This is a genomic window from Hahella ganghwensis DSM 17046 (genome assembly GCF_000376785.1).
Taxonomy (GTDB): Bacteria; Pseudomonadota; Gammaproteobacteria; order Pseudomonadales; family Oleiphilaceae; genus Hahella; species Hahella ganghwensis.
Window position 1 is genome coordinate 1 of sequence record NZ_AQXX01000122.1, and the last position, 101440, is coordinate 101440.

A 101440-nucleotide genomic window follows, 5' to 3' on the forward strand; every position below is an offset into this window, starting at 1 on the left:
GTTTCACCTGGGCCTTGAGCCTTCTGATCTCCTCCTGCTCGGGAGTTAGCTTCCCATTGCCTCGAAAAGCCTGGCCGTCATCTCTGCGATGTTCCCTTATCCAGCGGCCCAGCATATTGGGGGTAATCCCAAGGCTTCGAGCAGCATCGGTTTGACTGTAGCCTTGATCCAGAACCAGGCTGATGGCATCCAATTTAAATTCTTTTGAGTACTTCTTTCGTGTGGTCAATTTCTTCATCTCCAGTTAGGGGTATTATCCTTAACTGGGTTGGTCTGTTCTATTAGGCCACGTCATAGTTCTGAGATGCATATTGGTAATACTTATTTAATGCTTCATAAGAGACTGGCCAGTCGTGGGCTTCAAGATAGTTTCTTCCCTGAATTTCAAAGTCTTCAAAATGGGTGCATAAGCCGCCCCAGGTATTCGTAGCGCCGCCAAGGGCAAACTCCCGGGAATTTCGTTTGATGGAGAGATCTGAAAAAGAAACGTCTTTAAGCGCTCGATTGTGGAGATTGTCCAGTGTCATATCGCCGCTTTCAATCAAACCGACACTGTTCCCAGGAAACTTCTTGACCAGCTCCCTGGCTACAATAATTCCAGCAACACCGCCCCCTATGACACAAAAATCAAAAGCATAAGACTTGGGCTTGGAGACAGATTGATAGTCAATTCTCATACTGGTCCACAAAGGCAACGTTTAATCTTAGTCTGTGCTGATGATGTGGAGGAAGCCTTGCCGATAACGAGGGTGCTTTAAGTCGATCACCAAGTTGTCTGCATTTGTTGATTATTGTTGTTTTCATCTACCTGATCAAGGCCATAAGGAGTAGGGGGAGTGCGGAGCATCTATTTTGTGAGACAAGGCAATATTTAAGAGCTTTTTACATTTTAGTCAGGATTCAGGATACTCAGCAGCGTCTTCGTAGTATATATTTTGTTCAAGGTGACCGGGGAAGTATAGACTTTCGGTGGGTGAAGACGTGTTCTTAGGATATATACACTCTTTCAGAGCTCTGGCTATTTTTTTTATTGTCGCCGGGCATGCTATAGATGCATTTGTGTGGGCGGAGGGAAGTAGTCTCGAAAGGGCCTTGAGAATCGGGGTCAGCAATGGGAGCACCCTTTTTGTTTTTATTGCTGGCTATTTATTTCAGCATTTGTCGGCAAAATATCAGACTCGCAAATATATGACGAACAAATTCAAGAACGTCATATTGCCCTACTTCTTTATTTCAATTCCGGCGATTGCCGTGTTTGTTACCGTTATACAGCGGGATAGCGTATGGACTGGATTTTATGACAATCCGGCTTGGCTGCAGATATTTTACTTCTATGCTACGGGTAAACATCTGGCTCCTTTATGGTTTGTGCCGATGATTGCGATTTTTTATCTGGTCGCCCCCCTGCTGGTCAGACTGGATCGTCAGGAGCGAATTTATTATCTACTACCGGTATTTTTGTTGATCTCCTGTTTTATCAACAGAGGGCTGCCTTTGATGAGCTTTGTTCACTTTTTTTCAGCTTATCTGTTAGGGATGTACTGCAGCCACTATAAGAAGAACATCAACCCGAAGCTTAGTCAGTCCAATATAATGTTGGGCCTTGGATTGTTGGCACTGATATTGGGGATTGCTGAGTTTTACCTTATGAAGGGGACTATGACATACGTAAGCTATCTGCAGAAAATTGCGCTTTCTCTGTTTTTTCTTGGGGTGTTTATCCGCTTGGGTGAAAGGCTGCAGTCAGACTTTATCAGTATTGTTGCCGACACTAGCTTTGGGGTGTTCTTTATCCACTCCTATATTCTCACCAGTGGGAAGATTGCTGTGAGTCAATTAAACGGGGGGCTCTATGGAGGTAATATCCTTGCTTATGGTTTGGTTTCGGTGGCTACACTCCTGCTGTGCGTTTTCCTTATACTCGTGATAAAAAAGATACTTGGAGGCTATAGTCGCTACCTTGTTGGAAGTTGATACTTCAAACTTTTGGCTGCTCAATAGAAACTTGGGCTACACCATTCCGAACTGTTCTCGAAGGGAATTATTTAACCTACGTCCCTTGATATATGGCTTGAGATAAGCTTTGAGGGCTTTGATCGGGCTATCTCTCCAGCGATCGCTGATATTGTCGCCACTGGCAAGCATGTAACTAATCATGTTGTCGTTGACCTGAAGATAGGGTTCTTTAATTTCCTCCTTGAAAAAACGTTGCATTGCCATATGAGGATATCTGGCCCAGGGAATCTGGCCAATTGTTTCTTTGGTAATATTGATCGGCACTGTCAAATAGCGATCAGCCAGGATAGAGGTCGATCCGCAATACTGGGACATCGATTTTGTTTCGATAGCACGGTTACAAGAGTCATAGACGATGTATCCTCCATCGATAATCGCGCCTGCATAACCATCTAGCGTGCCTATCGTCTTGACGAAATCCCGATGTAGAAGGTCATCTGAATCAAGTTGGTACCAAAAATCGATGTTTCCGCTTTTAAGTGCGGCAATGCCGGTAACAATTTTGATGTTCTTATCAAGAATCAGGTCCTGATGAGTAAATCCGGGAGCGGATCTGTCTGGAACCGGGGTGGAGACGGAAATAAATTTGATTCTGGGGATCGTGTGATCTTTTAAAAAGTCCGGACAGTCATGTCCTACGATCACAACATCGTAATTATCAACGGATTGTTGGATGATTGATTGAATGGTTCTGTGCAGAGCCTGACAAGTTATCTGCCAATTGCGGGATATAGACTTTGCCTTGAGTGGTATAACGATGCCGAGCTTCATTAACTGCCTTTATGCATTTTCCTTTTGGAAGACTTTTCTTCCAGGGCTACCTGATCGGGACTTAAATTTCAGACTGCATACTAATGCAATTCAGGGATTCTGATAAGTTCAAAAAGAGGAAAATTCTGTGATTTCTCTTGGGGCGATTTAATCAGAGGGAGGCAAGGGCAGTTACAGGGACGAAGAAGGAGCGATAAAAGTTTTACGAAATAATGATTTTGGACTATTTACATTATTGTCAGGTAGTGGGCTCATAATTAAGAATCTGAATTCCTGTTGGAAAATCAAAGATTTTTCAGGTTTTTTGGCTTCAGGTGATGCTTGATAAGGGATGAGCCGGTATGATTTACGCCATCACTTCAATGGATCTGGGAGCCGTCAGAGCGGAGATTGTCAAAGCTTCTGCCCGTCTGTCTGGCTTCAAGGCAACTATCTGGTTTTGTTGCAGTTATCACAAAAATGAAATCTACCAATATCCTCGTGTCACAGATTGCTACTACCGTGATTGCTGTCGTGGCAATAATCTCGGCTTACCTATTTGGGCTCTATTTACCATTTAACCTGTTGGCTACCCTTGCCAGCCTCACAATCTTTACTGTTCTACTGACTGTCTTTCCGACACTGTGGATGATCCTGCTTCCGTTTTTTTGTCTGGTCGTTAATCTGGCCCCCGAAACAGGGAGGTTTATCTTTAACGAATTGGATCTGGCATTTCTGGTGGTGGTTGGAGGTGTCGGCTTGCATATGGGACTAATAAGAAAATGGGTACCAGCATTTCCCGGATGGACAATACTGGCTTTTCTTGCGCTTGCACTTGTACCAATAACACAGGTTCCATTTTCTGAGCTTCTCGAGCCTTCTCTGGGTAACCCTTATTATTCGCCGGCCTATTTTTATCAGGTTGCAAAAGGGATCGTTCTGGCGTTCGTCCTCGCATTGTTTACTCGCGAAGAGCTGAATCATAATCGCCAGCGAACCCTGAAAGCCCTGGTAGCCGGGGCCTGGTTAGCCAGTGTCGCGATATTTGTCATTGTATTGTGGGAACGTGGTTCCCTGGGAGTGATGGCAACTACGACTGACCTCTACAAAATAGGGAACTCCTTACTCAACCTGTCTACCACATATCGGGTGACCGGTCTGTTGGCGGACATGCATACAGGAGGGGAGAGTCTTGATGGATGGTTCCTGTTGCTCATTCCACTGAATATGCTTGGCGTGATGGTGTTTCGTTCTCAAAAGGCGCGATTGGCATCCATTGTTTGCTTGGGAATGGTGTTTTATTGCGTGGTCATGGGCTTTACCAGAGCGACCTATGCCAGTGCAGCAATTTCGGTGGCAGTTTTTATCGTGCTCAGCTTGTATAAGAGTCGCAGAGAAAACCAGGGGCGACTGGCGCATATGTCACTTATTGAGCTGGTACTTCTGGGAGCGTTTGCCATATGCACATGGGTTGCATATTCGGTGTCCGGATTTTACGTATTAATTGCCGCCGCACTCTTGCTGTTTGGAGGGTTGGTCCTGGCAATGTACCGAGAGCGACTCAACGGTTTTTTCTGGCCTGCACTGGCTGTCATTGCCTGCCTTGCGGCCGTTATCAATTTTGACTCACTTTCAGATAGCCGTTGGGTTGATGATTCTATGGCTAACCGCCTGAAATTGGCGGGGGTCACTCTTGGGCTTGTCGTCGCTGCGGTCTATATATATGGCTTTCGGAAAATTACCAATACGAAGCTATACCTCTATTCAAATATATTCACGTTGATGATCGCGTTGGCTCTATGCCTTGCTTTGGGTGGAAGCAGAATTCAAAGTCGAATGGAGACAGTGGAAAACGATTGGCAGACTCGTTTGAAGCACTGGTCAAACGTCATTGCCTCCTCTGAGTGGCGTTTATCGGATCATTTAATTGGAAACGGTCTTGGGAGCTTTACCGCTAATTATCTGACCTATAATCCAGATCTGGTAAGAGAGGTTGGCAGCTTTTCCGTGCTTAGCGATGATCAGGGAAGCGCCATACTTGCAGTCGGACCGGAAGGGGATCAGATGGTTGGTCAGCGTGTCAGTATACGCCGTGGTCAGACATACAGAGTGGAAATGGTTGCTCGGGCAAACGATAAGCTTGAAGTTCGTTTCACCTTCTGCGAGAGAAACCTGATCATTTTTGATCGATGGGATGTCAAGTGTACAGGGCGTAACTTCCCTGTGAGGGCGTCTGAAAATTTTGAGAAGTATCAATTGGAAATAAAGTCAAAGAAGGTTGGCAGAGAAAGTATTACCCAGCTACCGACACTGTTTATTGTTAAGCCAAGGAAGGGGGACTCAATATTGGAGATACAGTCCATTCGAGTGACAGATGCTGATGGTAGAAATCTCATTTCCAACGGCGATTTTGAGCAGGGGATGGACAATTGGTTTTTCTACCATGACTTTAAACATCTTCCCTGGCACATTAAAAATATCTATCTGTCCCTGTATTACCAGCTAGGGAGTATAGGGGTTGTGTTATTTGCTGTTATGACTGGTGTCTTGATCAGGCGAAACCTTCGCCCTTCTGAAGATAGTCATCTAATTACGGCCATTACAGCTATAGTGGCGAGTTATCTCGCCTTTGGGATGTTTGGTGATCCGTTGGATTCGCCTAGAGTCAACTGGCTGTTTTACGCCTTATTATTTTTTGCCTGCGCAAGGAACAGAACCTCTACGCGCCGGGTTGTAGGAAGTGTTGGAGCTAGAGCTGCGTGAAAGTTTTATTTATTTCTCATCGTATTCCTTATCCCCCGAACAAAGGGGAGAAGATACGGACCTACAATCAGATTCGATTCCTGGCTGATCGTGGCCACACAGTATTCGTTGCGTCTCCATTTGAGTCTGAGTCTGAGCTTGCTCACTTTCGTGAATTGGAGAAACTTCACTGTCAAAAGTCGTTCGGCGCTAAGCTGGGCAATAAACCGATTCGACTGCTTGGTGGGCTTTTAAGTGGAAAAGCATTGAGTGTTGCTAACTTTTACAACAAAGATTTGCAGGTTTCCATTGACCGCTTTCTGTCTGAAGAATCGCCGGATGCTGTCATATGTACCGCTTCCAGTGTGGCTGAGTATGTATTTCGCTCAAAAGTAATATCAAAAATGGCCAATAAACCCACACTGATGATGGATTTTATGGATCTCGATTCAGATAAATGGCGGCAATATGCGGCCCAGAGTGGATTTCCAATGAAGTGGGTATACCAGAGAGAGGCGAATCTCATTCTGAATTATGAGAAGAAAATCGCAGAGTACTTCGACGCTAGTCTGTTTGTGACTGAGGCGGAAGTGGCGCTCTTTGAGAAATTTGGCGGTAGCGTCGATAAGGTTCATGCTATTGAGAATGGGATGGACACTGACGAATTCCAGCCGACACAGTTTAAAGATAGAACTGAGGCTCCAGTATGCCTGTTTACGGGGGTGATGGATTATTCTCCAAACATTGATGCAGTCGTCTGGTTTGTTGAAAACACCTGGAGCCGGGTATTGGAAAAATGGCCTGATGCCCGGTTCTTTATCGCGGGCATGAATCCAACAGAGAAGGTGAAAGCTCTAGAGCGGTACAAAGGGGTAACTGTTACAGGATTTGTTGAGGATATTCGCCCCTACTTTGACCAAGCCACTATTTTTGTCGCACCGTTTCGGATCGCCAGGGGGGTTCAAAATAAGGTACTACAGGCATTCGCTTGCGGTTTGCCGGTAGTTGCAACACCGATGGGAGCCGAAGGGATACGGTATGAAGACGGAAAGAATATCCTACTGGCGAATGATTCAGGAGATTTTCTAGCAAGGTTGGTGCAGCTGACAGAAGACAAAGCTCTTCACGAATCTATTTCGATCCAGGCATTGGAGACCATTCATCAACATTATTCCTGGAAAAGCATCCTGGCTCCATTTGAGACCTTATTGTCAGGAACTGGGCAAGCGATGCCAGGAAAGAGGATTAATGCTAATGAGGTGGCAGAATGAAGGAGATGATGAAAGATGCCGTACATGTCTGCTTTTTAATTCTTGCTTTTCCGTTCTTTCTGCTATTTTGGCTGCTTTCGACAATTTCATCAAAGGACAGGCTCTTCAGTAGTTTTTCTCAATTTATGAGCTTATTTCCGGGAATTTTCGGGAACTACTTAAGATTAGGTTTCTACCGGCTCGCAATGTCACATTGCGAGAAAAACATCGTGATATCCTTTGGAACCTTGTTCTCACAAGTCGATACCGAAATTCGGCGTGGGGTCTACATTGGACCTCAATGTAATATTGGTAAATGTCAGATCGAAGAAAATTGCCTACTCGGAAGTGGAGTTCATATTATGAGTGGCAAAGGGCAACATAACTTTTCCGATCTGGATACTCCTTTGCGTGAACAGGGAGGGGAGTTTAGCAAGGTCACAATCGGTGAGGACAGCTGGATTGGGAACGGCGCACTGATAATGGCGAATGTTGGAAAGAAGTGTATTGTAGGTGCTGGCGCAGTCGTTATTAACGACGTCCCGGATTTTGCGATTGTGGGCGGCAATCCTGCGAAGGTTATAAAAATGAGGAAATAGGACTCGCAGCTTCAGTGGAGTCTCTTCGATCAGATAGCATCTGATCAATAATTCGGCTATTTGCGCAATCGGAATGTCTGTAGCTATTAATCTTGTTTAATGGAATAGCATGTGACGATGATTGGCTGGCACCTTTCTCAGAAACTTTGTCTTATCTCTCTATTGATCCTGTTGATAGTGTCCGGGAGGGTGTCGGCTGCCTCGGAGGAAGTTACCTCTACGGGCACAGGTGAAACTGAGCAAAGCACCATTGTCGTCAAGGACAGCAAGGACTTAATTAACACGATTGCCCTGGCAAACAACCTAGGGTATACCACAGTGTTACTTAAGGATGGAATCTATAGAATAAAAAAGACCCTGGTTATTACCGGAGATCATATTTCTATTGCCTCGTACAGTGGTGATAGAACAAAAGTGATCTTGAGAGGCAATGGAATGCGCGGAAGTAAGAAAGTTGAAAACCTCATCAGGGTATCTGGAAAATATTTCTCACTGGATGGAGTTACGCTGGAGCAGGCAGGGAATCATCTGCTTCAGATAGCTGGCGAAAAAGACGCCGACTTTCCGAGTATTCGTAACTGTATATTACGGGACAGTTACGAACAGCTTCTTAAGGTGAGTTATAACCGCAAAACCCGAATCGCCAGCGATTTCGGCGTCATAGAGAATAGTCTTTTTGAATATTCGGCAGGTATTGGACCTCAGTATTACATTGGTGGCATCGATGTGCACGGGGGGCAGGGTTGGATCGTCCGGAATAATGTGTTCAAAGATATCGCTAGTCCTTCCAAGCATATTGCAGAACATGCGATTCATTTCTGGAACCGGACCAGAGACACCCTTGTTGAGGGGAATGTCATTATTGACAGTGATCGTGGCATTGGTTTCGGCCTGATCAATAGACCCAATGAGGGAGGGATTATTCGCAATAACGTCATCTACCATAGTGATAATGATGATCCCTATGCCGATGCTGCGATTATTGTCGAGGAAAGCCCCAATACAGTGATTGAGGGTAACAGGATTTACCAGGCTCACTCTTATCCAAACGCAATTGAGTATCGCTTTGAAGAGACAACCAATGTTGTCATCCGTAACAACATTAGTAACAAAAAAATAGAACGACGAGACGGCGCCAATGGACAAGTCGGAGGAAACAAAATCGAATTGGAATTAACCAATGTTATTGGTCCTGAAACATTGCAGAAGCATGGACTGGCTTTCTGAACAGAAAGTCACATTCATCAATTAAACATTACTTTAACTATATAAATTGCCTGTTTAGATCAATAAATGTACTGCAATAACATGAGGACTCCAATAACAGCGGACGTGGGTTAAGTCTTAAAATGGCACATCATCGTAAATTCTTCATGTTGGCAGTCATGTTCTACTGCCTGGATCTCTCAGCCACTACTATTGACTATGATATTGTCTACGTCAGACAGCCTAGGCATGGTGACTCCGAGCACATTAAATGGCCGGAGGCAGCCTCACCGGGCCGCGTAGAAATGGGATCGGATCTGGTTCTGTTGCATCCGGATGGATCAGAAGAAGTGCTGGTGGATACGGAAGTCGGAGCTGTTACAGATCCCAATGTATCGTTAGACGGCAAGTGGGTTTATTACAGTTATTTTCACGATGTCTCCTCAGAGAAACTTAATAGACAACGATATGGTCTTTCAGAAGGCGGGTCTGATATCTATAAGATCAATCTGGAAACTCGGGAAATTGTCAGATTGACGCACCAGGAGTTTACGCCGAATACGGGTAGCGGACACTGGAATGAGAAAAACCCAGTAAATCCAACCGGCGGATACAACTACTTGGGGTATGGAATTCTCAATACTGGTCCTGCGCCGATTGCGGGTAATAAGATAATTTTCACAAGTAACAGGAATGGTTTTAAGCCAACCAAAAGTTACTCCAACCCTACCATGCAGCTTTATGTGATGGATGAGGATGGTAAAAATGTGACACCCATCGCGCCAATGACACTTGGGTCTGCTCTGCATCCTATTTCCCTGACAGACGGAAGAGTTATATTCAGCAGTTACGAGTCTCAGGGGTTACGAGATGAACGTTTATGGGGTCTATGGTCCATCTATCCTGATGGTCGGCATTGGGAACCTGTTGTCAGTGCTTTCTCACATGCTGCGGTATTCCATTTCGCAGCGGAAACCAGTGATGGGCAAATAGTCGTCGAAGACTATTACAACAAGAACAATTTTGGATTTGGTGCACTCTATGCCTTTCCTATAGAAGCTGGTTATGGACAGCCAAAATTCCACAGCGCTGTGAGCGAAGAAAATCCAGAAATCGCGCGAACCGTGGATGGAGATCTAAGATCCTTTACAATACCGTTCTCACCAAAAGGTATCTATTCTCTTACGCCTTCCGCATCTTCTTCAGATCGGGCAGCGACACCGGGACAAGGTAAGTACACGCACCCGGCTGCTGCACCTGATAATGATTTACTGGTGGTATGGTCTGACGGCCCGGTCAATACGCTAAAAAGACCCTCGCCATATCCGGCTGTAGACTCAGGGATCTATATGATTGATAGAATGGATCCCGTGATAGATTCCCAGCAACTGGTCCTGATTAAAAATGATCCTAATTACAATGAAGCCTGGCCAAGAGCAGTTGTTCCCTATAAGCGTATCTATGGAATTGATGAGCCGAGGTCAATTGCGTGGCTACCCAATAAAGGAGAGGAGCATGCTCAGCTTCCTGAGGGGACAGCGTATGGCTTAATAGGGACTTCAAGCTTTTATAATAGGGAAACCTCTCCTGGTGGAGAGGATAATGAAGGAAGTTTTGACGGTTTGGATGCGTTTAACACCAGAAGCAACAATCAAAGTCCGAACTGGGTATTGCAGGGTGCTGATGCTGGTAAATATTCAAATGATGATATCTGGGGGGTACGCATTCTTGCTATGGAGCCATTTTCCCATAAGTCTTATGGGCCGGGATCTGATCGGAAACGTTCAGCTTTCTTTTTCAATCATGTTGGAGAAAGGTTGAGGATACTCGGGGAAATTCCCCTGAAAAAATACAATCTCGATGGATCATTGGTTATGGACCCAACCGGAGAACCGGATACGAGCTTTCTGGCCAAGATCCCTGCAGATACGCCATTTACTTTTCAGACAATTGATAAAAATGGCAGCGTCCTGAATATGGCGCAAACCTGGCACCAGGTTCGACCTGGTGAAGTGCGGACTGACTGCGGAGGCTGTCACGCGCATAGTAAAGAGCCTGTGAAGTTTGAGCAGACGGTAGCAGCATCAGCAAGCTATCAAGTATGGGATTTAACCAAATCAACCCCATTGCTGACCCAGGAACAGGATGGCACACCGAGAATTTATGAAAAACCAGAGCCTGTAGTAAATGTTGAGTTCTACAAAGACATCAGGCCGATTCTGCAGAACAAATGTGTTTCTTGTCATAACTCGGTGGGATATAACGGAGCTCCCGCACAGCTTGCTCTGGAGGATGTCTCAATTCCTGAAGGTAAAGTATTGCCAAATGATTATTCACGGTTGTGCTCAGATTCATACGCTAGTTGGGGAATCCCATCTGTGGTGAGAATAGGGACTGATGAACGTCCGGTCTGGAGGCAATCCAATGCCAGCAGATACGTCAGATTGTTTCAGAGCCGACGTAGTCTGTTGATATGGAAATTATTTGGGGAGCGTCTTGATGGCTGGACTAATGATGACTTTCCGACCGAAGAAGTGCCTGGTGATCCTGATACCTTACCGGAAGGTGCTGGCGCCAGTGGAGCCGACATCGATTTTACTGGCGACATCATGCCTCCAGGACACCCTTTAACGGCAGATGAAAAGCTGGCATTTGTTCGCTGGATTGACCTTGGATGCCCGATTGATACTGCCAGCAACACTGATAAAGATGGGTATGGATGGTTTCTTGATGAAACAAGGCCGGCACTGACTGTAACCTATCCTGCGCCTGGTGTGTCTACTGAACCGCTGACACGTATATTGGTTGGTGTGTCTGATGCTTACACTGGTGTCGATCATTCATCTCTTGAGATATATGCAGACTTTGAGATTGAAGAAGTGGTACCTGGCAGCTCTTTAAAGCATAAATTTACTCAAATCGCTGATGGTGTGTATGAAATGAAGTTTGCGAGCAGGGTAGTGAGCCTCCAGAACGGAACCTTGTATGTGTCAGTGAAGGATAAGCAGGGTAATATCACCAGGGTAGAAAGGTCTTTCTCTATCATTCCATGAAGTTAATTTCGAGGTGGCAATCAGTCGGTTATGCCAATGACATCATACTGTTGATGTTTAAACTGATCGTAAAAAGGAGTCTTGCGGTCAACCGGCTGATTGCCTTCCAGAGGAACAAGCCATTTAAAGTTTCTTTGTTTTTCCGCTGCTTCAAATATTTCTTCAGGGGTCATGTTTTCCCTTTTTAATACGTCGGGATGCAGCTCCACTAAAACAATCATCTTACTGGCACTTTTTATAGTCTCAGAAGCCCCCTCAAAAAAGGCCTTTTCCTGGCCTTCCACGTCAAGTTTTATTGCAATACAGTCGTGGCTTGTCAGTGCAAGATCCTTGCTCAAAGTATCAAAGGTAGTAACCTTTGTTTGATAATTGTTTGAGGTTTCTTGTGCTTGAGTGAGCGAAATATGCCCCTCGTGATCGGATGCCACGCTTTCATCGAAGTGGAAGTAGGCAGAGCCGGTGAAATTGGATATTGCCGCTTCTTGGGTCATCGCTTTTACGGGAAGGTGGGCGGCATTCAAAGCTAGAATGTCATAAGACCTTGGATTAGGCTCCACCGCGAGGATTGTACTCAGATTCTTGCATCGGGATGCCACAAGCGCAGAAACAATCCCAATGTCTGCTCCCAGGTCGATAAAAGCGATTGAGCCCTGTTCCTGACGAAGTATCTCCAGAAAAGGATCGATTTCATCCAGATAGTAGTTTTCCGGGCCTCGATTATACCAGAAGCACCACTGATCCCAGGGAACGTAAAAGTCCTGGTTGTCAATTCTGTGCTTGATTAAATGCCGCCCGTATCGTCCCTTAAGATGCTGGTAAAGAAAATATTTTCCCGGCGGATCATAACGCTGTATTTGGGTAATGATCCAGTTGACCGCAGAAGGAAAAAAACGCTGTTTACTCATAAGTGAATTCATGATCTTTTTTGGCCATCCTTCTCTTATTGAGTAAATGGAAGTGTCTCTGTCAGTCGGGGGTACAAGCTCTCGGCTGCCGAGATTAGTTGCTCTTGCCTATTTTGATATTCGTTATCGTCAGCTTTTACAGAAAGAGCAATAAACGCACCTTCCTGTTTTCCTGTAAACAAAAGTTCTGCAGTCTGCCTGAGCTTGATGAGCGTTTTAGAGGATGACTGGAAGTCAGCGAGCTGGTACCAACTGAGAATAATGCGTTTTTCTCCTTCTGGAGAAGTGATCATCATCAGGGTTCCCTGCACTGAGTTTGGACCGAAGGATATGGTCTCCTGATGTATCAGACTCCACTTTTCAATGTCAAACTCTCTGTTGAGGTAGGAAACCAGTTCACCTTTGCTGCCTGTGCCGTACCAAGCCAGATAGACGTCGCAATTTTCATCCTGGTAGGGCTGGCGGGTATGCAGGGTTTGCGTCGCACCTTCAAAAACGGGATGCCATTTAGGATTAACGACCTTTGTATCCTGGATAAAATCCAGCTGAATGCTGGAAGAGCTCTCTGTTCTCTCCGCGTCGATCCAGAAATTTGCTACTGCTACCTGAATTGCCAGTAAAGACCCTATTAATAGTGCAGGCTTCTTGAACGTCTCGATATTCCAGTTAGCAGAATAATCTATCCCTTGGCTTTTCTTCATTAGAGCCTGGCGTTTGAAGGCAGATTCCGGTTCGCGGCCGATTTCACCCATGAGTATCAGAAGAAATATGACGATGCTGAAGAAGAACCAGCCATAAATCAGGTGATCTGCACCGACGGCGTACTCCATATCGGAATAGAACGCGATAATTATAATGCCATAAACCCTGAGGATATTTGCCGCTATAGGGACTAAGAATGAAATAAGAATAAACAGCGACTTCTTCCAGAGTTTGGTGTAATTCAGGTGTGCCAGCAGACTTCCAATGACGACAGACACAATCGTAAAGCTGATACCAGAGCAGGCCTCTGCGACAAGAAACCTGCCTTGAGGGATGTCAATGTAGAGACCGTTTCTGAAAACAGGCACAGAAGAATAATTAAGTAATACAACTGACCACTTTGCAGCAATATCCTGAAGTGTGGGAATTAATTGTTCGCCGACAGGGATTGCGAAAACAAAGAAGAAAAGGGGGTAGAAGATAGCAAGTGCGGATCTGAGACCTATGCAAAGAAAAATGGCAAACGGAATAAAGGAGAAGGCTGCCAGATGCATTAATACGTTAATATCACCCGCTTTCCCGAAAAGATATACCAGTGAAATCAGTAGTAGAAACGTAAAAACAGAATAGGTCGGTACCGGTTTGGTCAGGACCAAATCCTCTCTTTTGCGATAAATCAGGTATATTGCAAATGGAATAACAAATGCGCAGTGATTAAAAATCTCATTGTTCAGCCAAATAAAGGCTGCTGTATCAATGCCGGTCTGAAATGCGAGATACCAGGCTAGGGATAGTATGATTATCAGTAAAACAAGAGGCTTGTTGCTCTTTATGTTTTCGATGAAGGTGGTTAATGCTTCCATTTAATTTATAACGGCCTCTAGCAAAATCTCTGTTTCTGTTGCCTTAGTGGGTCTTTTCTTTGTCGAAGAATGTATTTCCCAGAAAATACTCAATAATCAGCCGCCAGGCTTTATTGACGCTGTGGTATATCAGAACAGGGAGCGGCATCTTTAGATGGTGACCTCTTAAAAAACCCATGAATGCCGCCAGGGAATAGCTGGGAGAGCGAACAGTCGGATGGCTGGGAATTAGGAGTTGAGTGAAGATGAAATCTACTATTGGTAAAATCGGACCACTGTTTTTTTGATTAAGCAGGTTTACTACATGCTCGGGTATTGCTGTGGAGGTAAGCCTGTTAGTGTAGCGGCAGGCATAGAATAGCTCTCTTTCGAATCCGGTGGATTCGGCAAGGTCAAGTAATTGCTGCCAGTATTCTTCGGTATTGTCTGACATGAGAAGATGGAGATCGAGCAGATCTCGGTATCCGTACTTGAATTCCTCGTTGTAGAAAAGGTGTATCAGGCTATGCAGAGTCATCGCAGGTTTGTCCAGAATCTGGTAGCCATCCTTTGTGATAACGGTATGTTCAAATAACAGATTAATGTCTGGGGCGCGAGTGGAAACCACCGGGATAATATTATGGTGTATATCGATTAACGTTCCTCGGGTCGCATGTTTCATTGGAGGAATTTCGTGAGCCCACTGCCGATAGTATTTTTGATCGTATTCGTCCATTTCCTCCGGCAGCCAGCCATTTAGTGACATGGTTTTCTCGATATCGCTGATAGCTGTCTTATCTACGAGAATGTCGATATCGCTGTAAGTTCTTCCAACACCGACCGATAGACCGGATAATGAGTAGCCGGCACCTTTCAGAAAAATGAGGTGAGAGCCAATGCCGCCGATTTGTTGTTGTAGCAATGATGCCTCGTAATGGACCTGCTGATATTGCTTGTCTGCAATAATCTCTGCGTTTATGAGGTGATGTTGCGCATACTTATGTACCTGCTCAAAAACACCGGCTTTTCTGATTCTCTTGGCGTAACGGGCAAGTAGTTGTTGGTAACGAAGAACCAGAATGATCTGTTGCCACCGTTCTGCATCGATGGATGCGGCAGATTCTGGATGAAGAAATAACTGTATGACGTCGCGGGCGGAAATATCAGGCATTGTCGATAATGTCTTGTTCCAGAAATTCCATGACTTCTTCAAGATTGCTATAAAAGATCTCAAAGGATTCGGCTGATTCTATAACTTTCGTAAGTGTATTGAACCCTGAGACACCATTCACGCCAAAATTGAAGGCATTCTCAGCGAACTGCATAAATCCCTGTGTCTTATTGAGCTGATAGATTTCGAGCTCTCTTCCAGCTCTATAACTTGGGAAGACAATTGCTACGATTCTGGCATCCACTTCCTTTTGTTGCCAGCTTGCCTCTGGCGGCGATAAGTGAACGACATTACCTTTGTGAGTGTTGTGGGCAACAGTGGAAAAACGTCCTTGAGAAAACCAGGACTTTGCTAAATCAATGGAATGATTTTTTAGGCAGATCGGACGTACAAACGGCGTTACGACATTACTGTTTGGGTTGATCAAGGCCATCTCGTCTGAAAGTAGGCGCCATCCCTTAAATGCCAGATAGGCTGTCAGAGTGCTTTTACCTGAGCCGGGAGGGGCGGGAAACAAAATGGCCTTGTCATCTTTGGCGAGTACTGCCGAATGAGCTATGACGTATTGCATCTCGTTAGAAGCAATGGTCCAGTTCATTCCCCACTCAAGTAATGCGTAGCCTTGTTCCTGTCTGAGTGGTTTGAAAGGTTCTTTCTGATCGCAAAAGAAGCGAGCCTGTGGCTTGAAATAGCGTCTGAGCCCGGAGCCATTGTTCAGCGAAAGGGTATAGTCTGTTACCGGCGTTGGCTCTGAATCGATTAGCCCCGGATACATCTTGAGTAAGTTTTGTTCAATGAGCTTGAGGTCGGTATTTACTCTGAATGAAAAAGGGTAAAGGTTCAGGCAATAGTTCTGCAAGGCCATCAGAAACTTCTTATTAAATTCGGTGAAAGTTGAACCGGGAATACTAATCGCAGGCGTTAATGAAACCCTTTTCCACCAAGCCTTTCAAGGGGTTATGAAACTTTTCAGAGTCACTTTGTTTGAAATAGACGGCGAGGGCCTCTTCGATCTGCTCTAACCTTAGCTCTATACCGATGGTTTCTCCAGTGTGAGCGCTAAAAAACACACATCCAGATCCATCAGAAAAGGGGTGGATTGCCACCCCTTTTGCCAGTTTGCAGCCTGATAACGACATTAACTAGGAAACGTCACAGCTGGCAGATTCTGCGTCACAGTTCTGGATGACATACTCCAATGATGACGCCAGTGCGTAGGAGTTGGTCAAAGCTTTGTCGCAAAGATACTGGGCAAAAGCCTCAACTGAACCAAAGACGTTGGTGATTGGGTAGTAGATGCCACGCGATCCGTGATACAGCGCGTTCATGTACATACATACCATATATAGGTTGACATTATGTGGACCGGAAAGGTCAAAATAATTGTCGCCGTCCTTGGTTTTGATGTAGTCAGGATTCTGGCTGCCATCAAGTTCAATTAGAGAGTTATCTATAATTGATCCTGAATCGCCTTCGGCTCCCTTGGCGACTTCATAGAGACTAAGGTCAAAGTAGTGGTTGTCCTTTGACTTAACTTTGCAGAAGCCCGAATAGTTGTTTTCACTCAATGGTTCACAACCGAACACATTCTTGAAGGAAAGGTTCTTGTCGCCAGACGGAAAGTGATTTTTCCAGTAACCTGGGGATCTGAGCTGAATTGTGTAACCATCAGCCCAGTCAGAACCGTGACCGGATGCGACGATTGATTGGGTAATGCCCCCGCCACCAGCCCATACGGATTTGGTGGGAATAGTTGCGAGTACTGCACCGGCAGAGGCGCGTTGTAAAAACTGGCGTCTGGAGGATTTGCCTACAGCAGACTCAGCAATTTTATCCTGCTTATTCGATTCCATTGGTTTACCCTAGAATGACGTTTAGCGGCTATTGTACGACTAAAATATTTAAGTTTTAGTAAAAATGTTATAAATATAGTTAAGCAAAAAGTGAGCCGGATATTAAGTTATTGTTTTGTAAGGCTTAAATCGAGAAAAAAAAATTACTTGTAAATTATCCTGACATTGATAAACCGTATGGAAACTCTTTTCTTTCTAAAAAAGGTGATCGGGTCTTTATTGGCTCCGGTTCCGTTGGTGGTTTTGCTGCTTTTAGTCGGTGTGTACCTCCATTTCGTGAAAAAAAATTATAGAAACTCAGGGAGGTTTTTCCTCGCAGCTGTTGTTCTTTTATTGGTTTTTTCAGTTCCTGTGATACCAAGCTCAATGCTTCGACCTCTGGAAACGGAATTTCCGGCTTTTAATGACCCACCGATAAAAGTGGATAATATCATGGTGTTAGGGGGGTGGAACAATGAAGATGAAAAGCTTCCTGGTATTTCCCGCATTTCGTCTTATTCATTATACCGGGCTGTAGAAGCCTATCGTCTTTCCAGAGTATATCCTGAAGCTACCGTGGTGCTGTCAGGGCATAAAATAAATGGATTTGAATTATCGCACCCGGACTACATGGCTGATTTTTTAATTTCTTTGGGGCTGGATCCTGGTCGAATCATTATCAGATCAGGAAGTCGGGACACGGAAAGCGAAGCTCTGTTAGTCAAAGAGCTTGCCCTGGGAAAGAATAACCTCCTGGTGACCTCTGCTAACCACATGGAGCGCGCTGTTAATATTTTTGACAGTGCAGGAATTGAGGTAATCCCTGTTCCGGTTGGTCACTTGACTAGCCGGGGGAAAAGTATTTCGTATCATATATTTACCCCGGATGCGGATGCTTTGGAGCTTAGTGAAGCGCTGGTGTACGAGACGCTGGGAAGCATTTGGTTTGCAATGAAGGGGTGGCTGTCTGGTGAATAGTGGGTAATAAGGTTGGAGCTTCAAGAAGAGAGTGTCAGTGAGAAAATACCCTCTCTTCTTTTGTTAAATATTCTCGGCTATGTAAATCTTGGAGTTCTGGGCGGGTATCTATTCGGGACCTGCGATTAATTACTCGGCAGACGTTGATGAATCAGCAGGCGGTTTTCTGCAAACCACATCGTAACAGTTGCCGGAAATTTTCTCGTATGTAATCTCATAGCCTGATTCCAGCAGTTTGTCTCTAAGTTCATCCTGGTGGTACGGGGTATAAAGAATGCCCTTCTTTATACCCCAATCATTGATTCTCTGGGCTATCTTGTTAAAAGGCCATGGTGTTCTCGGATATAGCAATACATTGCAGGCCAGGGTGCCTCCCGGTTTCAGTACCCTATATATATCTTTCAAAGAGCCGTCTATGCTGGGGAAACAGTGAATAGAATTGGCAATATTGGCCGTGTCAAAGAAATTGTCAGGATACGGGAGCTCGGCAGCATCTGCGTGCTTGAGGGTGACATCGGGCGTGTTTTTGAAGCGTTCAACTGCGCCAGCCAGCATTGACTCGGCATAGTCCACCCCGACGATTTTAGATGGCGGCATCTTTTTTAACTTGCGCCAGCGGAGTACCAACTCCAGTAAAGTCCCAGTTCCACACGCAACTTCAAGATGGCTGGGCCCAAAATTGGGCGCAAAAAATCTCAATTGAGCCCATATAGTGCTGTTATAGGCGAATGTCAGGATAAAGAAGCCCCTGATATCATACCACCATGGGGGAGATGAGTAGGCCTCGGCAATTTCGTCTCGAGTTTTGCCTGTGTTTTCCACTATGCTGCAGTCCGTTGTTAGGTTTAATGGGGATACTTATCAGTAAGGTTATACCTTATTGATTATAGGTAAAGTCGACAGCTCTAGAAAGTTAGATAAAACTCCAATGAGGTGTCAGTAAATCTTACATTCAGTAAGTTTTGGTTTTGAATGATGTTTCTTAACTGTATGAAATATAAGATAAAATAAAAATTGGCACGCGTAGTGCTTTGTTAATGGCGTATAACTACACCTTGTTAAGGAGCAATTCGATGTTCAAGAAAAGTGCGTTAAACGCTGCTGGAGTAGCGACCTTGTGCGCGGCATTCTCATTCCAAGCCACCGCTGGCTTCCTGGATTTCCAAGTTGACGAGACCCCATACGGCGGTACTGTTCTGACTGCAGACAAGCTGAATGGTGGATACCAGGAAAACCTGACTTTTGACGGTGCAGGCGGTTTCACAATTTCCGCTTACGCAACTTTCGGTCAGCTGTTTGGTAACGACGGTACTACTGATCTGGGCGCTAGCTCTCAAATTGGTGACTCTTACCAGATTTATGCGAAGTTTTACTCTGGCGGTACTGTTTCTCCAGTAGCTCCTGGTATTACTGAGTTCACTGGTTCTGGTGGTTCTGTTGAGATCTATCTGGATGCCAACAACGACACTACCGGTACCCTGGGCGCTACAGCACTTGATCCCATCCTGATGTCTAACGATGGCGATGACTTGTTGCTGGCTGCCACTACTGACTTGGTATACGGTACTGGTTTGTTGACTGGTGTTGGTGGTTTCTTTGATCTTTTGTTTGATAACTTTGCTTTGACTGCTGACGGTGCGGACTACTTCGTATCTCCAGATCCTTTCTACATCAAAGTAAACGTAGACGGCGATTTCGATACATTCGAATTGACCGGTACTCAAGTTGTAACTGGTGACATAAGCGCGGTATTCGTACCTGAGCCTGCTTCTCTGGCTATCTTGGGTGTTGCAGCAGCAGGTTTAGGATTTAGTGCACGTCGCAAGCGCGCATAATCTTAGGAATGCTCCTAAAACAAAAAAAGCAGCCTTATGGCTGCTTTTTTTATGCGTCGATAAAGATACTAGGAAAGGCTTGAAGAGCTAGCTGATCTGTCTTTAACTCTCTTTAAGCTGACTCAGGATTGAGCGCTGGATACCAGACTCAAGTGCTTTAAAGCCAGGCTTCAGGCTTTTAAGGAAGATTTCCTGGTTGATGTAGTAGGGCGCGCGTTGCCCGTGATACTCAATTGCAGGTCCTATTTGTTCAAACTGGATACCTATTAAAGCCATGCTTCTGGCCAGTCTAGGTTCCATCATCACGAAAGCGTGCTCGATACCTTTTTCCAGCGCAAGTCCAGCGGCAGCCAGATAAAGCCCAATTGAGATAAACGGAAAGCACCGGAGCTCTTCTTCTGAATAGGTGATCTCGTTGATTACCCCCGTGCCGGCCCCCCCATACTTGTCACTTTTTCTGCGTCTAAATTCGGCTAGTACTGCCAGCCGTGAAATTTCACAAATTCTGTTGCTTGGAAAACTCTCTGGTCTCAGGGAGCTGTCCTGGTAGGCGTGTGAGCAGTACTTTTGGATAGGGAGTTTCTCTTCTGGCTGTGTTGGGCAAACGACTCTTACACAACCTGCATACCTGTCTGTGGGGATATGTCTGATCAGGCAATGAGAAGAATATAAATCACAATCATCTATTTCAAGTCCGTCCGGACGCGGGGGCTCGAACTTGAGCTCTTCACAGTAGACTTGGTGGCGAATTTGAAAAACGTGTTGTCGATGGAGTTCTGTTTTTGCAATGACAGGTGCAAGAAACTTATCAAAATGCTCTGAGATTGTTGTTGCTTCCTTGTTGACTCTGTTGGCTACCATACCGCCAAATAGCTTTCCGCCAATTCTGCTTTGTCCCAGTTTCTTTATCACGCTCATATTTGGTGCTCTTTTATCCCAGGCGATACAAGTTTCCGTTCAATCCAGGCTATATGACATATCATCAGTATAGCGCTATAAATAGAGGAGTGTTAGAAAGGAGATTGCCACAATAGTGGGTGAAAATAATGCAATTAAAAGTAAGTTTTAAGAAAAATATATAAATTATCGATATCTAAGACGCGGCTAGGCTACAATATCTATAACTCCATGATTTTCAAGCTCTTAGTAAAAGAGTAATCATAACAGCTTTAGTGCAAAATATTGTAAAAAGGATCGGATTCTTAAGCAAAATGTATAACTACGAAGCTGCAATATCGAGAAATATCGGTTGGCTTTCAGAAAGAGAGCAGCATGTCCTGAAAGATAAACGGGTTGCAATTGCCGGGATGGGGGGCGTTGGCGGTGCCCATCTGGAAACCCTTACAAGGTTGGGTATTTCAAAGTTTCAATTGTCCGATTTTGATGTGTTTGAAGTGCATAACTTCAATCGCCAGGCGGGGGCTGCCATGAGCACGGTAGGGCAGCCTAAGCTGGACGTTATGGTAAAACGAGCTTTGGATATCAATCCTCAGTTGGAGGTTCAGTATTACGATACGGGAATAAACGAAAAAAACGTTGATGCGTTTTTGGAAGGGGTGGACCTATATGTTGATAGCCTTGATTTCTTTGCTTTAAGTGCTCGAAAGTTGGTTTTTCGAAAATGCCAGGAAAAAGGTATACCGGCAATAACTGCTGCTCCAATGGGAATGGGATGTGCGTTTCTGGCATTTCTACCTGGTGGAATGACATTTGATGAATATTTCAGGCTTGATGGTTATTCAGAAGAAGATCAACTTATACGCTTCCTGATTGGCTTGTCACCTGCCGTGCTTCAAAAAAGTTACCTTGTTGATCCAAGTAGAGCGAACTTTCAAGAAAAGAAGGGGCCTTCCACTCCGATGGCTGTTGATTTGTGTGCAGGTATTGCAGGGACGAATGCTGTCAAAATTCTACTAGGGCGCGGCAAGGTTGTAGTCGCTCCATATGGGCTACATTTTGACGCCTACAAAAATAAAATGGTGAAGACTTGGCGCCCGGGTGGGAATGCGAATATTTTGCAAAGGATTGCGTTTGTCGTAGCAAAGCGCATTCTCACTAGAAAAAAACGCTAGCCCAGCTCTGCTTGACGGGAATTATTTAAGCATGGTTTGGGTTGCTGCCGCTCCTCTGGCGACGATCCAAGTTAAGTAGAATGACTGGTAACAGGAAGAAATCGAGTATCAGGGCAAATACAATGGTCATTGCCACCATTGAGCCCATATAAGAATTTACGTTAAATTCTGAGAAAGCCAAGGTCAGAAAACCCACTGATAGAACCAGAGTCGTTACTACAATGGCCTTTCCAACATGATGGAAAGCATAGGTGACAGCCTCTTCGGCGTTTAGTCCCAAGTCTTTTCTGGCTCTTATGTATTTGGAAAGAAAGTGGACAGTATCGTCCACAATGATTCCAAGCGTAAAAGAAAATACGATGGCTACGGCCACGTTCACTTCTGCAACCGTTATACCCCAGATTCCAAAGGCCATTGCCGCTGGCAGAGCATTTGGAATTATGCTGATCAAACCATATTTGATTGACCTAAGTGCCAAAATCAGAGTGATGGTGATAAAAAATAACCCCAGTAGTGATCCGGATACCATGGAGTGAATATTATTCTGACCCAGATGGGAGAACATGATTGATATTCCACCACCTGCAGTTCGGAGTTCCGGTAAATGGGTCGCCAGCCATTGATCTATTCGGGATTCAATTTCCAGTAGCTGTTTTGCCTTTTGCCCTTTTACCAGCGCGGTAATTTTTAAAGCGGATTTGTCGAAATTGATAATATTGTTCAGGTCAAGTCCGAAAGGCAGCGACAGTTCGTAGAGTAGTTGATATTGTGCAGACAGCTCTCTGTTTTCCGGTATTCGATAGTAAGTCTCATCTCCGGCGTTCATGTTTTGGTTTAGTCTTTTGATGACATTGGTGTAGCTGACAACATGAACGATTTCTGGTTGTAGCAATAGCCAATCTTTGAAGCGATCAACTTTTTTCAGAAATTCAGGTTCATTGATGCAATTGGTTTCCTGGCATCTGAGGGCGTAATTAAATGAATCAAAACCGGTCAGGTTTTCCTGCATGAAATCTGCAGCCTGGCGAAAAGGGACGCTTGTTTTGAAGTAGCCCAAAGTATTGTCGTTCAGTTCATTTCTGGGGATCTGGGAAACGACAACCAGGATCAGTAGTGGGCCGAGAATGAGGACTCTTTTTTGATTCCTGATTAAAAATGCACTAAATCGATCAGCAAAATTAACGCTGCTTTGTTTCGGTACATTGATAGGAAGCCAATAAAGCAGTGCGGGCAGTAATGTCAGGCTCCATAAGAATGCCAGCATAATACCTACCGCCCCCCAATTTCCAAGCTCCCGAAAAGGAGGCGCTTCGCTGAAATTCATGGCCAGAAAGCCCACAGCAGTCGTTGCACTGGTAAGGAAGACAGGCTGAAGATTTGATTTATAGGTATTGATGAGAGCGGTTAACTTGTCCTGTCCGATAGCGCGATGGAACTGGAAACTGTAGATCAAATGTACGGAATCGCAAATGGCAATAGTCATGATAATGACGGGGAGGGCGGCTGTTACCTGATTGAGTGGAGTGTTGATCCACCCCATGATACCAAGGGTACAGGCGACGCTGGTTAAAATGATGACGAGTGTCGCGAGCATGCCGGTGAAGGATCTGAGTAACAGGATTAAGAGCACTGCCATCAGAACGATCATGATCGGAAATAGAATTTTACTGTCCTGTTCTGAGAGCGTGTTAAAAGTAGCGACAACAGTTGTTTGACCTGCAAGCTGAATATTAAGGCCGGGGTATTTTTCCATAACTGCTGAAGCCAGTTTTCTGGCGGCAGATACTACCTCGATTGACGCTCGATCTTTTTCAATGGGGTCATCTGGTAAAATGAGGGTGACATTGGCGGCACTTACGCTGCCATCATCTGACACTATAAAGTTTGATAGTTCGGGTTCCCCGATAGCTATTTGGCGAACTTCATCGAAGTCACCTTGTTCGAGCACGTCATCATCAACCAGGTCGCCGACAAACAGTTCATCTCCGACTGCATCTGTGTGCTGGTGATTAGTGATGGAATCCACTCTTCCTGAATAGGGGAGCTTCCAGGCTTCATCGGTTAGATAAATGATTCCTTCCAGATTTTGGCGATTAAAAAGATGATCGGATGAGCTGGAAATAACAAATGAAACGGTATCGGACTTAGTGAATTCATCCTCAATGAGGTGATGCTGGACTAACTGAGGGTTTGTTGGATCGAAAAAGACAGAGTAGTCACTTTCAACGTAAAGGTTGGGAAGTCCGCATATCGAGAAAACTATGATGGCTATACTGACAACCGCAAGCCAGTCTTTACCGGATACCAGAAAGTTGGCGATTCGGTCACTTTTCATAATTCCCTCTAACAGGCAGGACTTGTGTAGACGCTCAGCTTCCAGGAGTTACTCTCTCGACATGGCGCTCCTTCACTGATGCCATGCCGAGAGAAATTGGGGCAGACTTACAAAGTTTTCAAAAGTTTATAGGCTTCTTCTTTCTCTGGAAAATCTTCAGATTCCAGCTTGGTCAAGAGAGCTTTAGCTTCTTCTGTCTTGCCTGCCTGACTGAGAACCATTGCATAATGGAAGGTAATTGTAGGTTCTCCGTTTGCCTGATTGTGAGCCTGAGACAAAATTTGTTCTGCTGTCTCTATGTCTCCGGACTGAAGCAGTAAGTAGCCATAGGTGTCAGCGATAGCGGCATTATTCTTCTGCAGATTGTAGGCTTTCTCTGCGTACTCAACAGCTTCGCTTAGACGCCCTTCTTGCCCCAGAGTCCAGGCGAGATTATTCAAGGCAACGTAGTTGTTGCTGTTCTGCTCCACAATGGCCTGAAACTGCTCAATTGCTGCACTGTTGTCGGTTGACCCGCTGGCAATGTTCAGGTTAGCCCGATATAGCTTGGCAGCCTGATCCATGGGCTTGTCTTTCAGCCAGTCAGTAAGAAGAGCTTCGGCTTTGTCGAGTTGATTGTCACGCTTGTAAAGCTCTGCCAGTGTAATAAGTGTCTGGCTGGAAGGCTGCAATTTGTGTAGGTTAACAAAGTGCTTGATGGCATCCTTGTACCGGCGCTTTTTCAGGTAGTAGGTGCCCCGATAGGATTCCAGCTTGGCATTCTGTCCGTACACAGCCGTAAATTTCGCTATTTTGCTGTTGGCTTGTTCCGGCTGGTCCAGAAGCATGAGCACCTGAATTTCCGCCAACTGAAGGTCCTTATGCCCCGGAAGTTCCGTCAGTCCCTTTTGGATGACTGACATGGCGTCCCGGTATTTTTCCTTAGACATATGGCCTTTCGCCATAGCGAGATAGGCCCTTGCGTCTTTAGGGGAACGGAGTGTCCAGGCTTTGTACTTTTCAAGTGCCTTTTCCGGTTTTCCAAGCTCTAGGTAGATATTGCCGGATGTGGACAGTGCACGAATATATTGAGGTGAGGTTTCTTCAATAGATTCTAAGGTTTTTAGTGCACCTTCCAGATTCTGCTGATCAACCTCTGTCATTGCTTTGATTATCTTAACGCTACCCTGTTTGGGTTTGTTGCTCAGCGCCCTTTCGATAGCCTTGGTCGCTCGTTCGACGGATCCTTCGTTTTTGGCAAGGCGGTAAGTGGTAATCAGAGCGTATTCATTTGCAGAGTCGATTTTGAGAATTTCCTCCAACCTTGCATTGGCTTCTTGAAGCTTTTCTTCTGATAGAGCCAGCTTGAAGTAGGCAATCAGAGTGGGAATGTGCTGGTTATTGATTGAATAAGCCTTATCGAGAGTTTTCTTGGCTTTGCCTTTGTCGCCAGTAGCGCTATAAACCTCTGCAGCAAGTAGAAGTGGTTCTACTTGGTCAGGGTTGGCGTTGACGAGCTCTTCGATCGTTTTGGTGGCTTTATCGTAGTCCTCCACCTTCAGGTAATGTTTAGCCAGTGCAGCTCTTGTCCATAGAGAATTGCCATCCTGCTCAAGTGCTTTTTCAAGATCGGACACGCCCGACATATCACTCAACTGCAGTTTCAGTATACCTAACCGGGTCAGGGACTCAGAATCTTCCGGGTTGAGCCCAGCGGCAGTTTCGAACAAAGAATAAGCTTGATCCACTTGGCCTTTCTTTAAAAACTCTTTACCGAAAGTTGCCAGGAGCTTGGTGTCTGTTTCCTTGAGATCGCCAAGATTTTCCAGCACTTCGTCAGCGGATTGGCTGTAACCCAGTTTAAATTCTGAATAGCTCAACATACGCTGGGCTATATGACCAGGACGAACGAATTCGTGGACCGCGGTTAGCCTGTCTCTTGCCATTTCCCAGTTCTGCAGATAGAAATTTGCCATCCCGGAAAGCAGTTTTGCCTGTTTGTTCACTTCGCTGATATTGATCGCGTTGTCCGCATGCACACGGGCGGCCTCCCAGTCTTTGGCATGCAGTCTCAGCGTTGCTTTGATTATGTTGGAAGGCAAGTGGCTGGGAGCCTTTTTAAGTACATAGTCAATGTTCTTCTCAGCATCCTCGTACTGATTGGCAACGATCTGCAAACGTGCGGCATCGACATAAAGCTGCAGTCTGTTAGGCTGAAGCTTCAGGGCTTGTGCCATGTGGTTGGCAGCATCTACAGGTTTTTCAAGAGCAAGCTTGGCCCGGCTCAGTAGAAGGTGTACCTCTGCGTCATCAGGCGATGATTTTACGAGCTCTGCACCAATTTCTTCTGCGGTAGCAGGCTTGTCAAATATGAGGTAGAGATACCCTTGAGACAACTTTCCATATAACGAATCCGGTGCAGCATTGGTTGCGGCGTCGAACTCCTTTTGGGCATCGTCTACATTGTTAAGGTTGATGTTGGAGACCGCTCGGTAGAAGTAAATTTCAGCGGTATCCTCCGCTGTGGTTTCCTCTGGCAGAGTGCTCGTGGCTTCCAGGAGTTCTTTATATTGATACTGGAAGAAATAAGCCTGAACCAGATATTTGGTGACGGCACTTTTGCGAGCACCGTACTCAATGGCTCTGTTAAGCTCCTTTTCTGCCGGAGCGCCGAGCTGATTAGCTACGTAAAACTGGCCGAGAAGGAATCGGGCCTCCGCGTTTTCCGGATTCTGTTGTAGAGCATTTTTCAACTCAATGGAATAAGACTTGTAATCCCCTTCCGCGGCGTACTTTTTAGCGGATTCGAGATATTCAACGTCGGTTTTGTCTTGGGTACAACCATTTAGGCCAAGGGCTAAAATGATAATTAAAGAACTGATTGGTTTTGCAATTTTGCTGCACGACTTGACCTTGCCAACAAGCAAAAACCTAGGCGCTTTCATCTAATACTCCCTTAAATGACTCTTTGCATGTCGTTGTAGTTGTTGTAGTTACTGCTATCTGCGATTGTAACTGCGTTTTAATAAGATTTTAACTGTTGTTAATCAAAGGATGGGGTTATCCGATATAACGCCCGACCATTCCTTGGTCAATGCGTACCGAATTACTTTGTCCTGGCAAGTCATTTAATCTTCAACAAAGACAACGACTCGAAATCAACAGAAAAAAATGCTTAATAGGGTAACCAACATAACAGACATTTGTGATGCTGGCGAAGTCCCCAAAGGATGTGATTTTAAGATGACCAGAGCGAAATACAACGTGAATTTTTCAATCTTGAGAATATATAGGTTGCTGACAGGGCTTATATTGGTGTTTTGGACTACTTCGGCATTGGCCGATTTGCCTAGCACTATCGCTTCCATTAAGCCCTCAATTGTCGGAGTTGGGCAATACAACGAATTGGCGAGCCCGAGGGCGCAGGTATCAGGGACCGGGTTTATTGTCGGTGATGGAAGTATTGTAGTGACCAACCAGCATGTCGTTAAGGCTATTGAGAGTCAGAAAGGTTTTGATCTGGTGGTTTTTATTGGCACCGGCAATACACCCGAAGTTCGAAAAGTTTCCGTGTTGGCAAAAGACCCCTTATATGACTTGGCATTATTGAAACTGCCGGGAAAAACGCTACCAGCGCTAACTGTCACTGAAGCCAGAGTCAGGGAGGGGGAGGATGTGGCCTTTACCGGGTTCCCCATTGGGGTTGTGTTGGGTCTTTATCCCGTGACTCACCGGGGCATTATCAGCTCTATTACGCCGATTGTTATTCCGGCGAGTTCAGCGCGGGGGTTGAATGCAAAAATGCTCAAGAGGCTAAGAACGCCATTTGACGTGTATCAGCTTGACGCAACAGCATATCCGGGCAATAGCGGTAGCCCCATGTTCCATCCTGATACTGGTGAAGTGCTGGGAGTTATCAACAAAGTTTTTGTCAAAGAGAGTAAGGAAGCTGTATTGGAAAAACCCAGTGGAATTACCTACGCCATTCCTGCGCAATATCTCAGGCAGATGTTGGACGAATTGAATAATTAACCAGCGCGGCGGTTCCATTTGAAAGTAAGAAATAACCGGACATATGCATGGTAGACCTCGTAATAGCGCTTCTAAGCGAGTATGAGGGCACTATTTGCCTGTGGGGTTATAGCAATATAACGAAAGGTCCGGGGGCAGGGAGCCTTAGAAGATGGCCATGGTTTGCGGGCTCAGGATTGAGAGAACGTTAATGGCTTCAAGGTTGGCATAATCGGTGGCATTCACAATGTCTTCCATATCAAGGTTGAGTAGCTCAAGTTGAAGCGGTTGGATGAGTTGCTCCAGATCGACCTCCTCCCGATTTTCAAGTGCGTAGGCGATCTTTCTTGCCAGGGACATCAATGTTGCTTCAATTGGAAAGCGGCTGGCTTCAGGGTCGTTAATAGAGCCCACCACTTCATAGATCTCTGGTGGTAGCTGCCACCCCTTCATAAACTCCATGGATAGTTGCAGGTAAGTAAAGCCCAGCATGGAGCTCTGAAGTTCCAGAGCGAGATCCGGGTTGGATTCACTGGCAATTTCGCGAGCCTGCTCAGGTAGCTGGATAACGCAGATAAGTTCGCCGATATTATGGAGAAGACCGGTGACAAACAGCCTTTCCACACTTTGATTGGAAACAGATTTTCCCAACTGCTTGGCAATCAGAGCGCAATCAACGCTTATTCGCCAGAAGCGGTCAAGATCGATGACATCCTTGGGTAAACGGTTGAAAGTATCGAGTGCGCTGTTGGCTAAGGCAAGATTAAATACCGCGTCAGCACCAATGATATTAATTGCCCTTGGGATGGTGTCAATTTTGGCTGCAAAGGTATAGAAGGCACTGTTGGCAAGCTTTAGTAGCTTTGAGGTAAGAACCGGATCCAGTGAAACAACATCAGCAACATCTTCAAGTGTGGACGCTTTGTCCTCTAATATTTCCTGAAGTCTGATAACGACATCCGGAAGGGCGAACAGGTTATCAGTGTTGGCAATAAGATCTTCTGTATTCATATAAGGGCTTCAGACGGGTAGCATCATTACCTAATAATAGCCAACCTGGACAAGAGTACTAAATAGAGACTTCAATTAGATATTGTGAAGAACTGTGTGCCAGCACAGTTCTTCACTGAATCCCGATATTATTGAGCTGTCGTGATGTTGTACTTATCTGTCAGGCTGTAGAGAGTCGGCCGGGTAACACCGAGAAGGCGAGCGGCTTTGGACATATTGTACTCACAGGATTCCAAGGCCTGCTTGATGGCCGCTTTTTCCGCATCTTCGCGAACCTGGCGGAGGTTGAAGACCTCTTTCGCACCACCTTCAACATGACCAAGTTCAAGATCTGACGCGGTAACCCGTTTACCTTCAGACATGATTGTGCCCCGTTTGACCTTGTTGATCATCTCTCTCACGTTACCGGGCCACTCGTAGTTTTGAATTGCCTGGGCGGCATCTTCGCTGAACGTTAATGTACCTTTGTCATGCTGTTTGGAAAAAGACTTCAGTAAAGCCTGGCCAATAACCAGGGCGTCACCCTGTCGTGCCCTCAACGGAGGTACTTCAATGGTGATCTCGCTGACGCGGTAATACAAATCTTCCCGGAAACTACCTTCGACGATCAATTGCCTGACATCCCGGTGGGTTGCACAGACGACTCGGACGTCAACGGGAATTTCTTTGGTGCCCCCGACGCGCTCAACGACACGTTCTTGTAAAAATCTGAGCATTTTAGCCTGCAGCGGCATGGGCATGTCGCCAATCTCATCAAGGAACAGAGTTCCGCCATTGGCAAGTTCGATTTTGCCTTTCTTCATCTGAGTGGCGCCGGTGAAAGCACCTTTTTCATAACCAAACAGTTCGCTCTCCAAGAGGTTTTCTGGAATAGCTGCACAGTTGATTGCTGCAAAATTGTGATCTCTTCTCGGACTCAGGTCATGAACTGCCCGGGCCAGAACTTCCTTGCCGGTACCGGTCTCGCCGAGAATCAGCGTGGTAACATCGGCAGGCGCAATTTTTTCAACGGTCCTGCAAACTTCCAGCATAGAGGGACTGGAGGCTATGACGCCTTTGAGTCTTGAGGTTGACTTGTTTTCCGAAAGTTCTCTGTTTTCATGCTCTAGTTCGTAAAGACGAAAAGCGCGATTGACAACAAAAGACAATATGTCGGCATCAAGAGGCTTCTGGTAGAAATCGCAAGCGCCCAGTCCGATAGCCTTAACTGCATTCTCACGTTCTTCTCGACCGGTAACCACGATAATCTTGGTCATTGGGGACAATGTCAGTATTTCCTGAAGGATGGCAAAGCCTTCACTGGAACCTCCAGGATCAGGAGGCAGTCCGAGGTCAAGTGTAACGACCTGGGGTTCAACCCGCCTCAACTGAGAAATGGCAGACTCCCGGTCATCCGCGACGAAAACCTCAGTGTCTTCGAAGCACCATCTCATCTGGCTCTGCAGGCCAGGATCATCTTCAATGATTAGCAAACGTTTATTCACAATGACTTTAGCCTTGTTGTGGTCATTAAATGTTCTGTTCAATTAAACTGGTCACCCCGGATATTATCAGGGCCTGCAGTCAATTCAATCATCTAAAGGGTCGAGAAGGGGATAAACCCGTCATTATATCCTGTTATGGAATGTTGACTGGTTATCCGCTATATGCCGCTCCCTTGTAGTTGCCGTAACCCGCGCTGGTATTGATGAGTGGTATCTTGATGGTGAAACAGGTGCCTACATCAGGCTCGCTGGTTACATCAATGGAACCGCCGAGTTTACGAATATATTCCCGGCTTTGGTAGACACCAATCCCCATGCCGGTGAGCCCTTTGGTACTGGAAAAGGGCTTGAACAACTCTGCTTTAATAAATTCGTCACTCATGCCAATACCGGTATCCTGGACGAAGATAACAATCCAGCCTGTACTTTTTTTAACCGATATTGTGACGTCGCCAGATTTTTCCGTGGCATCCTGTGCGTTCTGTATCATGTGTACAAAAACGCTACTGAGCTTTTCCTTGTCTGCTTCGATGATGACAGGGGATTCATCGCCGGTAAACATGGGGACAGGATCACGGCGTGACTCCTGTTGAACGATATCTTTGAGAAGTTCAGTGACATTGACCTGAGTAACATCATCCTGGGTCACTGGATTGCGTATTTGCAGAAGAAGATGGTTCATCTTTTTCAGAGCATGTTCAGTTGTTCTGATCATGTCATCTACAAACACAGGGTTGGACTTGTGTTTACCCGCATTATTCACCAGAAGAGACAGCTGCGCGATGATGGTTTTAAGATCATGAACCATAAAGGCTGATGTTCTGTTAACTGCTTCAAACTGTTTGGATTCGGAGAGACGGTTCTGAGCATGGACCAACCCGATATAGCTGGCACATTGTCGGGCCACAATCTTCAGCAGGTCATAGTTTTCCCAGTTCAGTTCGATCTTGGCCAAAGGTTCAGAGATCAGTACAAATCCAATCAAGGAATCACCGATGAACAGAGGGACGAGCAACCAGGGTTTGTGGGTTGTCCAGAGACAGTCGGGTATTTCCATCAGGTGATAGCGAGTGGGATCGAGCTGATATTCTTTCAGGTCAATAATCCAGTCGCTCTGGCGCATGAAATCGATCAGTTCGGAATTGTTGTCTATCTTGTCGAACTTGATTTCAGGCATATTCCAGAAAGTGGTGGCTGAGAAATTGTTGTCTTCATTTTTGAGCCAAAGAGCTCCCGCCTGGCTTTCAACCGGCTCTGCCATAAGTTGAATAACCTTTTTCTCCAGATCGTCATTACTTTCCAGAGAAGTAACCAGACCGGTGGCATTAAGCCATTCCTCGCGATAGTCATACTTATAGTTGAAGAAGTGCTGACTGATAAACACCATCAATCGAGCTCTTAATCTGGCAGACCCGGCAAGAAGGATGAGGAATACCGTAGCGGAGAAAAAGAAGATGATCAGCAGGGCCTCTGACCATTCGCCTCCGGCTGTGTTGATGTAATATCCGCCAGCGGCCATGATAAGCAGATAGAGGCCCGCAAAGACCAGCGCACTGGTATGGAAAACAAACTGCCTTGAAATCTGAACATCCAGTGGTTGTTTGCGCGTGTTGACCATGGTCAGAGCGATCAGCGGTGCACACACCGTATTGATTGCACCACGAGCGTCCCAGAAAGGTTGCGAGATCTGATTAAAGAGCAGAGCGTCAGAGTACATAAAAAAGTCGTACACGAACAATGTCCCGATCCCCAGGCACAGATATCGGGTGTTCTGCCGCTTGTAACCGGTGACGTTTCTCCAGACTTGTTCCAGTAACACCAGCCCGCCGAGAGATACAACAATCTGGCCGGTGAGAAGTGTCTGTCCACTGAATACTGCCTCGCCCATGAAACCGCGGGCCAAGCCTGCGATCAGCATGAATATGAGTATCCCGGCAATGGTCATTCCCAGCCAGAACTGGGTACTGCCCGCGCTGCTTTTTCTTGTCAGCCGAACGCCGAGAAGTACAAAGAGCACGCCTATCCAGGCGGCATTGCGTAAAATCTCAAAGGTATATCTGAGGAAGAAAGTGGGAGTGTTGAAGACCTGCTGGCTGGCGATAATCGCTAACCAGATGGAGGTTAACAGGCAGGCGGCCAGAAGAGCCCTGTCTGTTAGCCGGCGCAGGTAACCCTGAGCCAATAATCCCATGATGAGAAGATATACAAGGGCTCCGGTCGCGTGACTGATGCCACCGAAAGTGATATCCATACTACTGCAACTTAAGTCAACTTATTAAATTGGGCGTTTATCCCTTTGGAGGGACTGAATTTAGTGCGATTCGTCAAGTATGCTGAAGGATATAAAGGCTGTAAACAAAGTTGTGCCAATTATCAGCGGTACGGAGGGATTTAGCAGCATAAAGGTACCCGAGACCAGCCAGATATTTTTAACGGTTTTCTTTTTGATTTTGTAACGGCGTGTATGTCGTCTGCCATCAGGGTGATGCTTGTTTGGTATGATCTCTTTTTTGGCGACATACAAATGGCACAAAAGCCGGTCCAAAATATCGTATGAATCCATCCCAAACCACCCCTTGCTGTTGGTAGGCGTTCCTCTAAGTTTAGTACAGCAAAAATGTGTGTAAATGGCCGCTCAGGGTTAAAGGAATAATTTAACGTTAAGCTTTTTCGGGAATTCAAGGTGGCGACAGGCATTCCTGATGGGATGTCATCAGGAGGCTGCCACCAGGCATTACCGGTTCTACTGCTTTTGAAATGTTTTAGGATTTCATGGAGCGATAGTATCTGAAAATTTCATTCAGCGAATATTGTGGCTTGAACCCGAAGGTGTTGTTAAACAAGCTACCATCAAGCACAACGGGATATTTGAAGTAATTGAGAAGATACGAAGGGAATGTTTTGAGCCGCAAGAGGCTGCTGATGGCCCTGGGAAGAACCGGCGGCACAGATAAAATGGGGACTTTGCGGCAGGCTGAGGAGGTCAAGGCATCCTGATAAGCCACCCAGTCATCGGTGGCGACGTTGTAAATACCGCCTTTGGTTTTAACAACGGTCAGTGCGATGGCATCTGCCATGTCATCTATGTGGATAAACTGCATCATGGGAGAGAATCCTGCCAACACGGGAGTATATTGACTCGACAGCAGTGTGGATATGGTGTTTTTCACCCCTGGGCCTACGATATTACAGGGGCGTAGTACGGTAATATTCAAGTCTGGATAGCGCCATAGATAGATGTTAGCCAGATTCTCAAGCTCCACGGAATCAATCAGGTCCATGGTCAGCTCAGCAGCTTTCAATGGCGCACTCTCGTCAATCAACGCAGGATTATAGGCGTTTGCACCATAGACATGATAAGTGGAGAGAACGATGACCTTACTAATTCCATACTTATGGCACAGGTCCAGAAGGCGATGGGAGCCGATGACGTTGGAGTTGTAACGACGCATGCGGTTTTCTTCACTGGCGATCATTCTTCCCAGATGCACCACGGTTTTTATATCGTGTTTGCGGAAGATGTCTTCAAAACCGCGTTTGTTGACGTCAATTCGATAGCTGGCAATGTCATCGCTGAGATACACCTGCTCCCGGAAGTCTACAGCGATCACCTTGAATTGCTCGCGAAGACGCTTGATCACTTGCTGGGCAAGTGCGCCGGCAGCTCCTGTAATCATGATGGCTGGCTTGCTGGTATTTCTTTTGTTCGCCATTAAAAAAGACCTTCTCTTTCCTGCAGACCTTTATCAATCAGTTTGCTGATTTCCGCTTTTACAGAATCCACTCTTCGGGTGACTTCTTCCTCAGAACACTCCTTCTGGTCGAATTGCATAGGTTCGCCAAAGTTCAGTATCACTTTGGCTGGCAATATCAGAGGAAGGGCGACAGGAACGTAAGGAATTCCCAGCATCCGAGCGAGTGGAGCAATGTTGGCGATGGCAGGAATGGTTTCTTCACACCCGACAACACCTACTGGCACAATCGGCGCGTTGTGTTGCATCGATAGATACATGAAGCCGTTCCCGAAACGTTTGAGCTGGTATCGTTCGCGATAAAGCTTGCCGGATCCTCTGATTCCTTCAGGAAAGACGATGACCGCTTCATTGCGGGATAACATTTTGGAGCAGTTCACCGGGTCACCGAGTACGCCGCCCATTTGATTGAGAAGATTGCCCAGGTAGGGGACGGTGGGGAAGAAGCGTTCAATCATTGCACGAGGCAATCGGGGGTGGGGCTGACGTGTTGCGAGGGCGTAAGCAATCAGGGTTCCGTCGATTGGGAGCTGCCCAGAGTGATTGCCTGTCAGTAGTACCGGCCCGTCAGCTGGAACATTTTCAATACCTCGAACTTCCACCCTGAAATATTTCTCAAATATAGGCTTGAACAGGGCCACGGCAATTTTGTTGGTGTCGACATTAAACCCCCATGGGTCATAACCCAGTGATCCGACTGGCTTTTCGATTGCATCCAGCTGAGCATCAAGATCTCCGGGGACAAGCACTCGCTTAAGGAGGGAACGCACTTTCATGTGATTTTATCCTTGGGTAAATAGACCCTAGAACGGCGACGGTTTATTTGGGCGTTATATCTGACCAGCAGTCATTGATTATACTGACGTCATTTAAGCAATTGGAAGGTCTCTAGGGTGGACTAGGGTGAGAATTTTGATCCACTCATCGAAAATGTGGGATTGATGTTCCTGAATGGTCATAAAAAAACCCGGACCTAGGGGAGGTTCCGGGTTAGAGGTGTGAGTAGTATCCATGAAAGACTTCCTACATGACTGCACTGGGTTTGCCAGAACAGTCACCCTTAAGTATTGACGCTTTGCAGGCAATTACAAATCAAAATGCTCACTTTTTAATCATATTTTATTCTAACGATATGTCGTTAAGATCCAGAACTTATAAGTGGGTGAAGGCATATATTAAGTTGTTCCTGGTGAGCCATTATTCGAATCGGTCGTGAGGAACGGGGGCGTCATCAAGATAGTACCCATGTTCTTCAGATGTCAGCCGTGCATTTCCCTTCCAGGGAAGCAGGCGATAACGGGTATTACTGTGGGAAAAGTCCACAAAGGGATATTTGATGATGTCAAAGTAAGGAGAATAATCAAAATCACTCGGAGTGCACAGCTTGGGGTTTCTGCGGAAAAGTTTTAAACCCTCTTCGGAAGTTTTCTTCACCAGAGGGAGAATTGGATACTGTATTGAGCCGAAGGCTTCGGCAATCATCGTAGAGCAGACAGTTTCCGTCTGCTTGCCAGGATGGGTTTTAAACAATGATGAACGCCAGCGTCTCGGTAAAATTGACCAGGGCATCAGAAAACGGAAAAGATCGAGAATCTGCCTGACATTGTAGTTGGAGCCTAGCTGTCTTACGGCAAAGCCGATGACACTTTGCGAATCCTGGAAAGTCAGCTCCCTTGGTCGACAGATTCTGACATGGTCTCTGTCATAGGTGGACAGGGGCCGAATAATGGTGCCGAGTCCGAGTTCGCTCTCAATGATCAGTTGCGTGTCCGGCTGGCCATCGAAAAAAGCCTGGATGCGTTTGCGGGTGAACGGGCTCTCGATTTCATGAATCCTGCCAAGATAAAGTGCGGCATGTGACCATCGGCTCTGTGTGACCAGTTTGATGACATCGCTGACTCTCGTGCGGCCTTCCACCAGAATGACATCGCACGGACGGATCTCATGCCTGAGTCGGTCAAAATTACTTAATGGAACCTCTGTGGCGGACTTTTCCCTGGTCAACCATCGGGTGAGAACTTCAGCGATTCGCTCTTTCGGTCGGCCTGTCATAGAGGTCTAGTTAGATGTCTCCAATGCAACTATTATAATTGTGGTCCAAAAACACGGGTTCGACCAATATCGGTTGAGCTTTACAGCTTTGGCCGCCAGAATAACTCCCATGATATAGCACAACTGAGAAGACTCAATGACTGACGACAAGCAAAACTCCAAAATGGTATCCCAAAAAATCAAGGAATCTGCCAGACAGATCTGGTTGGCAGGTCTGGGAGCCTATAACAAAGCCGAAGAGGATGCCGGTAAGGTGTTTGACAAGCTTGTCCAGGAAGGTGAGGAGTTGGAAAAAAAGACCAGAGGCGTGTTTGAAAAACAGGTTAAAGCTGTCGAGGGAAGAGTTGAAGAGGTTAAAGATAGGGCTAACACTACCTGGGACAAGCTGGAAACAGTATTTGATCAACGTGTATCGCGAGCGCTACACCGCTTGGGAGTTCCTACCTACAGTGAATTTCAGCAGTTAAGAAAAGAAGTGGATGAGCTGAAACAGAAGCTGGCCGACAAGGAAAAACCGAAGAGAACAAGAAAGAAAGCAGATTGATCCAGCCTCAGAGACTAACTGAGATATTCCCTACTCATCGTCAGAAGATCCTGTCTTTCTTCCTCCCGAAGGAAAGGGGCTACCAGAGACATGACTTGGTGGATGCCTCGGGCGAGGTCAATCTGATGTTCGCCTGACCCATTTCTGATAATGTCGAAGCTAGACCAGTAGGTGGCTGTGAGAACGATGTTCTGGCACAGTGAATCCAGCTCATCATCGGTCGCAATCAGGATGCTCTGACTTCTCAAGCTGCTGCAGATTTTGTGCGAGGCTTCGATCTTCTTCTGCAGAATTTTTTTGAATTTTGTCCTGATTTTCTCATATCTTTGCAGAATATTGACCAGATCTTTGTATAGGAACTGGTATTCTGAAATGCACTCAAAAATAAGATGGAGAAACAGCCAGTGGTCTTCGAGGCTGATCTCGATATCCGGGACATCGAGAAGGTGCATGATCTGGCCTTCATAGCGATTGAACAGCTCGTTCAGAATTTCGGTTTTGTTTTTGTAGTGGTAGTAAAGGTTTCCGGGACTGATATCCAGTTCATCAGCAATTTGAAGCGTCGTGACGTTCGGCTCACCATACCGGTTAAACAATTCCAGACTGACAAGTACAATCCTTTCCTTTGTTTTCATGTCTAATCGTATCCGCAAGTCGTCATGCTTAACTTCATACTGCCATTATTCATCCGGCAGACAAATAACTTCCTGTTATCTGTCTGGGTTTACCGCCATGTGAAGGGAAGACAGTTATCTGTTGGAGCCGGGGGGATGCCAGCACGGTAACCTTAAAATATCTGTCTGCCGGGGAAGATTCAATTTATAGTGCAAAGTCTGCCCAGATCGGTGCATGATCCGAAGGTTTTTCCATGCCTCGGATATCATAGCTGATGCCCGCTGCTGTGCAGGCACTACTGAGTGGGCTGGTCGCCAGTATCAGGTCAATTCTGAGGCCTCGTTTGGGGTCGGCTTCGAAGCCCCTGCTACGATAATCAAACCAACTGAAGCGGGAAGTATCATCCGGAAAATGCTTGCGGTAGGTATCTTCGAGCCCCCATCCAAGTAATTTGTTCAGCCACTCCCGCTCTTCCGGTAGGAAGCTGCATTTTCCTGTCCGGAGCCAGCGTTTGCGGTTTTCCTCTCCGATACCGATGTCTATATCCTGGTGAGAGATGTTGACATCCCCCATCACAATGATGGACTGGTCCGGGGATTTTTCCTGGAGATACCTTAAAGTGTCTGCGTAAAGTTGTTCTTTATTGGGAAATTTTTCAGGATGGCTACGATTCTCACCTTGTGGAAAGTAGCCGTTACAAACCGTGACCACCTGGTCCCCAACTTGATATTCGCCTGTTATCCACCGTTTTTGCGATTTCTTGGTATCTGTTGAAAAGCCTTTCTCAATCTTGATAGCCGGAGTTTTACTCAGTAGGGCGACACCGTAATGGCCTTTCTGGCCATGAAACTGCACGTGATAACCCATTTCTCGGATCGTCTCCTCAGGGAACAAAGCATCTTCCACTTTGGTTTCCTGCAAACCGATGATGTCGGGCTGGTATTGGGAAATCAGTGCTTCAAGCTGGTGCAAACGGGCTCGGATACCATTTACGTTAAATGATACAACCTTCATAGTGATCCTTTTGTCGGGAATGGATGGCCGGTGTCTTTCATAACGAGAAATTTCAGGGCCAAGAAAAGCATAAACCGAAGTTCGACTCAACACGTAAAAATGAATTAATTGTCTGACGTCATAATCTGGAAAGAATGAAATGCATGACCAAAAACGCCCGCTAGTTGCTTTAAGTGCTTGTCTAAAAGGGGAAAAAGTACGCTTTGACGGTAGCCATAAGAACTCTGTCTACATCAGGGAGCAATTGGGTGAAGTCATGGACTTCAGGCCAATTTGCCCTGAAGTGGGCATTGGGCTTGGCGTTCCCCGGCAACCGATTCGGCTGGTGGCTACCGATAATGGTGTTGCTGCCGTAGGTTCACGTGATTCCAAGCTTGAGGTGACTGCAGAATTAAAACGTTTTGCGGAAGAGCAGATTCCCGGGTTAAGGGAGGTGGATGGCTATATATTTATGCAGAAGTCGCCTAGCTGTGGGGCTTTCAGGGTCAAGGTCTACAATCAGGAGGGTAATCAGATTGTGTCTTCTCAGGCCGGGATCTATGCCGAAGCCATTCAACGTGAATTGCCCGAGCTCCCTGTAGAGGAGGCGGGAAGATTGTCAGATCCGGTTTTGCTGGAAAATTTTGTAACCCGGGTATTCTGTCATATGGAATGGCGTACCAGGGTTGAGGAATGCCCTTCAATTGCCGCGCTAATGCACTTTCACACGAGACATAAAATGCTGCTAAAGGTGTATGCACCATCCAGGCTTGCTGAACTGGGTAATATCGTTGCATCTGCCCGGCATAATTCTCTAGATCATTCGCTGAAGCGATACAAACAACTTTTCATGTCTGTTCTAACGAAGCGTGCCAAAAGGAAAAACCATGCCCATGCTCTTCAGGAGTTGGCCAGGGAGGCTTCGAAACATATGAACAACACTCAAAGACAGGAGTGGGAAAACCTGATGCAGCAATATCGCCAGGGGGTGGTGCCTCTGATTGTTCCTCTGACACTTTTGAATCACTATCTTCTTGAAAACGGCAATGATTACATTTCCCGCCAGGTTTACTTGAATCCACATCCCTATCAGTTGGGGCTGAGGAACCAGATCTGATAGGGAGGCACTTTGTAGAGCTGTTCTCAAGAAGTTTCAACGCGCGGGTCACGATAGAAATGCACGATGCGGGTGTCGGCGAATTTCTGGAAAAAGCTGCTTTCTTCGCTAATGAGTGAATAGTAGATCTGGGGAGATTGTTCGCTCAAAGGTTTTTTGTTAAGTACCTTAATTTTGTCGTAATCCTCTCGAATTTTGGAAAAACGGGCGTTTAGTTCGCAACAAACAATGTTATTCGGGTCAATATTGTTGAATGATGCCACTTTCCGCACTTTCTCAAGTAGAAACTCCGGATCGACATTTTCAATGCTGTGAAGGTGCTCCAGTCGTCTGCGATCCATCATCATGGCAGAAAAGCTGTGATGATCTTTTTGTGCCCGGACTCTGAATTGTTCCCAGAAATAGTTGTCAGTCAGATACCGGAAAGAGTTGATATTGCTCAGGCAGTCGTCGATGTATTCGTAGACTTCTGGCTGTGCCAGTACCTCCTCGATGGCTTGCCGTAGAATCCAGTCGAACCCTATCGACGTTTTGTGCCCGTAGACCTTGCGGTACATCTGGTGCCGTGAATAGACAAAATCCTCCAGAGATCCCAGTCCTTTGGCCGTGATGGCCAGCCCCATCCAGTCAGAGGCTGGATCCCAGCCGATGTGGAGGTTCTTAAGCAAGTGGTCCAGGTTAAATCCGCCAATGGTGACAGATGAGTGGAAACCGTCTCTGAGCATATAGTCAGCCCGGTCCGCATCAATTTCCCCTGAGACGATCAAGGAAAAAACATTGCGCAGATGGTAGGGCGCGTTGGCTGGAGGGTTGGTGGATCCTGTGACAAGTTCCCATAATGCAAAAGCATGTTCTGAAAACCGGTCGCTGAGCACCACGGAAGTTGTTTCCATCAGAGCTATCACATCTCTGGCTTCAATACCTGTCATTCCGGTTATACGCGGACCCAGGATCTCGTAGGCGCATCTTACAGAGAAGTGCTCGTGTTCGAGCTTTTGGGGCGGGCTGGGGTATAGTTGAGCGGCATCGATGCCTGCCCATAGTGATTGAAAGCGTCCAGGTTTATCCAGCAGTTTTCCGATGCTGGACACCTGCGAGAACTGGTGCGAAAAGCTGCTGTGGCCGCAATCGTGCAAAAGGCAGGCAAGTCGGATCAGCTGGTTGAAGTAATTAATACTGACGAGCTGGCGCTCCGTAAGAGAGCCTTCCTCTTTACGGAATCGCCTCAGGCAGGATTCTATCAGGCCCCGATACATCCTGTGCCCCACATGCATGGTGCCAATACTGTGAAGAAATCGGGAATGTGTCGCACCAGGAAAGACAAAAGAGAGTATGTCATTCTGGCAGATGTAGCGAAGCCGCTGAAACAATGGGTGATCAAGTACCGCGACCTCGTGCCTGAACAGCGATATGCCACCATGGACCGGGTCCATGATCAGTCTGTCCCGTACACCCAATAAATCGTAAATCGTGTTGTCCATAAGATTAACGCTTGAATAGTAGAAGTGCGTATAAAATAAGAATTACCCAGTTAGTATGATAATTCTAATTTTTGTCATTATGTTGCATTTGAATGTTGCAGGTCGACTGATTCTCCGCTAAAAACAAGTATATAAACCTTTGTTTTTTAATATTCCAGTTGTTGATGCCACGCGGACGGAAGTTGGGATTGGTTAAGTGGTAAAGAGTTTTCAAACTTTTTTCCCGAACATGAAGCGACCTGACTGTATATTGAGCATAATACTGACAAAATTCGTGGCTTAGACACAATAACAATCAGGAAATATCGGCAAATAAACTATGGCCGACCTTGAGGAAACACTCATAATTATCGATGCTGATGCAGAATCAGCTCGACATCTCAAAGAGCACCTGGACTCTCAGGGGTTTTATGTAGAAATTTTCAGCTCACTGGCTGATTTTACGCCCAAACTGGACGAATTATCGCCTGATCTGGTGATTGGCGACCTACCTACGTCTGAATTATCTGCGGTGACCCGCATGGTTGCGCCTTTGCGGCCTCGTCCTCCTCTGATTGTTATCAGTCAGGATGTCAGTTCCGGGCATATTCTATCTGCATTGCGAGCCGGAGCGGCTGGGTTTGTTGCCAAACCCATGGTGGATACCATCGAAATTGACCACTCGATTTCCCGTCTGATGGAGAGGGTCAGACTGTCCAGAGAAAATCAGCAGTATCGTCTGGATCTGGAGCAGGCCAACAAGAGCCTGAAAGCCGGTCTAGAAGAACTTCAGGCCGACCATAAGGCGGGTCGGCAAATCCAGATGAAAATGTTACCCGAGCATAATCTTGAGTTCGATAACATCTCCTTCGATCACTGCATTAAGCCATCCCTCTACCTGAGTGGTGATTTTTTCGACTATTTTCCCGTCAGTGATACTCAAGTTGCTTTCTATTTTGCCGATGTCTCCGGCCATGGGGCATCTTCTGCTTTTGTAACGGTCTTGCTGAAGAATCTCGCGAATCGACTGCAAAGGAATCTGAGGCGTCACTCAAGTGATGATGTGTTGCATCCCGATCGGTTTCTGAGCAGGGTGAATACCGAAATTCTTGAGACGGATATGGGCAAGCACCTGACCATGTTTGCAGGCATTATCGATACTGAATACCGTGTTCTGACCTATTCGGTGGGGGCGCACTTTCCGATGCCGATACTCTCAGTGAATGGCCATAGTCGTTATCTTGAAGGTAAAGGGCCGCCGGTGGGACTTTTTGAAGATCCTAAGTTTCCTGTATACGAGGAGGATCTTGCTCCGGGATTTTCACTGGTAATCTGCTCTGATGGCTTGCTTGAAGTAATAAATGCCAAATCGCTAGCAGAAAAAGAGGAGAGGCTTCTTGAAACCGTACAATCTGCGAGTCACACTATAGCAAGTTTAGAAAAAGCATTCAGGTTGGATTGGGTAACCGAACTTCCTGATGATATAGCTATAGTGTCCATACTGGAATCAGCGGTGTAATTGATGTCCGGGTATAAAATACTCCAGGCAGAGCAACAGGGTATATACGTCCTCAAGTTTATTGGGGAAATTCGGTTGTATCTTTGTTCAACATTGGATCGACTTATCGATCTGATGAAAGACGATGCCAACTTCCTGACGGTTGTGATCGACCTGACGGAAACGACAGTTGTCGACAGTACCACTCTTGGACTACTGGCCAAGATTGGCATTTTTGCGCGCAAAAACAAAAAACTCCTTCCCACTATTATTTCCACCAACCCGGATATTACCCGGCTGATCTACTCCATGGGGTTTGATGAGTTGTTTATTATTGTGGAAAAAGCGGCCACAGAAATTGAACATCTGGATGAGATCCCCATATTACATGCATCGGAGCAGGAAGTTCGGGAGAAAGTTCTGGCTGCACATAAGGTGCTGATGGATCTGAATTCGAATAACAGGGAAGCGTTTAAGGATCTGGTGAAAGCTCTGGAAGATGAGCAGGCTCACACCTCCTCCTGATTGGCAAATCCCCTGTACTATTTATCTTTTTGTCATCTCTGCCGAGTAAAAGTAAAACCAAATGCATGGTGATAAGGCGTTATTTGAAGTCTGAAAAAGGCTCAGTAGCGCAGGGAAACCCAGACAAGAGATTCTCTATTCATGAAAATTACTGTTTTGGGTGGTGGCAGTTTTGGTACTGCTATCGCCAATATTGCCTCAGGCAATAACTGTGAGACCATACTTTGGCTTAGGGATGAGGCCAGAGCGAACGAAATTAACCAGGAGCATGTTAATCGGAAATATCTCCCCGACACCCAATTGCATCAGGCGCTGGTGGCGACGACTGATATGTCGGAAGCTATTTCAGATGCCGATTTGATCTTCGTTTCCGTACCAAGCAAATCTTTTAGAAAGGTTGTCCAGGAAGCCAAAAAGTATCAAAAGCCCGGGCAGTATTGGATTAGCACAACCAAGGGTATCGAAGAGTCCGGCTTTTCGCTGATGAGTGAAATCCTTACCAGCGAATTGGAGGGCCGTGAAGTGGGAGTGCTTAGCGGACCGAATCTGGCGAAAGAGGTGGCAAAAGGCTGTTTGACTGCGACGGTGATTGCCAGTACCTGCGAAGACCTCCGGACGAAGGTGCAAGAGGTGCTCAGCAGCGCCAGCTTCAGGGTTTATGCCAATACAGATATGTACGGCGTAGAGCTTGGAGGTGCCCTGAAGAATATTTACGCCATTATTTCCGGTATGGCGGCTGCGCTGGAGCTTGGTGAGAATACCAAATCCATGCTAATTACCCGGAGTTTGGCCGAAATGAGCCGGTTTGCGGTCGAATTGGGAGCTAATCCCATGACGTTTCTGGGGCTTGCCGGTGTTGGCGACCTGATTGTGACCTGTACGTCTCCGCTGAGTCGTAATTATCGGGTTGGGTATGCGCTAGGCAAAGGAGAGTCGCTTGAGGAAACTGTCGATAATCTCGGAGAGGTGGCGGAAGGTGTTAATACCACTAGGATTATTCATCTGAAGGCTCAGGAGATGCAGGTGGAAATGCCTCTGGTCAAAGGGCTTTACAAGATCATTTACGAAAAGATTCCCGTTGAAAAGGTAATCACTCAGCTAATGTTGAGAGACCAGAATAGTGATGTGGAGTTTGTGCTGCCTCGTACTTAAGGCGCTGGAATTATTCACTATTTTAGCGTTCTCAAGGAAGCATGGGTTTTGATCCGGTTGCAGATGGTCTGGCAGGAAAGGGCGTTGTCTGATGAGAAAGGATGAAGTCCGGTAAGAAAGGAAGGTATATGAGTCACATATTTATCATGCGGCACGGTGAGGCTGAAATGCATGCGGCTTCCGATTCGGAAAGGGAGCTAACGCCTTATGGTTTGGCTTACACTAAGCAGGTGGCCCAGCAACTGGCTGATTACCTGGAGAAGCTTGAAGTCAATTCTCTGGTGGTCTTGCATAGTCCCTTTACCAGGGCGAGGCAAACTGCTGAAGTGCTGGATGCATTGTTGCCTGTCAGTCAGAAGTTAATTCGCCTTGAGTTTGCAACGCCAGACGACGACCCGAGCGCATGTTTTGAAAACCTTGAGCAATACGCCAGTCATAATTTTATCCTGGTGAGTCATATGCCCTTGGTGTCGTCATTGGGGTCATTGCTTGAGCATGGAAACCTGTATCATGGTCAGGGGTTCCACACAAGTGAGATCAGGGCTTACTCCTCGGATGTTTGGGGGGCAGGGTGTGGACAGTTTATTGGACGCCTATACTGAGACTGCTATAGCGTTTGTCTGCAACCCTGCTGTCTGGTTGCATGGCTAACCTGAGATGCTTTTCTGTTTCTCACATGCTGTTGCCAGCTTTTCACATGCCGCAGCAAGTTTTTCATCTGGTGTGTAGAAGTGTGGGGAAAACCTAATCCCACCACCACGGGCCGCGCAAAGAATATTGTGGCTTTGCAGTTCCTCAAATAATAATCTGCTATCTATTTGACGGCTTCTGAAAGTCAGGATGCCGGCAAGTCGGTTATCCTCCAGATTCGTGATAATCTCAATGTCTTTAAGCGCCTGTAAATGCTCTTGGAGTTTTCTGATTTTACCCTTAATCAGAGTTTCAATCTGATCCATGCCAATCTCAAGCAGCAGGCCGACACTTTCATTCAGTGCGTGCGTAGCCAGCATATTGGGGCTGCCGCATTCGAATCTAACTGCTGAATCGACCGGTTCCCAGTCGTGGCGATCGAAATTGCCTCTATCCTTCACCATATGCCAGCCATACTGATTAAGCTCAAGCCTATCCTGCACTTCCTTCTTTACATATAGAAGCGCGAGGCCCTCTGGCCCCAGCATCCATTTATGACCATCGGCCATCAGAAAGTCGATCTGGTCCCTTTGTACATCCAGAGGGGTGGCGCCCACTGACTGAATTGCATCGACACAGAAGAGGATGTCGCGGGATTTGATTTCATTTCCGAGCCTGTTCAAATCTAGCTTCAAACCCGTGCCATACTGCACGGAACTCACCGAAACGATTCGGGTCCGGGAAGACAGGCAGTCTATAATGGCTGCTTCCGGATCATCATTGGATAGGTCTGCGACTTTTACAATAACGCCGAATTTTGCTTGAAGAGACTCCCAGACAATCCGGTTTGACGGAAACTCTTGGTTGCTGATGACGACTTCGTCACCGGATTGCCATCTTATTCCATAGGCGACAATAGAGAGTGCTTCGGAAGTGTTCTTGCTGAGAGCTATCTCGTTGACTGACGCTGCGTTGATCAGTTGACGTAATCTCAGGCGCAGCTGGTTTTCTGTTTTCAGCCAGTTCAAATAATTCTGAGAGCCCTGGTACATGTTTTCTTCAGCAAACCGTTTGACGGCGTTAACCGCTCGCATTGGCCAGGGGCCAACAGCTGCATGGTTAAGGTGAATCAGATCCTGCTCCAGAGGGAATTCTGTGCGACATAAAGCATTGAGGGTGTTCGAAGTCATCATATTTCCTGATTTGCTGGCATCGTCAAAAATTTGTGCTCAATATTTGATGGTTTATTCGGAAAAATGGTTCCGGATGTCTGGCCAAGCGTTATAAATCCATTTGGAGCCGTTATAATATCGGCATCCGTCAAAAACTAACTTAAAACCTCGAAGACCACAATTGAATGTCTGTTATCCCACTAAATTATATTGAGCCGGTTTTCCGGCCACCCAGTGAAGCTGGCTCATTAATACTACAAGTGACCAATGGTTGCTCCTGGAACAAATGTACGTTTTGCGAAATGTACACGGCGCCTCAAAAAAAGTTCAAGCCGAAACAGGAGGACGAGGTTCTTTCAGAGATTAAAGCTGTTGCCAGTAGCCAACCGTCGGTCCGCCGGGTTTTTCTGGCTGATGGTGATGCGATGGTGCTTTCTTATCGTCGATTGCATCAGATTTTAGTCTGGTTAAACGAATACTTTCCAAATTTGCAGCGAGTGTCCTCCTATTGCCTGCCAAGGAATATTAGAAATAAGACAGTCGCAGAGCTTGCTGAATTAAAATCGCTGGGCTTGGATATTTTGTATGTCGGAGCTGAGTCCGGAGACGATCTGGTGCTTGAAAAAGTGCAGAAAGGTGAGACTCAGGCGTCTACAGTGGATGCATTGGTGAAAATTAAACAGGCGGGGCTCAGAAGTTCTGTCATGATTTTGAATGGCTTGGGTGGTCGCCGATACTCGGAGCAGCATGCCGTTAACAGCGCTAATATGGTTAACCTGGCGCAGCCAGATTACCTGGCAACATTGGTGGTCAGTTTTCCTCTGGGTGAGCAAAGGTTAAGGTCCGGATTCGATGATTTTGACATGTTGAACCAGAAAGAGTTGTTCAGGGAGGAGCGCCTTTTTTTGGAGCATACAGACTTGTCGAAAACGATCTTCCGAAGTGACCACGCTTCCAATTATCTAGTCCTGAAAGGAGTGCTGGGTCGAGATAAGGTTGCGATGTTGAATAAACTTGATCTGGCGATTGATAATCCTGAAATGGTCCCGTTGCGACAGGAATGGCAGCGAGGCCTGTGAAAGGAGATAGGTGTATGCAGAAGAGAACACCAGAAGAACTTGCGCAAGTGCTGGAGCAGATACAGAGCGCCAGTAAACCTCCCGTAGAAAAATGGAATCCGGAGGTCGAGGTTGATATTAACATGTCGATTAACCGGGATGGAGAATGGTTCTATGAGGGAAGGCCAATAGCAAGAGAGGCTATGGTAAAGCTGTTTGCCTCCATTCTGGTAAGAGAAAATAACGGGGAGTATTACCTGAAAACCCCGGTAGAGAAAGCTCGGATTCAAGTGGAAGACAGCCCCTTCGTTGTCACCGGGGTGGAAGAGTTTCGGGATCAGGAGGGAGTTGATGCGATCGTATTCACAACGAATATTGGTGAGCAAATAGTGCTCTCAAATCAGCATGGACTACGAGTTCAGTACGTGGAAAAAAGTGGAGAGAGTATTCCTTATCTTCAATTGGATCGGGGGCTGGAGGCAAGGATTGCACGGAGTGTGTTTTATGAACTGGTCGCGCTCGCCAGGCAAGAGGAAGTAGAAGGTAGAGTCGTACTAGTGCTCGACAGTCAGGGTGAGTCTTTCGAACTTGGTTCAATTGATGGCTGAATAGGCCTGTCGGTCAGAGAATTAAAAAAGGCAGCTTGAAGCTGCCTTTTTTGGGTTTGGGGTCAATTACATGTTCGGATAATTGGGCCCGCCACCGCCTTCCGGCGTTACCCAGATAATGTTTTGGGTGGGATCTTTGATATCGCAGGTTTTACAGTGAACACAGTTTTGCGAGTTGATCTGGAATCGCTTGCTGCCGTCATCGTTTTCGACGACTTCATAAACGCCTGCCGGGCAGTAACGTTGAGCTGGCTCATCGTATTTTGGCAAGTTGTAGTTGATCGGCACATCAGCATCTTTTAGCTTGAGGTGACATGGCTGATCTTCTTCATGGTTGGTGTTGGACAGGAATACTGAAGATAGCCTGTCAAACGTCAATTGATTGTCCGGTTTCGGGTAGCTGATCTTTGGACACTCGCTGGCTGGCTTCAGTGCTTCATGATCCTTATTGGGATCACGGAATGTCATTGGCAGACTGCCGCGGAGAATATTTTGCTCAAAGAACGCAACAGCACCTCCCAGAATGTTTCCGAATTTGTGCATTGCAGGGCCAAAGTTACGCTCGTCATAAAGCTCTTTGTATAACCAGGAAGCTTTGAACTTGTCAGTAAAGCCTGATAGCTCTTCTTTACCTTCGGAGCCTGCCTTTAGTGCTTCGAATACCGTTTCGGCACCGAGCATTCCGGACTTCATGGCTGTGTGAGAGCCTTTGATTTTGGATGAGTTCAAGGTGCCCGCATCGCAGCCCAGGAGCAAGCCGCCAGCAAAGGTCATTTTAGGCAGGGAGTTGAAGCCGCCTTTTGCAATGGCCCGCGCGCCATAGGCTACTCGCTTGCCGCCTTCCAGATATTTTTTAATTTCCGGGTGCAGCTTAAGGCGCTGGAATTCCTCAAATGGAGACATGTGTGGGTTGGAGTAACCTAGGTCAGTAATCAGTCCAACATAGACTTGATTGTTCTCCAGATGGTAAAGGAATGAGCCACCTGTGGATTTACTTTCGGTCAGTGGCCATCCTGTTGTATGTACAACCAGGCCGGGCTGATGTTTGGATGGGTCGATATCCCAAAGCTCTTTGATGCCGATGCCGTAATGTTGTGGATCTTTGCCTTCATCAAGGTTGAACTTGCTGATCAGCTCCTTGCCCAAGTGACCACGGCAGCCTTCACAGAAAAGTGTATATTTGGCGTGAAGCTCCATGCCGGGGACGTAGCTGCCTTTTTGCTCGCCGTTGTGGCCAATTCCCATATCGCCGGTGAGAATACCTTTAACGCTGCCGTCTTCATGGTAAAGAATTTCGGCGGCCGGGAAGCCTGGGTAGACTTCTGCACCCATGCCTTCGGCTTTTTCGGCCAGCCAGCGGCACAGATTGCCCAGGCTGATGATGTAGTTGCCTTCATTGTGCATGTTTCTGGGGACAAAGGCATTGGGAACCTTGATGGCGGAATCCGGGCCACGCAGAACGAAAATATCGTCGCCGGCAACAGGAGTATTTAGGGGAGCGCCTTCTTCTTTCCAGTTAGGAAACAACTCGTTCAGAGCGGTCGGTTCAAAGACAGTACCGGCGAGAATATGTGCGCCGACTTCGGAACCTTTTTCTACAACACAGACGGTCAGTTCTTGCTCGTTTTCCTGAGCCAGCTGAAGGATTCTGCATGCGGCAGATAACCCGGCCGGGCCAGCGCCCACGATCAAAACGTCAAATTCCATCGATTCGCGTTCCACCATTGATCTCCTTTTAGCTTCACAGCTTTAAAAAGCTTTTGGGTATTCTAAAAAGTTTCTGGCAGCACGGCTCTGAACACTCTTTGTTGCTTCCTTATATTTGAGTGCGAACGATAAAGCTCAATCGGCTTATCGCGATACATCCCTGATATACTTCGGTATTATTATTGTCGGTATCGCCCTGAAGGGTGATGCTCTGCCTCATTGTCCAGTCCGACTACGCTGTGCTGCAGGTCGTTAAAATCTCAGAAGTATAGAGGATTAAAACACCCGTAGCATAACCTATTTCATGACTCAAACAAACGTTTGTTTGAATTTTTCCCCAAAATCGCCTTTAATAGGGCCAATGCAGTTGAAAGGAGAAGAATAAGCTCCCGCCAATTACTGCGATTTCTCGGGTGTGGACGGTTGACCTGCACGAGAGAAGCGTTCAGTATTGGGCTGCTTTGAAAACGCCTGATGGCGCGTAATGCGTTTAAATTTATGGATTTAAAGTCGTTACAGATTGCGCCGCAATGGTTCCAATTGAACACATCACAACACAAACGAGGAATCTATGAAGGTTCTGGTCGCTGTAAAACGAGTAATTGATTACAACGTTAAGGTACGAGTTAAGTCAGACAATACTGACGTTGATCTAACCAACATCAAAATGGCAATGAACCCGTTCTGTGAAATCGCTGTTGAAGAAGCGGTTCGCCTAAAAGAAAAGGGTGTTGCAACAGAAGTCGTTGTCGTTTCCATCGGTCCCAAAGCCTCCCAGGAGCAGATCAGAACTGCTCTGGCTCTCGGTGCTGACCGCGGTATTCACATCGAAACTGAAGAGCAGGTTCAATCTCTGGCGGCAGCCAAACTGCTGAAAGCAGTAGTTGAGAAAGAACAGCCTCAACTGATCATCCTCGGCAAGCAATCTATCGACACTGACAATAATCAGACCGGCCAGATGCTGGCGGCTCTGTGCGGATACGGCCAGGGCACTTTTGCCTCAGAAGTGGTTGTTGAAGGTGATAAAGTCAATGTCACTCGTGAAATTGATGGTGGTCTGGCTACCGTCAGTCTGAATCTTCCAGCCGTTGTCACAACGGATCTGCGTTTGAATGAGCCGCGCTATGCTTCTCTGCCAAACATTATGAAAGCCAAGAAAAAGCCTTTGGATATCATCTCTCCAGCCGATCTGGGTGTGGATATCGCTCCGCGTCTTTCAACTGTCAAGGTTGAAGCGCCTGCCCAGCGTCAGGCTGGGGTCAAAGTCGGCAGCGTGGCCGAATTGGTTGATAAGCTGAAAAACGAAGCGAAGGTGATTTAATTATGAGCGTTTTGGTAATTGCAGATCACGACAACAGCGTACTGAAGCCAGCAACACTGAACGTTGTTGCAGCCGCCCAGCAAATCGGCGGGGATATCGAAATTCTGGTCGCTGGCGAAGGTTGCGGGGCTGTTGCCGAAGCCGCAGCCAAAGTTGCAGGAGTCAGCAAGGTTTTGGTAGCTGATAACGCCGTTTATGGGCATGCGTTGGCGGAAAACCTGTCTCTTCTGGTAGCAGAGCTGGGTAAAAACTACAGCCACGTTCTGACTTCTGCCGGTACTACTGGGAAAGACTTCATGCCACGTGTTGCGGCACTGTTGGACGTGGCTCAGGTGTCGGATATCATCAAAGTTGAATCAGCCGATACATTTGTGCGTCCTATCTATGCGGGTAACGCGATCGCAACCGTGAAATCCAGTGACAGCGTCAAGGTTATCACTGTTCGCCCAACTGGTTTTGATGCTGTCGCCGCCGAAGGTGGTTCAGCTTCTGTTGAGGCTGTTGCCTCTGCACATGACGCAGGCGTTTCTTCCTTTGTTAAGGAAGAGTTGGCGAAATCTGATCGTCCTGAACTGACCAGTGCTGGCATCGTTATCTCCGGTGGTCGTGGTATGCAGAATGGCGACAACTTCGAGATGCTGTATAAGGTGGCAGATAAGCTGGGTGCAGCTGTAGGCGCTTCCCGTGCGGCAGTCGATGCAGGCTTTGTTCCTAACGATATGCAGGTCGGTCAGACTGGTAAGATCGTTGCTCCTCAGCTTTACATTGCTGTTGGTATTTCTGGTGCAATCCAGCATTTGGCTGGTATGTCAGACAGTAAAGTGATTGTTGCTATCAACAAAGATGAAGAAGCGCCGATTTTCCAGGTTGCTGATTACGGTCTGGTAGCTGATCTGTTTGACGCCGTACCAGAACTTGAGAATTCTCTTTAAGAGATATTCTTAACTCATTGAAAAAAGGAGAGCTTTTGCTCTCCTTTTTTGTTTGGTAAGTCTTGTTTCAGTCCTGAAGCTCCGACAGGTTTTCGAAATGCCGTAGCGCTTCTGGATTTGCCAGGGCATCCTTATTTTTGACTTCTTCTCCGTGGATCACTTTCTTCACTGCCAGTTCAACAATTTTGCCACTGATGGTTCTTGGAATGTCTGCCACCGCGAGAATTTTGGCAGGGACATGCCGTGGTGTGGTGTTGGCTCTGATGGTTTGTCTGATTAGCTTGATGAGGTCATCATCGAGATCAACTCCAGGCCGTGTTTTGACAAACAGAATGACCCGCTCATCGTCGTTCCATTTTTGCCCGACAACGATGGATTCCAAAATTTCATCGTGTTTTTCTACCTGGCGGTAAATCTCCGCCGTTCCGATTCTCACGCCCCCGGGGTTGAGCACCGCATCTGAGCGACCGTGGATGATTACGCCGTGCTGAAGTGGGGTTGTGTCCGTCAGGGCATGTTCAACGATTTCGCCGAAATCGCCATGAGCCCAAATGTCTGGAAATCGATCAAAGTAGGCGTGATGGTATTTGCTGTTATCAGGGTCATTCCAGAAGCCAACAGGCATTGAGGGGAAAGGTGCTCGACAGATAAGCTCGCCGCGCTCACCAATCAGTGGAGATCCTTTTTCATCGGCAAAGGCGACATCCATTCCCAGACCAAGGCACTGGAGTTCACCTCTGTATACCGGCAAGACCGGGTTGCCCAACGCAAAGCAGGATATGATATCGGTTCCCCCGGAAATACTACTGAGGCAAATATCAGATTTGACCTCCCGGTAAAGGTAATCAAAGGTTTCGTGGGGAAGGGGGGAGCCGGTCGATAATAGTGCATCCAGGGAGGAAAGATTGTGAGACTTCCCAGGTGACAGGTGTTCTTTTTCACAAGCGCTGTAGAATTTCGCACCAGCGCCAAAGATCCGGATTCTTTCTGCCTCTGCGATATCCCACAAGGAGTCGGGCTTAGGGTAAAAAGGTGAGCCGTCGTATAGTACAAGAGTGGCTCCGAAAGCCAGGCTGGATACCAGCCAGTTCCACATCATCCAGCCGCAGGTGGTGAAATAGAAGATTCGATCGCCCTGGTGAAGATCTGTATGGAGACCAAGTTCCTTCAGATGCTGGAGAAGAGTTCCGCCAATACTATGCACGATACATTTGGGCACACCGGTCGTCCCCGATGAGTACATGATATACAGCGGGTCTGCAAAAGAGCAGGGTGTGAACTGCAATACAGGAACGTCGTCATTGGCGTAAATATCTGAACTAATATTAAATATGTCGAAACGAGCGTTAGAAAGCTCCGGGACGGTACTGGTTTCAAGATTGCTAATAAAGTCGATCCAGATCAGGCCTGACAGTTCGCCGAGTGAAGCGGTAATTTCTGCGACCCGGGAACGGGTGTCTATCGTTTTGCCATTATAATAATAGCCGTTGCAGGCCAGAAGAACTTTAGGTTTTATCTGTCCAAAACGATCAAGGACACCCTGCAGGCCAAAATCTGGCGAGCAGGAGGACCAGATAGCACCGAGACTGGAAGTGGCCAGCATGCCGATAACACTTTCTGCACAGTTGGGGGTGAAAGCCGCAACTCTGTCGCCTTTTTTTACCCCGAGTTCCTTTAGGGTCCCGGCCAATAATGCGACTTTTTTGTTGAACTCCGTCCAACTGATTTCAGTACGCTCCCCGGTTTCTTTATAAGCAATAATCGCTGGCTGGGCATCACTTCTAGCCAGCAGATTCTCAGCAAAATTGATTTTTCCGGAGGGGAACCATTTTGCTCCGGGCATAGCGTTGCTGTTTTCCAGGTATGGCGCCTGACCTTTCTCCCCCTTAACCCCAAAGTAGTCCCATATGAGGGACCAAAAGCGTTCACTATTGGATACCGACCACTGGTGTAGTGACTGATAGTCGTCAGGGACATCAGGCTCCTGAGCTTTAACGTAGTGTACAAAATCCGTAAGACGACTTTTGGCAACTCGTTCCTTTGATGGAATCCAGAGTGGAGTGAGTGATTCAGGCTGAGACATGTTAGGCCCTTGTTGATGTTGTTTTCATCGTGTCTGTATTGTTTGTCTTTCAGGGAGGTTGGATACCCTGATTGCAAATAAGTATCGGCGAACGATCGGTTTCTCTAGTTTAGCTTGTTTTAGGGAGGGCTGTGCTCTCCTGAATGCGGCGAGAGGATAGTGCCATCCCGACTTTGGAGCCGTTTCTGCGATTGAGAGTGTTGGATATTTCATTGCCAACGTGCGCAAGATCTTGCAGGTTGATTCCGGTAGATATGCCGTTTCCTTCCAGCATGTATACGACATCTTCTGTGGCCACATTGCCGGACGCGCCCTTAGCGTAAGGACAGCCTCCCAGGCCGGCAACCGAAGCGTCTACCACCCTGATGCCAGCGTCAAGTGATTGATCTATATTGGCCAGTGCCTGCCCGTAGGTGTCATGGAAATGCACCGCGAGCTGAGAAGCCTCGACTTCCCTAAGCAGGGCGTTAAGCAGTAACTTTGTCTGTTTTGAAGTGCCCACGCCGATTGTGTCGCCGAGAGAGATCTCGTAGCACCCCAGTTTCAGGAGTTGCTTAACCACCTCTATCACAGCGGCGTGGGGGATATTGCCTTCGTACGGGCATCCCAGAATGCAGCTGACATAACCTCGTACGGGAAGGTCGTGTTTTCTTGCTGTTTCCACAACAGGAACAAAGCGTTCAATGCTGTCGCGGATGCTGCAGTTGATGTTCTTCTGAGTGAAGGTTTCAGAAGCTGAGGTAAAAATGGCCACTTCGTCGGCCTTTGCCTGTAAAGCCGCCTCCAATCCTTTGAGATTTGGGGTGAGCGCGGCATAGTGAATCCCTTGGTGGCGGGTTAACAGGCTGAAGACCTCATCCGAGTTCGCCATTTGCGGGACCCACTTCGGTGAGACAAAGCTACCAGCCTCTATATGCCTGATGCCAGTGTCGGAAAGCCGGTTGACCAAGCTGGCTTTTTGTTCGGCGCTAAGTAAGGTTGACTCATTCTGCAGGCCGTCTCGAGGGCCGACTTCAACGATCTTAACCTGTGGCGTTTTCATCCTGTTGTACCGAATTGTTTATTATTTGAGGGTTCCTGTTCATCAAGTGTCTGTAACTCGATCAGCAACTGTTGGGACGACACCGTATCTTTTTCTTTGCACAACAGTTTGTGTACTCGGCCCTGATCCGGCGCCTTGATGGTGTGTTCCATCTTCATGGCCTCCATCACCAGTAGCGGCTGGTCTTTTTCAACCTGTTGACCCTCTTCGCATAGCACCTTAATGATCGTGCCGCCCATCGGTGCCGTTAGTGTACCTTCGGCATGATCTCCATGGTGCTGAACCAGAGAGCTGTCATTCGGTAATTCTATAGTGACGCCATGACCGTCGATGAACACTACTATCTGGTTGTTATCAATAAAATAGTGGTATTCCCGGAGTTTACCGTCGACTCTAGTCGCCAGGGTGTCGTCATCTAAAATGTGGTAATCAATCTCGCACTTATGTCCCTCGAAACTCAATTCAAAAGCACCACTGCTATCGCTATAGGTGCGAGGGGAAGTGAGTCTGACATTGATTTCCTTGCCGTTTAGCCAAAACTCGAAAGCATTGGATCTGGTGCCGTAAAGGCTCCACAACTCTGCTGAGTTCCAGGGGCTGGATTCATGGTCTTCGTACCGGCTTGACGACAACCGGCTCGCGACACGATTCCAGTAAAGCGCGGTGGCGGTGCTGATTAAGGGCAGGCTGACACTTTCGTCCGGAAGCAGGTCCTGTTCATTCTCCGTAATAAACTTTGTGGAGAGTTTGCCATCGAGAAAGTCGCTGTGCTCCAGGGCTTTTACCAGGAAACCATTATTGCTCTCAACACCAGTAATGAGTGTGTGTTTCAGTTGTTCGGCCAGGTGAAGGATGGCCTGCCGACGATCAGTTGCCCAGGTGATGACTTTCGCAATCATGGGGTCATAGTGCTGACTGATCTCACAGCCTGTCGCAATACCGCTGTCTATTCGGAGAAACTTGTCTGCAGCATGATCAGGTTGATTAAAGCGGAGGTGTGGTTCTGGAAAGGTTACTTTCGTTAGTCGCCCAATACTCGGCAGGAAATTGTTGGTTGGGCTTTCGGCGTACAGGCGAACCTCGACAGCATGACCAGAGAGTTTTAATTGGTCTTGCGTAAGAGGGAGATCTTCTCCCCGGGCAACGCGAATCTGCCATTCAACCAGATCCTGACCGGTGACCAGCTCGGTAACGGGATGTTCCACCTGGAGCCTGGTGTTCATCTCCATGAAATAGAAGTTTTCCTGTTCATCCAGCAAAAACTCCACCGTTCCTGCACCTCGATAACGGATTTTTCTCCCGCAATCCAGAGCGGCTTCACCCATGCTTTTGCGGGTTTCAGTCGAAAGGTTTGGCGCCGGGGCTTCTTCTATCACCTTTTGGTGTCGCCGTTGTATCGAACAATCCCGATCAAACAGATATACACCATTACCCTTCTGGTCAAAAAATACTTGGACTTCCACATGTCTGGGTTGAAGGATAAGCTTTTCAAGAAGAACTTTATCATCTCCGAAGGCGTTTTGTGCTTCTCTTTTGGCGGCCTGTAGTGAGTCTTCGAACTCTGCTGAGGTCTCTACGGCGCGCATCCCTTTGCCACCACCTCCAGCACTGGCTTTAATCAGGACGGGGAAGCCAATTTTTGCAGCCTCCTGGCGGAGTGCGGCGATGTCCTGATTGTCACCATGATAACCTGGTACCAGAGGTACGCCGGCTTCCTCCATGAGTCTTTTGGCGGCCGCCTTGTCTCCCATGGCAGAAATGGAAGAGGCCAGGGGGCCGATGAAGCTAATACCGTGGTCCTCACAGCGTTGGGCAAAGACAGCATTTTCAGACAGGAAGCCATATCCGGGGTGAACAGCATCGATCATATGAAGGCGACACAGGTCAAATATCTTATCCTGGTTCAGATAGGTGTCTGTCGGACTGGTTCCTGAAAGAGGGTAAGCCTCGTCCGCAAAATTTACGAAAGGCGCATCACGGTCAATATCTGAATATATTGCAATGGTCGTAATGCCCATTTTTCGCGCTGTCATCATAACACGCAGAGCGATCTCTCCACGGTTGGCGGCTAACAGTCTTTTCATGAGAGATCTCCTGTATAACCTTTCCAGCGGGGTGGTCGTTTCTCTAGGAAGGCGCTCAATCCTTCCTGTCCCTCTTCGCTAACTCGCAGGCGAGCGATCAAGTCGCTGGTATATTGCCGCGTTTCGTTGCCGATAGGGTGGTTCTGTATCATATCGAGAAGTTGCTTGGCGCTGGCCAGTGCCGCCGGACCGTTAGCCTTGATCTGTTGGCAGAGTTTCTCAACCGTGCTCTGGAGCTCGCCGTCTTCAACAATTTCATGGAGAATGCCGAGTTTTAGGGCTAACTCTGCGTCCATCAGTTCGGCGGTTAATGTATATCTTCGCATTTGGCGTGGCCCAATCGCCCGATTGACATAAGGGCTGATGACAGACGGGACGAGGCCTAGCTTTACTTCGCTCAGACAGAATCTTGAAGTATGCGTTCCTACGGCGATGTCACAACAGCAAATCAATCCCAGGGCGCCGCCGAAAGCGCTACCCTGAACCATTGCGATGGTGGGTTTGGTAAAGTGATAAAGCCGTTCCATTAATAGGGCAAGACGATTGGCATCTGCAAGATTTTCGTCATAGCCTGCCTGGCCCATGGATTTCATCCACTTCAAATCGGCGCCGGCAGAAAAATGTTTGCCAGCACCAGCCAGCACCAGCACGTTTACCTGCTCATTAGAATCCAGACGATCCAGTGAATTGATCAGCTCCTCAATGACTTCAGCATTGAAAGCGTTGGATTTCTCCGGCCTGTTCAGGCGAAGAGTCGCAACGCCATCCACCAAGGTCACTTTGACGAAACTGTTATTGGCTTCTTGAATAAAATCGCTCATGTGAGGTGTCCTTGAGTTTCTCTTTGAGGGCGTTACATTCTGAAAACGCCAAACCTGGTGTCCTGAATGGGGGCGTTCAGTGACGCGGATATGGCGAGTCCTAGAACTTTTCTGGTATCAGAAGGTGCGATTATGCCGTCATCCCAAAGCCGGGCGCTGGCATAGTAGGGATGAGACTGCCGCTCAAACTGCTCGATAGTGGGAGCCATGAAGTTATCTTTTTCGCTGTCCGTCCATGACTGCCCCTGTCGTTTCATGGCATCCTCTTTTACCTGGGCCAGAACGCCTGCAGCCTGTTCTCCACCCATGACAGCAATGCGGGCGTTGGGCCACATCCACATGAATCTGGGGTTGTAGGCTCTACCGCACATACCATAGTTTCCAGCCCCAAAGCTGCCTCCTATAACGACAGTGAACTTGGGGACTTCCGCACAGGCGACGGCGGTGACCATTTTTGCCCCATGCTTTGCAATGCCGCCTTCTTCGTATTGTTTACCAACCATGAATCCCGTGATGTTTTGCAGGAATACCAGGGGGATTTTTCGTTGGCAGCATAACTCGATGAAGTGTGCCCCTTTTTGGGCTGATTCACTGAAGAGAATACCGTTATTGGCTACGATCCCCACAGGGTAGCCGTGAATGCGGGCAAATCCGCAGACCAGAGTCGGTCCGAAAAGGGCTTTGAATTCATCAAAGTCAGAATCATCTACCAGTCTGGCAATGATTTCATGAACGTCGTAAGGCGTTTTCAGGTCTGTAGGGACTACACCGCCCAGCTGTTCCACATCATACCTGGGAGGTTTGGCGGGTTCGGTATCCAGTTGTCCAAGTTTCTTGTGATTAACCCGGCGTATTGCCTGACGGGCCAACATCAAGGCATGCACTTCGTCTTCTGCATAGTGGTCGGCGACGCCAGAAGTGCGGCAGTGAACATCGGCTCCTCCCAGCTCTTCGGCCGAAACTACTTCGCCGGTAGCTGCCTTCACCAGGGGAGGGCCAGCGAGAAAGATTGTGCTTTGGCCTTTGACCATGATGCTTTCGTCTGCCATGGCTGGAACGTAAGCTCCTCCTGCGGTGCATAAGCCAAGAACCACGGCGATTTGCGGGATTCCCATGGCTGACATTCTGGCCTGGCGATAGAAAATATGGCCAAAGTCTTCTTTGCCGGGGAAGACTTCATCCTGCTGGGAAAGGTTTGCGCCACCTGAATCCACCAGGTAAATACAGGGCAGCCTGTTCTCTTCCGCAATAGTCTGGGCACGAATATGTTTCTTCACTGTCAGCGGATAATAAGTACCGCCTTTTACAGTGGAATCATTGGCAACAATCATGCATTCCACCCCTTCCACCCGGCCGATGCCAGCAATGGCTCCGGCAGCCGGAACGGCTTCATGATAAACATCGTGGGCTGCCAGAAGGCCTATTTCCAGAAAAGGTGATCCGGGGTCCAGCAGATGGGAAATGCGGTCCCGGGGCAGAAGCTTGCCTTTGGAAAGGTGCCGTTCCCGGGCTTTCTCCCCACCGCCTTGCATGATCGTTGCAGCGAGAGTCTGAAGGTTGTCTACCAGCTTTGCCATATGATCATGACGCTGACGAAATTCGTCTCCGCTGATATCAATCTTGGATTCGATAATGGCCATAGTATTTTCCTTTCCGGGGAGTGTTAACCTTATCGGGATTCATTAAACAGTTCCCGGCCGATCAGCATGCGGCGGATTTCTGAGGTGCCTGCGCCAATTTCATAGAGTTTGGCATCTCTGAGAAGTCGCCCTGTTGGGTATTCGTTAATGTAACCGTTGCCTCCCAGTATCTGGATGGCATCCAGGGCCATCTGTGTGGCTTTTTCGGCGCAGTAAAGAATGACGCCGGCGGCATCTTTTCGGGTGGTTTCGCCTCGGTCACAGGCTTGGGCAACGGCATAAAGATAAGATCTGCAAGCATTCATGCTGGTGTACATATCGGCCACTTTACCTTGAATTAACTGGAATTGACCGATTGACTGCCCAAACTGCTCACGCTCATGAATATAGGGAACGATCTGGTTCATACACGCCTGCATAATGCCGGTTGGGCCTCCGGAGAGAACAACGCGTTCATAGTCGAGGCCGCTCATCAAAACTTTGACCCCCTGATTCTCGCCACCGAGAATATTTTCCACCGGTACTTCGCAGTTATCGAACACCAACTCGCAGGTGTTGGAGCCGCGCATGCCTAATTTGTCCAGTTTGGGGGAGCGGCTAAAGCCAGGATAATCACGTTCAACAATAAAGGCTGTGATCCCGTGAGGGCCTTTCTCAACATCGGTCTTGGCGTAAATAACGTAAGTGTTGGCGTCTGGTCCATTGGTGATCCACATTTTGGCGCCGTTTAGAACATAATGATCTCCTTTGCGCTCTGCTCTGAGTTTCATGCTCACGACGTCGCTTCCTGCATTGGGTTCGCTCATCGCTAGTGCCCCGATATGCTCACCGGAAACCAATTTGGGGAGATATTTTTGTTTTTGTTCGGTGGTGCCATTACGAAAAATCTGGTTGACGCAGAGATTGGAATGCGCGCCATAACTTAATCCCACTGAGGCGGAGGCGCGGCTGATTTCCTCCATGGCGAGAACATGAGCCAGGTAACCCATATCAGACCCGCCGTATTCCTCAGAGACGGTAATACCCAGTAGGCCGAGTTCTCCAAATCGTTTCCAGAGATGGTTTGGAAACGCATTTTCCTTGTCTACATCCGTCGCGATAGTGGCGATCTCACTTTGCGAAAAGGAGGACACCTGGTCCCGAAGCATATTCAGCGTTTCGTCAAAGCCAAAATTGAGTGAGTGATATCTTGAGCTCATATGTCACCTGTATTGTTGTTTTCCTGTTTTAACTTCGTTGGATAAGTAAGCTAGGGATTTTCCGTCATCGCCTCACGGCAACGGGCCTCTGCCTCATCAAGTTCTTTTTGCATTACTTCGATATCTTTTAATTGCTGCACGAGAGCTTCCCGACGCTCCTGGATCTTGTTGAGAAGGAGTTGTAATTGTTCTTGATTGCCACTCTGGGGGTTGTATAGGTCGAGAATGGCGCGAGACTCAGCCAGACTGAACCCCAGTCGTTTGCCTCGCAGAATTAGTTTGAGCAATACCCGATCTTTTTCTGAGTAGATGCGTGTCTGGCCCTGTCGCTCTGGGCTGATCAGGCCCTCTGCTTCATAGAACCTGATCGTGCGGGTGGTAATACCAAATTCCTTGGCCAGTTCACTAATGTTGTAGGTTGTGCTCATGTTTGATCTGCCTGGCTTGTGGAGTGCGCCAAGCCTTTGTGTCTCTGAAGGCGGTCGCACCGGTTTGATTTTCAGATGTCTGCAAGTGTGTATGACGTTGACGTAAACGTCAATATGGAGAGAAAGGCAATATCATCGGTTTTACCGTTGTATTTAACGGCTTTTAGCAGGTCTTTTCGCTAAGGGCCGGGGAGGGAAGAGTAAGGGGGAGGAGGTAAGTGGCCAGAGATCATGGAGGAGTGCTTAGAGGCTGGCCTGGAGTTGTTTCAGTAGCCGCTCATTAAGCTCATTCCACTGGCTGAGCTTGGAGGATTCACCGACTTTCTTCCCAAGGCCGCGTTGCTTGGAGAGCCAAAGGCCATCGCCATTAAAACTGTAGATGGGGTAAAGGTCATCCCGTTGGGAGCCGGGTCTTATATCTTTAATGAGATTGTCGAGAATCAGTGGTTCCGCGTCGGGGGCGGCGTAATAGGCTAATACCATGTGTGCCTGATTCAGGCGCAGGGCTTTGACGTAGGTGATTCTGAGCTTTTCGTCGGATACACCGAGCTCACGGAGGGCGAAATATTTGGCAATAGAGTAATCTTCGCAGTCGCCGCCGTTGGTGATCAGGAATTCCATCGGAGTGGCCCAATAGTCTTCGCGGCCCCAGTGTTCAATGTCTGAAATAAAGTCAGTCTGGTTGAAAAACGAGTTCACCAGCATGAGCTTCTTGTCTTCAGCCAGATCTTTTGGAGTATTTAACAGACGCTGCCAACGCTCTAGGCGGTCCCGGGCGGGGCTACCAAATTCTTTTTCAACGCTCGATAAAACCTGAAGTGAAATCTCGAAGGCTGCCGAGGCAAGAACAGCCCAGCAGGCAAACATGATAATCACGGTTTTAGCTCGCAAATTTTTAAACGACAGCATTCGCGATGATGCCCCCTGAACTCTCCATGATAAAGAAAAGGGTTCTTGTTCTTCTTGATGGAGATAAGTATAGGCTGCTTGAGGGCGGGGTGTTGACAGAGATTTGTTAAGCTATGTAAGCAAACGTTGTGGACGTATCTCTGCCAGGTAACGCTGTCTTTGGTACGGTTATCCGTTGTTTTGTTGTCGTATCTGTTCTCTGAGTTGCTGTAGTCGATTACGGATTTCTTCCCGACGTTGTTCGTCCATCCCATCCAACGCGGGTTGGGCATTAACGGGTGGTTGGGTGAAGTCTATAGGATCGGGCTGTCCACTATAATCCGGTTCAGCATATTGTGGTTCCGGGTACTCCGGCTCAACATATTGCGGCTCTGGATATTCGGGCTCTTCGAAAGGCGGCTCGGAATAGTTGTCTCCCGAATCCCGGGAGCTGTCGTACACTTCAAAGGCTGAATTGTCGTATTCCACCGGGAAGAAGAGGTTTTCAAGCTTACCGCGACGGTCGATGACCACTCGGTTCGCGTAAACCGAGTGCAGAGTGGCATTTCCTGGCATGTCGTCACCAATCCTGAAAAACTCAGTCTGGCGGTCAGGGCCTTCGACTAGTGCGCCTCCAATCGAATCTTCTTCCGTGGCGGACACTCCCCGCAGAGTCAGTTTGAGATTGGTTTCAGGGAGATCTTCGGTTGCCTGAACCTCAGGTTCTGTCTTTTCAATCTTGCGGCCAAACAGATTAAGTGCCACGAGTGAGGAAATCGGGCGTTCTTTTTGAGCGGAAGCGACCTGAGAACTTTTGACTGATACTTCCTTGTCGAGGGTTTGATAGTCACGCCAGAAGGCATAAGCACGCAAGCCGATAAGTGCGGCTGCCATAACGACGATCAATAAAGTGGCAATCCGGGGCAGTGATTGTTGTAATGCTTCCTGGTTCACAATTAGTCCATATTCTTCAGGTAATACATAACCGACGGGTTACGAGTGTTGCTTGAGGCGGACTCATTTTGCCCGATTCCTGTTAAAAATAAAGAGATCCTTTGAGAGAATAATCATAAAAAGGGAAAATATCAGCATGCCATGTTGTGATCTTGCAGCATTAACCGGGCGATATAGGGGATAATTACAGGATCTTCATGGGGTACCATTACCGCTAATAGTGATATTTGCGCGACAATAAAGGAAGCAGCCTTATGGATGATTTGTATGTACATCGTTCAGATTATGCCGAAAACCCACTGTATATTACAGTAAGTTAAGGTCGTCCGTTATGTGTTGAACATGCTGGAATCATCTGAAAACTTGAAGTAGATTGCATACCCTGACTCGGTATCAACTCTGGCACAATGCCAGAGCCGGAGCACACAAACACTGAACTCAAACAAATCGAAAGAAATCCGAACAATGAACAGTACTCAGGTCATAGACACGGAAGACAGTATTCCTACTCTGGAGGAGACTGAGGCGCAAGCTCAGCCTATGGAGGGATCACGCGATCACGCGTTATATCGGATTCCTTTTTCATTTGCCAAACGCCACGGAGTCTTTGTCGCCCAGCCGGATGCTGAGCATCATCAGGTGGTGTACTTCAAAAGAACCCTGAAACCGCAGATTTTTGCGGAGGTTAACCGTTTTGTCCGGGGGCAGTGTGAGTTTCGGCAGATAGATGATGCCCAGTTCGACGAGGAAATCACCAAGGCGTACCAAAATGATTCTGCTGAAGCCATGCAGATGGTAGAAGGTCTTGGGGATGATATGGACTTGGCCTCATTGGCGGATTCTGTTCCAGAAACTGAAGATTTGATGGAGCAGGAGGATGATGCCCCCATTATCCGATTGATTAATGCGATTTTGACCGAGGCGGTGAAAACCAACGCCTCAGATATTCATATCGAAACCTTTGAAAAGGATCTGGTGGTTCGTTTCAGGGTGGACGGGGTTCTCAGAGAAGTCGTCAAACCGAAAAGAGCTTTGGCACCATTGCTGGTGTCCCGGATCAAGGTTATGGCCAGGCTGGATATCGCAGAAAAACGTATTCCTCAGGACGGACGTATTTCACTGCGGGTTGGCGGTAAAGAGGTTGATATTCGTGTATCCACCATGCCGTCTGCCAATGGCGAACGTATAGTATTGCGTTTGCTGGATAAGCAGGCCGGTCGTCTGAAGCTCGAAAAACTGGGGATGAATCCCCGTGATCTTAAACTGATCAAAAAGCTCATTCATAAGCCTCATGGCATTATATTGGTCACGGGACCTACAGGTTCCGGTAAAACCACCAGTCTTTATGCGGGACTGTCTGACATTAATGACCGCAGTCGGAATATCCTGACGGTTGAGGATCCAATCGAATACAATCTCCCCGGAATCGGTCAGACACAGGTCAATACCAAGGTGGACATGACGTTCGCCAGAGGGCTGCGTGCCATTCTGCGTCAGGATCCCGACGTGGTGATGATCGGTGAGATTCGTGACATCGAAACCGCAGAGATTGCTGTTCAGGCCAGTTTGACAGGCCACTTGGTATTGTCCACTCTGCACACCAACAGCGCGGTAGGTGCGGTAACCCGTTTGATCGATATGGGAGTGGAACCCTTCCTGATATCTTCCAGTATGATCGGTGTCGTCGCTCAGCGACTGGTCAGGGTATTGTGCCCAAGCTGCAAAGAGTCGTACAAGCCGGACCAGGAAGTATGTGAGTTCCTTGACGTCGATCCTAACCATCCACCGGATGTCTATCATGCCGACGGTTGCCAGGATTGTAATTACACCGGTTACCGGGGACGGGTAGGTATCTACGAAGTGATTGAAGTCGATGAAGGCTTCCGTCATTTGATTCACAAGCAGGCGGGCGAAATGGAACTGGAAGCCGACGCTCGCAAACGGGGTCCCAGCATTCATGCCGATGGTGTGAGGAAAATTCTTGACGGCGTGACGTCCGTTGAAGAAGTGGTACGTGTAACCCACAAGGAATAGCGTGTTACCGGCAGGGAAGTACACAGAATTCAGTTTGACAGAACTCATCCATGGCAGCATTTGATTACAAGGCCCTTGATGCAAAGGGCAAGGCGGTAAAAGGTGTCTGGGAAGCGGACAGTCCAAGGCAGGTGCGGCAGCAGTTGCGGGAAAAAGGCTGGACGCCACTGGAAGTTGAAATCGCCTCGGAAAAACAGTCCAAAGCGGCTGGCAAAACCACCCGTAAAGGCCGGCTGAGTGCGAGCGAGCTCGCACTGGTAACCCGGCAGCTTTCCACGCTGATCCAGTCAGGTATTCCGATAGAGGAGGCTCTGGGGGCTGTGGCTTCACAGAGTGAAAAAGCCAAAGTACGAAGCATGATGGTGGCCGTCAGAGCGAAAGTGCTTGAAGGTTTTACGCTGGCGGACAGTTTTGGTGAGTTCCCAAGTGCCTTTCCGGAATTGTACAGGTCTACGGTATCTGCCGGTGAGCATGCCGGTCACCTGGATCTGGTATTGACTCGTCTGGCGGACTACACCGAACAGCGACAACAGAGTCGGCAGAAAATTCAGTTGGCGGCCATCTATCCCATTACTCTCAGTATTGTCGCCATATCGATCGTCGGTTTTTTGCTGGGATACGTTGTGCCGGACATCATCAAGGTGTTTGTTAATAACGGCCAGGAGCTGCCATTTCTAACCAAGGTAATTTTGGCCATGAGTGACTGGGTAGCCAGTTACGGATTGATCATGGTGGGACTGATTTTTGCCGGAGCTATCGGTTTCAGATATGCCATGACCAAGCAGGCATTCAAGATACAGGTACATCATAAGCTGCTGCATATGCCGTTCATCTCCAAAATGTCCCGAGGAATCAATACTGCACGCTTTGCCAGCACACTGAGTATCTTGAACAACAGTGGCGTTCCTCTAGTGGATGCCATGAGAATATCGGGCGAGGTGCTGGGGAATCAGTACCTGAAAGCCAGAGTGGCAGAAGCTGCCCAGAAAGTGAAAGAAGGTGGCAGCCTGTATAAGTCACTGGAGCAGACAGGCTATTTTCCACCGATGATGATTCACATGATCGCCAGTGGTGAGGCCAGTGGGGAATTGGCCGATATGCTGGAACGAACTGCAATGAGCCAGGAAAGTGATCTGCAGAGTAAAGTGGCGACGCTGATCGGTCTGTTCGAGCCTTTTATGCTTCTGTTGATGGGAGGCGTGGTACTGATCATTGTTATGGCTATTATGCTGCCAATTCTAAGCATGAGTAATCTGGTTGGTTAGCACCAAGAAACAGTGCCGAACCAGAGCAAGGATTTATAACGATAAACTGTTCAGAATCGAGAGGATTTAAATGAACAAGCAATTACGGAAGCAAACGGGGAAATTGACTTCTGCTAAAGCCGGCGTGGCGGGCTTTACGCTGATTGAGATCATGGTGGTACTGGTTATCCTGGGGATGCTGGTGGCAGCAATAGCTCCGCAGATTCTCGGCCGTACTGATCAGGCAAAAGTCACTGTTGCTCAACAGGATGTGAGAACCCTGTCCCAGGCATTGGACTTATATAAGCTGGACAACTACAGCTACCCAAGTACTGAGCAGGGGCTGGATGCATTGGTCAGCAAGCCATCTGGTTTCCCGGAAGCAAAGAATTGGAATCCGGACGGCTATATCAAGCGTTTGCCCAAAGATCCCTGGGATCGTGACTACGTGTATATCAGCCCAGGGGTAAAAGGACCCTACGATGTCTACTCCCAGGGTGCTGACGGTCAGGACGGCGGTGAAGGCTATAATGCTGACATCGGCAACTGGAACGTCGAGTAATCCGAGTAGAGTAAATAGGCCAGTAGTGAAGTAGCCGCTATGGATAAAGGGAATTTCTCAGTATCACAAAGGGGATTTACTCTTATTGAGATACTGGTCGTTATGCTGATTATCGGGATGGTCGTCAGCATGGCCACGCTTGTCGTTAGCGGCAATAAAGAACATCGGATGCTGGAGAATGAATCCCGGAAATTACTGGCCATTCTGCAACTCACACAGGAAGAGGCGGTATTTCAGAATATCGAGATCGGTGTTCGGATAGATGATGAAGGTTATGAGTTTCGCTCTTTGAACGAAGAGGAGCTTAAGTGGGAGGAGTTGCCACAGGATTTTCTGAAGACAAGGACCTTTCCTGAGTGGCTTGAACTGGATTATGGCGATCTCACCAAGGAATACAAACTCAAGCAGGACAAGCAGTCCAGCAAACCCGCCTTTATGCCCCAGATCATGTTCTTATCCAGTGGTGAAAGTACGCCTTTCAAACTGACATTGAAATTTCAGCAAGGGGATGATTTTCAGTATTCATTGGAATCTGACGGGTTAAATGGCATCACGTTGGTGGAGCCTCAAGATGATGAGTGATCAGCGAGGATTTACATTGCTGGAAGTGCTGGTGGCTCTGTTGATATTTGCTATCAGCGCCACGGCATTGATGAGCGGCATGTCCCAGATACTCCATCAGCAGGCTCGTCTGGAGGAAAAGACTTTCGGTAATTGGATCGCGGAAAACCGAGTCAATGAGGTTCTGATTATGAATCAATTTCCTGATGCTGGTGAGAAAAAGGAAGACATCGACTATGCCCATCGTCGCTGGCAAATCTCAGAGAAGGTCATCAACACCCCCAACCCCCTAATGCGCAGGCTGGAGGTCAGTGTCAGCCTTTATATGTCCGATAACGTCATGAAGCCGGTGACCACCGTGACCAGCTTTATAGGAGCGCCGTGATGAGGCCCCACAGGGACGCAACGCTTATTGATAAAAAGTCTCTTTGTCATGAGGCTTCTGAGGCAGTCCATACTCAGGGTATGCGCCGCATGCCCTATGATGCTTTGGAGACTAAACACTCCGATTATCCTACAGCGATCAGAAAAGCTGCGGGGGGATTTACCCTGCTGGAAATCCTGATTGCCATCACGATTACTGCCATGTTGGGTACCGGGGCATTTTATTTGCTTAGTCAGGGGATCAGAACAAAGGATTCAACAGAAGCCCGAGGCGAGATTCTTGAAGAGCTTCAAAAAAGTCAGCGGATTATTGAATACGATTTCAGTCAGGCGGTTCCGAGAAGTATCAGAGGGGAGTATGGCGATCAGTTTTACGCGTTCAGCAACCTGAATGCGCTTACACTGGTGGAGTTCACCCGTACGGGGTGGAGAGACCCCAAATCTTTGCTGGCCCTGATGGATGAAGACGCTGAGGTCGTGCCAAGGAGCCAGTTACAGCGCGTTAGCTATGAAATGGAAGAGGATGATCTCTATCGTGTGTTCTGGGATGTACTGGATCGGGCTCAGGACAGCAAACCTTACCGTCAGATGGTAATGGAGGATGTCGAAGAGATTAGGTTGCGCTTTTTGGACAATGATAACGAGTGGGCCGAGCAGTGGCCGCCTCAGGAGCAGTTGGTTAATTCTGAGTCTGATCCATACCACTCTCTGCCGAAGGCGGTTGAACTGGAATTCACCCACAAGACTTTCGGGAAAGTCAGAAGGCTGTATCAAATCTCAGGATCGTCTATCCCTGCTGCTGAGGCAGCAGATGAGAATGGCTCAGATAAAAAGGATCCTGATGATAATGGCGGTGGTGATCCCCCTGATACTAAACGGAAGTGAGAAGAAGTAATGCGACCTTGCGAAACCAGTAACAGAAGCCGGCAATCGGGCATGGCCGCTTTGATTATTATATTTGTTGTCGCGCTGGTGTCGCTTTTGGTGACTGGAATGTATTCGGAGCACTATATAGATATCCGGCGCACCTCGAATATTCTCGGTCAGGATCAGGGGCAACAGTACAGTATCGCCGCTGAGACCTATGCACGGGTGATTCTCAAGCAGGACTGGGATAATGACCAAAAAGACAAGGCTCTGGTTGATCATGAATATGACATGGAGGATGAGCCATGGGGACAATATGCGATACAGATTCCCATAGATACCAATGTCGGTATTCAGGGGCAGGTTGACGACCTCACCGGCAGGTTCAATATCAACAGTCTGGTGACCAATAAAGACGATGCAAGTTTGGTCAGCAAAGTGGCTGTGGAAAGATTTCAGCGACTGCTGGAGAGTCTGGATGAAATCAATCCGGATCTGAGCGTGGAAAAGTTTGTTGACTGGATAGATCTCGATGATCAGATCTATCAACTTAAAGGGGCGGAGGATGAAACCTACCTCCTAATGGATCCACCCTATAGAACAGCTAACACGTATTTCAATGATATATCGGAATTATGGTTGATTGACGGGATGACCAAAGAGACATTCCAGGAATTAAAAGAACTGGTAGTGGTTCTGCCCAATCCAACGGACGCGATTAACATCAACACGGCCAAGGCCAAGGTGTTAAGGGCCTATATTCCGGATCTGACTCAATCTGAGGCTGAGGATATTATCAGTCAACGTGAAGAGCAGAAGGGGTTCAAATCCGTAGAGGATTTTCTGACACTGGAGTCACTGGCAGGAAAAAAGCTGCCCAATGCAGACTTCAAGGTCAACTCCGAATACTTTGAAGTTCATGTTAAATCGGTATTTAATGATCGGATCACACGGCTTGTATCCATAATACACAGGGATTCCGAAGGGAAGACCACCGTGCTCCGGCGAGACTTTGGAAAAAAGGAAGAGGTGACCAAGCAGGTTTATGTGCCTGAATAGGCACAATTGGAAACATTGAATGAACGCTGTCTGGTTTGCCCAATTTAAATAAATAGAACTTATATGACTATTAAGCTTTTTATTCGCCCCATTCCTCCCGTAGCCGATCAGCCGGAAAGCCTCGAGTGGGCTTTGTATTCGTTCGGAGGAGAACGAATAGGTACCGGTAAAGCCACTGGAGAAGAACTCAGAGATATCGTTTCTCAGCACGCATTGGAAGATGTCTGGGTTCACTTTATCGTTCCTGCCAGTGATTTCAGCTTTTGTGTGGCGAATATTCCTGCCAAGCAAAGTCGTTATGTGCGCCAGGCGTTACCCTATGCCATCGAGGAAAATGTTGCCGAGGATATTGAGTCCATGCACTTGGTGCTGGGCGAAAAGTTATCCCGCGAGGAATATCCGGTACTGTTAATCAGCAACAAGAGAATGCAGGAGTGGTATGACCTCTCAACCGGTTATGGATTTCCTCTATATGGCATTTTTGTTGATGCACAGATGGCAGCAGCTGAAGATGCTGCCATTACAGTGGTATTCGATGGCAGCGATGTTCTGATCTATGAGAAAGGTCAGACGGTGTTAAGAATGCATCACGGTAACTTACCGCCGTTTCTGGAACTTAGAGGCCAGACCTCGGAAGAGGAACTAACATTAAAGGTCCTCGTGGGGGAGAGTGAGAAGGAGAAGCATCAGGTTCTTCTGGCGCAACTGGAGCATATCGACCAGATCGTTCCTTCAATTGAAACTTTTGAGCTGTCGACCTTTGAGTTGTTGTGTGAGTCCTACTTCGCCAATCAGAATCTGGATAATGTCTGCCAGGGCGACTTTGCTCCTAATACACAGAAATCTTCCTCAGGCATTAGACGTTGGTGGCCTGTCGCAGCTGTAGCTACAGCATGGTTTGTAATTCAGATCGGATTTGACCTGACTCAGGCGTATATTTATCAGAATCAGGCTGAGGAATACCGTTCTCAGACAGTGGCTTTGTATAAGAGAATGTTTCCGGGTGAAAGAACGGTATCAAATCCCAAACGGCAACTCGAAGGGAAACTGGCTAATGCGGCAAACAGTCAATCCGGAGCGGGGTTCCTGGGCCTGTTAGGGGAGGCCGGTTACCAGATCTCACTGCAACCGCAGAAATCCAATATGGCATTCAACAATCTCCAGTTCAGTGAACAAAGAGGTGAGCTGGCGATCGAAGTCAGGGCGCCCAGTCTGGATGATCTGGATCGTTATAAGCAGGCATTGGTTCAACAGGGATATGAAGTCGGCATCGGCTCAGCTATTCGCGAGCAGGGATATGTGCGTGGCAAGTTGACGATTAGGGGAGGTTCCTGAGATGGGGCAGTTATTGAAAAAATTTCCAGCTTTGGCCAAAGCTTCGACGTGGTTTTACAGTTTGCCTTCCAGGGACCAGGCTTCATTAAAGTGGTTGGCTCTGGCGGCTGGTCTGTTTCTGATCTATATGCTGATTTGGGTGCCGGTACAGTCCAACCTGGATAGTGCTAAAGCCGCAGCGGACCAGAATTACAGGGATTTGGTATGGATGAAGGAGAATGAAGGTAAAGCACGAGCCATTGCCAAAAACCAGAGTTCCCGGCCAAAAGCAGATCTGAGCGGACAGTCGTTACTGTCTACGATCAGTTCATCCGCACAAAGATTTAAGATCGAGTTACAAAGATTCGAGCCTCGTGGAGATGACAAAGTGAACGTTTGGCTTGATAAGGTGTCTTTTAATCAGATGATGTTATGGGTCGGCGATCTGGAATCGAAGTTCGGCGTTAAAGCTGAGCAGGTGAATATTGATAAGAGCGACCAGCCCGGTGAGGTAAAGGCGAGGCTTTCCTTAACGATCTAAACGCATTAATATCAGGACAATTGTCACCTTTAGACTTAGGTCGTAAGCGGCCGGTTCGCAGGTTGATAATTCAGTAGGAGATAGTTTCCCAGAATTATTGGTGCAGCCAATTCAAAAACTGTACAGAGCTTAGAGGGATTATAAGCCGTTAAATTATAAAAATAATATTTTATATTCAGGAGACAAAGTATGATTGGGGAAATCGTGAATGAAACCCAACTGGTAAAGCTGGACCGTAGTGCGTTGTCTGAAGCCAAATCCATTTTGTTTCACGCCTATCGCCACGAACCCACTTTCCAGTACTTGTTTGATTCGTCACGAGCGGGCTACGATCAGAGAGTCCGCGCCACAATCAGGGAAGGATTGGAGCTGCATTTTGCGCACGAGCAGGAAGCCATCGGCCTGGTCGATGGCGAAACCCTCTCGGCGGTGGCATTTATCAGCAGTCCGGAAGCCCGATTCAGTCTGGCCGATCAGTTCAACTGGCGGGTGCGAATGATGTTGACTGCAGGCCTCTCATCCACCAAGCGATTTATGGACTATCATGAACAGGTTCATGCCTGTCTTCCTGAAGATACCCATCATCATTTACCATTCATCGGAGTTCATCCGAAATATCAGGGACGAGGATACGGACGTTCACTGATGAAAGTTGTTGAAGGAATTTGTAAACAGAGCCCGAAGTCATCAGGTATTGGACTGGATACGGGAAATGCCCGTTATATCAGGTTTTACCAGACACTGGGCTTTAAAAAAGTAGGTGAGGTTCGCCTGGGCAACATTACCGAAGCAGTACTCTTCAAAACCTGTCTCCAGAGGTAGTTTTTGAGGATTTAGCTGAAGAAGAGGTAGGTGAAGATCTGCCTGCGTTGTTAGCGGCGCCAAAGAGAGTCTTAATATGTATGATTTGATTGTCATCGGAGCTGGCTCCGGGGGGGTTCGTTGCGCCCGAATGTCAGCGCAGAAAGGTGCCAAGGTTGCGATTATAGAAGAACGTTTTTACGGCGGCACCTGTGTTAACGTTGGGTGTGTCCCGAAAAAACTGTTTGTGTATGCCTCTCACTATGGTGAGGATTTTCATGATGCCCGGAGATTCGGTTGGGATGTGAGATCCTCTCAGTTCGACTGGCCTACGCTGGTGGAAAATAAGAATGCCGAAATTTCCCGACTTAACGGTATTTACGAAAACCTGTTAAAGAACTCCGGCGTTACTATCTATAATGGCCGGGGACGCTTGACCTCTCCAAACACCGTAGAGGTCAATGGCGAAACCCTGCAAACAAAAAATATACTGATTGCTACAGGCAGCTATCCTTTCAAACCTGATTTTCCCGGCAGCGAACATGCATTGATCTCTGATCACATGTTTTATCTGGATTCTCTGCCGAGTCATGCTGTAGTGGTAGGTGGAGGTTATATCGCTGTTGAGTTTGCCGGAATTCTGGCCGGGCTTGGTGTGTCCACTCATCTGATCTATCGTGGCGCCAGTCTGTTGAAGCGTTTTGATGTGGATGTCCGTAATCACCTGGCTGAAGAGCTCGAAAGAAAAGGCATTCAGGTTCATTTGTCGAATAACATCGAATCAATGGAGAAGCTCTCGGAGAAAGAGTTTCGCTTGAAGCTGAGTTCAGGTGATGAGTTGTCTACCGGGTTGGTCTTGTACGCTACCGGTAGGAAGCCTCTAACCCATGATCTTGGTCTGGAAAAAGCCGGTGTAACCCTGGGGCCTGAGGGAGAGGTGCAGGTCAACGAGCATTATCAGTCCAATATCCCCAACATATATGCTGTCGGCGATGTAATAAATCGCATGCAGTTGACCCCGGTGGCTTTGGCGGAAGGGATGTATGTTTCCAGCCAGCTATTTGGTGGAGAACCTGTCCCAGTGGATTATGAGCGTATTCCAACGGCCGTGTTCTCTCAACCGAGCGTTGCCACCGTGGGCCCTACTGAGGAAGACGCTCGAGTTCAGTATCCTGATTTGAAGGTGTTTCGTTCATCCTTCCGGGCGTTGAAAAATACCGTAAGCGGTAATCAGGAAAGGACTATGATGAAGCTTATGGTTGATGGCGCCACTGATAAAGTAGTTGCCGCTCACATGGTGGGGCCGGAGGCGGCTGAGATCGTTCAAGGTATTGCTGTGGCGATCAGAGCAGGCGCGACCAAGCAGATATTTGATACAACCATTGGGATCCACCCATCAAGTGCTGAAGAGTTTGTCACCATGAGAGAGCCTGTGTAAAGCCAGAAGGCTGATTAAACCTCAAGTCTGTAGAGCGGAAGGTCGGAAGCATCTCATTGTATGGGGTTGTTTTCCGGCTTGGGTTTATCGAGCCAGGTTTTAATACAGGCTTCCAACTGGTCTTTCTTGATGGGTTTGGCAAGATAGTCATTCATTCCAGCTTCAATGCACTGCTCGGTAACGCCGTCCATGGCATTGGCCGTGATGGCGATGATCGGAGTGGCATCTACACAGTGTGAATTCTTCTCAAAGCGTCGAATAGCCCGGGTTGCCTGGAAGCCGTCCATCACCGGCATCTGACAATCCATAAATATCAGATCGTAGCGGTTGGATTTAAAGCGCTTCAAAGCTTCTTCCCCGTTTTGGGCCAGCTCGGTTTCCAAGCCGAGCTTCTTTAACATGGCGGCCGCAACTTTCTGGTTAACCAGGTTATCTTCCACAACCAGCGCTCTGCCGCGGTTTTTTTGTTGCGTAATACTATAGCCTGAATCAGGTGAGAAGTGGCTCTGCCTGTAGTGAAGCTCAAGGCTGAAAGTAAACAGGCTGCCTTTCTCAAGCTCACTTTCCACGTCGATTCGTCCCTGCAGGAGCTCAAGAATTCTCTTGGCAATGGATAAGCCCAGGCCGGTACCCCCATAGCGACGGGAAGAGGTCTGGTCCGCCTGGGAAAATGAACTGAACATATGTTTTTGTTGCTCTCGGGCTATCCCGATCCCGCTGTCTTCGATACTGCAGGTGAACAGCAGTTTATTGGGGCCCTGTTCAGTCCAGGTTGCCTGGAGTCGGATGTAGCCTTGCTCAGTAAACTTGATGGCGTTATTGAAAATATTCGCCAGGACCTGCCTGATTCTCCCTGGATCTGAAGTGACAAGAGCGTTTTGTAGATGGCCGACAAAGACTTCTTCGTAATGAAGACCTTTTTCTTCCAGCTTCGGGCGTAGCGAATTGACCGTGTCCTGTATCAGGTTTTTCAGATTGAATTCAATCAGGTCAATGGACAGCCGTCCCCTTTCCATTTTCGAATAATCGAGAATATCATCGATGACGTTGATCAATTGTTCGGTTGAGCGTTCGGCAATATTGGTAAATTCATTCTGTTCGTTGTTGAGTGGTGTTTCCTTCAACAGTTGCAGCATACCCAGTACACCGTTGATCGGCGTACGTAATTCGTGACTCATAATGGCCAGGAATTCACTCTTGGCCCGGCTTGCCGCCTCAGCCTCTATACGCGCCTTTTCTGTTTCTATGATGTGCTTTTGATGTTCTTTTCTAGCGTTGTCCAGTTCCAGTGCGAGCCGGTTGATACTGTCCCTGAGTTGGGATAACTCATGACCTTTGATTTTCGGTACACGGGTTTCAAAATCCCCGTCTTTGATCTGCTCCACCTGAAGAGTCAGTATCTCAATCGGATCTGCAATGCTGCGAGCCATATTTCTGACGACCAGAAAGGTCAGGACAAAAAGCAGCAGGGCGACAGCGCCGGAACTGAAAAGAATGCGGTTCTGCCCCTCAATGATGGACTGCTCGTTGAGGGAGACTTCCACCCGCCCAACGGTAATGGGTCTTGATCTTCTGCGGCTGTCATCGATGAAGCTGGAGAAGGAGTCCTCGGGAAGCTCAATTTTGGTCTGGTTAATATCGGCAGATAAAATGATCAGTGAATCCTGATCTTCATCAAAGCCTCGTCCTCTGGCGTCAGCCAATGGGTCGCCCAACATATCAATGACACGAATCCGGTGAACAATATCCGAATCCGCCACTTTGGAGATTAACTCCCGTAAAGCTCTTTGATTTCCGGAAATCACGTTGTATTCGGCACTGATCGCCAATTGGTCCGCAATCAACTGGCCTCGCTGTATCAAATCAGTCTTGGTTTCTGTCAATCGGGCGGATGTAAAGAAGAACAGCAGACATATAAACATCAGCCCGCTCGGAATCAATCCGAGAAACAGGGATTTCTTGTATATGCTCCATTGCCGGGTAGGCTTACTCATGGTTGAGCCTCGAGTAACATTAGTTTTGACTGCAACGCGTCCGCGTCAGGCACGACCAGATTCAGGGAGCGGGCAACTTGCCGGTTAACCGCGACATCAAAGTACTTGGCGAATGCCGGATCGGGAACGTTGTTTGTATTTATGTAGACATTGATCATTTCCACAGCCTGATGGGCGTAATCGGCTGCAGTGGAGTAGGACGTGGCAAGGCCGCCAGCGTTGACGAAGGCAAGCGAAGGTCCAATCAACACTTTGTTATGCCGGTAAGCGGTCAAGAGAATCTGTCTAATTTGCCGGCCGTTGTATATGCCGAAATCCGGCGTGCCCAGAATATAATCGTTTTTTTCTAGCGCGCTGTTCAACAGCCGTGGAAGTTCATCTTGGCTACTAAGTTGAAAGATATGGAAAGACTGGCCGGCAGCACTCATAGTTGGGAGTGAGAGAGGTTGCGAGGCCAGAATAGCGGCTCGGGTCACTCCTGGCAGCAACAATCTGGCTAGTTCTGCCTGTCGCTGTACAGGGGCATCCAGATAGATGCCGGTAAGATTGATGGCAGGCAATTTTGCCTTCAGGTCGTCAAGACGTTCTTTGGTAACGAAAAGCGCGAATATCAGGTTTTCAGAGGTATCTGAACAGAACTGAGAAAGCATTTTCTCGCCAAGGCATATGACAATAGATGTGTCAGGTGTTGTTGATACTGGTGGGTGTCCGGCAACCCGGGTGAGATGCCAGTCATTTGGACTCACGTCTTCGAAGCTCTTTACAAAGGTTTCGGCAACCTGGTTTTCTTTCGGGCTGACGACGTAGACACGAACAGCGCTAGCGGCCTGACTGCTGATAATTGAAGTCAAAGTGAATATCAGGCTCAGCATCATAGAAAAACTGAAATGAAATTTCTTCTGAATGGTGTTGTGGAGTATGCTTGGCAACAACGGTGTCATCCTTGATTCCTGCCGCATCAGAACTTCATCCCCACACCCACATATAAGTGGTTGCGGTCGTCGAGGCGATTATTGCTGTACATGAACGGATCAGTGTTGGGGTAGTGTTCCAGTTTGACGGTAAGATCCATTTCGACGCCGTGATACAGCCTTTCGTAAGACAGCACGACATCATATCGTTGATAGTCATACTCAGCCAGCTGATCCGCGACATAATACACGAGGCTGCTTCTCAGGTTTCTATTAAAGCGGTGTGTCCAGGATAAACTCCCTGAGTTCTGCGCAGATAAGCGGGATTCGATATCATACAGTCTGGAAACCGTAAAAGAAGTGTATTCCGATAAAAAGTCGGCGGTGCCGGTATATTCAGCATCCTGGTCCATATACGCATAGGTCAATCGGAAAGTATCGCTGGGAATAGGTGTGATACTGGTTTCAAGCTCAATTCCCCGTTGTTCTATATGGAGATTATTCTCCGGCTCGAAGGAGAAGTATTGCAGTGGAGCACTTATTAAATCCCAGAGTGAGTCGTCAAATAACTTGATGTCGGCTTCCCAGCCCAGCATGGGATAGTTCAGGTAATAGCCGATTTCTCTGGAGACGATTTTTTCGTTGTCCAGTCCTCCAGGAGACATGGTCTTAAACGTCGTAGCTTCAGTCTCACCGTTGAGCGTTGGATTCAGCTCTGTGGCGGTAAAGCTCCAGTTGACTGATTGTTCGTAAGTGTCTGGTGTCCTGATGGCATGCGAGATAATTGCACGAATGGTTTGATGCTCATTGACGTGGTAGTAAACCGCTGCCCGTGGGGAAACATAGCTTCCATTGGCATTGTCATCTTCCGCCATGGCTCCGATGTTAAAGCCCCAGGTCGCCTCAAGTTGATATTCAAGATTAAAGAACAGCCTCTTCAGATAATTGCCATCACCGCCGCCAAAATAGGTTTGGGAGGTATATTGGTCTTTGCGCAGGCTTAAACCCGAAACCAGACGGAGTTGGTTGTTGAAGCGATAGGTATCCTGAAACTCAAGATCCGTTCTGGTTTCCTCGATATCCAGGTTGATACGCCCGCACACTTCCGCATCACTGCCATAGGAAATCGCTTCCTGGATAGCCGCTGCGGCCAGCATGTCGTCTTCCAGAGAGCCAAGTTCTGTGCTTTTCCCACTACCAATAGCATCAAAAACCGTATTGAAAAAGTTGGTGTTGCCACTGATCAATGCGCCGATCAGTGCGCTGTTATAGCGTTGATTCTGACTGGCCAATTGAGTCAGATTGTCACTGAAAAGAATAGGGCTGTTGCAATTAATCCAGTCCTGCTTTCTGATCCTTCTTTGAATATATCCCTGAACATGGAAAAAATGATCCGGATTGATTTCGTGTTGCCACTTGACCGAGGCATAACGATCCCGCTGATCACTGGTTGGCGCCGTTGTCTGGCCATCACCTTCGTCCGGATGGTACTGATGACTCCCATTCAATAATCCGAACTGGAAGTTAATGTGGTCTGCCGAAGACAGGACCAGATTGCCGTAAAAGTTGAATCCGTCCAGATCATGACTGTCGATAAAAGGTGAGCCCTCTGAACGTCGGTCATAGCCGTCATCTTTTTTGCCATTGACGGAAAGTCGATAGTTAAAGGTCTCCGTACCGTTGCCATAGGCGCCATAATAGCGATTGTATCCGTTACTCCCGTCCCAGTAGGAAGCAGTAGTGCCGTGGGTGTCGTAAGGATGTCTGGTGATGATATTCACGATGGCCAGGAATGAGTTTGCCCCGTACGCTGCAGCATTCGGGCCGCGGCTGATCTCGATCCGGGCAATATCTTCCAGCGCTACCGGAATGTTCTGCCAATCCACATTGGCCAGGTTGGGTGGGGTGATAAACGGAACGGCCGTCCACCAGAACCTGAAGTCGTCTTTGCTCATTGGCATTGGTGCCATGGTAGCTGACCGTGGGAACATTGGAGGATACGGAACCTACGGTCATTCCCGGCACCAGACGGAAAGCGTCATGCAGATTGCGAATGCCGTACTCCTTCAGCATGGTATCGGTAATGATGGTTACTGTGGCCGGAACCTCTGATCGAGGCTGCTTCAATCTGGCCGGTGTAAGGACGACAGGTATTTCTTCTGCTTAAAGAGTTCCCGAATAGCCGAACGCCTCCTGCTCGAAGGCGAGAAGTGTGGAAGCGTTATCCGCATAAATATTCGATGATGCCTGCAACAGGACTCCAGAAACTAAGTAACTGGTCATATTCCTGAAACGCACGGAACCTCCTTAGGCTATACATGAGCGCCCGCTGAAATGTCTTCAGACTCTCAAGCTCAACAGATACTGATATTCAGCGATTCCTTGCTTTGGCACAGGGATTCTGTGGCGATTTCCACATCAATGAGATAATAGAGTGATGCCAGTCCCAGCTCATGTCTTCCCATATTATGAAAAATCATTCCCAGGGCAATATCTTCAGCCTGGAAGCGATCGTGATGCTTTGCGTAATATTTGGCGGCCGCCCCCAAGGGTTCATCTGATAACAGTGACATTAAACGGCCAATGCCACCATGATAAGCCTGAACCAACAACATCGCATAGAGTTTATCCTGCTTCTTTGGCGGTAAATGACCGAACTGCGTCTCAAAAGCAGGTTGCAGGTTGCGATGGTTCTGTCGATAAAGTTTCAGGGCGCAGTCGACCTGGGCCATCCGGTGTAGATGAAAATTGCTGGGTATACGGCAATCCTTTAATACTTCCGGGCGAAGTTGCAGAAGTCCGACCGCTTCTGCTGATGAAAAACTTCGCTTTCTGGCGCCACTTTCGATCAGAATCTGGCCAAGCAGGTGGGACACAAGAATATCGGACCATCCAAGTCCGGATTGGAGATTACGCTGATCGTAGACCTGCTGGACGACCTTCACCAAAGGTAGTGGCGATGCCTGGCTTCCAATCGTCATGCCATCCCAGGTTCCCCACACCAGACTATCTGGTGTTGTACCAAGCATCCTGTTCAAAGCCGCCTGCATATCTACATGGGGTTGGTCGCAGGCGAGAGCAAATGGGTAGCCGGTTTTGTTATCCGCACCTTCGACCCAGAAACTGGCTTTCTTCTCGTCGACGAGTTTTTGTCTTAGATGATTCAACGCGATCTGGGTTTCGGCCTGCGTCGCCCGGTTATTGAGATACCCCAGGAAATGACCGCGCCGATTAAACAGGATGTGACGGTCGATATTACTGCAGTAGCCTTCTCCCAATAACACCCAACGGCGAATGACGGAAATATTTTGATAAAACCCCTTTGTTACTGAGTAGGGAGAACTTCTGACAACGTCCAGCCAATCAGGAAGAGGTTGTTGTGATTCTGCCTGGGCATGGAAAGAGGCAGAAAATAAAATGATAAATAACTTTAGAAATATCCTGTAACGCATTGTTATACTTGATTGTAATCCTGAATTATCGGCAGCTGTCGAACTATCTGTTTTCAGATAATGCACTGTCTTTACCTGTCTTCACAAGTACCAGTCTTGTTGGAGGTCCGAAGCTTTTTCTCTGTCTGATCCTTTTGGGCTACGCATAATCCACAGGTTACAAATGGGGCGACCGTTGGCGGAAGTATTCCTGTTCTGGCGCTAAACCCAACTCATTGATTTAATTGCCTGTGATACATACTCAGTTAACTGTTTAAATTCTTTCGGGAACTAGAAGACGATAATTAACATTTAATAGTGTTTTCAGGTCGATCGAAAATTTTGGTAATATCATCCGGTTTTCAATATCAGGTCGTAAGTGCCTGAAAATCTATTCAAATCCTTTGGAAGTAATTAGATAACAAGGCCGTGATGAAAAGAGTTATTTTTGCGCTCACATTGCTGATGTGGGCTTCTCAATCTTTTGCCTGGGGCGAACACTCCCATCGCATCATTTGCGATATCGCCTGGCGAAACCTGGATACAAACGCCAAACAGGAAGTCAGGCTTCTGCTCCGCAAGAGCGGGCACAGAACCTTCGCTGAAGCCTGTGTCTGGCCCGACGAAATCAGAGACCAACCCCGCTATGATTTCGCCTTACCTCACCATTATATGAATGTCAGTCGTTCCTCCACTGAGGTTGAAGAAACGGAGGCGTGCCGGAATGAAGGCTGTGTACTGTCGGCCATTCATGCCTATACCAACATACTCCAGGGCGTTGCGGTGGATGGATACCACAACAACCGGGCAAAAGCGTTAATGTTCCTTGGTCATTTTGTCGGAGATATTCATCAGCCCCTGCACGTTGCCTATGAGGATGATCGGGGAGGGAACAAGACCATAGTGACCTATGGTGCAAAAGAATACTCTCTTCATTTTGTCTGGGATGTAATGGTGCCGGAAGTCGGGATGCCGAAAAACTGGCGTAATGCGGGAGAAGCGCTTTCCAAACAGCTGACTGAGCAAGAGATAGCGACATGGAACGCGAGTACACCGGAGGACTGGGCAAACGAGTCTTTGGCTATTACCCGGCAGATCTATGAAGAGACACCGGCATTGTCATCTGTTTCCAGGGATTACATCAGAAACCATCATTTACAGGCCGAGATCAGGATGCAACAGGCTGGTATTCGTTTGGCTAATTTGCTAAACACCATATACAAGTAAACCTGCTTGTTCAGGTGGTGCAGTATATTCTGGCTGTATTACTTGGGCTGGTAAGTGTTACTTGCTGGTCCGATAATACTGTTGGAAGTCATAAGAAAATATGGTGATTCATGGGTGTTGTAATCAATTTTCGTAGGGATGAGCTTTCTGCTGAAGATGTCATCCGCTATTTTTTCCATGAGATCAATCAAAAGCACCAACTTGACCTTTCTTTAAGCGATCCTCGCATCAAACCCCATTTGCCGGCGCTTAAAAGCCTTGCGGATGTCTATATACATACTGCCACAAATGAAGTCAGCGGGATTCCTGAGCAGCTTCAGAAACCGTTGATCAAAGAGCTTAATCTCATGCGTGCGCGATTCCTGGCCGAAACCGTATTAGGCATCCTTGCCAGCGAGAATATTGTTCACATCAAGCCGGAAACCAAAGACTGATCGCTTTAACAGGATCGTCACGTTAGCCGGATAGATTGGAATCCTCCCAGAACCTCGTGGTTGTCTTCAATAACTGAAGTTTTGCTATGTTTTACAACTTTAGTCGTAAGAGTTGCCGGGATAATTGGCCTGGGTAATAGGTAATAAAAAATGGGGTTGAGTCTCTGTGCTTTGACCTTTACCCTGTGCATTCATTTTGTGATGGGCGAGGTTACTCATGCGAACCGATACATCTATTCTCATCGATCAAATCTACGAGCAATCCACTGCTATCCAGATAATGTTGGAGCAGGTGCAGTCGGATGATCAGCAAATTCAGGACCTACAGCAGCAGCTTTCCGAGCTATGGAAAGAGCTGGAAGAGCAGGTATTCAGACAGTAAACGCCAAGACTGAAAATCCATAATAATTTGATACTGACGGGAACAGCTCAGTTTTACCTCAGGAACAGAAAAGGTTGCTGACACATAAGAGTCGACAGGTTGCCAGGGAATAAGTAACCAAGCGTTTTCGCAAAATAGTCGACCAGATGGTTACTATCCAATAGCCAGGCCGCCCTGAAATAGGGGCTCATAGGTCTGGCTTTTCTGTATCAGCAAAGCTAATCTTAAATGTAAAAGACCTGAAAAGGCGATAGTCCTACAAAACGGCTGACCAACAGGACGGAGAGGCAATAACCGCGTGGATAGCGATACAGGGGGTTGTTCATCATAGAACGGCTACCCGCCAAATTTGAGGTGGTATCGATATGGCAGCAATATTTGAATCTCAGGACCTTCCATATGCCGGCCCGGAAAGGCGTGCTTATCATCGCCGGCAACATACTGATCGTCGAACGAGTATCCGGTTCGAGCCTGACAACCCTGACAGAAGGCGGATGGTCGGACGGAGAAAAGGGGATATTAACGGGTGGAATCGGTCCGATATCTGACTTCGGAATCTGTTCCCCATCAATCTGTCGCATGCGATCTTTCATTTAAGATTCTGTTACAAAAACAGGGCAACACAGGTAGCAAATCAGGATGGAGTCTGTAAAAGGCTATATATTTGATCTGGACGGAACCCTGGTGGATTCTGCGCTGGACTTTGACATGCTGCGCGAAAAACTGGGGTTTCCAAAAGGGGTTCCAGTGTTGGAACATGTAGACAAGCTGCCAGACCCTGAGTCACGTTCTGTTGCGCTGGAGAAAATCTACCAGTTTGAGCTCGATGGAGCCCGCAAAGCCACCTGGATGCCAGGGGCCGACAGGTTGATTTCGGAACTGCGTCATCAAGGAATCCCTACGGGAATTCTGACCAGAAATATGCGTGAAGCTGTTGCTTTGACACAGGAAAAGCTCGGCCTTGATGTCGATATAGTTTTGACCCGGGAAGACTGCGCTCCTAAACCGGACCCTGAGGGATTGCAAAAAATCGCTGAGCAGTGGTCCTTGTCAGCTGCGCAATGCGTTTATATAGGCGATTTTTTATTTGATCTGCAGGCGGCCAGAAACGCGGGTATGTATTCCTGGTTTTATGCTGGTCAGAAACGTCCTCATTATGCAGAGGAAGCTGATAGGGTGATTTGCCACTTCGATGAAATACACACTGAGCTGCGGCAGCGGTTGATGTGAGCCTGCAGTGTTAATGTATTGATCAATGTCCATAGGGGAATCAACCGCCTTTAGCGCTCCGCTCCCAGAGATTTTGCCCTCGAATGACGGCTTTCATCTGGTTGAGCCTTCCACCCCTGGAGGTTCTCACGGATGATTTCGGCCAGAGCGGCTATGTGATCCTCTCTGGCATTCAGGGCGCTGATATAGTCGTAGCTCTCCCCCCCGGCCTCCAAAAAATAGTCTCGGTTCTCAACGGCGATTTCCTCAATGGTTTCCAGGCAATCTGCCGAAAAACCTGGACAGAACACCTGTACAGACTTGACCCCCTTCGCTGGCAGGGACCTCAGCGTTTCGTCGGTATAAGGTTTCAGCCATTCCTGTTTGCCAAAGCGGGACTGAAATGTGGTCATGACAGTCTCAGGGTCAACGCCCAGCTTTTCAATCATGAGACGGCTGGTCTTTTGGCATTCGCAGTAATACGGGTCACCTTCAAGGAGATTCCGTTTCGGTATACCGTGAAAGGACAGAATCAACCTGTCTGCGCGGCCATGCTGATCCCAATATTCCTGTATTCGCTTGCAAGCGGCCGTAATAAAGGCGTCATGGTCGTGGTAGTGGGTCACAAACCTTAGATCGGGGAGCCAGCGTCGCTCCTTGAAATCTTTGGCAATGGCATCAAATGTGGAAGCGGTAGTGGTAGCGGAGTATTGAGGGTACAGGGGAACCACCAGTAACTTGCGAACTCCGCGGGACAGCATGGACTCAATGGTGTCGGTGATCGAAGGCGTGCCGTAGCGCATGGCAAAATCAACCAGAATGTTGGAATCCGCTGTTTTTTGGGTTTTGCATTCAGTGTGCTCCTTTGTACGTTGAAAATCGCTTTCCTCACTTTGAAAGTAATTCTGCAGTGCGTGAGCCTGTTCCTGAGTATGCACGAGAAGGGGAGAGCCGTTATCGGACCAGACTGATTGGTAGGCTTTTGCGGATTTGGCTGGCCTGACGCGTAAAATTATGCCGTGGAGTATCATCAACCAAATCAGTCTCGGAATTTCCACAACCCGTGGATCTGATAGAAACTCGGCGAGGTATTTGCGCAATGCCTTTGGCGTTGGAGCGTCTGGAGTGCCCAGATTGGTAATTAAGACGCCAATTTTGTCTGCCTGGTTGTGTTTAAACGCAGAACTGCTTCTATATTTCATTTGTCACCGAAATCAGGAAATAACAGGGTCAAAGTGAGAGGGGCATATTACCAGCATCCTGACGCAGAACACAGGGTGGAAACGGATGCTCGATAAGAGTCCATGAGGCTGTATCTGCCTGACACCTTAACGCGCTTCCAAACTGGTAAAATGATGCTCTGGGGTTTTAAAGCTTGGACATGAACCTTCCCTTGGCATAACGATCATGAGATTATCCGCTTCCTTCAGTCCGCAAAAAACGATTTATACGGCGCCGGTCCCCTAAAGGGATCAGGTCGTAAGTTAATTCATGAATAAAAAGTTTAAACAACAACTTTACTCCGAAGTTCTGCATAAGCTGGAATCGGACCAGTCACTCAGTGGTAGTGAAGCGATAGAAGTAAACCTGGCCAAACAGGAGTGTTCGATTTTAGAGAAGGTGCTGCTGAGGGCTCAGAGGTTGGCCAAAGAGCATGATCTGGAGCCGGTTGTCCAGAAGATTCTCAGCCGTTTCCGTCTGACCTCGGGCGGTGTCGCCCTGCTGTTCTTTATTCTCGGGTCAGGCGCCTCCATGCAGGCATTCCAGCAGTCTCAGGTGGGGGTCGTGAATTTTTATTGGCTGATCACTGTGTTACTGGGGTTCAATTTGATTGCTTTGTTGCTATGGATCATGTCAATGATCGGGGCAACGTTTTCCGGCACCGGCATCTCTGGACCGGGTCTCTGGATTCAAAAGCTGGTAACCCGTTATCTGCCAGGCAATTACATCATCAAGTCAGCTGCCCAGGGCGTTTTCAGTACGTTGCTCTCTGGTGCTATAGGACGCTGGTGGCTTAGTCGGATGACTCACAGTTTCTGGTTGTCCTATTTGACCGGTGGTTTTGTCACCATCTTGCTCATGCTTTCTACCAGACAGTTCAATTTTGTGTGGGAAACGACCATTCTGAGTACGGAGACATTTTCGTTTCTTACCCAGTGGCTCTCTGTCGTTCCATCCTGGGCTGGCTTTGAGGTTCCGACCGCTGAACAGATTGTCATTAGTCAATTGGATAAGTTTGACCCGGCCAATGGTGAATCGCTCAGGCAGGTCTGGGCGAGTCTTCTGATAGGATCAATGATGGTCTATGGGTTGTTGCCGAGAGCCTTACTATTATTGCTTAGCCATACTATGGTGCGGCGAGGTCAAAATCGTTACAAACTGGATCTGGCCAGTCCCTATTATGTCAATTTGAGGCAGAGGCTTATGCCTGCCACCAGTCAGTTCGGTGTGGTAGATCCAGATCTCAGGAAAAAGCCTGAGAAAGGCCAGGTTACATCTGCCTGGACCGATATCCGGTTACCGGCCGAGGCCCTGTATGTCGGTATTGAGCTTAACCAGGATCAACCATGGCCACCGACCGGCATCCCGCATCGAGATGATCTTGGAAAGGTGGAAGACAGAGCCAGTCAGCAGGCACTAATTCAACGTTTGGCGTCTTCTGGCAAGAAGCCGGTGGTGGCGGTCATTCCCTTGAATCGATCTCCTGATCGCGGACTTGAGCGATTGCTGGGGGCGATCAGGCAAAACGCTAAAGGTGATCTATACATTGCACTTAGCGAGGCTGGTTCCCCGCAGGATGCACATGATGGGTTAACGGCAACATCCTCCTCTATTTCCCGTCAGAGTGACTGGTATCAACTTGCCGTTAAAGTCGGGATAGGGGCGGAGGCAATCGCCAGAATGCAATATCAACCACAGAAACCCGGCGCGGAAAGAAAAGGTAATCTGGTGGCTGGTAATGGAACCTGATCAGGTGGCGGAAATGGATAGTAGAGCGATTTCCGTGGCGGTGGTCGGGCATACCAACGCCGGTAAAACATCTATGATGCGCACATTGTTAAGAGACGCGGGGTTTGGTCAGGTGGCCATCAGCCCCGGTACGACCCGTCACGTGGAAGGCGGTTCCTTGCTGATCCAGGGGGAAGTGGCGCTAAAACTTTATGATACGCCAGGCCTGGAGGATTCTATCGGGCTGCTTGAGGCGATTGAAAACATCGACTTTGAGGAAGGCAGAAGGCGGTTGCAGCTATTCCTGGAGCAGTTACCAGAGGATACGGAGTTCGACCAAGAGGCAAAAGTTATCCGGCAATTGCTCGAAGATGACCTTATATTTTATGTGATTGATTGTCGCGAGCCTGTGTTGGGTAAGTACAGGGACGAGCTGAAAATTATTGCCATGGCTGCGAAGCCGGTGATTCCTGTACTGAATTTTATTCAGGATGACCTGTCCCAGGTGGATGCCTGGAAGCACAGCCTTGCCGACCTTGGGCTACATGCTGTTGTCGAGTTTGATACGGTGATCTTCAATTTTGAGGATGAGAAACGTCTGTATCAGAAGATGCAGGCTCTGATGGCGTCTTATCATGACTTGATTCAGCGGTTGATTGATTCAAGGCAACGGCAGTGGAATGAGCAAATCAGGGCGGCTCAGCGGGCCATAGCGGAATTGATGGTCAACGTGACTGCCTACCGACAGGGGCTGCCTTCAAAACAGGCCAGTAATGAAGTCAGAGATAGCTTGGAGACCAAAGAGAGCTGGGAGAACAAAGATAGCTTTCATCGGTTGATTCGTCGGGCGGAAGAACAGTCCATCCGGACCATGTTGAATATTTTCGGGTTCGACGAAAAGGACGTTAAAAATGAAGATTTGCCGATTACCAATGGAAAATGGGAGTTAGATTTATTTGATCCGGTAAACTTGAAGGAGTTTGGTCTTGATGCCGGTAGCAATGCTGCCAAAGGGGCTGCCGTTGGTGTCGGGATCGATGCCATGACCGGAGGGCTGACTCTTGGGGCGGCAGCAGCGCTTGGAGCTGCGGCGGGGTTTGTCTGGACGGCGGGACGACGCTATCGGGATGAAATTACCTCAAAATTTACCGGTAACCAGTTTATCTGTGTGGATGAAAACACACTGAAAGTGCTTTGGTTTCGCCAGGTCGTCCTGCTGAAAGCGCTTGAGCATCGTGGTCATGCCTCTGAATCGGGAATCAATGTCGCTGCCGTATCGGATAAAAAGCTTCCGGCAAACTGGAAAAACTGGATGCACACGGCCAGACAGCACCCAAAATGGTCGTCTATCCTGACTCAGGATGAGGAATTCTTTACACGTGAAAGAGAAAAGCTCGTGGAAGACATCGTCCGTAGCCTGGGGGAAACAGGAAATGTTGGTGATACCGTAAATGCCGACACTTAAGGATTGGATTGAAAACGTTCAATACGCCTGATCTGTTTGCCTGCGGATACTAGTTAGAGGGGGGGATATCATTCCTCTCAATCCGGTACTTTCCAAGTATTCTGTCAATAACCCCAGAATTCCGCATTCTGCGAACCTTGTTGCTGACAAATTCGCGAGTGTCCTGGCTTGCCGAGTTACTCATGACCAGAAATATGTCATATGGTGGAATGACCGGACTGAAATCGACAAATGTCAGGCAGTCTGATTGCTTTTCAAGTTTCTTAAGGTTGTATTTCAGGCGTATTTCCATTTCGACAAAGCCGGATACCCGGTTATTGATGGCAAGATTGAAGCCGCGCAGGTAGTTTTCTACCGGGACCAGTGTCAGCAGATCCCTGGAAGATAGTGCCTCAAGCTCCGGGTAGTTGAAATTACCCAGTATCGCTATCTGTGCTCCGGTGAGTGTGGCCGCTTCATCAAAAGATGTTGGCGGAGGTGCACAGGTGAGAAAACTGTGTCTGACGGTGAAGAGCGGGACATCAATAAACTCTCCGACATCTTCCAGAGTGTTCCACACTTTTGCGTCGTAGGCGATCCAGTCTCCCGGTTCTCCGCTGCGTACATACCGGTGCAATCGTTTCACAGGAAAGGTGATCGGCTTAACCTGGATATGTGTCCCTTTAAAAATTTCCATGACAATGTCAGTGATGATTCCTCCCTGATGAGTACCGGCAGTCGCGATCTGGAACGGGGTGGCAAGATCTTCCACTACGAGATATTTCATCTCCATCTGGTCCTCAGCCTGCACGGTAGAGTTAAGAAGTGCGATAAGCAGAAGAGATCCAATTATTCCTTTAAAAAGGTTTAACTTTGGTTTGCAAATCATTGATAAATCTAGGCTATTCCATACTTTATTGACGACTGCGTGCAATCACGGGAGGTTGATATTTGCTCTGTCAGGTCAGCCTGTTGTCAGGCCTATTCTGTTTCTTCATGGAGCGCCAACGGACCCATAGATTGAAGGATAGTGCAGGGCTTTTCAAATAAACAGTCAGGACCGACGCTTTACCCCTGTTCTTTCCTTGTGATTCGCCTTGTTTTCAAGCGAATCTGAAGGTTGTCTGATTGCGCCATTTCCGCTGTCGCAAATCATCATATGTGTGTCGTGGGTAAGCACACGGGGGTAGGGGGCACGGATTACCATCTCCGAAAATCAATGATTGCCTGGGTTTTACCGGAATCGAGAGATTTCAGTGAGAATCGGAAGGTCGAGAGATCGAAAGAGAGCCGGGTCAGCACGTGGTCGAGGAATCGCAGATATGTTTTCAAAACAAGATAAAATTGCCAGTTACGATGAAGCCTTGTGGGAAGCCATGCAGGAAGAGGAGGCTCGTCAGGAGGATCATATTGAACTGATTGCTTCTGAGAACTACACCAGCACCAGAGTAATGGAAGCCCAGGGTTCCTGCCTGACCAACAAATATGCTGAAGGTTATCCTGAAAAGCGCTACTACGGCGGTTGTGAATACGTCGACAAGGTAGAACAACTGGCGATTGATCGCGCCAAAGAGCTGTTTGGTGCGGACTATGCGAATGTTCAGCCTCATTCCGGCTCACAGGCCAACGCGGCAGTATACATGGCGCTGGTGAAGCCCGGTGAAACTGTCCTGGGGATGAGCCTGGCTCACGGCGGGCACCTGACTCACGGCTCCCACGTGAACTTCTCCGGTAAGATCTATAATGCGATTCAATACGGCCTGGATGAAAATACCGGTGAAATTGATTACGCCCAGGTACAAGCGCTTGCCAATGAGCACAAACCCAAGATGATTGTTGCCGGTTTTTCCGCCTACTCACGAGTTGTAGATTGGGCGAAGTTCCGTGAGATCGCTGACTCGGTGGGTGCTTACTTGTTTGTGGATATGGCTCACGTTGCCGGACTGGTGGCCGCGGGAGTTTATCCGAACCCTGTCCCACATGCTCATGTGGTCACTACGACCACCCATAAAACTCTGCGTGGTCCGCGCGGTGGTTTGATCCTGGCGAAGTCTGATCCTGATCTGGAGAAAAAGCTGAATTCAGCGGTATTCCCTGGTGGTCAGGGCGGTCCTCTGATGCACGTGATTGCCGCAAAAGCAGTCAGCTTTAAAGAAGCTCTGGAACCGGAATTCAAAGCCTACCAGGAACAAGTGGTGAAAAACGCGCAGGCGATGGCCGAAGTGTTTATTCAACGAGGTTACGATGTTGTTTCCGGAGGTACCGATAATCACCTGTTCCTGTTGAGCCTGGTGAAACAAGGGCTGACCGGTAAGGATGCAGATGCGGCCTTGGGTCGGGCGAGCATTACGGTAAACAAAAACGCCGTACCCAACGATCCGCAAACGCCTTTTGTCACTTCCGGTCTGAGAATTGGCTCCCCGGTAATTACCACCAGGGGGATGAAAGAAGCTCAGTGTGCAGAGCTGGCGAGCTGGATCTCCGACATCCTGGATGCCATGCAATCAGGGGACGTTGAAGAAACCATTGCTGCGGTAAAAGAAAAAGTTCACGGCTATTGCGCTGACTATCCGGCCTATCGCTAAAGCGTTTCGGAAGTGAATAAAGCAGTGGTATTCATATTAGTATTGCCGGTCAGTGTTCTGACCGGTATTTCCAAGCAGTATTAGGGAGGAGTCATGGCGATAAGCCTGTTTGACATGCTGAAGATCGGTATTGGCCCTTCCAGCTCGCATACCGTCGGTCCAATGAAAGCGGCGCAGATGTTTGTAACCGGCCTGCAGGAAGATAATCTGCTGGCACAAGTGAGTCGGGTGCGTTCACAACTATTCGGTTCTCTGGGAGCAACCGGAAAAGGTCATGGCACCGGACCGGCTGTCGTCCTGGGTCTGGAAGGGCATGTTCCTGAGCAGATCGATCCAACGATCGTGAATCCTCGCATGGATGAAATTGTCTCCTCGGGCAGACTCAACCTCCTGGGTGCTCACGAGGTGAGGTTCAACGAGCCTGACGATTTGATTTATCACCGCAAGGAAACGCTGCCTTTTCATCCAAACGGCATGATTTTCAGTGCGTTTGATTCAGAAGACCGCATTGTCAGCGAAAAAACCTACTATTCTGTGGGAGGCGGCTTTGTCGTTGATGACAAGGCAGCAGGCGCTGACAGAATCGTTGAGGATACGACGAAACTACCATACCCCTTTAAATCCGGTGCAGAGTTGCTACGGCTTTGTCAGGAAAACCAGATGTCGATTTCAGACATTATGCTGGAGAATGAAAAAGTCTGGCGTAGTGAAGAAGAAATTCGCGACGGTATTCTGCAGATCTGGGGTGTCATGAAGGAGTGTGTGCAGAACGGCATTCGCAACGAAGGCATTCTTCCAGGTGGTTTGAAGGTTAAAAGACGTGCAGCGGCATTGTTTCGTGACCTGAAAAACAAGACCCGTATGGATATGATTTCTCCCTCATTGGGTGCCATGGACTGGGTAAATCTCTATGCACTGGCAGTCAATGAAGAAAATGCTGCTGGTGGTCGTATGGTGACGGCCCCAACCAATGGTGCAGCGGGCATTATTCCTGCTGTTTTGCACTGTTACACGCATTTTTGTCCCAACTCCGATGAAGAGGGAGTGGTCCGATTTCTGCTGACCGCCGCCGCTATTGGCATCCTGTTTAAGGAGAATGCGTCGATTTCCGGCGCTGAAGTCGGTTGCCAGGGGGAGGTGGGCTCAGCCTGTGCCATGGCTGCTGCTGGGTTGGCAGAAGCTACCGGAGGAAGCCCTGAACAAGTGGAAAATGCGGCTGAAATCGGTATGGAACATCACTTGGGACTGACCTGTGATCCGATCGGCGGACTGGTTCAGGTCCCCTGTATTGAACGTAATGCCATGGCCGCCATGAAAGCCATCAATGCGGCGGTCATGGCGATGCGGGGCAACGGCGAGCATTTTGTGTCCCTGGATAAGGTGATCAAAACCATGCGGGATACCGGCTTGGATATGCTGGACAAGTACAAGGAAACATCTCGCGGCGGGTTGGCAGTCAATGTTATTGAATGTTGATCGGTCGGATGTGTTAAAAGATTTATTCGGGCACCGTTGCTGCCTGCCCATCCGCACACTCAAGCGGCAGGCAGGTTCGGTGTTTTCGGGGACGTCAGATTCCAATAAGAGGATCAAATAATGCAAAAATATTCTGGTTTCGGGCTGTTGAAACACGCCCTGAGTTATCACGAAAACTGGCAGCGGGTCTGGCGTAATCCTAAACCTAAAAAGAAATATGACATCGTGATCGTGGGCGGTGGAGGTCATGGTCTGGCCACGGCTTATTATCTGGCCAAAGTGCATAACATCACCAATATCGCTGTTGTTGAGAAAGGTTATCTGGGGGGAGGAAACACCGCTCGGAATACCACCATCGTGCGTTCCAACTATCTTTGGGATGAAGCGGCGCATCTATATGAGCACGCCATGAAGCTGTGGGAAGGGTTATCACAGGACCTTAACTACAATGTGATGTTTTCTCAGCGTGGTGTATTGAACCTTGGGCATACTCTGCAGGATATGCGCGATATTCAGCGTCGGGTCAACGCCAACCGTCTCAATGGTATCGATGGTGAGGTACTGGACGCCAGGCAGGTACAGGAGATCGTACCGATCATGGATTGCTCCGCGAATACCCGGTATCCGGTTCTCGGTGCCTCCTGGCAGCCAAGAGCGGGTGTAGCGCGTCACGATGCGGTTGCATGGGGTTATGCACGTGCTGCTGACAGCATGGGGGTCGATCTCATTCAGCAATGTGAAGTTGTCGATATTATTACCGAAGACGGTGCGGCTGTCGGCGTTGAAACGAAACAGCACGGCTCTATCATGGCCGATCGTATCGGCTGTGTCGTAGCGGGGAATTCCGGTGTCATGGCCAATATGGCCGGATTTGAACTGCCGATAGAGTCGCATCCATTGCAGGCCCTGGTATCAGAGCCGATCAAACCGATCCTGGATACAGTTGTCATGTCCAACCATGTGCATGGTTATATTTCCCAGTCGGACAAGGGCGATTTGGTTATCGGTGCCGGTATCGACGGCTATAACGGTTATGGTCAGCGTGGTTCTTATCCAACCATCGAGCACACATTGCAGGCGATTGTTGAGCTGTTCCCGATTTTCAGTCGTGTGCGTATGAACCGTCAGTGGGGCGGGATTGTGGATACCTGTCCGGATGCGTGCCCGATTATTTCCGCTACGCCGGTGGAAAACCTGTTCTTCAACTGCGGATGGGGAACGGGTGGTTTCAAGGCTACGCCGGGATCAGGTCATGTATTCGCAGCGACATTGGCAAAAGGTGAGGCACATGAACTGGCCAAACCTTTCACCATGTTCCGTTTCCATGACGGTGCGTTGGTTGACGAACATGGTGCAGCAGGTGTCGCGCACTAATGACTCAAACCCGACTATCTACTAATAAAATAGACAGCAGGACTGAAGCCGCTGGCGTTTAAGGGGAAGCAGCATGTTTTACATCTATTGTCCGTATTGCAAAGAGCATCGGGAAGAAGAAGAGTTTCACGCCAAGGGTCAGGCACATATTGAACGCCCGGCTGACCCTGACAGCTGTACCGATAAGGAGTGGGGTGAGTATCTCTACTTCCGTAAAAACCCGAGAGGTCTGCATCACGAAATGTGGGTGCATGCCGTAGGTTGCCGTAAATTTTTTAACGTCACCCGGGATACCCAGACCTACGAAATTAAAGAGGTCTACAAAATGGGAGAGCGTCCAACCATCACCGCTCAGAATCAAACTGCTGCTAAACAGGCTTAAGCGAGGCGAACATGGCAACACAGAAAAACCGTCTCAAATCCGGTGGGCGCATCGACCGGAACAAACCGCTGACCTTCTTCTATAACGGTCAGCCTTATCAAGGCTTCCAGGGGGATACGCTGGCCTCCGCGTTAATCGCCAACGGCGTTGATGTGATTGGTCGCAGCTTCAAATATGGTCGTCCCCGGGGGATTATGTCCGCCGGTGCGGATGAGCCTAACGCCATTATGCAGTTGGGTGCCACAGAGGCGACACAGATTCCTAACGTCCGTGCGACTCAGCAAGAGCTTTACCAGGGGTTGCACTGCCGCTCAACCAGCGGCTGGCCGAGTGTGGATTTCGACGCGATGGGGCTGATTGGCCAGTTCTTTGGTCGCATGCTGCCTCCCGGTTTCTACTACAAAACCTTTATGTTCCCCGAATCATTCTGGGAGCTGTATGAGAAATTTATCCGTAAAGCAGCAGGGTTCGGGCGTTCACCTCGGGAAAATGATCCGGATATATACGACCACATGAACCAGCACACCGAAGTACTGGTGGTTGGTGCCGGACCAGCGGGCCTGTCGGCAGCACTGTCTGCTGCACGTGCCGGTGCAAGGGTCATCCTGGCAGACGAAAATGCTGAATTCGGTGGTTCCTTGCTATCCAGTCGTGAGTTGATCGACGGTGACCCGGCGCATTTATGGGTGAAAAAAGCGGTAGAGGAACTTGCCCAGAATGACAATGTATTGTTGCTGCCAAGGTCTACCGTAAATGGCTACCATGATCATAATTTTGTGACCATTCACGAGCGTCTGGCAGACCATATTTCGGATAAAGCGCCGGAAGGTAAAGCTCGTCAGCGTATGCATCGAGTTCGTGCCAAATGGGTCGTTCTGGCCACGGGGGCTCATGAGCGTCCACTGGTATTCGCCAATAATGATATTCCCGGTTGCATGCTGGCTTCAGCGGTCTCCACCTATATTCGTCAATATGGTGTGATTCCAGGGAATAACCTGGTACTGATGACTTCTAATGACTACGCCTATCGCACAGCATTTGACTGGCAGGATACCGGGCGCAAGGTTATTGCAATCGTGGACAGTCGCCAGAATCCTACCGGACAGTATGTAGAGGAAGCGAAGAATCGCGGAATCAAAGTGATGACCGGGTCAGCGGTTATTCAGGCTGAAGGCGGCAAGCGAGTCAACGGGGCGATGATTGCACCTATCAGTGCCGACGGTGACCGCGTTACCGGCGATGGCACTGTTCTGTCCTGCGACACCATTGCCAGCTCAGGTGGTTGGAGCCCGGTGGTTCATTTGTCCTGTCACACCGGAAGCCGTCCGGTATGGCGTGGCGATATCCATGGTTTTGTGCCTGGCGAGACGGTTCAACAGCAGTTAATTGCCGGTGCCGTCAGTGGCAGCTACAGCCTGTCTGAGTGTTTAAAGGAAGGTTTGGATATCGGTCTGTTGGCAGCGACAAATGCCGGCCATGCCACAGACAGCCTGAATGTGACTGTTCCCAAAGTTGAGGAGCTTGTCGAAGGCGAGCGTATGGCAATGTTCTATGTGCCGCACAGCAAACCGACCAGTCGGGCGCCGAAGCAGTTTGTGGATTATCAGAACGATGTTACTGCGGCGGGGATTGAATTAGCGACCCGTGAAGGTTTTGAATCCATCGAACACGTAAAACGCTATACCGCCATGGGCTTTGGTACTGATCAGGGTAAAATGGGCAATATCAATGGTATGGCGATTACAGCGAAATCGTTGAACAAGACCATTCCTGAGACAGGAACCACCGTATTCCGTCCTAACTACACCCCAGTGACATTCGGTGCGATTGCCGGCCGTCATTGCCGGGATTTGTTTGACCCGAAACGCTATACCGCCATGCATGAGTGGCACGTAGAAAACGGGGCAAAATTTGAAGATGTCGGTCAATGGAAGCGTCCCTGGTATTACCCCAAACCGGGTGAAACCATGCAGGATGCGCTGAACCGTGAATGTCGGGCAACTCGGGAAAGTGTCGGTATTCTTGATGCTTCCACCCTGGGGAAAATTGACATCCAGGGGAAAGACGCCAGAGAGTTCATCAGTCGTGTCTATACCAATGCATGGGCCAAACTGGCTGTAGGGAAATGCCGCTATGGTCTGATGTGTGGTGAAGACGGTATGGTCTTCGATGACGGGGTAACTTCCTGTCTGGGGGAAAATCACTTCCTGATGACCACCACTTCCGGTGGTGCGGCAAGAGTCTTGGAGTGGTTGGAGCTTTATCACCAGACAGAATGGCCGGAACTGGAAGTCTACATGACCTCGGTGACCGATCATTGGGCGACCATGAGCATTGCCGGTCCAAACAGCCGTAAGCTACTGGCCGAACTGACTGACGATATAGATCTGGACAAAGACAACTTTAAATTCATGGACTGGCGTCAGGGAACCGTGGCGGGAGTACCGGCAAGAGTATTCCGGATCTCATTTACTGGAGAACTCTCTTTTGAGATCAACGTACCGGCTCATTACGGCATGCATGTCTGGAAAAAACTGTTCGAGCACGGCGCCAAGTACAATCTGACGCCCTATGGTACAGAGACCATGCACGTTCTGCGGGCAGAAAAAGGCTTCATCATTGCCGGTCAGGATACGGATGGTTCCGTTCATCCATATGACCTGGGCATGAGCTGGTGTGTCTCAGAGAACAAGCCTTTCAGCTTTATCGGAAAACGCGGTATGAAGCGGGAAGACTGTGTAAAAGAAAACAGGAAGCAACTGGTCGGATTGAAACCCAAAGATCCGAGTAAAGTGATTCCTGAAGGGTCTCAGGCTGTGGATAATCCCAATCAGCCAATTCCGATGACCATGCTGGGGCACGTCACGTCCAGTTACTACAGTGCTTGTCTGGGTCATGGTATCGCCATGGGGATGATTCGTAACGGCCACAATCGCATGGGGGATACCGTTTATTATCCTCAGGCGGATGGCAGTGTCATTGAAGCTGAAATCTGCAGTCCAATATTCCTGGATCCAAAAGGGGAGCGTCAAAATGTCTGAAGTGCTGGAACCTACCAAAAACGAGGAAGCTCTCATTGCGGTGATGGATCAAAATCCGGTTCAGCCCATGCCAACTGAGAGCCCGATGCACCATTTAAAGTTGGGGGCTCGCAGTCAGGGCTCCAATGTGCCTACCGTGTACGCAGGTGAGCTGGGCCTGAAAGGACATTTGGTCATTCGCGGCGATGCTGACAACAGCGACTTCCGGAAGGGAGTCGAAGTGGCTCTTGGATTGGGATTGACAGATACGCTGCAGAGTGCAGAAAGCGACAGTCTCTCCATCAGTTGGCTGGCACCGGACGAATGGCTGGTGATTTGTCCTTTGGACGAAGCATTCGCGGTAGAGACCGCGCTGCGGAACAGCCTCAAAGGGCATTACTCAGTGGTCAATGTCAGCGGTGGACAGACGGTAGTGAGACTGACGGGGGCTAACGCCGTCAACGTGCTCAAAAAGAGCTCGCCCTATGACTTCCATGAGACTCATTTTCCCGTTGGAAAAGTTGTCACCACATTGTTCGGGAAAACACAGGCTGTCATTCGTCGTAAAGACAAGGAAACCTGGGATCTGGTGATTCGTCGTAGCTTTGCTGACTACGCATGGCGTTGGCTGGAAGATGCCGCGTCGGAATACGGATTTCAGGTGGCTGATAATCTCGCCTGATCTCTGACAATTTGTGACGGGTACTCAGTAAAAGAGTATCTGTGAAGGCTAATCTGCGACGGGTAATCAACTGGTTACCCGTCGTACTTCCGGCATCTGCGCCTGTATTTTCTGACATTTCCAATCAACTGAAATGTCAGAAAATACAAGCTGAAATGTCAAATGGAACGGTTAGGGACGAAAGTGTGGACTGTTGTCTTTAATTACATAGAGTGGTAGAGAGCCGTTATGTCAAACTCAGTTGTGACAAATAAAGGGAAAGAAAAACTTTGGATTCTGACTGCGCAGTGTCCCAGCAGGTTGGGCACAGTTGATGTTGTGACGCGGACCCTCGCAGAAACAGAAAATTATATTGTGGCCATGAATTCTTTTGACGACAGGGCCACAGAGAGTTTTTGTATTCGGGTGGAGTTTAGGCCGCTTTCCGGCGACACCTCTCTACAAAGGTTCAGGGATCTGTTTGCTGAACGCACTCCCCAGTTTGAGATGAACTGGGAATTGACTGAGCCGGGCCATAAAACCCGGGTGGCAGTCATGGTTTCCAAGTACGACCACTGCCTTAACGATCTACTATACCGGTACCGCACGGGTGAACTCGCGATCGATATTCCGGTCATCATTTCGAACCATCCTGATTTGAAGCATCTGGCAGACTGGCATGGCATTCCCTATCACCATCTACCGATCACACCTGATACCAAAGCCGAGCAGGAAGCGGAAGTCTGGAAATTGATCAATGAGTATGACTGTGAGTTGGTCATTCTGGCTCGGTATATGCAGGTTTTGTCCTCGGATCTCTCCAAGAAGCTGGATGGATGGGCGATCAACATTCATCACTCTCTGTTACCTGGGTTTAAAGGTGCCAAGCCATACCACCAAGCCTGGGATAAAGGTGTCAAGCTTGTTGGGGCAACGGCTCACTACGTGAATGATGATTTGGATGAAGGCCCTATCATTACTCAGGGCGTGCAGGCGGTTGACCATAATCACTATCCAGAGGATCTGGTGGCAAAAGGTCAGGACATCGAAAGTCAGACACTTGCCAGAGCCATACGTTACCACACAGAAAAACGGGTATTCCTGCACGGAAACCGGACTGTCGTTTTCAGCGATTGATTTCTTGTGCTGCGATTATTGAGCTTTAGGTAGCATAACGATAGCTTGTGCAAATAAAAAAAGGTGCTTGGATAAGCACCTTTTTTGTGTCGATTAAAGGCGAATCAAAGCAGGCCTGAATCAGTCCCGCTTCAACTGATAACTTTCTTCCCGTGCCAGATGTCCATTCACATACATGTGCTGGGTTAAAGTAAGACTGTCACCTGAACGAGTGAAGGTGTGGACGTATTCAACCAGCCGGCTACCACTGTTGGCATTTTTACGTCTGAAGCGGTCAGAACCTTCCAGTAGTGCCTCAGTCGCTTCACCACCGTACATGTACCTTGAATCAAAGGCATGGTAGGTTTCCGACCTTATTGTGCGTTCGACCTTGAATTCTTTTTTCACGTCAATGCGCAACATATTGTTGGCACCTTCGCTCAAGCTGACATCGACCTTGGCTTCCTTGATTTTCTTGCGAGGATTATTGTCAGTGCCGAAACAGTCATATTCAGTCAGGCTTCCTTTCCAGTCGCCTGGCAGTTCCTTGTAATGCACGTCAACGAACTTCTGCTGTTTGGCTTCCCACTCATGAGTCTGGTCAAACTCATAATAGGCATCACCTTCCTTTTGCAGGTAAGGGGAGGGCTGGAAGCATTCGGCTGCCATTGTTGCATTGGAGGCAAACAGGGCTGCGAGGGCAAGGAACTTAAATTCCATTTTGTGTTTGTACATCTAATGATTGCTCCTGATAGAGGATAGCGATGGTTCGCGGCCGGACTAGAACCTGGCAATCTTCGCAAACCATAAGAATACTTTGAACTGCTAATTGTAGCACTTTCAGTAGAAAATGCGGGAATCTTCAAATCCTGGTGAGCTTAAACTGAGAGATAGAACATATTGCCAAAAGAAGTAACTCATCATCGCTTTAGCTTAATAAATTCCTTTACAGCAATTTCCATTGAAAAGCATCTCCTGCTGGTCTATCACTAATGGACCTGGGCATGGAACCATAAGTCCCGGGCAGGAGGCTGTTATCACACCAGGAAGTTAAATGGAGGGAAGCCATGAAAATTCTTCGCTATGTCTCAATAGCTCTCGTCATAACCGCATTCAACGTATTTGCTGATCCCATACCCGACAATGTATCCGTCAACTATAAAGTCGGTTGGTACCCCAACTACTTTCAACTCACCGGACCTTTAACCTGTCCCAGAACCTGCCGTGCCTGGACCGGTGGTCGTGCCGAGAGTGAAAGATCTCCTTACGATGAATTTGAACGCACCTATGTCTGTAAATCGAATAACCTGATCCAACCTTCGCCCAATGACAGAGATGTCTGGCTATACGGTAATCAGTTTGATGACAAGACCGCGTGCTTTATGGGGACACCCAATGAACAGGTCGTGGTCAGCGAACGCTATTACTGCTTGTGCGTCAATGGCTGCAGCGGCCCGGATCTGGTGGTACAGCAGATTTACGATCCTGTTTGGGATTCCACAACGGGTGAATCAGTCATCAAAGTCATCGTGGCCAATGTTGGAAACTCCAGCACTGCTGTGGCAACGGATGCCCGACTGGTTGATCCCGGTACCGGCGCCTCAGACACTCAGGGAGTTGGTGTGCTGGCCCCAGGTGCCACAATGGGAATCAAGTTCCGGCTAGGATACTGGGTGTTTGATCCGGATGCCGAACTCCACGTAACCGTGGATTATTCCCGGCGAGTGGACGAGTGTGATGAAGATAATAATACGTTGATTTACAAGAAACAGGGCTGAGTTAGAGGGAATGGAGGCGGCTAACATTGCCGCCTTCTGAGGGGCCATTGATGGAAAGAAAATAGACACACAGAAGGAGCAGGGTAGTAAACTCCAAAATTGGGTTTATGGATGTCCTGAATTAGCGCAAGAAAGAGCAGAGCTGAAATTATGCTTTGGGCTCTATCTAATTCTGCGGCATAACAAAGCGTTGAACCGGCTATAAAGCCTCTGCTCCATTCTGCGCATGACTGCAGCGAGATCAGGTGTACTAAACCGTGCTCGTGCTGTCTTGAAGATACCGCAGATGACTACAATTATCGACTCATGTGCGAGCTGGGTTATGATGATCGTGAAAAATGGGAAGATGCAAAGTTTGGCGGCAAAGAGATTAGAGTAAAGGCGGGCGACTATGTCATCAGCATGTTACTAATTTGTCAAAAGGGCGCTCAGGCGTAGCACGCTTTTACAAAAAGCGTTATGTAATAAGGAGGAAGCGGTGCTAAAGCCCGTAATACAGGAAGAAACTACAGGCTGCGGAATTGCATCGGTAGCCAATGTACTGGGCAAAGCCTATTCGGAAATGAAGGCCGTAGCGAACGATATGGGTATCTATGCCGAAGATAAATCGCTTTGGTCCGATACCCAATATGTCAGGGAGATGTTGTCCAGTGCAGGAGTCGAGACTTCTCCCGATGAGATTACTTTTGAATCATGGGGCAGTCTGCCTGATCTGGCTCTACTTTCCATCAAGCACCATCAGGAAAGCGGCAAAAATTTCTGGCATTGGGTTGTTTTCAAACGTATAGATGGCCAAGAGTTTGTTTTGGATTCAGCAAGTTACCTGCCATCAAACATTCGGACGGACTTTGATGAAATGCATCCTAAGTGGTTCATTGAGATCACGAAAAACCGAGGAAATGACATCTACATACAACAGAAAAAGGACATATATGGATGCCTCCCCGATTTCAAGGACAATGACGATTGCCGGTCGCGTACATATATCCGGTCTTTGTATGGCGCAATTTTGCGCCTGACCATGATGAGATCCGCCCCTCTACGCCTTTTCACCCACTCGGTGTTTGACCTTTGTCCCTTCAGGCTCTGCAGAGGGCCGGAAACCGGTTATGTCATCATACTTTGCAACCTGGTTTGGCGTGCGTATAAGTCCCGCTCTTTTTATGCTGCTATTTTGCGAACATCATAGTTTTCTTCTCCTTGTAGGATTCGCC

General features: G+C 48.0%; 86 protein-coding genes and 2 pseudogenes. 46 read left to right on the forward strand and 42 right to left on the reverse strand.

Going from position 1 to position 101440, the window contains the following annotated elements; all coding sequences use genetic code 11:
- Together F566_RS0116560 and F566_RS0116565 are read right to left on the reverse strand one after the other, a co-directional pair.
- Positions 1–229: transposase (locus tag F566_RS0116560; RefSeq protein WP_026180062.1), on the reverse strand; the 229-nt coding region annotated here is incomplete at its 3' end.
- 52 nt (positions 230–281) lie between these two features.
- Positions 282–677, reverse strand: a complete 396-nt coding sequence (locus F566_RS0116565; RefSeq protein ID WP_020408132.1) for a lycopene cyclase family protein — start codon at positions 675–677, stop codon at positions 282–284.
- 304 nt (positions 678–981) lie between these two features.
- On the opposite strand from F566_RS0116565, the gene F566_RS0116570 reads away from it, so the two are divergent.
- Positions 982–1974, forward strand: coding sequence for an acyltransferase family protein (locus F566_RS0116570; protein WP_157496832.1), 993 nt, complete (start codon positions 982–984; stop codon positions 1972–1974).
- A 36-nt stretch (positions 1975–2010) separates the two neighbouring features.
- Here the strand turns inward: F566_RS0116570 and F566_RS0116575 are convergent, their stop codons facing one another.
- Positions 2011–2787 (reverse strand): glycosyltransferase family A protein, encoded by a 777-nt coding sequence (locus F566_RS0116575; protein WP_020408134.1) that lies wholly within the window; start codon positions 2785–2787, stop codon positions 2011–2013.
- 459 nt (positions 2788–3246) lie between these two features.
- Here F566_RS0116575 and F566_RS0116580 point away from each other — a divergent pair, with 459 nt between their 5' ends.
- From F566_RS0116580 to F566_RS0116600, 5 genes are all read left to right on the forward strand, one after another.
- The gene (locus tag F566_RS0116580) at positions 3247–5529 is read left to right on the forward strand and encodes a hypothetical protein (RefSeq protein ID WP_026180064.1); all 2283 of its coding nucleotides are present in this window, start codon (positions 3247–3249) and stop codon (positions 5527–5529) included.
- The gene (locus F566_RS0116585; RefSeq protein ID WP_020408137.1) at positions 5526–6779 is read left to right on the forward strand and encodes a TIGR03087 family PEP-CTERM/XrtA system glycosyltransferase; all 1254 of its coding nucleotides are present in this window, start codon (positions 5526–5528) and stop codon (positions 6777–6779) included. The genes F566_RS0116580 and F566_RS0116585 overlap by 4 nt, the downstream gene beginning before the upstream one ends.
- On the forward strand, positions 6776–7357 hold the full coding sequence (locus tag F566_RS0116590; protein WP_020408138.1) for an acyltransferase: 582 nt from the start codon (positions 6776–6778) through the stop codon (positions 7355–7357). The genes F566_RS0116585 and F566_RS0116590 overlap by 4 nt, the downstream gene beginning before the upstream one ends.
- Before the next feature lie 117 nt (positions 7358–7474).
- Complete coding sequence (locus F566_RS0116595; protein ID WP_020408139.1) at positions 7475–8584, forward strand: right-handed parallel beta-helix repeat-containing protein; 1110 nt, start codon at positions 7475–7477, stop codon at positions 8582–8584.
- Positions 8585–8706: 122 nt separating this feature from the next.
- Positions 8707–11616 (forward strand): HzsA-related protein, encoded by a 2910-nt coding sequence (locus tag F566_RS0116600; protein WP_020408140.1) that lies wholly within the window; start codon positions 8707–8709, stop codon positions 11614–11616.
- A gap of 20 nt (positions 11617–11636) precedes the next feature.
- Here the strand turns inward: F566_RS0116600 and F566_RS0116605 are convergent, their stop codons facing one another.
- From F566_RS0116605 to F566_RS0116630, 5 genes are all read right to left on the reverse strand, one after another.
- Positions 11637–12521 carry an FkbM family methyltransferase gene (locus tag F566_RS0116605; protein WP_020408141.1) on the reverse strand — a complete coding sequence of 295 codons (885 nt, stop codon included), beginning with the start codon at positions 12519–12521 and terminating at the stop codon, positions 11637–11639.
- Positions 12522–12556: 35 nt separating this feature from the next.
- Positions 12557–14086: an exosortase A gene (xrtA, locus tag F566_RS33180; protein ID WP_020408142.1), complete on the reverse strand. Its 1530-nt coding sequence runs from the start codon at positions 14084–14086 to the stop codon at positions 12557–12559.
- Positions 14087–14129: 43 nt separating this feature from the next.
- A complete protein-coding gene (locus tag F566_RS33185; protein ID WP_020408143.1) occupies positions 14130–15236 on the reverse strand; it encodes a nucleotidyltransferase family protein in 1107 nt (368 codons plus the stop codon).
- Complete coding sequence (locus F566_RS0116620) at positions 15229–16101, reverse strand: HprK-related kinase A (protein ID WP_020408144.1); 873 nt, start codon at positions 16099–16101, stop codon at positions 15229–15231. The genes F566_RS33185 and F566_RS0116620 overlap by 8 nt, the downstream gene beginning before the upstream one ends.
- Positions 16102–16378: 277 nt before the next feature.
- Complete coding sequence (locus F566_RS0116630) at positions 16379–17089, reverse strand: hypothetical protein (protein WP_020408146.1); 711 nt, start codon at positions 17087–17089, stop codon at positions 16379–16381.
- Positions 17090–17266: 177 nt separating this feature from the next.
- Here F566_RS0116630 and F566_RS0116635 point away from each other — a divergent pair, with 177 nt between their 5' ends.
- Complete coding sequence (locus tag F566_RS0116635) at positions 17267–18046, forward strand: YdcF family protein (protein ID WP_020408147.1); 780 nt, start codon at positions 17267–17269, stop codon at positions 18044–18046.
- Positions 18047–18175: 129 nt separating this feature from the next.
- Here the strand turns inward: F566_RS0116635 and F566_RS0116640 are convergent, their stop codons facing one another.
- Positions 18176–18868, reverse strand: coding sequence for a class I SAM-dependent methyltransferase (locus F566_RS0116640; RefSeq protein ID WP_020408148.1), 693 nt, complete (start codon positions 18866–18868; stop codon positions 18176–18178).
- A 251-nt stretch (positions 18869–19119) separates the two neighbouring features.
- Here F566_RS0116640 and pepA point away from each other — a divergent pair, with 251 nt between their 5' ends.
- Complete coding sequence (gene pepA / locus F566_RS0116645) at positions 19120–19881, forward strand: flocculation-associated PEP-CTERM protein PepA (RefSeq protein WP_020408149.1); 762 nt, start codon at positions 19120–19122, stop codon at positions 19879–19881.
- Positions 19882–19983: 102 nt separating this feature from the next.
- Here pepA and F566_RS0116650 read toward each other — a convergent pair whose 3' ends face one another.
- The gene (locus tag F566_RS0116650; protein WP_020408150.1) at positions 19984–20799 is read right to left on the reverse strand and encodes a PEP-CTERM/exosortase system-associated acyltransferase; all 816 of its coding nucleotides are present in this window, start codon (positions 20797–20799) and stop codon (positions 19984–19986) included.
- A 293-nt stretch (positions 20800–21092) separates the two neighbouring features.
- Here F566_RS0116650 and F566_RS0116655 point away from each other — a divergent pair, with 293 nt between their 5' ends.
- Positions 21093–21953, forward strand: coding sequence for a ThiF family adenylyltransferase (locus F566_RS0116655; RefSeq protein ID WP_020408151.1), 861 nt, complete (start codon positions 21093–21095; stop codon positions 21951–21953).
- 25 nt (positions 21954–21978) lie between these two features.
- On the opposite strand, the gene F566_RS33190 is transcribed toward F566_RS0116655, so the two are convergent.
- Positions 21979–24288 carry an efflux RND transporter permease subunit gene (locus F566_RS33190; protein ID WP_020408152.1) on the reverse strand — a complete coding sequence of 770 codons (2310 nt, stop codon included), beginning with the start codon at positions 24286–24288 and terminating at the stop codon, positions 21979–21981.
- Between the two features lie 107 nt (positions 24289–24395).
- Positions 24396–27212, reverse strand: coding sequence for an XrtA/PEP-CTERM system TPR-repeat protein PrsT (prsT, locus tag F566_RS0116665; protein WP_020408153.1), 2817 nt, complete (start codon positions 27210–27212; stop codon positions 24396–24398).
- A 370-nt stretch (positions 27213–27582) separates the two neighbouring features.
- Between prsT and F566_RS0116670 the strand changes: the two genes are divergently transcribed.
- Positions 27583–28299, forward strand: coding sequence for a S1 family peptidase (locus F566_RS0116670; RefSeq protein ID WP_245555264.1), 717 nt, complete (start codon positions 27583–27585; stop codon positions 28297–28299).
- A 144-nt stretch (positions 28300–28443) separates the two neighbouring features.
- Here F566_RS0116670 and F566_RS0116675 read toward each other — a convergent pair whose 3' ends face one another.
- The 6 genes from F566_RS0116675 to F566_RS0116710 all read right to left on the reverse strand — a co-directional run bounded on the left by F566_RS0116675 (position 28444) and on the right by F566_RS0116710 (position 36577).
- Positions 28444–29289: an HDOD domain-containing protein gene (locus F566_RS0116675; RefSeq protein WP_020408155.1), complete on the reverse strand. Its 846-nt coding sequence runs from the start codon at positions 29287–29289 to the stop codon at positions 28444–28446.
- Between the two features lie 128 nt (positions 29290–29417).
- Positions 29418–30815 carry a PEP-CTERM-box response regulator transcription factor gene (gene prsR, locus F566_RS0116680; protein WP_020408156.1) on the reverse strand — a complete coding sequence of 466 codons (1398 nt, stop codon included), beginning with the start codon at positions 30813–30815 and terminating at the stop codon, positions 29418–29420.
- Between the two features lie 109 nt (positions 30816–30924).
- Positions 30925–33024, reverse strand: a complete 2100-nt coding sequence (prsK, locus tag F566_RS0116685) for an XrtA/PEP-CTERM system histidine kinase PrsK (RefSeq protein ID WP_020408157.1) — start codon at positions 33022–33024, stop codon at positions 30925–30927.
- Between the two features lie 511 nt (positions 33025–33535).
- The gene (locus F566_RS0116695; RefSeq protein WP_020408159.1) at positions 33536–34486 is read right to left on the reverse strand and encodes an SDR family oxidoreductase; all 951 of its coding nucleotides are present in this window, start codon (positions 34484–34486) and stop codon (positions 33536–33538) included.
- Positions 34486–35301 (reverse strand): lysophospholipid acyltransferase family protein, encoded by an 816-nt coding sequence (locus F566_RS0116700; protein WP_020408160.1) that lies wholly within the window; start codon positions 35299–35301, stop codon positions 34486–34488. Before F566_RS0116700 ends, F566_RS0116695 begins: the two co-directional genes overlap by 1 nt.
- 421 nt (positions 35302–35722) lie before the next feature.
- Entirely contained in the window at positions 35723–36577 is an 855-nt protein-coding gene (locus F566_RS0116710) for a YiiX/YebB-like N1pC/P60 family cysteine hydrolase (protein ID WP_020408161.1), read from the reverse strand.
- 136 nt (positions 36578–36713) lie between these two features.
- On the opposite strand from F566_RS0116710, the gene F566_RS0116715 reads away from it, so the two are divergent.
- The gene (locus tag F566_RS0116715) at positions 36714–37121 is read left to right on the forward strand and encodes a phasin family protein (protein ID WP_020408162.1); all 408 of its coding nucleotides are present in this window, start codon (positions 36714–36716) and stop codon (positions 37119–37121) included.
- A 14-nt stretch (positions 37122–37135) separates the two neighbouring features.
- Here F566_RS0116715 and F566_RS0116720 read toward each other — a convergent pair whose 3' ends face one another.
- Positions 37136–37756 carry a TetR/AcrR family transcriptional regulator gene (locus F566_RS0116720; RefSeq protein WP_020408163.1) on the reverse strand — a complete coding sequence of 207 codons (621 nt, stop codon included), beginning with the start codon at positions 37754–37756 and terminating at the stop codon, positions 37136–37138.
- A gap of 184 nt (positions 37757–37940) precedes the next feature.
- The gene (gene xthA / locus F566_RS0116725; RefSeq protein ID WP_020408164.1) at positions 37941–38750 is read right to left on the reverse strand and encodes an exodeoxyribonuclease III; all 810 of its coding nucleotides are present in this window, start codon (positions 38748–38750) and stop codon (positions 37941–37943) included.
- Between the two features lie 139 nt (positions 38751–38889).
- Between xthA and F566_RS0116730 the strand changes: the two genes are divergently transcribed.
- Positions 38890–39846 (forward strand): YbgA family protein, encoded by a 957-nt coding sequence (locus tag F566_RS0116730; RefSeq protein WP_020408165.1) that lies wholly within the window; start codon positions 38890–38892, stop codon positions 39844–39846.
- A gap of 26 nt (positions 39847–39872) precedes the next feature.
- Here F566_RS0116730 and F566_RS0116735 read toward each other — a convergent pair whose 3' ends face one another.
- Entirely contained in the window at positions 39873–41327 is a 1455-nt protein-coding gene (locus F566_RS0116735; protein ID WP_026180068.1) for an HD domain-containing protein, read from the reverse strand.
- Between the two features lie 319 nt (positions 41328–41646).
- On the opposite strand from F566_RS0116735, the gene F566_RS0116740 reads away from it, so the two are divergent.
- From F566_RS0116740 to sixA, 4 genes are all read left to right on the forward strand, one after another.
- The gene (locus F566_RS0116740; protein ID WP_020408168.1) at positions 41647–42825 is read left to right on the forward strand and encodes a PP2C family protein-serine/threonine phosphatase; all 1179 of its coding nucleotides are present in this window, start codon (positions 41647–41649) and stop codon (positions 42823–42825) included.
- Between the two features lie 3 nt (positions 42826–42828).
- Positions 42829–43329, forward strand: coding sequence for an STAS domain-containing protein (locus F566_RS0116745; protein WP_020408169.1), 501 nt, complete (start codon positions 42829–42831; stop codon positions 43327–43329).
- Positions 43330–43470: 141 nt separating this feature from the next.
- Positions 43471–44481, forward strand: a complete 1011-nt coding sequence (locus F566_RS0116750) for an NAD(P)H-dependent glycerol-3-phosphate dehydrogenase (RefSeq protein WP_020408170.1) — start codon at positions 43471–43473, stop codon at positions 44479–44481.
- Positions 44482–44609: 128 nt separating this feature from the next.
- Complete coding sequence (gene sixA, locus F566_RS0116755) at positions 44610–45083, forward strand: phosphohistidine phosphatase SixA (RefSeq protein WP_020408171.1); 474 nt, start codon at positions 44610–44612, stop codon at positions 45081–45083.
- A 45-nt stretch (positions 45084–45128) separates the two neighbouring features.
- On the opposite strand, the gene F566_RS0116760 is transcribed toward sixA, so the two are convergent.
- Positions 45129–46304: an aminotransferase class V-fold PLP-dependent enzyme gene (locus F566_RS0116760; RefSeq protein WP_211210680.1), complete on the reverse strand. Its 1176-nt coding sequence runs from the start codon at positions 46302–46304 to the stop codon at positions 45129–45131.
- Between the two features lie 164 nt (positions 46305–46468).
- Here F566_RS0116760 and F566_RS0116765 point away from each other — a divergent pair, with 164 nt between their 5' ends.
- The gene (locus F566_RS0116765) at positions 46469–47362 is read left to right on the forward strand and encodes a radical SAM family protein (RefSeq protein WP_026180069.1); all 894 of its coding nucleotides are present in this window, start codon (positions 46469–46471) and stop codon (positions 47360–47362) included.
- A 14-nt stretch (positions 47363–47376) separates the two neighbouring features.
- A complete protein-coding gene (locus tag F566_RS0116770) occupies positions 47377–47949 on the forward strand; it encodes a DUF1285 domain-containing protein (protein ID WP_020408174.1) in 573 nt (190 codons plus the stop codon).
- Positions 47950–48015: 66 nt separating this feature from the next.
- Here the strand turns inward: F566_RS0116770 and F566_RS0116775 are convergent, their stop codons facing one another.
- Complete coding sequence (locus F566_RS0116775) at positions 48016–49674, reverse strand: electron transfer flavoprotein-ubiquinone oxidoreductase (RefSeq protein ID WP_020408175.1); 1659 nt, start codon at positions 49672–49674, stop codon at positions 48016–48018.
- Between the two features lie 553 nt (positions 49675–50227).
- On the opposite strand from F566_RS0116775, the gene F566_RS0116780 reads away from it, so the two are divergent.
- Together F566_RS0116780 and F566_RS0116785 are read left to right on the forward strand one after the other, a co-directional pair.
- The gene (locus tag F566_RS0116780) at positions 50228–50977 is read left to right on the forward strand and encodes an electron transfer flavoprotein subunit beta/FixA family protein (RefSeq protein ID WP_020408176.1); all 750 of its coding nucleotides are present in this window, start codon (positions 50228–50230) and stop codon (positions 50975–50977) included.
- A 2-nt stretch (positions 50978–50979) separates the two neighbouring features.
- Positions 50980–51909: an electron transfer flavoprotein subunit alpha/FixB family protein gene (locus tag F566_RS0116785; RefSeq protein ID WP_020408177.1), complete on the forward strand. Its 930-nt coding sequence runs from the start codon at positions 50980–50982 to the stop codon at positions 51907–51909.
- A gap of 67 nt (positions 51910–51976) precedes the next feature.
- Here the strand turns inward: F566_RS0116785 and F566_RS0116790 are convergent, their stop codons facing one another.
- The 9 genes from F566_RS0116790 to F566_RS0116830 all read right to left on the reverse strand — a co-directional run bounded on the left by F566_RS0116790 (position 51977) and on the right by F566_RS0116830 (position 63048).
- Entirely contained in the window at positions 51977–53992 is a 2016-nt protein-coding gene (locus F566_RS0116790; protein WP_020408178.1) for an acetoacetate--CoA ligase, read from the reverse strand.
- Between the two features lie 109 nt (positions 53993–54101).
- Positions 54102–55034 (reverse strand): hydroxymethylglutaryl-CoA lyase, encoded by a 933-nt coding sequence (locus F566_RS0116795; RefSeq protein WP_020408179.1) that lies wholly within the window; start codon positions 55032–55034, stop codon positions 54102–54104.
- Entirely contained in the window at positions 55031–57118 is a 2088-nt protein-coding gene (locus tag F566_RS33195; protein ID WP_020408180.1) for an acetyl/propionyl/methylcrotonyl-CoA carboxylase subunit alpha, read from the reverse strand. Before F566_RS33195 ends, F566_RS0116795 begins: the two co-directional genes overlap by 4 nt.
- Complete coding sequence (locus tag F566_RS0116805; RefSeq protein WP_020408181.1) at positions 57115–57939, reverse strand: enoyl-CoA hydratase/isomerase family protein; 825 nt, start codon at positions 57937–57939, stop codon at positions 57115–57117. The genes F566_RS33195 and F566_RS0116805 overlap by 4 nt, the downstream gene beginning before the upstream one ends.
- Before the next feature lie 32 nt (positions 57940–57971).
- A complete protein-coding gene (locus tag F566_RS0116810; RefSeq protein WP_020408182.1) occupies positions 57972–59579 on the reverse strand; it encodes a carboxyl transferase domain-containing protein in 1608 nt (535 codons plus the stop codon).
- A gap of 29 nt (positions 59580–59608) precedes the next feature.
- Positions 59609–60778 carry an isovaleryl-CoA dehydrogenase gene (locus tag F566_RS0116815; protein WP_020408183.1) on the reverse strand — a complete coding sequence of 390 codons (1170 nt, stop codon included), beginning with the start codon at positions 60776–60778 and terminating at the stop codon, positions 59609–59611.
- 50 nt (positions 60779–60828) lie between these two features.
- Positions 60829–61206 (reverse strand): MerR family transcriptional regulator, encoded by a 378-nt coding sequence (locus F566_RS0116820; RefSeq protein ID WP_020408184.1) that lies wholly within the window; start codon positions 61204–61206, stop codon positions 60829–60831.
- Positions 61207–61449: 243 nt separating this feature from the next.
- Positions 61450–62115, reverse strand: coding sequence for a transglutaminase-like cysteine peptidase (locus F566_RS0116825; protein WP_020408185.1), 666 nt, complete (start codon positions 62113–62115; stop codon positions 61450–61452).
- A 168-nt stretch (positions 62116–62283) separates the two neighbouring features.
- Complete coding sequence (locus F566_RS0116830; RefSeq protein ID WP_020408186.1) at positions 62284–63048, reverse strand: type II secretion system protein N; 765 nt, start codon at positions 63046–63048, stop codon at positions 62284–62286.
- Between the two features lie 465 nt (positions 63049–63513).
- Between F566_RS0116830 and gspE the strand changes: the two genes are divergently transcribed.
- From gspE to gorA, 11 genes are all read left to right on the forward strand, one after another.
- A complete protein-coding gene (gspE, locus tag F566_RS0116835; RefSeq protein WP_020408187.1) occupies positions 63514–65082 on the forward strand; it encodes a type II secretion system ATPase GspE in 1569 nt (522 codons plus the stop codon).
- A 50-nt stretch (positions 65083–65132) separates the two neighbouring features.
- A complete protein-coding gene (gene gspF, locus F566_RS0116840) occupies positions 65133–66347 on the forward strand; it encodes a type II secretion system inner membrane protein GspF (RefSeq protein WP_020408188.1) in 1215 nt (404 codons plus the stop codon).
- A gap of 70 nt (positions 66348–66417) precedes the next feature.
- Positions 66418–66888, forward strand: coding sequence for a type II secretion system major pseudopilin GspG (gene gspG, locus F566_RS0116845; RefSeq protein WP_020408189.1), 471 nt, complete (start codon positions 66418–66420; stop codon positions 66886–66888).
- Between the two features lie 39 nt (positions 66889–66927).
- Positions 66928–67470 carry a type II secretion system minor pseudopilin GspH gene (gspH, locus tag F566_RS0116850; RefSeq protein ID WP_020408190.1) on the forward strand — a complete coding sequence of 181 codons (543 nt, stop codon included), beginning with the start codon at positions 66928–66930 and terminating at the stop codon, positions 67468–67470.
- Positions 67460–67834, forward strand: a complete 375-nt coding sequence (gene gspI, locus F566_RS0116855) for a type II secretion system minor pseudopilin GspI (RefSeq protein ID WP_020408191.1) — start codon at positions 67460–67462, stop codon at positions 67832–67834. The genes gspH and gspI overlap by 11 nt, the downstream gene beginning before the upstream one ends.
- Positions 67834–68718: a type II secretion system minor pseudopilin GspJ gene (gene gspJ, locus F566_RS0116860; protein WP_020408192.1), complete on the forward strand. Its 885-nt coding sequence runs from the start codon at positions 67834–67836 to the stop codon at positions 68716–68718. The genes gspI and gspJ overlap by 1 nt, the downstream gene beginning before the upstream one ends.
- 51 nt (positions 68719–68769) lie before the next feature.
- Positions 68770–69759, forward strand: a complete 990-nt coding sequence (gene gspK, locus F566_RS0116865; protein ID WP_020408193.1) for a type II secretion system minor pseudopilin GspK — start codon at positions 68770–68772, stop codon at positions 69757–69759.
- A gap of 63 nt (positions 69760–69822) precedes the next feature.
- Positions 69823–71094: a type II secretion system protein GspL gene (gspL, locus tag F566_RS0116870; protein WP_020408194.1), complete on the forward strand. Its 1272-nt coding sequence runs from the start codon at positions 69823–69825 to the stop codon at positions 71092–71094.
- A gap of 13 nt (positions 71095–71107) precedes the next feature.
- Positions 71108–71614, forward strand: coding sequence for a type II secretion system protein GspM (gspM, locus tag F566_RS0116875; RefSeq protein ID WP_245555265.1), 507 nt, complete (start codon positions 71108–71110; stop codon positions 71612–71614).
- Positions 71615–71803: 189 nt separating this feature from the next.
- Positions 71804–72436 carry a GNAT family N-acetyltransferase gene (locus F566_RS0116880; protein WP_020408196.1) on the forward strand — a complete coding sequence of 211 codons (633 nt, stop codon included), beginning with the start codon at positions 71804–71806 and terminating at the stop codon, positions 72434–72436.
- A 76-nt stretch (positions 72437–72512) separates the two neighbouring features.
- Positions 72513–73853: a glutathione-disulfide reductase gene (gene gorA / locus F566_RS0116885; protein WP_020408197.1), complete on the forward strand. Its 1341-nt coding sequence runs from the start codon at positions 72513–72515 to the stop codon at positions 73851–73853.
- Between the two features lie 53 nt (positions 73854–73906).
- Here the strand turns inward: gorA and F566_RS0116890 are convergent, their stop codons facing one another.
- The 6 genes and pseudogenes from F566_RS0116890 to F566_RS0116910 form a co-directional block, all read right to left on the reverse strand.
- Positions 73907–75847, reverse strand: a complete 1941-nt coding sequence (locus F566_RS0116890) for a response regulator (protein WP_020408198.1) — start codon at positions 75845–75847, stop codon at positions 73907–73909.
- Positions 75844–76788 carry an ABC transporter substrate-binding protein gene (locus tag F566_RS0116895; RefSeq protein ID WP_020408199.1) on the reverse strand — a complete coding sequence of 315 codons (945 nt, stop codon included), beginning with the start codon at positions 76786–76788 and terminating at the stop codon, positions 75844–75846. The genes F566_RS0116890 and F566_RS0116895 overlap by 4 nt, the downstream gene beginning before the upstream one ends.
- Positions 76789–76805: 17 nt before the next feature.
- Positions 76806–78728 (reverse strand): TonB-dependent receptor plug domain-containing protein, encoded by a 1923-nt coding sequence (locus F566_RS0116900; protein ID WP_245555266.1) that lies wholly within the window; start codon positions 78726–78728, stop codon positions 76806–76808.
- Positions 78724–78831 (reverse strand): annotated as a pseudogene (locus F566_RS38360) (hypothetical protein); the annotation flags it as partial. The gene F566_RS0116900 and the pseudogene F566_RS38360, both read right to left, overlap by 5 nt.
- A gap of 90 nt (positions 78832–78921) precedes the next feature.
- Entirely contained in the window at positions 78922–79056 is a 135-nt protein-coding gene (locus F566_RS37965; protein ID WP_281169111.1) for a hypothetical protein, read from the reverse strand.
- A 56-nt stretch (positions 79057–79112) separates the two neighbouring features.
- Positions 79113–80210 carry a hypothetical protein gene (locus F566_RS0116910; RefSeq protein ID WP_020408201.1) on the reverse strand — a complete coding sequence of 366 codons (1098 nt, stop codon included), beginning with the start codon at positions 80208–80210 and terminating at the stop codon, positions 79113–79115.
- Positions 80211–80621: 411 nt separating this feature from the next.
- Here F566_RS0116910 and F566_RS0116915 point away from each other — a divergent pair, with 411 nt between their 5' ends.
- From F566_RS0116915 to F566_RS36940, 3 genes are all read left to right on the forward strand, one after another.
- Positions 80622–81416: a S1/P1 nuclease gene (locus tag F566_RS0116915; protein WP_020408202.1), complete on the forward strand. Its 795-nt coding sequence runs from the start codon at positions 80622–80624 to the stop codon at positions 81414–81416.
- Between the two features lie 110 nt (positions 81417–81526).
- Positions 81527–81850: a hypothetical protein gene (locus tag F566_RS0116920; protein WP_020408203.1), complete on the forward strand. Its 324-nt coding sequence runs from the start codon at positions 81527–81529 to the stop codon at positions 81848–81850.
- 217 nt (positions 81851–82067) lie between these two features.
- A complete protein-coding gene (locus F566_RS36940) occupies positions 82068–82232 on the forward strand; it encodes a hypothetical protein (RefSeq protein WP_020408204.1) in 165 nt (54 codons plus the stop codon).
- A gap of 224 nt (positions 82233–82456) precedes the next feature.
- Here the strand turns inward: F566_RS36940 and F566_RS0116930 are convergent, their stop codons facing one another.
- Positions 82457–82825, reverse strand: a complete 369-nt coding sequence (locus tag F566_RS0116930) for a hypothetical protein (RefSeq protein ID WP_020408205.1) — start codon at positions 82823–82825, stop codon at positions 82457–82459.
- A gap of 46 nt (positions 82826–82871) precedes the next feature.
- On the opposite strand from F566_RS0116930, the gene F566_RS0116935 reads away from it, so the two are divergent.
- Positions 82872–83462, forward strand: coding sequence for an HAD family hydrolase (locus F566_RS0116935; RefSeq protein WP_020408206.1), 591 nt, complete (start codon positions 82872–82874; stop codon positions 83460–83462).
- Between the two features lie 50 nt (positions 83463–83512).
- Here F566_RS0116935 and hemH read toward each other — a convergent pair whose 3' ends face one another.
- Positions 83513–84643 (reverse strand): ferrochelatase, encoded by a 1131-nt coding sequence (gene hemH / locus F566_RS0116940; RefSeq protein WP_020408207.1) that lies wholly within the window; start codon positions 84641–84643, stop codon positions 83513–83515.
- A gap of 289 nt (positions 84644–84932) precedes the next feature.
- Between hemH and F566_RS0116945 the strand changes: the two genes are divergently transcribed.
- Both F566_RS0116945 and F566_RS33200 read left to right on the forward strand, forming a co-directional pair.
- Positions 84933–86411, forward strand: a complete 1479-nt coding sequence (locus tag F566_RS0116945; protein WP_020408208.1) for a DUF2868 domain-containing protein — start codon at positions 84933–84935, stop codon at positions 86409–86411.
- On the forward strand, positions 86401–87855 hold the full coding sequence (locus F566_RS33200) for a DUF3482 domain-containing protein (RefSeq protein ID WP_020408209.1): 1455 nt from the start codon (positions 86401–86403) through the stop codon (positions 87853–87855). Before F566_RS0116945 ends, F566_RS33200 begins: the two co-directional genes overlap by 11 nt.
- A 49-nt stretch (positions 87856–87904) precedes the next feature.
- On the opposite strand, the gene F566_RS0116955 is transcribed toward F566_RS33200, so the two are convergent.
- Positions 87905–88621, reverse strand: coding sequence for a type 2 periplasmic-binding domain-containing protein (locus F566_RS0116955; RefSeq protein ID WP_157496836.1), 717 nt, complete (start codon positions 88619–88621; stop codon positions 87905–87907).
- Positions 88622–89156: 535 nt separating this feature from the next.
- Here F566_RS0116955 and glyA point away from each other — a divergent pair.
- The 7 genes from glyA to purU all read left to right on the forward strand — a co-directional run bounded on the left by glyA (position 89157) and on the right by purU (position 98469).
- Positions 89157–90419, forward strand: coding sequence for a serine hydroxymethyltransferase (gene glyA / locus F566_RS0116960; protein WP_020408211.1), 1263 nt, complete (start codon positions 89157–89159; stop codon positions 90417–90419).
- Between the two features lie 93 nt (positions 90420–90512).
- Positions 90513–91895: an L-serine ammonia-lyase gene (locus F566_RS0116965; protein ID WP_020408212.1), complete on the forward strand. Its 1383-nt coding sequence runs from the start codon at positions 90513–90515 to the stop codon at positions 91893–91895.
- A 120-nt stretch (positions 91896–92015) separates the two neighbouring features.
- The gene (locus tag F566_RS0116970) at positions 92016–93269 is read left to right on the forward strand and encodes a sarcosine oxidase subunit beta family protein (RefSeq protein ID WP_020408213.1); all 1254 of its coding nucleotides are present in this window, start codon (positions 92016–92018) and stop codon (positions 93267–93269) included.
- A 73-nt stretch (positions 93270–93342) separates the two neighbouring features.
- Positions 93343–93651, forward strand: a complete 309-nt coding sequence (locus tag F566_RS0116975) for a sarcosine oxidase subunit delta (protein WP_020408214.1) — start codon at positions 93343–93345, stop codon at positions 93649–93651.
- 11 nt (positions 93652–93662) lie between these two features.
- Positions 93663–96692, forward strand: a complete 3030-nt coding sequence (locus F566_RS0116980; protein ID WP_020408215.1) for a sarcosine oxidase subunit alpha — start codon at positions 93663–93665, stop codon at positions 96690–96692.
- On the forward strand, positions 96685–97353 hold the full coding sequence (locus F566_RS0116985; RefSeq protein ID WP_020408216.1) for a sarcosine oxidase subunit gamma: 669 nt from the start codon (positions 96685–96687) through the stop codon (positions 97351–97353). Before F566_RS0116980 ends, F566_RS0116985 begins: the two co-directional genes overlap by 8 nt.
- Before the next feature lie 228 nt (positions 97354–97581).
- Complete coding sequence (purU, locus tag F566_RS0116990; protein WP_020408217.1) at positions 97582–98469, forward strand: formyltetrahydrofolate deformylase; 888 nt, start codon at positions 97582–97584, stop codon at positions 98467–98469.
- A 120-nt stretch (positions 98470–98589) separates the two neighbouring features.
- Here purU and F566_RS0116995 read toward each other — a convergent pair whose 3' ends face one another.
- Positions 98590–99183, reverse strand: a complete 594-nt coding sequence (locus tag F566_RS0116995; protein WP_020408218.1) for a hypothetical protein — start codon at positions 99181–99183, stop codon at positions 98590–98592.
- Positions 99184–99515: 332 nt separating this feature from the next.
- Between F566_RS0116995 and F566_RS0117000 the strand changes: the two genes are divergently transcribed.
- Together F566_RS0117000 and F566_RS38365 are read left to right on the forward strand one after the other, a co-directional pair.
- Positions 99516–100226, forward strand: coding sequence for a CARDB domain-containing protein (locus F566_RS0117000; RefSeq protein ID WP_020408219.1), 711 nt, complete (start codon positions 99516–99518; stop codon positions 100224–100226).
- A gap of 478 nt (positions 100227–100704) precedes the next feature.
- Positions 100705–101109: pseudogene (locus F566_RS38365) on the forward strand (hypothetical protein); the annotation flags it as partial.
- Positions 101110–101440: the final 331 nt, after the last annotated feature.

Excerpts from the sequence above, each read along its gene's own strand:
- F566_RS0116730 (WP_020408165.1), top strand. The coding sequence starts at position 38,890 with ATGCATGACCAAAAACGCCCGCTAGTTGCTTTAAGTGCTTGTCTAAAA.
- F566_RS0116635 (WP_020408147.1), top strand. The coding sequence starts at position 17,267 with ATGGAAACTCTTTTCTTTCTAAAAAAGGTGATCGGGTCTTTATTGGCT.
- F566_RS0116760 (WP_211210680.1), bottom strand. The coding sequence starts at position 46,304 with ATGATGACTTCGAACACCCTCAATGCTTTATGTCGCACAGAATTCCCT.
- F566_RS0116790 (WP_020408178.1), bottom strand. The coding sequence starts at position 53,992 with ATGTCTCAGCCTGAATCACTCACTCCACTCTGGATTCCATCAAAGGAA.
- F566_RS0116785 (WP_020408177.1), top strand. The coding sequence starts at position 50,980 with ATGAGCGTTTTGGTAATTGCAGATCACGACAACAGCGTACTGAAGCCA.
- F566_RS0116775 (WP_020408175.1), bottom strand. The coding sequence starts at position 49,674 with ATGGTGGAACGCGAATCGATGGAATTTGACGTTTTGATCGTGGGCGCT.
- F566_RS0116605 (WP_020408141.1), bottom strand. The coding sequence starts at position 12,521 with ATGAGTAAACAGCGTTTTTTTCCTTCTGCGGTCAACTGGATCATTACC.
- F566_RS0116695 (WP_020408159.1), bottom strand. The coding sequence starts at position 34,486 with ATGGCGAACAAAAGAAATACCAGCAAGCCAGCCATCATGATTACAGGA.
- F566_RS0116600 (WP_020408140.1), top strand. The coding sequence starts at position 8,707 with ATGGCACATCATCGTAAATTCTTCATGTTGGCAGTCATGTTCTACTGC.
- xthA (WP_020408164.1), bottom strand. The coding sequence starts at position 38,750 with ATGAAGGTTGTATCATTTAACGTAAATGGTATCCGAGCCCGTTTGCAC.
- F566_RS0116675 (WP_020408155.1), bottom strand. The coding sequence starts at position 29,289 with ATGAATACAGAAGATCTTATTGCCAACACTGATAACCTGTTCGCCCTT.
- F566_RS0116765 (WP_026180069.1), top strand. The coding sequence starts at position 46,469 with ATGTCTGTTATCCCACTAAATTATATTGAGCCGGTTTTCCGGCCACCC.
- purU (WP_020408217.1), top strand. The coding sequence starts at position 97,582 with ATGTCAAACTCAGTTGTGACAAATAAAGGGAAAGAAAAACTTTGGATT.
- F566_RS0116900 (WP_245555266.1), bottom strand. The coding sequence starts at position 78,728 with ATGGCACCAATGCCAATGAGCAAAGACGACTTCAGGTTCTGGTGGACG.
- F566_RS0116795 (WP_020408179.1), bottom strand. The coding sequence starts at position 55,034 with ATGAAAACGCCACAGGTTAAGATCGTTGAAGTCGGCCCTCGAGACGGC.
- F566_RS0116890 (WP_020408198.1), bottom strand. The coding sequence starts at position 75,847 with ATGAGTAAGCCTACCCGGCAATGGAGCATATACAAGAAATCCCTGTTT.
- gspF (WP_020408188.1), top strand. The coding sequence starts at position 65,133 with ATGGCAGCATTTGATTACAAGGCCCTTGATGCAAAGGGCAAGGCGGTA.
- gspI (WP_020408191.1), top strand. The coding sequence starts at position 67,460 with ATGATGAGTGATCAGCGAGGATTTACATTGCTGGAAGTGCTGGTGGCT.
- prsK (WP_020408157.1), bottom strand. The coding sequence starts at position 33,024 with ATGGATATCACTTTCGGTGGCATCAGTCACGCGACCGGAGCCCTTGTA.
- F566_RS0116805 (WP_020408181.1), bottom strand. The coding sequence starts at position 57,939 with ATGAGCGATTTTATTCAAGAAGCCAATAACAGTTTCGTCAAAGTGACC.
- F566_RS0116650 (WP_020408150.1), bottom strand. The coding sequence starts at position 20,799 with ATGAGCGTGATAAAGAAACTGGGACAAAGCAGAATTGGCGGAAAGCTA.
- F566_RS0116720 (WP_020408163.1), bottom strand. The coding sequence starts at position 37,756 with ATGAAAACAAAGGAAAGGATTGTACTTGTCAGTCTGGAATTGTTTAAC.
- F566_RS0116810 (WP_020408182.1), bottom strand. The coding sequence starts at position 59,579 with ATGGCCATTATCGAATCCAAGATTGATATCAGCGGAGACGAATTTCGT.
- F566_RS0116590 (WP_020408138.1), top strand. The coding sequence starts at position 6,776 with ATGAAGGAGATGATGAAAGATGCCGTACATGTCTGCTTTTTAATTCTT.
- F566_RS33185 (WP_020408143.1), bottom strand. The coding sequence starts at position 15,236 with ATGCCTGATATTTCCGCCCGCGACGTCATACAGTTATTTCTTCATCCA.
- F566_RS0116975 (WP_020408214.1), top strand. The coding sequence starts at position 93,343 with ATGTTTTACATCTATTGTCCGTATTGCAAAGAGCATCGGGAAGAAGAA.
- F566_RS0116995 (WP_020408218.1), bottom strand. The coding sequence starts at position 99,183 with ATGTACAAACACAAAATGGAATTTAAGTTCCTTGCCCTCGCAGCCCTG.
- F566_RS0116770 (WP_020408174.1), top strand. The coding sequence starts at position 47,377 with ATGCAGAAGAGAACACCAGAAGAACTTGCGCAAGTGCTGGAGCAGATA.
- xrtA (WP_020408142.1), bottom strand. The coding sequence starts at position 14,086 with ATGGAAGCATTAACCACCTTCATCGAAAACATAAAGAGCAACAAGCCT.
- glyA (WP_020408211.1), top strand. The coding sequence starts at position 89,157 with ATGTTTTCAAAACAAGATAAAATTGCCAGTTACGATGAAGCCTTGTGG.
- F566_RS0117000 (WP_020408219.1), top strand. The coding sequence starts at position 99,516 with ATGAAAATTCTTCGCTATGTCTCAATAGCTCTCGTCATAACCGCATTC.
- F566_RS0116565 (WP_020408132.1), bottom strand. The coding sequence starts at position 677 with ATGAGAATTGACTATCAATCTGTCTCCAAGCCCAAGTCTTATGCTTTT.
- F566_RS0116935 (WP_020408206.1), top strand. The coding sequence starts at position 82,872 with ATGGAGTCTGTAAAAGGCTATATATTTGATCTGGACGGAACCCTGGTG.
- hemH (WP_020408207.1), bottom strand. The coding sequence starts at position 84,643 with ATGAAATATAGAAGCAGTTCTGCGTTTAAACACAACCAGGCAGACAAA.
- prsT (WP_020408153.1), bottom strand. The coding sequence starts at position 27,212 with ATGAAAGCGCCTAGGTTTTTGCTTGTTGGCAAGGTCAAGTCGTGCAGC.
- F566_RS0116750 (WP_020408170.1), top strand. The coding sequence starts at position 43,471 with ATGAAAATTACTGTTTTGGGTGGTGGCAGTTTTGGTACTGCTATCGCC.
- F566_RS0116930 (WP_020408205.1), bottom strand. The coding sequence starts at position 82,825 with ATGAAAGATCGCATGCGACAGATTGATGGGGAACAGATTCCGAAGTCA.
- F566_RS0116945 (WP_020408208.1), top strand. The coding sequence starts at position 84,933 with ATGAATAAAAAGTTTAAACAACAACTTTACTCCGAAGTTCTGCATAAG.
- F566_RS0116970 (WP_020408213.1), top strand. The coding sequence starts at position 92,016 with ATGCAAAAATATTCTGGTTTCGGGCTGTTGAAACACGCCCTGAGTTAT.
- F566_RS0116920 (WP_020408203.1), top strand. The coding sequence starts at position 81,527 with ATGGGTGTTGTAATCAATTTTCGTAGGGATGAGCTTTCTGCTGAAGAT.
- F566_RS0116620 (WP_020408144.1), bottom strand. The coding sequence starts at position 16,101 with ATGGCCTTGCAGAACTATTGCCTGAACCTTTACCCTTTTTCATTCAGA.
- F566_RS0116910 (WP_020408201.1), bottom strand. The coding sequence starts at position 80,210 with ATGCGTTACAGGATATTTCTAAAGTTATTTATCATTTTATTTTCTGCC.
- F566_RS0116825 (WP_020408185.1), bottom strand. The coding sequence starts at position 62,115 with ATGCTGTCGTTTAAAAATTTGCGAGCTAAAACCGTGATTATCATGTTT.
- F566_RS0116595 (WP_020408139.1), top strand. The coding sequence starts at position 7,475 with ATGATTGGCTGGCACCTTTCTCAGAAACTTTGTCTTATCTCTCTATTG.
- F566_RS0116575 (WP_020408134.1), bottom strand. The coding sequence starts at position 2,787 with ATGAAGCTCGGCATCGTTATACCACTCAAGGCAAAGTCTATATCCCGC.
- F566_RS0116915 (WP_020408202.1), top strand. The coding sequence starts at position 80,622 with ATGAAAAGAGTTATTTTTGCGCTCACATTGCTGATGTGGGCTTCTCAA.
- F566_RS33200 (WP_020408209.1), top strand. The coding sequence starts at position 86,401 with ATGGAACCTGATCAGGTGGCGGAAATGGATAGTAGAGCGATTTCCGTG.
- F566_RS0116735 (WP_026180068.1), bottom strand. The coding sequence starts at position 41,327 with ATGGACAACACGATTTACGATTTATTGGGTGTACGGGACAGACTGATC.
- gspH (WP_020408190.1), top strand. The coding sequence starts at position 66,928 with ATGGATAAAGGGAATTTCTCAGTATCACAAAGGGGATTTACTCTTATT.
- gspK (WP_020408193.1), top strand. The coding sequence starts at position 68,770 with ATGGCCGCTTTGATTATTATATTTGTTGTCGCGCTGGTGTCGCTTTTG.
- F566_RS0116895 (WP_020408199.1), bottom strand. The coding sequence starts at position 76,788 with ATGACACCGTTGTTGCCAAGCATACTCCACAACACCATTCAGAAGAAA.
- gspL (WP_020408194.1), top strand. The coding sequence starts at position 69,823 with ATGACTATTAAGCTTTTTATTCGCCCCATTCCTCCCGTAGCCGATCAG.
- F566_RS36940 (WP_020408204.1), top strand. The coding sequence starts at position 82,068 with ATGCGAACCGATACATCTATTCTCATCGATCAAATCTACGAGCAATCC.
- F566_RS0116985 (WP_020408216.1), top strand. The coding sequence starts at position 96,685 with ATGTCTGAAGTGCTGGAACCTACCAAAAACGAGGAAGCTCTCATTGCG.
- F566_RS0116880 (WP_020408196.1), top strand. The coding sequence starts at position 71,804 with ATGATTGGGGAAATCGTGAATGAAACCCAACTGGTAAAGCTGGACCGT.
- pepA (WP_020408149.1), top strand. The coding sequence starts at position 19,120 with ATGTTCAAGAAAAGTGCGTTAAACGCTGCTGGAGTAGCGACCTTGTGC.
- F566_RS0116820 (WP_020408184.1), bottom strand. The coding sequence starts at position 61,206 with ATGAGCACAACCTACAACATTAGTGAACTGGCCAAGGAATTTGGTATT.
- F566_RS0116580 (WP_026180064.1), top strand. The coding sequence starts at position 3,247 with ATGAAATCTACCAATATCCTCGTGTCACAGATTGCTACTACCGTGATT.
- gspJ (WP_020408192.1), top strand. The coding sequence starts at position 67,834 with ATGAGGCCCCACAGGGACGCAACGCTTATTGATAAAAAGTCTCTTTGT.
- gorA (WP_020408197.1), top strand. The coding sequence starts at position 72,513 with ATGTATGATTTGATTGTCATCGGAGCTGGCTCCGGGGGGGTTCGTTGC.
- F566_RS0116780 (WP_020408176.1), top strand. The coding sequence starts at position 50,228 with ATGAAGGTTCTGGTCGCTGTAAAACGAGTAATTGATTACAACGTTAAG.
- F566_RS0116745 (WP_020408169.1), top strand. The coding sequence starts at position 42,829 with ATGTCCGGGTATAAAATACTCCAGGCAGAGCAACAGGGTATATACGTC.
- F566_RS0116710 (WP_020408161.1), bottom strand. The coding sequence starts at position 36,577 with ATGACAGGCCGACCGAAAGAGCGAATCGCTGAAGTTCTCACCCGATGG.
- F566_RS0116965 (WP_020408212.1), top strand. The coding sequence starts at position 90,513 with ATGGCGATAAGCCTGTTTGACATGCTGAAGATCGGTATTGGCCCTTCC.
- F566_RS0116630 (WP_020408146.1), bottom strand. The coding sequence starts at position 17,089 with ATGGAATCGAATAAGCAGGATAAAATTGCTGAGTCTGCTGTAGGCAAA.
- F566_RS33195 (WP_020408180.1), bottom strand. The coding sequence starts at position 57,118 with ATGAAAAGACTGTTAGCCGCCAACCGTGGAGAGATCGCTCTGCGTGTT.
- gspG (WP_020408189.1), top strand. The coding sequence starts at position 66,418 with ATGAACAAGCAATTACGGAAGCAAACGGGGAAATTGACTTCTGCTAAA.
- F566_RS0116815 (WP_020408183.1), bottom strand. The coding sequence starts at position 60,778 with ATGAGCTCAAGATATCACTCACTCAATTTTGGCTTTGACGAAACGCTG.
- F566_RS0116955 (WP_157496836.1), bottom strand. The coding sequence starts at position 88,621 with ATGAAATATCTCGTAGTGGAAGATCTTGCCACCCCGTTCCAGATCGCG.
- F566_RS0116980 (WP_020408215.1), top strand. The coding sequence starts at position 93,663 with ATGGCAACACAGAAAAACCGTCTCAAATCCGGTGGGCGCATCGACCGG.
- F566_RS0116655 (WP_020408151.1), top strand. The coding sequence starts at position 21,093 with ATGTATAACTACGAAGCTGCAATATCGAGAAATATCGGTTGGCTTTCA.
- sixA (WP_020408171.1), top strand. The coding sequence starts at position 44,610 with ATGAGTCACATATTTATCATGCGGCACGGTGAGGCTGAAATGCATGCG.
- F566_RS0116740 (WP_020408168.1), top strand. The coding sequence starts at position 41,647 with ATGGCCGACCTTGAGGAAACACTCATAATTATCGATGCTGATGCAGAA.
- F566_RS0116700 (WP_020408160.1), bottom strand. The coding sequence starts at position 35,301 with ATGAAAGTGCGTTCCCTCCTTAAGCGAGTGCTTGTCCCCGGAGATCTT.
- gspE (WP_020408187.1), top strand. The coding sequence starts at position 63,514 with ATGAACAGTACTCAGGTCATAGACACGGAAGACAGTATTCCTACTCTG.
- F566_RS33190 (WP_020408152.1), bottom strand. The coding sequence starts at position 24,288 with ATGAAAAGTGACCGAATCGCCAACTTTCTGGTATCCGGTAAAGACTGG.
- F566_RS0116715 (WP_020408162.1), top strand. The coding sequence starts at position 36,714 with ATGACTGACGACAAGCAAAACTCCAAAATGGTATCCCAAAAAATCAAG.